Annotated in this window: 98 protein-coding genes, 1 tRNA gene and 1 CRISPR repeat array (1 of these 100 running past the window's edge); of the genes, 45 read left to right on the forward strand and 54 right to left on the reverse strand. The window is 45.7% G+C overall.

The window, feature by feature from the left end; all coding sequences use genetic code 11:
* The first annotated feature begins 125 nt into the window (after nt 1–125).
* Complete coding sequence (locus tag H6F98_RS30320) at nt 126–848, forward strand: CHAT domain-containing protein (RefSeq protein WP_396814256.1); 723 nt, start codon at nt 126–128, stop codon at nt 846–848.
* A 217-nt stretch (nt 849–1,065) separates the two neighbouring features.
* Here H6F98_RS30320 and H6F98_RS30325 read toward each other — a convergent pair whose 3' ends face one another.
* From H6F98_RS30325 to H6F98_RS30340, 4 genes are all read right to left on the reverse strand, one after another.
* On the reverse strand, nt 1,066–3,252 hold the full coding sequence (locus tag H6F98_RS30325) for a ShlB/FhaC/HecB family hemolysin secretion/activation protein (protein WP_192222460.1): 2,187 nt from the start codon (nt 3,250–3,252) through the stop codon (nt 1,066–1,068).
* Between the two features lie 336 nt (nt 3,253–3,588).
* The gene (locus H6F98_RS30330) at nt 3,589–4,158 is read right to left on the reverse strand and encodes a CesT family type III secretion system chaperone (protein ID WP_192222461.1); all 570 of its coding nucleotides are present in this window, start codon (nt 4,156–4,158) and stop codon (nt 3,589–3,591) included.
* Nucleotides 4,159–4,315: 157 nt separating this feature from the next.
* Nucleotides 4,316–5,566: a DUF4912 domain-containing protein gene (locus H6F98_RS30335; protein ID WP_192222462.1), complete on the reverse strand. Its 1,251-nt coding sequence runs from the start codon at nt 5,564–5,566 to the stop codon at nt 4,316–4,318.
* A 679-nt stretch (nt 5,567–6,245) separates the two neighbouring features.
* Nucleotides 6,246–8,651, reverse strand: a complete 2,406-nt coding sequence (locus H6F98_RS30340; RefSeq protein ID WP_192222463.1) for an IMS domain-containing protein — start codon at nt 8,649–8,651, stop codon at nt 6,246–6,248.
* A gap of 335 nt (nt 8,652–8,986) precedes the next feature.
* Between H6F98_RS30340 and pdhA the strand changes: the two genes are divergently transcribed.
* Both pdhA and H6F98_RS30350 read left to right on the forward strand, forming a co-directional pair.
* Nucleotides 8,987–10,021 carry a pyruvate dehydrogenase (acetyl-transferring) E1 component subunit alpha gene (pdhA, locus tag H6F98_RS30345; RefSeq protein ID WP_192222464.1) on the forward strand — a complete coding sequence of 345 codons (1,035 nt, stop codon included), beginning with the start codon at nt 8,987–8,989 and terminating at the stop codon, nt 10,019–10,021.
* A 216-nt stretch (nt 10,022–10,237) separates the two neighbouring features.
* Nucleotides 10,238–11,863, forward strand: coding sequence for a DUF1565 domain-containing protein (locus H6F98_RS30350; RefSeq protein ID WP_192222465.1), 1,626 nt, complete (start codon nt 10,238–10,240; stop codon nt 11,861–11,863).
* Between the two features lie 577 nt (nt 11,864–12,440).
* On the opposite strand, the gene H6F98_RS30355 is transcribed toward H6F98_RS30350, so the two are convergent.
* The 3 genes from H6F98_RS30355 to H6F98_RS30365 form a co-directional block, all read right to left on the reverse strand.
* On the reverse strand, nt 12,441–12,791 hold the full coding sequence (locus H6F98_RS30355; protein WP_192222466.1) for a DUF1815 family protein: 351 nt from the start codon (nt 12,789–12,791) through the stop codon (nt 12,441–12,443).
* A gap of 385 nt (nt 12,792–13,176) precedes the next feature.
* Nucleotides 13,177–13,389, reverse strand: a complete 213-nt coding sequence (locus H6F98_RS30360) for a DUF2839 domain-containing protein (protein ID WP_192222467.1) — start codon at nt 13,387–13,389, stop codon at nt 13,177–13,179.
* A 164-nt stretch (nt 13,390–13,553) separates the two neighbouring features.
* Nucleotides 13,554–15,101 (reverse strand): helicase C-terminal domain-containing protein, encoded by a 1,548-nt coding sequence (locus H6F98_RS30365; protein ID WP_192222468.1) that lies wholly within the window; start codon nt 15,099–15,101, stop codon nt 13,554–13,556.
* Nucleotides 15,102–15,200: 99 nt separating this feature from the next.
* Between H6F98_RS30365 and H6F98_RS30370 the strand changes: the two genes are divergently transcribed.
* Nucleotides 15,201–15,410 carry a hypothetical protein gene (locus H6F98_RS30370; RefSeq protein ID WP_192222469.1) on the forward strand — a complete coding sequence of 70 codons (210 nt, stop codon included), beginning with the start codon at nt 15,201–15,203 and terminating at the stop codon, nt 15,408–15,410.
* Here H6F98_RS30370 and H6F98_RS30375 read toward each other — a convergent pair.
* The gene (locus H6F98_RS30375; protein ID WP_192222470.1) at nt 15,407–16,975 is read right to left on the reverse strand and encodes a pentapeptide repeat-containing protein; all 1,569 of its coding nucleotides are present in this window, start codon (nt 16,973–16,975) and stop codon (nt 15,407–15,409) included. The two genes, H6F98_RS30370 and H6F98_RS30375, sit on opposite strands and share 4 nt — an antisense overlap.
* A 92-nt stretch (nt 16,976–17,067) precedes the next feature.
* Between H6F98_RS30375 and H6F98_RS30380 the strand changes: the two genes are divergently transcribed.
* From H6F98_RS30380 to H6F98_RS30390, 3 genes are all read left to right on the forward strand, one after another.
* Nucleotides 17,068–17,904, forward strand: a complete 837-nt coding sequence (locus H6F98_RS30380) for a prephenate/arogenate dehydrogenase (RefSeq protein WP_192222471.1) — start codon at nt 17,068–17,070, stop codon at nt 17,902–17,904.
* Nucleotides 17,905–18,161: 257 nt separating this feature from the next.
* Nucleotides 18,162–19,397 (forward strand): HhoA/HhoB/HtrA family serine endopeptidase, encoded by a 1,236-nt coding sequence (locus tag H6F98_RS30385; RefSeq protein ID WP_192222472.1) that lies wholly within the window; start codon nt 18,162–18,164, stop codon nt 19,395–19,397.
* A gap of 248 nt (nt 19,398–19,645) precedes the next feature.
* A complete protein-coding gene (locus tag H6F98_RS30390) occupies nt 19,646–20,512 on the forward strand; it encodes a GGDEF domain-containing protein (RefSeq protein WP_192222473.1) in 867 nt (288 codons plus the stop codon).
* Nucleotides 20,513–20,778: 266 nt separating this feature from the next.
* Here the strand turns inward: H6F98_RS30390 and H6F98_RS30395 are convergent, their stop codons facing one another.
* Entirely contained in the window at nt 20,779–21,243 is a 465-nt protein-coding gene (locus H6F98_RS30395; protein WP_192222474.1) for a phage holin family protein, read from the reverse strand.
* Nucleotides 21,244–21,564: 321 nt separating this feature from the next.
* On the opposite strand from H6F98_RS30395, the gene H6F98_RS30400 reads away from it, so the two are divergent.
* Entirely contained in the window at nt 21,565–21,750 is a 186-nt protein-coding gene (locus H6F98_RS30400) for a YqaE/Pmp3 family membrane protein (protein WP_192222475.1), read from the forward strand.
* Nucleotides 21,751–22,109: 359 nt separating this feature from the next.
* On the opposite strand, the gene H6F98_RS30405 is transcribed toward H6F98_RS30400, so the two are convergent.
* Nucleotides 22,110–22,880 carry a histidine kinase gene (locus H6F98_RS30405; RefSeq protein ID WP_192222476.1) on the reverse strand — a complete coding sequence of 257 codons (771 nt, stop codon included), beginning with the start codon at nt 22,878–22,880 and terminating at the stop codon, nt 22,110–22,112.
* 255 nt (nt 22,881–23,135) lie between these two features.
* Here H6F98_RS30405 and H6F98_RS30410 point away from each other — a divergent pair, with 255 nt between their 5' ends.
* Nucleotides 23,136–23,348 carry a hypothetical protein gene (locus tag H6F98_RS30410; protein ID WP_192222477.1) on the forward strand — a complete coding sequence of 71 codons (213 nt, stop codon included), beginning with the start codon at nt 23,136–23,138 and terminating at the stop codon, nt 23,346–23,348.
* Nucleotides 23,349–23,772: 424 nt separating this feature from the next.
* Nucleotides 23,773–24,252, forward strand: a complete 480-nt coding sequence (locus tag H6F98_RS30415) for a hypothetical protein (RefSeq protein ID WP_192222478.1) — start codon at nt 23,773–23,775, stop codon at nt 24,250–24,252.
* A gap of 311 nt (nt 24,253–24,563) precedes the next feature.
* Here the strand turns inward: H6F98_RS30415 and H6F98_RS30420 are convergent, their stop codons facing one another.
* The 7 genes from H6F98_RS30420 to H6F98_RS30450 form a co-directional block, all read right to left on the reverse strand.
* On the reverse strand, nt 24,564–25,337 hold the full coding sequence (locus H6F98_RS30420) for a ZIP family metal transporter (protein ID WP_192222479.1): 774 nt from the start codon (nt 25,335–25,337) through the stop codon (nt 24,564–24,566).
* Between the two features lie 6 nt (nt 25,338–25,343).
* Complete coding sequence (locus H6F98_RS30425) at nt 25,344–26,249, reverse strand: alpha/beta fold hydrolase (RefSeq protein ID WP_192222480.1); 906 nt, start codon at nt 26,247–26,249, stop codon at nt 25,344–25,346.
* 617 nt (nt 26,250–26,866) lie between these two features.
* Nucleotides 26,867–27,892 (reverse strand): ABC transporter permease, encoded by a 1,026-nt coding sequence (locus H6F98_RS30430; protein WP_192222481.1) that lies wholly within the window; start codon nt 27,890–27,892, stop codon nt 26,867–26,869.
* A 120-nt stretch (nt 27,893–28,012) separates the two neighbouring features.
* Nucleotides 28,013–29,722: an ABC transporter substrate-binding protein gene (locus H6F98_RS30435; protein ID WP_242058775.1), complete on the reverse strand. Its 1,710-nt coding sequence runs from the start codon at nt 29,720–29,722 to the stop codon at nt 28,013–28,015.
* Between the two features lie 223 nt (nt 29,723–29,945).
* Nucleotides 29,946–30,962 (reverse strand): TOBE-like domain-containing protein, encoded by a 1,017-nt coding sequence (locus H6F98_RS30440; RefSeq protein WP_192222483.1) that lies wholly within the window; start codon nt 30,960–30,962, stop codon nt 29,946–29,948.
* Nucleotides 30,963–31,251: 289 nt separating this feature from the next.
* Nucleotides 31,252–32,766 carry an ATP-binding protein gene (locus H6F98_RS30445; RefSeq protein ID WP_192222484.1) on the reverse strand — a complete coding sequence of 505 codons (1,515 nt, stop codon included), beginning with the start codon at nt 32,764–32,766 and terminating at the stop codon, nt 31,252–31,254.
* A gap of 18 nt (nt 32,767–32,784) precedes the next feature.
* Entirely contained in the window at nt 32,785–36,219 is a 3,435-nt protein-coding gene (locus H6F98_RS30450) for a PAS domain-containing protein (RefSeq protein ID WP_192222485.1), read from the reverse strand.
* A 273-nt stretch (nt 36,220–36,492) separates the two neighbouring features.
* Between H6F98_RS30450 and chlP the strand changes: the two genes are divergently transcribed.
* Nucleotides 36,493–37,716 (forward strand): geranylgeranyl reductase, encoded by a 1,224-nt coding sequence (gene chlP, locus H6F98_RS30455; RefSeq protein WP_192222486.1) that lies wholly within the window; start codon nt 36,493–36,495, stop codon nt 37,714–37,716.
* Nucleotides 37,717–37,880: 164 nt separating this feature from the next.
* On the opposite strand, the gene H6F98_RS34735 is transcribed toward chlP, so the two are convergent.
* Both H6F98_RS34735 and H6F98_RS30465 read right to left on the reverse strand, forming a co-directional pair.
* The gene (locus tag H6F98_RS34735; protein WP_396814260.1) at nt 37,881–37,949 is read right to left on the reverse strand and encodes a hypothetical protein; all 69 of its coding nucleotides are present in this window, start codon (nt 37,947–37,949) and stop codon (nt 37,881–37,883) included.
* A gap of 140 nt (nt 37,950–38,089) precedes the next feature.
* Nucleotides 38,090–38,836: a response regulator transcription factor gene (locus H6F98_RS30465; protein WP_192222487.1), complete on the reverse strand. Its 747-nt coding sequence runs from the start codon at nt 38,834–38,836 to the stop codon at nt 38,090–38,092.
* A gap of 266 nt (nt 38,837–39,102) precedes the next feature.
* On the opposite strand from H6F98_RS30465, the gene H6F98_RS30470 reads away from it, so the two are divergent.
* The gene (locus H6F98_RS30470; RefSeq protein ID WP_192222747.1) at nt 39,103–40,170 is read left to right on the forward strand and encodes a YheT family hydrolase; all 1,068 of its coding nucleotides are present in this window, start codon (nt 39,103–39,105) and stop codon (nt 40,168–40,170) included.
* A gap of 19 nt (nt 40,171–40,189) precedes the next feature.
* On the opposite strand, the gene H6F98_RS30475 is transcribed toward H6F98_RS30470, so the two are convergent.
* Together H6F98_RS30475 and H6F98_RS34295 are read right to left on the reverse strand one after the other, a co-directional pair.
* Complete coding sequence (locus tag H6F98_RS30475; protein WP_192222488.1) at nt 40,190–40,813, reverse strand: type I restriction endonuclease; 624 nt, start codon at nt 40,811–40,813, stop codon at nt 40,190–40,192.
* Nucleotides 40,814–40,895: 82 nt separating this feature from the next.
* Nucleotides 40,896–41,015, reverse strand: coding sequence for an AAA-like domain-containing protein (locus H6F98_RS34295; RefSeq protein ID WP_192222489.1), 120 nt, complete (start codon nt 41,013–41,015; stop codon nt 40,896–40,898).
* 295 nt (nt 41,016–41,310) lie between these two features.
* On the opposite strand from H6F98_RS34295, the gene fghA reads away from it, so the two are divergent.
* The gene (gene fghA / locus H6F98_RS30485; protein ID WP_192222490.1) at nt 41,311–42,162 is read left to right on the forward strand and encodes an S-formylglutathione hydrolase; all 852 of its coding nucleotides are present in this window, start codon (nt 41,311–41,313) and stop codon (nt 42,160–42,162) included.
* 93 nt (nt 42,163–42,255) lie between these two features.
* On the opposite strand, the gene H6F98_RS30490 is transcribed toward fghA, so the two are convergent.
* On the reverse strand, nt 42,256–42,459 hold the full coding sequence (locus tag H6F98_RS30490) for a hypothetical protein (RefSeq protein WP_192222491.1): 204 nt from the start codon (nt 42,457–42,459) through the stop codon (nt 42,256–42,258).
* 478 nt (nt 42,460–42,937) lie between these two features.
* Between H6F98_RS30490 and H6F98_RS30495 the strand changes: the two genes are divergently transcribed.
* A complete protein-coding gene (locus tag H6F98_RS30495; RefSeq protein ID WP_192222492.1) occupies nt 42,938–43,564 on the forward strand; it encodes a TenA family protein in 627 nt (208 codons plus the stop codon).
* Nucleotides 43,565–44,221: 657 nt separating this feature from the next.
* A complete protein-coding gene (locus H6F98_RS30500) occupies nt 44,222–44,779 on the forward strand; it encodes a hypothetical protein (protein ID WP_192222493.1) in 558 nt (185 codons plus the stop codon).
* 269 nt (nt 44,780–45,048) lie between these two features.
* On the opposite strand, the gene nuoK is transcribed toward H6F98_RS30500, so the two are convergent.
* The 5 genes from nuoK to H6F98_RS30525 all read right to left on the reverse strand — a co-directional run bounded on the left by nuoK (nt 45,049) and on the right by H6F98_RS30525 (nt 49,223).
* On the reverse strand, nt 45,049–45,360 hold the full coding sequence (nuoK, locus tag H6F98_RS30505) for an NADH-quinone oxidoreductase subunit NuoK (protein ID WP_192222494.1): 312 nt from the start codon (nt 45,358–45,360) through the stop codon (nt 45,049–45,051).
* Between the two features lie 39 nt (nt 45,361–45,399).
* A complete protein-coding gene (locus tag H6F98_RS30510; protein ID WP_192222495.1) occupies nt 45,400–46,023 on the reverse strand; it encodes an NADH-quinone oxidoreductase subunit J in 624 nt (207 codons plus the stop codon).
* Between the two features lie 311 nt (nt 46,024–46,334).
* Entirely contained in the window at nt 46,335–46,940 is a 606-nt protein-coding gene (ndhI, locus tag H6F98_RS30515; RefSeq protein ID WP_192222748.1) for an NAD(P)H-quinone oxidoreductase subunit I, read from the reverse strand.
* A 93-nt stretch (nt 46,941–47,033) separates the two neighbouring features.
* On the reverse strand, nt 47,034–48,152 hold the full coding sequence (nuoH, locus tag H6F98_RS30520) for an NADH-quinone oxidoreductase subunit NuoH (RefSeq protein ID WP_192222496.1): 1,119 nt from the start codon (nt 48,150–48,152) through the stop codon (nt 47,034–47,036).
* Nucleotides 48,153–48,365: 213 nt separating this feature from the next.
* Complete coding sequence (locus H6F98_RS30525) at nt 48,366–49,223, reverse strand: Rpn family recombination-promoting nuclease/putative transposase (protein ID WP_192222497.1); 858 nt, start codon at nt 49,221–49,223, stop codon at nt 48,366–48,368.
* Between the two features lie 218 nt (nt 49,224–49,441).
* Here H6F98_RS30525 and H6F98_RS30530 point away from each other — a divergent pair, with 218 nt between their 5' ends.
* A complete protein-coding gene (locus H6F98_RS30530; RefSeq protein ID WP_206759692.1) occupies nt 49,442–50,140 on the forward strand; it encodes a M48 family metallopeptidase in 699 nt (232 codons plus the stop codon).
* A gap of 145 nt (nt 50,141–50,285) precedes the next feature.
* Here H6F98_RS30530 and H6F98_RS30535 read toward each other — a convergent pair whose 3' ends face one another.
* From H6F98_RS30535 to H6F98_RS30570, 8 genes are all read right to left on the reverse strand, one after another.
* Entirely contained in the window at nt 50,286–51,422 is a 1,137-nt protein-coding gene (locus tag H6F98_RS30535; protein WP_192222499.1) for a citrate synthase, read from the reverse strand.
* Between the two features lie 217 nt (nt 51,423–51,639).
* Complete coding sequence (gene sixA / locus H6F98_RS30540; protein WP_192222500.1) at nt 51,640–52,137, reverse strand: phosphohistidine phosphatase SixA; 498 nt, start codon at nt 52,135–52,137, stop codon at nt 51,640–51,642.
* A 48-nt stretch (nt 52,138–52,185) separates the two neighbouring features.
* The gene (locus H6F98_RS30545) at nt 52,186–53,451 is read right to left on the reverse strand and encodes a bifunctional oligoribonuclease/PAP phosphatase NrnA (protein ID WP_192222501.1); all 1,266 of its coding nucleotides are present in this window, start codon (nt 53,449–53,451) and stop codon (nt 52,186–52,188) included.
* A gap of 605 nt (nt 53,452–54,056) precedes the next feature.
* Nucleotides 54,057–54,554 (reverse strand): HNH endonuclease, encoded by a 498-nt coding sequence (locus H6F98_RS30550; protein ID WP_192222502.1) that lies wholly within the window; start codon nt 54,552–54,554, stop codon nt 54,057–54,059.
* A gap of 45 nt (nt 54,555–54,599) precedes the next feature.
* Entirely contained in the window at nt 54,600–56,150 is a 1,551-nt protein-coding gene (locus H6F98_RS30555; RefSeq protein ID WP_192222503.1) for an adenylate/guanylate cyclase domain-containing protein, read from the reverse strand.
* Between the two features lie 536 nt (nt 56,151–56,686).
* Nucleotides 56,687–57,766 carry a diguanylate cyclase domain-containing protein gene (locus tag H6F98_RS30560; RefSeq protein WP_192222504.1) on the reverse strand — a complete coding sequence of 360 codons (1,080 nt, stop codon included), beginning with the start codon at nt 57,764–57,766 and terminating at the stop codon, nt 56,687–56,689.
* Complete coding sequence (locus H6F98_RS30565) at nt 57,763–60,732, reverse strand: GAF domain-containing hybrid sensor histidine kinase/response regulator (RefSeq protein WP_192222505.1); 2,970 nt, start codon at nt 60,730–60,732, stop codon at nt 57,763–57,765. Before H6F98_RS30565 ends, H6F98_RS30560 begins: the two co-directional genes overlap by 4 nt.
* A 237-nt stretch (nt 60,733–60,969) precedes the next feature.
* Complete coding sequence (locus H6F98_RS30570) at nt 60,970–65,079, reverse strand: PAS domain S-box protein (RefSeq protein WP_192222506.1); 4,110 nt, start codon at nt 65,077–65,079, stop codon at nt 60,970–60,972.
* Nucleotides 65,080–65,578: 499 nt separating this feature from the next.
* On the opposite strand from H6F98_RS30570, the gene alr reads away from it, so the two are divergent.
* Entirely contained in the window at nt 65,579–66,784 is a 1,206-nt protein-coding gene (alr, locus tag H6F98_RS30575) for an alanine racemase (RefSeq protein ID WP_192222507.1), read from the forward strand.
* A 76-nt stretch (nt 66,785–66,860) separates the two neighbouring features.
* Here the strand turns inward: alr and H6F98_RS30580 are convergent, their stop codons facing one another.
* Nucleotides 66,861–67,232, reverse strand: a complete 372-nt coding sequence (locus H6F98_RS30580) for a translation initiation factor (protein WP_192222508.1) — start codon at nt 67,230–67,232, stop codon at nt 66,861–66,863.
* A 396-nt stretch (nt 67,233–67,628) separates the two neighbouring features.
* Here H6F98_RS30580 and H6F98_RS30585 point away from each other — a divergent pair, with 396 nt between their 5' ends.
* Entirely contained in the window at nt 67,629–68,810 is a 1,182-nt protein-coding gene (locus tag H6F98_RS30585) for an alpha/beta fold hydrolase (protein WP_192222509.1), read from the forward strand.
* 417 nt (nt 68,811–69,227) lie between these two features.
* Here the strand turns inward: H6F98_RS30585 and prmC are convergent, their stop codons facing one another.
* Both prmC and H6F98_RS30595 read right to left on the reverse strand, forming a co-directional pair.
* Entirely contained in the window at nt 69,228–70,163 is a 936-nt protein-coding gene (gene prmC / locus H6F98_RS30590; RefSeq protein ID WP_192222510.1) for a peptide chain release factor N(5)-glutamine methyltransferase, read from the reverse strand.
* Nucleotides 70,164–70,187: 24 nt separating this feature from the next.
* A complete protein-coding gene (locus H6F98_RS30595) occupies nt 70,188–70,991 on the reverse strand; it encodes a Tic22 family protein (protein ID WP_192222511.1) in 804 nt (267 codons plus the stop codon).
* 724 nt (nt 70,992–71,715) lie between these two features.
* Here H6F98_RS30595 and H6F98_RS30600 point away from each other — a divergent pair.
* From H6F98_RS30600 to H6F98_RS30635, 8 genes are all read left to right on the forward strand, one after another.
* Entirely contained in the window at nt 71,716–73,488 is a 1,773-nt protein-coding gene (locus H6F98_RS30600; RefSeq protein WP_242058776.1) for a Mu transposase C-terminal domain-containing protein, read from the forward strand.
* Nucleotides 73,489–73,562: 74 nt separating this feature from the next.
* Nucleotides 73,563–74,405, forward strand: coding sequence for a TniB family NTP-binding protein (locus tag H6F98_RS30605; RefSeq protein ID WP_192222512.1), 843 nt, complete (start codon nt 73,563–73,565; stop codon nt 74,403–74,405).
* Entirely contained in the window at nt 74,405–74,908 is a 504-nt protein-coding gene (locus H6F98_RS30610) for a TniQ family protein (protein WP_192222513.1), read from the forward strand. The genes H6F98_RS30605 and H6F98_RS30610 overlap by 1 nt, the downstream gene beginning before the upstream one ends.
* Before the next feature lie 319 nt (nt 74,909–75,227).
* Complete coding sequence (locus tag H6F98_RS30615; protein WP_192222514.1) at nt 75,228–75,617, forward strand: hypothetical protein; 390 nt, start codon at nt 75,228–75,230, stop codon at nt 75,615–75,617.
* Nucleotides 75,618–75,789: 172 nt separating this feature from the next.
* Nucleotides 75,790–78,531 carry a DEAD/DEAH box helicase family protein gene (locus tag H6F98_RS30620; protein WP_192222515.1) on the forward strand — a complete coding sequence of 914 codons (2,742 nt, stop codon included), beginning with the start codon at nt 75,790–75,792 and terminating at the stop codon, nt 78,529–78,531.
* Between the two features lie 59 nt (nt 78,532–78,590).
* Nucleotides 78,591–80,018, forward strand: a complete 1,428-nt coding sequence (locus tag H6F98_RS30625) for a PIN-like domain-containing protein (protein ID WP_192222516.1) — start codon at nt 78,591–78,593, stop codon at nt 80,016–80,018.
* Between the two features lie 44 nt (nt 80,019–80,062).
* Nucleotides 80,063–81,754: a class I SAM-dependent DNA methyltransferase gene (locus H6F98_RS30630; protein ID WP_192222517.1), complete on the forward strand. Its 1,692-nt coding sequence runs from the start codon at nt 80,063–80,065 to the stop codon at nt 81,752–81,754.
* A gap of 20 nt (nt 81,755–81,774) precedes the next feature.
* Nucleotides 81,775–83,148: a restriction endonuclease subunit S gene (locus H6F98_RS30635; RefSeq protein ID WP_192222518.1), complete on the forward strand. Its 1,374-nt coding sequence runs from the start codon at nt 81,775–81,777 to the stop codon at nt 83,146–83,148.
* Nucleotides 83,149–83,224: 76 nt separating this feature from the next.
* Here the strand turns inward: H6F98_RS30635 and H6F98_RS30640 are convergent, their stop codons facing one another.
* Together H6F98_RS30640 and H6F98_RS30645 are read right to left on the reverse strand one after the other, a co-directional pair.
* Entirely contained in the window at nt 83,225–83,761 is a 537-nt protein-coding gene (locus H6F98_RS30640; protein ID WP_192222519.1) for a hypothetical protein, read from the reverse strand.
* 36 nt (nt 83,762–83,797) lie between these two features.
* Nucleotides 83,798–84,313: a hypothetical protein gene (locus tag H6F98_RS30645; RefSeq protein ID WP_206759693.1), complete on the reverse strand. Its 516-nt coding sequence runs from the start codon at nt 84,311–84,313 to the stop codon at nt 83,798–83,800.
* A gap of 75 nt (nt 84,314–84,388) precedes the next feature.
* Here H6F98_RS30645 and H6F98_RS30650 point away from each other — a divergent pair, with 75 nt between their 5' ends.
* The 4 genes from H6F98_RS30650 (at nt 84,389) to cas12k (ending at nt 89,006) form a co-directional block, all read left to right on the forward strand.
* Nucleotides 84,389–84,736, forward strand: coding sequence for a hypothetical protein (locus tag H6F98_RS30650; RefSeq protein WP_206759694.1), 348 nt, complete (start codon nt 84,389–84,391; stop codon nt 84,734–84,736).
* Nucleotides 84,733–85,035 (forward strand): helix-turn-helix domain-containing protein, encoded by a 303-nt coding sequence (locus tag H6F98_RS30655; RefSeq protein ID WP_192222522.1) that lies wholly within the window; start codon nt 84,733–84,735, stop codon nt 85,033–85,035. Before H6F98_RS30650 ends, H6F98_RS30655 begins: the two co-directional genes overlap by 4 nt.
* Before the next feature lie 119 nt (nt 85,036–85,154).
* Nucleotides 85,155–86,996 (forward strand): DUF262 domain-containing protein, encoded by a 1,842-nt coding sequence (locus H6F98_RS30660; RefSeq protein ID WP_192222523.1) that lies wholly within the window; start codon nt 85,155–85,157, stop codon nt 86,994–86,996.
* An 81-nt stretch (nt 86,997–87,077) separates the two neighbouring features.
* The gene (gene cas12k, locus H6F98_RS30665; RefSeq protein WP_192222524.1) at nt 87,078–89,006 is read left to right on the forward strand and encodes a type V CRISPR-associated protein Cas12k; all 1,929 of its coding nucleotides are present in this window, start codon (nt 87,078–87,080) and stop codon (nt 89,004–89,006) included.
* A gap of 567 nt (nt 89,007–89,573) precedes the next feature.
* Nucleotides 89,574–89,906: direct repeats of the CRISPR family, unit length 39 nt; unit sequence AGTTTCATCAGCCCTCCCGCATTGGGTTGGGTTGAAAGA.
* 364 nt (nt 89,907–90,270) lie between these two features.
* Here cas12k and H6F98_RS30670 read toward each other — a convergent pair.
* Both H6F98_RS30670 and H6F98_RS30675 read right to left on the reverse strand, forming a co-directional pair.
* Nucleotides 90,271–90,344 (reverse strand) — tRNA-Pro (locus tag H6F98_RS30670).
* 67 nt (nt 90,345–90,411) lie between these two features.
* A complete protein-coding gene (locus H6F98_RS30675) occupies nt 90,412–90,933 on the reverse strand; it encodes a GNAT family N-acetyltransferase (protein WP_192222525.1) in 522 nt (173 codons plus the stop codon).
* 607 nt (nt 90,934–91,540) lie between these two features.
* On the opposite strand from H6F98_RS30675, the gene H6F98_RS30680 reads away from it, so the two are divergent.
* The 6 genes from H6F98_RS30680 (at nt 91,541) to H6F98_RS30705 (ending at nt 97,982) form a co-directional block, all read left to right on the forward strand.
* The gene (locus H6F98_RS30680; RefSeq protein ID WP_192222526.1) at nt 91,541–92,266 is read left to right on the forward strand and encodes a hypothetical protein; all 726 of its coding nucleotides are present in this window, start codon (nt 91,541–91,543) and stop codon (nt 92,264–92,266) included.
* Nucleotides 92,267–92,363: 97 nt separating this feature from the next.
* On the forward strand, nt 92,364–93,296 hold the full coding sequence (locus H6F98_RS30685; RefSeq protein ID WP_192222527.1) for an alpha/beta fold hydrolase: 933 nt from the start codon (nt 92,364–92,366) through the stop codon (nt 93,294–93,296).
* A gap of 268 nt (nt 93,297–93,564) precedes the next feature.
* On the forward strand, nt 93,565–94,500 hold the full coding sequence (locus H6F98_RS30690; protein WP_192222528.1) for an RnfABCDGE type electron transport complex subunit D: 936 nt from the start codon (nt 93,565–93,567) through the stop codon (nt 94,498–94,500).
* Between the two features lie 26 nt (nt 94,501–94,526).
* Nucleotides 94,527–95,840: a DUF2330 domain-containing protein gene (locus tag H6F98_RS30695; RefSeq protein ID WP_192222529.1), complete on the forward strand. Its 1,314-nt coding sequence runs from the start codon at nt 94,527–94,529 to the stop codon at nt 95,838–95,840.
* A 130-nt stretch (nt 95,841–95,970) separates the two neighbouring features.
* Nucleotides 95,971–97,302, forward strand: a complete 1,332-nt coding sequence (locus H6F98_RS30700) for a DUF2330 domain-containing protein (protein WP_192222530.1) — start codon at nt 95,971–95,973, stop codon at nt 97,300–97,302.
* Between the two features lie 149 nt (nt 97,303–97,451).
* Nucleotides 97,452–97,982, forward strand: a complete 531-nt coding sequence (locus H6F98_RS30705) for a TIGR02281 family clan AA aspartic protease (RefSeq protein WP_192222531.1) — start codon at nt 97,452–97,454, stop codon at nt 97,980–97,982.
* A gap of 154 nt (nt 97,983–98,136) precedes the next feature.
* On the opposite strand, the gene H6F98_RS30710 is transcribed toward H6F98_RS30705, so the two are convergent.
* Together H6F98_RS30710 and H6F98_RS30715 are read right to left on the reverse strand one after the other, a co-directional pair.
* The gene (locus H6F98_RS30710) at nt 98,137–98,739 is read right to left on the reverse strand and encodes a hypothetical protein (RefSeq protein WP_242058777.1); all 603 of its coding nucleotides are present in this window, start codon (nt 98,737–98,739) and stop codon (nt 98,137–98,139) included.
* Between the two features lie 262 nt (nt 98,740–99,001).
* Nucleotides 99,002–100,471, reverse strand: coding sequence for an ankyrin repeat domain-containing protein (locus H6F98_RS30715; RefSeq protein ID WP_192222532.1), 1,470 nt, complete (start codon nt 100,469–100,471; stop codon nt 99,002–99,004).
* A 165-nt stretch (nt 100,472–100,636) separates the two neighbouring features.
* Between H6F98_RS30715 and H6F98_RS30720 the strand changes: the two genes are divergently transcribed.
* Nucleotides 100,637–101,107, forward strand: a complete 471-nt coding sequence (locus tag H6F98_RS30720) for a DUF4079 domain-containing protein (RefSeq protein WP_192222533.1) — start codon at nt 100,637–100,639, stop codon at nt 101,105–101,107.
* Nucleotides 101,108–101,232: 125 nt separating this feature from the next.
* On the opposite strand, the gene H6F98_RS30725 is transcribed toward H6F98_RS30720, so the two are convergent.
* Nucleotides 101,233–101,943 carry a DUF1997 domain-containing protein gene (locus H6F98_RS30725; RefSeq protein WP_192222534.1) on the reverse strand — a complete coding sequence of 237 codons (711 nt, stop codon included), beginning with the start codon at nt 101,941–101,943 and terminating at the stop codon, nt 101,233–101,235.
* Between the two features lie 225 nt (nt 101,944–102,168).
* Between H6F98_RS30725 and H6F98_RS30730 the strand changes: the two genes are divergently transcribed.
* Nucleotides 102,169–102,828 carry an SDR family oxidoreductase gene (locus H6F98_RS30730; RefSeq protein WP_192222535.1) on the forward strand — a complete coding sequence of 220 codons (660 nt, stop codon included), beginning with the start codon at nt 102,169–102,171 and terminating at the stop codon, nt 102,826–102,828.
* 50 nt (nt 102,829–102,878) lie between these two features.
* A complete protein-coding gene (locus H6F98_RS30735) occupies nt 102,879–103,595 on the forward strand; it encodes a glycoside hydrolase family protein (protein ID WP_242058778.1) in 717 nt (238 codons plus the stop codon).
* A 137-nt stretch (nt 103,596–103,732) separates the two neighbouring features.
* Here the strand turns inward: H6F98_RS30735 and H6F98_RS30740 are convergent, their stop codons facing one another.
* A complete protein-coding gene (locus H6F98_RS30740) occupies nt 103,733–104,269 on the reverse strand; it encodes a Uma2 family endonuclease (RefSeq protein WP_192222536.1) in 537 nt (178 codons plus the stop codon).
* A gap of 308 nt (nt 104,270–104,577) precedes the next feature.
* On the opposite strand from H6F98_RS30740, the gene H6F98_RS30745 reads away from it, so the two are divergent.
* Nucleotides 104,578–104,832 carry a hypothetical protein gene (locus H6F98_RS30745; protein ID WP_192222537.1) on the forward strand — a complete coding sequence of 85 codons (255 nt, stop codon included), beginning with the start codon at nt 104,578–104,580 and terminating at the stop codon, nt 104,830–104,832.
* Nucleotides 104,833–105,017: 185 nt separating this feature from the next.
* Here the strand turns inward: H6F98_RS30745 and H6F98_RS30750 are convergent, their stop codons facing one another.
* On the reverse strand, nt 105,018–105,830 hold the full coding sequence (locus H6F98_RS30750) for a PepSY domain-containing protein (RefSeq protein WP_192222538.1): 813 nt from the start codon (nt 105,828–105,830) through the stop codon (nt 105,018–105,020).
* 403 nt (nt 105,831–106,233) lie between these two features.
* On the opposite strand from H6F98_RS30750, the gene H6F98_RS30755 reads away from it, so the two are divergent.
* Together H6F98_RS30755 and H6F98_RS30760 are read left to right on the forward strand one after the other, a co-directional pair.
* Nucleotides 106,234–106,626, forward strand: coding sequence for a RidA family protein (locus tag H6F98_RS30755; protein WP_192222539.1), 393 nt, complete (start codon nt 106,234–106,236; stop codon nt 106,624–106,626).
* A gap of 17 nt (nt 106,627–106,643) precedes the next feature.
* Nucleotides 106,644–107,477 (forward strand): bifunctional 2-polyprenyl-6-hydroxyphenol methylase/3-demethylubiquinol 3-O-methyltransferase UbiG, encoded by an 834-nt coding sequence (locus H6F98_RS30760; protein ID WP_192222540.1) that lies wholly within the window; start codon nt 106,644–106,646, stop codon nt 107,475–107,477.
* A gap of 176 nt (nt 107,478–107,653) precedes the next feature.
* Here H6F98_RS30760 and H6F98_RS30765 read toward each other — a convergent pair whose 3' ends face one another.
* Nucleotides 107,654–108,313 carry a hypothetical protein gene (locus H6F98_RS30765; RefSeq protein ID WP_192222541.1) on the reverse strand — a complete coding sequence of 220 codons (660 nt, stop codon included), beginning with the start codon at nt 108,311–108,313 and terminating at the stop codon, nt 107,654–107,656.
* A 692-nt stretch (nt 108,314–109,005) separates the two neighbouring features.
* Between H6F98_RS30765 and lepB the strand changes: the two genes are divergently transcribed.
* Nucleotides 109,006–109,620, forward strand: coding sequence for a signal peptidase I (lepB, locus tag H6F98_RS30770; RefSeq protein ID WP_192222542.1), 615 nt, complete (start codon nt 109,006–109,008; stop codon nt 109,618–109,620).
* A gap of 12 nt (nt 109,621–109,632) precedes the next feature.
* Here the strand turns inward: lepB and H6F98_RS30775 are convergent, their stop codons facing one another.
* The 6 genes from H6F98_RS30775 to H6F98_RS30800 form a co-directional block, all read right to left on the reverse strand.
* Nucleotides 109,633–110,250: a DUF3122 domain-containing protein gene (locus H6F98_RS30775; RefSeq protein ID WP_192222543.1), complete on the reverse strand. Its 618-nt coding sequence runs from the start codon at nt 110,248–110,250 to the stop codon at nt 109,633–109,635.
* Nucleotides 110,251–110,511: 261 nt separating this feature from the next.
* A complete protein-coding gene (gene trpA, locus H6F98_RS30780; protein WP_192222544.1) occupies nt 110,512–111,309 on the reverse strand; it encodes a tryptophan synthase subunit alpha in 798 nt (265 codons plus the stop codon).
* A gap of 125 nt (nt 111,310–111,434) precedes the next feature.
* The gene (locus tag H6F98_RS30785; protein WP_192222545.1) at nt 111,435–111,758 is read right to left on the reverse strand and encodes a DUF3007 family protein; all 324 of its coding nucleotides are present in this window, start codon (nt 111,756–111,758) and stop codon (nt 111,435–111,437) included.
* On the reverse strand, nt 111,759–111,971 hold the full coding sequence (gene ndhL / locus H6F98_RS30790) for an NAD(P)H-quinone oxidoreductase subunit L (protein ID WP_192222546.1): 213 nt from the start codon (nt 111,969–111,971) through the stop codon (nt 111,759–111,761). It lies immediately after the preceding gene.
* A 694-nt stretch (nt 111,972–112,665) separates the two neighbouring features.
* Nucleotides 112,666–112,866: a hypothetical protein gene (locus H6F98_RS30795; protein WP_192222547.1), complete on the reverse strand. Its 201-nt coding sequence runs from the start codon at nt 112,864–112,866 to the stop codon at nt 112,666–112,668.
* A 781-nt stretch (nt 112,867–113,647) separates the two neighbouring features.
* A complete protein-coding gene (locus H6F98_RS30800; protein ID WP_192222548.1) occupies nt 113,648–114,628 on the reverse strand; it encodes a DPP IV N-terminal domain-containing protein in 981 nt (326 codons plus the stop codon).
* A gap of 301 nt (nt 114,629–114,929) precedes the next feature.
* Here H6F98_RS30800 and H6F98_RS30805 point away from each other — a divergent pair, with 301 nt between their 5' ends.
* Nucleotides 114,930–115,211, forward strand: a complete 282-nt coding sequence (locus H6F98_RS30805) for a hypothetical protein (protein WP_192222549.1) — start codon at nt 114,930–114,932, stop codon at nt 115,209–115,211.
* A 70-nt stretch (nt 115,212–115,281) separates the two neighbouring features.
* Nucleotides 115,282–115,343, forward strand: the 5' end (the start) of a protein-coding gene (locus tag H6F98_RS30810; RefSeq protein WP_192222550.1) for a DUF362 domain-containing protein. Its footprint extends 898 nt past the window's final position; only the first 62 of its 960 coding nucleotides appear in the window; the start codon lies at nt 115,282–115,284; the stop codon falls past the right edge of the window.

A 115,343-nucleotide genomic window follows, 5' to 3' on the forward strand; every position in this document is an offset into this window, starting at 1 on the left:
AATGCGCCTCATCTGTCAATGTCAGTCAGGGTTTGCTCACTCTTAGATACACTAAATTTATCTCTTCTTTTCTTGTTTCGCTATATATTTAGCATACTAAGTACTGAAGAACCGAAAAATACAGTATCAGCCTAATGCCCAGTCTTACGCTGACTGATAGCCAACATCGGGATATTAGAGGCTATCAAGTTTTGGCAATGGGAGCATCACAGTTTACCGAGCAAAACCCTTTACCCGCTGTTCCTCTAGAGTTATCTGTCATTACGCAGCAACTCTGGCAAGGGAAATCCTTTTTGAATGAAGGCTTCACACTGGAGAATCTGAAGTTACAGCGTCAGCTACAGCCTTTTCAGATTGTACACTTGGCAACCCATGGGGAATTTCAGCCTGGGGCACCAGCTAATTCCTATCTTCAACTGTGGGACACAAAGCTGCGACTGAGCCAATTGCCACAACTGAATTGGAGTAACCCACCTGTGGACTTGTTGGTGCTAAGCGCTTGCCGCACAGCACTCGGCAATGAACAAGCAGAATTAGGTTTTGCAGGGTTGGCGCTACAAGCTGGTGTCAAGTCGGCACTAGCGAGTCTCTGGTATGTCAGTGATGAGGCAACCTTGGGGCTGATGAGTGAGTTTTACCAGCAGTTATTAACAGCACCCATTAAAGCTGAGGCATTGAGGCAGACACAGATAGCAATGTTACGAGGACAAGTCCGTTTGGAAAATGGTCAACTCGTTGGTACTAGCCGAGGTATTCCCCTACCAGAGGCACTGTCAAATCTTGGAGATAAACAGCTAAGGCATCCTTACTATTGGGCAGCTTTCACACTGATTGGTAATCCTTGGTAGTTGTTAGTTGTTGGATAAGTGCCAAGCCGTTTCTGCTACCTTGAAAGCGAAAGTCAAGTCACTATTCTTCCTGCAACAGCTAGAAATCTAATAGGCATAGTTGATATTTGTTTTTTTGTTAGTAGTCTTTAGTATTACCTTCAGACTTTAATATTTGCTTCACAAATAGCCTCTAACAGTTACTAACCACTAACAACCAATAACCAACAACTAATAACTAAAACAAATAACGAACGCTAAAGTAAAAGCCCTCATCTTGGGCATTAGTACCCCGATCATCAAGGTCAACCAAGGGAAAAGCATAATCAGCACGAAGGTTGAGTCCCGGTACTGGCTCCCAAATTAATCCCATACCGACACCTGCTAAAAATTGCTGTGATGGTGATGGAGTAGGATTATCAGAGACATTCCAAACGATACCAGCATCAAAAAATGGAGCGAGTTGTAATGTAGAAGCACCTGCTTCATCTCGCTGTAAAGTAATGCGATCTTCAACGGAAAAACGCACACCATTATCGCCTGAGCGAATGTTTTGTCGGTAGCCTCTCAACGATTGACCACCACCAACTACAAATTGTTGGGAGGGAAACAAACTATCAGGTGTTAACTGGATATCAGCTCCTACAATTAAAAAGTTATCCTCACCAAGAACTTGCACGCGCTGCACCTGACCAAGCCAACTGAAAAAACGTCCATCCGGAATCGGGTCAGGATTGATTGTGGCATCAAACCAGCCAGTGCCGAGACTAAAAAGCGATCGCAAAGACCAAGCGCCTCTGATATCCCGGCGCAAATAATTTTGCCCAAACTTAAGCACACTGGTTCTGGTAAACCCTTCCTCGTCAGCACCAGGCCCAGGGAAGGGAAAGCCACCGCCAATTAAGGACTGACTTTCTTGAATTGTAAAACCCAAAGATAGAGAAAATTCTTCGCGGGGGGTGCGTATGAGTGGCTGCTCAAAACTAATTTCATACAGTTCTGAGTCCCCTTCAATGTTCAAGAAGCTGAATTCGTCTTCAACGATTTCATTACTATTGATGGCGGTTCTTAATTGCACAGCACCATTCATCGGGTTGACGGGTAGCCGATACGTAAAGTCAAAGCTATCTGCACCCCCCCTAGTTGTGTGGTAGTACGAACCTGCAACTGTATCCCCATTCCCTGTAAGGTTGCGATAGAGCAAGTTGAGGCCCAATCGTTCCGAACCCACACTCGGCGGCGAATAGTTATCAATGCCAAAACTACCTTCAAAGGGGTCAGCTTCAACAACACGAACAATAAGAATGCTCTGCCCTGTTTGGGTTCCTGCTCGGAGGCTCGCTTCTACATTCTCAAATAAAGGGTCAGCCCGGAGCAACCGCAACTGGTCTTCCAACTCAGCAGTATTAAGAGGTGTCCCCGCCCCTAACTTCACGCGGCTGCGGATATAGCTAGGATTTAATCGACGTGTTCCCTCAATTTGAATCTCTTGTAAACTGCCCTCTAGAACGCGAATTTCCACAACACCATTAGTAACGTCCTGGTCTACAAGAATCGCTCTAGAGGTGATATAGCCCCGTTCTAAGTACAACTGGGTAATCGCATCTGCGACTTGTCTGAGTTGTTCTAGGCTAAGAGTTTGTCCCTCATAAGGTTGGGTAATTGCCTCTAACTCGTCGGCTTCAAAGACAGTGCTACCAGTTACTTGAATGTCCTGAACTTGAATCGTTGGTGAGACAGGAGTGCTTGGAGTTGGAGGCGGTTGCGTGGGTGGTTCTGGAGTGACAGGTGTTTGAACAGGTTGCTCTGGTCTTAAGGGTTCAGGTATCGGGTTTGTCGGCGGCTGTAGAAAGCGGTCTTGGTTGGGGTTAGGTTGTAGATTCTCTGGTGGCACAGGTGGAGCAGTCGGCAGGTTCTGTGCTTGTAGAGATGTATCTTGGATGAGGCTTGGTAAGAAGCCTGGTTCAACAGCTTGCGGCTGTGGAATGAGTCTGAAAAAACCTTGCCCAAAGGATTCTGGAGAAGGAGAAAGGGTCTCATTGGAAAGCTTGATGTTACTCACCTCATCTATCGACCCATCAAGAGGCTCTGGCAAAGCCGTCCGAGTTGCGGCTAATGCACCTGTGCCACTAGTACAAGCAATCCCTATACAAAGTGGTGCAAATGCATGAAGAAGACGCTGTTCTCTTGATCCCAATCGACTCTTCGGAAGTTCATTTATGAAACAGCGAGGGCTATTCTTCAAAAACCGCTGTGTCCTACCTCGCCCAGTCACCGCTAGTGCCTTAGGAGCGACCTGATTAACACGAATCAACCATGTTGGTCCAACAGCAATGTTTGTTTGGAGCCGCTTTGCAGCTAATGTACTATGCTCCGCAAGGGCTAACGTGTTCTTGATTAAAACCTCACACCAAAGCAATCTCATCTTCGAGCGCATCAGGTCTCTAATTCTCCTTGAGTCGATATTATTGATAAACTTTGGGTGACGATCCATGGTAAGCGGGTGAATGTCCCCAAGAATCTTATTTTTAGTTACCAGCAGAAAGTAAAATTTTAATCCTCCACGGTTATAGCCGATCGCTCGTCCGCTTTAACCCACTTTGATCACTACTACTTATTTATTTACCTCACCGAATTTGCAGCAGTTCCGGACAGTATGCTGATAATTGTGCTTTGATACTCATCACGTCATACAAATTGCCGCCACACAAAGTATTACCCTCAGTGGTGGCAATTCCGTATTTGAGTCAATTGGTATCACTTAAGGTTCTACTTCTTGCCAAAGAGTTTCGAGCCGACGCTGCCATGCCGCTAGTGTCTGTTGGCGCGACTCTGCTCCTTGCTCCAACTCACCCATGAGTCCTTCACGATAAAACCGATCTAGGGTTTGGAGCGTTGCCTCCAAGGATTGCCCTTGCTGTTTTGCAACCTGGATGATTTGACGAATTCGAGTGTCAACAAGCTGATCAAAGCTACTTGTCAGTCCTTGCTGACGTAGAGAAAGCAGCCGTGCTACGGCTGCTGAGAAGTCTTCAGACTCAAGGCTTGCACTATTGTGCTGGAAGACACCCCAAAGAACATTTTGATTCAGAGCATAACGGGTTTCTTGTGTGTCATCAAAATTTGCTTCTAGTAGCTGTTCAAAGAATGGTTGGGCTTCCCCGGCTGGTGCAATGGGAATGAGAATTCGTAACCAGGATTGGTCTTGTGATAAAAGGACTAGCAATCTAAACTGAGGCATTTCTACCTGCCAGACGCCAGGTTCTGTCATCTGAACGGCAGTGCTACCAAAGAGTTCTGCAAGCTTCTCAGCAATTTCTTGAGCTTTCATAGTTCTTGAGAAAAAAAATCCCCCGGCTGCTGTCGGGGGAGATAGCAAAATACAACGGAGGTAAGTAATTGAGGTTCCCTGCTTGAGTAAGGGTTTTCTTTCTTCAAGCTTCAGAATTTCACGCCTAAGGGCATTGCTCCTACAAGTTCGCCACTTTTTAGGCAAGCCATTCGGGAACTGCTTCTTCTTTTGTATTGGTGTTGCGTGATGGTGTCTCACGAGTGAATTTCATGTGGATAGAACGAGTTTGCTCACCATCAGCTGCCACTGCCATAATCGGGTAGTCAATCAAACCGTCTTGGAAGGACATCTGGAAGCGGAAGGTTCCATCTGGGTTGAGCTTGATGGGGCGTCCACCAATGGTGACGTTGGCATCTGGCTCAGTTGCCCCGTAAACAATCAATTCAGCATCCGCAACTAACCAGAACTGGCGAGGACGAATGGGAGGCATGGAAGCAGAGAAGCCAACACCAGACATTCCAACGCCAGACATGGTTAAACCAGACATTGTTGGTACAGCCCACATGCCAACACCAGAGGGGAAGACATAGGAGCTAATTGCCTGCTCGTGAACCGGAACTTGCTGCATAGAACCATACAAGGAACCAGCAACGCGCTGAGCTTCGGCGGATTGTGCCATACCGAAGATGGCATCGTAAATGGGGTTGCCAGCAGCATCTACACTGCTAGTATCAGCGCTAGCAGCGGCTTTTTTGCTGGGAGGAACCAATTCAAGGAAGGTTTTGCTACGGAGGTCTTCTTCCCAGTTTACGGTGATGAATTGGTCTTCAATCCAGTCGGAGGGGTAGACGGGAGGAACATGTACAGGTGCCGAACGAGCCAGAATGAGCCAACGACCATCGGCACAGCGATAGCCGATATCAACAACATAATCGCGATCGCTAACTGGCATGGGCAAGTACCATTCCCGTGCTAGCTCATCACAAGGATATTCTTGAATGCTGTGGGGCGATTGGTAGTCAAGGGTGATGTCTGTAACATCATAAATCCGTAGCGCTAACTGTTGTCCTCCCTGACGCCGTAGATCTTCTTTATGCTCATTTGGAATATCCCAGTAGGTATAAGCCCATTGAGGGTCACGCGGCAATAAAACAATCCGGCTATCACCATAACCAGCCGGTAAATCGGCTAATCCTTCATCCACTGATGCAAGGGTGCCACCGGTACGATCTTCTTGACCTAGTTCAAACTTTGCTGCTTCCACTTCTGGCTGTGCCTCCACTGTGCGAGATGGACTGATTGAAATTTTTGAGCGCTGTATCTTTTGTATTTCCGCCAGCAATTGCGACTTACGCATTCGGCTATAACGGGAGATGCCATATTCACTCGCAACTTTACGCAGTTGCCGCAGTGTCATCTCTTCTAAAGGTGGGCGTTCTTTTGCCATGATTTATGCTCTCCAATAATTAGGACGGCAGGTATGTCACTCCTGATGAATCTGAAAATTTTGGTCGTCATGTACACATCCAGTTGCTGAAAGAAAGCTAGCTTTCAACTTGAGTTCTTCACCCGTTTGGATTCAGATTTCCAGCTTGCGATCGCTTAGTGCATTGCCTTGCTTGTGCCCAAAATCGAAGAAAGCTGCGACTCTTTGGACAAGGCGCTTTCTACGCTGCTAACGCAATGGGTGGGTCATCATTCATACAGGTACCTGGGGTCGAGCCAGCCGCCGATGATCTTAACGAAATACTCAAAATAAGTATTTCTTTGGGATCGCCTGACTTTATGTAACAGAATACTCTGACGCTGGGTCAAGGGGCTAAGGATAGCGATTTCAGGTGAATTAACGAATTTACAGGCAAGCTGGGGATCAAAATGTCATGGAATCTTGACATTAATGGGTTGCCGGGATCAAATCTTCTCGATCTTTAGCTAAGAGCAATCTGGACTTGACTTTTTAGTCAAGCTTTGATGACAAGTTGTGTTAGCGACTAGAGCTAAGCAAACAAAGCAAAAAGTCCCCCAAAATTGGGGGATTTATGGGGCTTTCCAGAATTTATGCAAGAGACACCATGAGCTACGCTCACAAACGTTGCGATAAAAGTAGACTTTCAAGAGAGGTCTACTTATCTCAAAACAGCCATATCTCTGATCAACCAGCGACCATCTTTTCGCAGCATGTCATAACGAACTCGCAGGTTGTCATCGTAGGAAGCCGACTGATTCAACTGACCATTTTCATAGAATTGGGCTACTTCATTCACAGCCGCATCCGCCCTAGCTTGATCAGGATTAGCTGGGTTTGTCTCAACCGAGTTCACTTTAACAACATGCTTGTACTGTCCATAGATATTGTCTCGCTTAGCCGTTTGAGCGCGTCGTTGCCATGTAGACAGAGCTGGATCAGTCAAAATTTGCTGGAGTTGATCAACTTGATGCTCTTGACCGAGAGCAAGGGACTTAGCAGACAACCAAGATTGGATGACTTGCTCAGCCGTTTGCTCAGTCAACGGCCCCTCTGGCGCGAGCATCTGAGTGCCAGGTTCAGGAATTGCTACCGGAGGCTGAGTCAACTGCACAAGTGGTTGCTCTCCTTCGAGCGGTGGACCTGAAAACCGCTGTAAAGTTTTCTGGAACCAACTTAGGGTTCCAATCAGCAGCCAAGCCAGTAGTCCCACACCGACCAAACCGCCAAGGATGAGTAGAATCAGGCGTTTGAATTTTGTTGAAGACTTTGATTTGTCTGGTAAACGTTGAAGGCGACCAGGTGTTAGACGATCTAGGGTTACCCCAGAACCTGATGAGGTTTTAGGGACAGAATCTCCCCCAGCTAGAGGAGGCGTTGGCTGGTCAGACCCACCTTTCCCCTGACGCTGGCGGCGTGACGATTTTGAAGAAGATTCACCCGGTAAGCCTGTAATGGTTGTTTCTCCTGGGCTTCCCGTTGGGGATACCCGTTGGGCTGTGGGCATTGAAACACTAGCCGTACCTAACGTTGCCGTCCGACTCGTTGCGACACCAGTAGACCCTCGTTCTCCTCCCCACTGTGACCTAGCACCTGCTGAGTCACCGAGAGAGTTGTTAAACATTGAGCTGACTGACTGTTGACCATCTCGCGAGAAGCGACTATCTTCTTCTGACGTTGGGCGAGAACTAGTTCGACCAAAAGCGGCTGGTTCGTTGAAACTTCTGGAGGAAGCAGCAGTCGCGTATGCCGCCTTCTGGGTCTGGACTACTGTCCACTCATTACTTTCCCCAGATGAGTCTGGCAGGTTTTCTAAATACGCTTGCACTTGCTCGTCAGCAAAGTATTCCTTCAACGAGGCTTTCTGGTTCGCTAAATCTCGGAAGTGAGGAAACACTGACTTTTGCAGCCAACGCTCCCCATAGAGGCATAATCCAGGTAACAAATCTGGAGAACCTTGAGAATGCTCACGAATGAACGCTAGAGGTTCGTATTCCTGGCTCAGTTCTAGGGCACGGCTAGCTTCTTCGGTTTGACCCAGTAACAGCGCACAGACGGATTGTTCAAGGTGGACATCCTGGCGTCGCCCCAAGCGCATTAGCATCTGCTTGGCACGAGCAATTAACGCCGGTTGTCTTTGAGCAAATCCTCGTGCTAGGAGGGCATAAACGGCGAGGTAAGTCGCAACGGCTGAGGGGCGCTTGGCTTCTGTTTCAAAGAGAGTTTGCTGTTCGGCTGCTGTTAAATAGCCACGCAACTGCTGGATAAAGCGCAGAAAGTCATCAATACTTAACCCAGATTGGTCGTCACCTGTGCCATCAATCCCCATGCGCTCTTGGAGCATTTCTTGCAATAAACGCAAGCCATTGCGCCGTTCGGTGAGGTTTTCTTCTGGCAGCGCCAATAATTCCAGGATGCGGTAAGGGCGAAGTTTATAAAGATCGGCTTGGATTTCTCCCCTCACAGATGGGAAAAAGCCTTCTCGTAGGAGTAATTCTTGACCCGTTTCTAGGGAGGTTGCAGCGTTTTCGTACTGACCTTGCTGCCATTGCTCCCGACCGAGTTCTAAACAAGCTAGGGCTAGGGTTAAAACAATGTCTGGTCGAACCTGCTGGGGGTTTCCCAAACGACCTTTATCCAAACTAATGCTGTCTCGTGCCCCTAGATACGGTTGCCCCAGTTTCAGGACAAGTTCATATTCCCCTAGTTCTTGAAGAATGAGTAATGCCCCAACAAACTGGTCACTTTTGATTTCGATGCTAGGGGTGTGGGGGTCGCTAGCCGTATCTGTGCCTTCACCAGTTCCTGTCGTACCTAAAGCGATCACTTCCGGCTTTTGCTCGTAGGTTTTGGTGAGAAAACTCGCGTCGTAGGCGGAGCGCTGTTCGGGGTCACTGAGAACCGCGTAGGCTTCGTCCAGGAGTTGTTTACGAGATGCGATCGCCGCTTCCGAATACTCTCGGCGCGGCAGTTGCAACGTGCGATCGCGATAAGCCTGACTTCGCTGTTCATCCGTCGCCTGAATCGGCAGTCCTAATATTCGGTAGTAATCGAGCGGAATTCGCACGGTTCACTTCCCCAGCGCAAAGCAACTAAGTTAACGTATAGTAGCCAGTAGCGTTCTCTCTTCAGCGTGCTGCAAGCCGTTGAACTTGAACCATTCAAGGCACCCGTTCAAAGAGCAAGAACCGCTTGAGTCTAGTTGCTAAAGATATTAGTAATTCTAGCAACGTCAGCAGAGCATCCCCCTAAATGAGACAGTTTGATTTTAAACCAGTGGTGCTGTTTTGACTCAAGTTAGTTTTGCTCTCTTCTTACTTTGATTTGTGAAAAAAGCTGAACAGGTGTTGAGAGAAAATCAAGAAATCAATAATAGTGTTGCTGCAAGGATACAACAAACCAATGGTTCAAGAACGGACTTTACCGGAATTTAAAGTCGATTCCAGCAAAATTACTAAAGAAGAAGGATTGCTCCTGTACGAAGATATGGTGCTGGGGCGCTTTTTTGAAGACAAGTGTGCCGAGATGTACTATCGAGGCAAAATGTTTGGTTTTGTCCACCTCTATAACGGTCAAGAAGCGGTGTCAACTGGCGTTATCAAAGCGATGCGTCAAGACGAAGATTATGTTTGCAGCACCTATCGCGACCATGTTCATGCCTTGAGTGCTGGAGTTCCGGCGCGGGAGGTGATGGCAGAGTTGTTTGGCAAAGCAACAGGTTGTAGCAAAGGACGTGGCGGTTCGATGCACATGTTCTCAGCCGAACATAATCTCCTTGGGGGTTATGCGTTTGTGGCAGAAGGGATTCCTGTTGCCACAGGTACCGCGTTTCAAAGCAAGTATCGACGTGAGGCTCTGGGGGATGAGAGTTCTGACCAGGTAACGGCTTGCTTCTTCGGCGACGGTGCCTGTAATAACGGCCAGTTCTTTGAATGCTTGAATATGGCAGCGCTGTGGAAACTACCGATTCTCTACGTTGTTGAGAACAACAAATGGGCGATTGGGATGGCACATGAACGGGCGACATCTCAGCCAGAGATTTACAAAAAAGCGAGTGTCTTTGGCATGGCTGGTGTTGAAGTCGATGGGATGGATGTGCTAGCGGTACGATCTGTTGCTCAAGAAGCGATCGCGCGTGCGCGTGCTGGTGAAGGTCCAACACTCATTGAAGCGCTCACCTATCGTTTCCGAGGTCACTCTCTTGCTGACCCCGATGAACTTCGCTCTAAAGAAGAGAAAGAATACTGGTTCCCTCGCGATCCCATCAAAAAGCTGGCAGCTTATCTCACTGAGCAAAATTTGGTGCAGCAAGAAGAACTCAAAGCGATCGAACGTAAAGTTCAGGATGGAATCAATGAGGCGGTTCGATTTGCAGAGGAAAGCCCTGAACCTGACCCCAGTGAGTTGTACCGCTATATTTTTGCTGAGGATCATTAAAACTTCATCTAGCTAGCTGACTAGAGTCATCCTCAAGTCTTAACGGCTAACATCCCGACTCCAGATGCTTGAAGCAGTATGGAGCGGGTTTTGTTATGCCGTTGGTTAAGCGACCTAAATTAGCAAAAGCAAAGGTGCGATCGCAAGTTAGAGTTTTCCTGTTTAATGAGTTCCCAAACCGTACAGTTGATCAAGCAAATAATAAGCATAAAGCGTATGACCTACCAGGGTTCTCGTCAAAAATCAGTCCTCTTACGGGCATCCTTCCTAACTGTTGTGCTGCTACTAGGAGGCGGTAGTGCCATAGTTCCTCTTTGGACAAACTCTGTGCAAGCTGTACAGATTGCCCAAACACCATCGAGTGCAAACATTATTTACGTCAATCCTGCCAGGGGAACAGACACAGATGGGTCTGGGACTAGTGAAGCGACACCCTACCGCTCAATTACCTACGCCCTTCAACAGGCATCATCCGGTACAGTCATTCAGCTTGCGCCTGGAACTTACACCCAAGCTACCGGAGAAGTCTTCCCCTTGCGCGTCAAACAAGGTGTTACCCTGCGAGGCGATGTAGATACCCAAGGTCAAAGGACAGGCATTATCGGTGGTGGTTCCTACGCAAGCCCCACCTTAGCAGGGCAGAACGTGACAATTCGTGCTGAAAAAGACAGTGAAATTAGCGGGATTAGCATTACCAACCCTAATACTCGTGGTACAGGTGTATGGATAGAATCCACCAATGCTACTGTCAGGAACAACAACTTCATTAACAGCAAACGGGAAGGCGTTTTTGTCACGGGTACAAGCAACCCGAAAATTGAAAACAACGTTTTTACTAGGAACGAGGGGAATGGGATTTCTGTTGCCCGTCAAAGTACTGGGGAAATCCGCAACAATGTGTTCCAGGAAACCGGGATTGGGATTTCGATTGGTGATTCCGCCTCTCCTTTAGTGGAAGGCAATCGCGTTATTCAAAATACCGATGGGGTTGTAGTCAGTGGCACAGCTACTCCTGTATTCCGGAACAACACAATTGAAAGCAACCAACGCAACGGTTTAGTCGCCACTGGCAATGCTCAACCCAACTTAGGCACAGCCGATAGTCCCGGTCAAAATCGCATTCGTAACAACGGCAGTTTAGATGTCAACAACACAACCCGCACCATCACCATAGTTGCCGTTGGCAACGATATCGACCAAAACCGTATTGCTGGTCGTGTAGACTTTGTGGCGGCAGCGGTAGCAACTAACTTTCAGGATATTCAAGGTCACTGGGCACAAGCCTACATTGAAGCCTTAGCAGGTATCGACGTGATTGCTGGATTTCCCGATGGCACTTTTCGTCCTGGTGAATCTGTAACCCGTGCCCAGTTTGCCGCGATTATTGCCAAAGCGTTTTCCCCAACACCACAGAAAGCTGCCAGTGATTTCGTGGATGTCAGCCGTAATTTTTGGGCTTATCAAGTTATCCAAACCGCTTATCGGAGTGAATTTCTCTCTGGGTATCCAGGACGAGTTTTTCGACCTGATGAACGCATTCCAAAAGTTCAAGTCTTAGTGTCTCTAGCCAGTGGTCTAAAATTACGGTCTGAAGATACGAGTGTGTTGTCCGTTTACACAGATGCGGCACAGATTCCGAACTATGCGCTTTCTGCTGTTGCTGGTGCTACTACCAGAGAACTGGTGGTCAACTACCCAACGCTTAGCCAACTCAACCCAAACAAAAATGCCAGCCGTGCCGAAGTCGCCGCCTTTGTCTATCAGGCATTGGTTAATGCGGGTCGAGTACAGCCTATTCCTTCCCCCTATTTGGTCAGGAACCCCTCATCTACTCAACGTTGAAGGGATATCTAATTTCATTTTGGAAAGGCTGAAGTGGGGCAGGTGGGGAAGGTGGGGCAGAAATTACTTCCTCATCTCCCTCATCCTCACCAACTGGTTTTGACCACACTCTAAAAATATAGAGCGCTAGTTATCCTATGGGTGGAAACTAGCGCTCTAAAAGGTTACTTGTTTTTTATATATGTTTAGGGTCTTTATATCGGCTGACCCCATTTGAGCTATTAATACTTTGACAGCAATTCAGAAAAGCTATCGGTTTCGTAATATTTTCTTTAGATTAAACTTTGTGTCTATTTGTATAGTTCCATCTCTGAAGCGCAACGTTCTAATTTCAAGGCTGGGATCTCTGTAGGCGGAGAGAAAGATGAGCTTTTGCTGCTTGAACAGCGTAAGAAAGGCGCTGAAGTCGGCTTAATCTTTAGTTTAGATAAAATGCTTTGAGCAATGTGTCCTCGCCTCAAGTGGCCAGACACTTCCCTACGGCGGTCAATCAACGTACCCATAATGCTCCGTAAGGTTTAGTGCCTGACTGTATGAAGACAGCTCTCAGGTTGAACAGATAGACGTATAGACTGAACTAAATCGATGCCAAATTGCCCACTGGACGGCGAAATTCAGAAGGCTGAATTTGGTATTTAACAAGATTGGCAAGATCTTGCAGTTGGCTGATTGCTTCAGCGCCTTCCAGCTTCATCAGTTCTCGGTCATCCCTCATTTCAGTCCAGGTAATACCATAATCTGACACCAAGAAGCGGATCAGATGATTGTCTCCTAGGCTGACCATAAACGAGGCGCTATTCATCTGGTTCCCGCAGGTATAGCAGGAAGCCAGATATCCTCGGTTCTCTAACACAATTGCCAAGGCTTGGAGATTCATTACCAAGTCTTGAACGAATTGACGGTGTTGCTCTGCCAGTCGTATGAACATGTTAGTCCTCCAAACACCACTCCTAAATTTTAGATCTTTTAATACTTTTTTAAGATTTTAACCTTCAGGTTTTGGGAGGGTTTAGTTCAAAATTCCAAAAGGCTTGCAAAAGAGAGTCTGATAAAGTTATAGTAGCAGCCCGCTTCTAATCGAAGAGTGTAATGGGCGACTAGCAACCACAACATGCCTGACTTGTCTACTCTAGAGTAAAACCTTTTCTTTTCAGTTAAGTTCTACCGATAGATGGATTTGTTCAACAAATCCAGCCTACGCGCTTAGCATCTACAAGTCAAACGACAACGAAGGTTTCCTTCTCATCTAAAGCTAGGGTGGATGGCTTACTTACAAGCAAAACATCACCCTCGCGGCTAGGCAATACAAAATGTTAACTGACTTGCCACCAACCTAAGGTGGGTCCTATTAACCGAATTGTTACCCAGTAGGCGACCAAAAAGCCGATGCCAACCCAGGCACCTTTAGTTGTCCATTTGACAAACTGCTCACCCTGACTTTTCGTAAGTGGGAGCCAGGGAAAGATGTTTTCCTCTTTACCGTACTTGTCTCCGAGTGCCGCTTTACGGCGCTTGGCATCACCCATGATTCATTGCCTCGACCAAAATAATAGCACTGCTGATCATAACGCTCTCGGTTGGCGTCAGTCGGAGGTTGTTTACGAAATGAAAGATGAGAGAGCGGGAGGCAGAAAATAAAGAAACGTTAACAGGCTTAGAGAAAAACTTAATCTCTGTACTCTTGTTATCCTCAAAGCCATTTGTTTCGGGCAGTTGGAGTATCAGGTCTGAACCAACTGGATTCGAGATAGTTAATTCGAGCAAAAGGACTGAGGGCTGAGAGAACTTGACGACCGTAGCTACGATGGTTTACACGGTTATCTAGTAGGGCGACAACACCTTGAGATTCTCGCACGGGCGCGATCGCACGTTGTAATTCTCTTAATGCCGCAGGTAATAAATACAGGCGGAACCAATCTAGACGCTGTTGCTTGTAGTAAGCGACTTGACCAGCCACAAGCGGATTTTCCAGCGACGGGATGGGTAACGTAGCAATCATTAGCAATTGAGGTGCGGGGATAATTGTTTGATGAGAACGCCAAAACTCCCAGCCAGTCACCAGAACACCTCGCTCATCCAAATCAGTCTTCTCTACCTGCACTCGCGAACCAAATTCGGCGGCTAAAATTGCACCCAACTGCGCTTTTAAGGGAACATCCCCCACTAAGAGAACCGCTAACCCTTTAGCGTTGCTACTTAGTGTTAGAAGGGTACGAACTTGTTGAATCAGAGCCTCTTGAAATCGAGGTGTATTCGGCATCGGTAGACCATCGGGTAAATAGAGTTGAATCAGTTCACTGTGTCGGTCTGGGGAGAACTTCAAGCAAGTCAAATCTCCCAAGCCCAACTGCTGGCGGTAAACTGATGCCGAAGCCTCCAAATCCAGCGCCTCACCAATTAACACAACAGGTTGCTTAGACCAAACTTGGCTTAAAGCGGTCGCAACTTCTACCGGCTGACAATACAACGAAAACTGACCTTGCGATCGCGCGATCTCTGCCCACATCAACTGACCTGATCGTTGCCAGCAATGCCAAAAATGCTTCCAGGGTGTTGGTAGATAATGATATCGATCTTCATCCGTCACCGGATGTAGTACTTCAAACAAGTACCGCAAGCTATCTTGCTCTTGAGCCTCAATCAGACAGCACTCATAAGGGTTAGGAGGGTGCTGAAATATTGCCTTGGTAAGCTGCACACGAATGTCCCGAATCAAGTCTGCCTTTTGGGGACATCCCAGCATTAGTTCGTCCCAGTCTCCTGGCTGAATCGAGGCTTGGAGTTGGTCACGCGCCCAGGTTTCTAGATCATCAGCACCATCAATCAGGGTAGGAATGTCAACAGGAAACCAGTTATGACCTTCCAATCGGTCTGCCAACCAAGAGGCGGGTGAGGTAATCAGCAGCCCCTGGAAACGTTCATCCGGAAAACTATCACCTGTCTGTATCGCTTTATCAGTGCCGATCCACTGTTGTAGACGGGGGATTTCCACCCGCAGCAACCATTGCTGTATTGCTAGGGGAGCAACTAAAATCACTGGCCCGGGCCACATCAATGCCGGGGCAAGGTAACTCAGACAATATGACGAGTGAGTGCTTCCGGTCTGGATTAAGGCAGGACGCCCCAACCGCAAGGCGCGTGCTACCAACCGCGCCATCGTCAGATGATGGGGCCAGCTAGGTTGACCTTGCTCTCGCAGAAAGGCACGTAGGGAGGAATGGACTTCTACCTCAATCACACATCCGCAGCGTCGCAACGCCTTCAGAAATTAACACTAGCGTGCCATGCAATCCTTACCTGTTGCTCTTACTGCGATAAGAGCAAGGGAAGGGCGGCAATGACGCCCTTTCTAATTATGCCAGGGGAAATTGGATGGTCTTGTACTGAACCCTGGAAGGAGTATCTTGAACAAGAAGAATACAGAAGTTCAGGAGTTCAGGAGTTCAGAATTCTTCTCCTGAACTTCTTTCAATATGCGATCGCGTCCCTACAGAGCTTGCCAGATGTAGATCCCACTCATCTCATGAGCCTTCTGAACTCCTCTTAATGCAACTGTCCCACATAATCAAACGATTGAATGAATTCCAGGACTGAACCGACTGGAGGAAGCGTTGATTCTGATGTTTCTAGAGAAGTGCTTCTAAAACGAGCCGACAAGTTGGATTGATTCATCAAGTGCTTACCAAACGCTGGGTGATAATAGATATTCAATCTCTGGTTGCTAGAGTTGCTAACAACCGTATGAGTGGGAGCTTGGAAAAAGCTAGTGGACGCTTTCAGGTTGGAGGTAATCTGCAAAGGATTAATGGCTTCAATCTGCTCAATCGCTTGACTTAAGGCTGTCGCTAATTGCTTAATTCGCTCTCGCTCTTGGATGCCAAGATTTTCCAAGGCTTGTGAGGAGAGAATGTTAACTAGCGCAATGATGTTTTGATGAGTTGCGGCGGCATCGTTGAAGGGAAGAATTGCACAATAAGCAACGGTAAATAATTCAGCATTAGTATCAATCCGAAAGGTAATCCCTGTTTTCCTAGCACCAATCTCAATGCTAGGAGCCGTATGAAGCGTTGGGTAGAGCTGAGCAATTTGATGATAAATCGAAGCTAAAACTAAATTAGCGTCCAAATCTAAAGGAGCATCAACAGTAATCTGTACTATCGGCAGAGTTTCATTGAAAAACTTTTTGGAGCCGTTGCTAGAGAGGTGAAAAATCTCACTCTTGTCGCCCTCTGGACTCAGGTCAACCCACTCACAGGTCATTCCTTCTGTTTTCAGACCAAAGCGGGAAACTGCATAAAGTTTAGCGCCAGTCAGCGTAGCACCTGTCAAGTCAGCTCCGACCCAATCGGCTCTAATTAGCCTAGCCTGGGTCAGGTCAGCATGAACCAGACTAGCGTTGAGCAAATTAGCGTTGCTTAAGTCAGCCCCAATTAAGTTGGCTCCACTTAACTTCGCATCGCTTAGATTTGCCCAGCGCAGATCAGTACCACTTAGGTCGCTCCAGCGAAGGTTCGCCCCTGTCAAGTCAGCACCACTGAGGTTTGCTCTACTTAAATTGGCTTGCCTGATTTCAGTATTCTTAAGATTACTCCCACTGAGGTCAGCTCGGCTCAAATCAGCTCCATTGAGATTAGCTCCTTCCAAAATTGCCCCAGTCAGGTAAGCTCCCCGCAGGTTAGCTTCACTCAAGTTGGCACGGTTAAGCTTGGCTTGTCTAAGCGCCGCCTCACGCAAATCAGCACTGCTAAGGTTGGCTTCGCTCAAGTTTACGCCACTTAGTTCAGCACGAATTAGTTCGGCACGAATTAATGCCGCCTTAGCTAGATCAGCTCCTCGCAAGTCAGCTCGAATTAAATTGGCAACATTGAAATTTGCCCCAATTAACTTGGCGTTAGAAAGATTTGCGCCACTGAGTCTAGCAACATTGAGTTTAGCTCCGCTTAGGTTCGTGCCACTCAAGTTAGCACCGCTTAGGTTAGCTACACTCAAGTTGGCTTCCGTTAAATCAGCACCACTGAGGTTAACACCACTCAAGTTCAGTTCAGCGAGGTTAGCCGCATAAAAGTTTCTCGCTCCTGCTGCATAGTTTTTGAGAATTTCCCTGACATTCATTAAACCTAGTCGTCGCTTATTGCCTCCAGTTTCAGCGTTGCATAAAACTTAATTTAATGGTTGCATAGGCTGTGGATTGATGACGCTAGACGATGAATATTGGCATTGTAGGACTGGGGCTGATTGGCGGTTCACTGGCTTTGGACTTGAAAGGGTTAGGTCATCAAGTCTTAGGAGTTTCTCGCCATTCAAAAACGTGTCAGATCGCAATTGAGCGAGGTATCGTCAATGATGCTAGTGACAACCTAACTCTCCTAGCAGCAGCAGAGGTCGTTTTTATTTGTACGCCAATCGCCGCGATCGCACCAACTGTCCAGCAGTTGATTCCTCACCTCTCTCCAGAGGTGATTGTTACTGATGTCGGTTCTGTTAAGACGATGGTGGTTGAGGCGGTTACTCCCTTGTGGCACAACTTTGTCGGTGGACATCCCATGGCAGGGACAGCTAATAGTGGAATTGAGGCAGCTATCTTAGGGTTATTTACAGGAAATCCTTATGTTTTGACACCGATTGAGACAACGCCACCCGCGTCTGTGAGCATTGTAGAGGAGCTTGTGCGATCGCTCAATTCCAAAGTCTATTTCTGCCGCCCCGAAGACCACGACCGGGCTGTAGCTTGGATTTCTCACCTACCTGTAATGGTCAGTGCAGGTTTGCTTGATGCGTGTAAGAGTGAGACTGACCCAACAGTTTTAGAGTTAGCGCAACAGTTAGCTAGTTCTGGCTTTCGGGATACTAGTCGCGTTGGTGGAGGGAATCCAGAACTAGGTGTGATGATGGCGCGTTATAATCAAGCTTGCCTTTTGCGATCGCTCACTTCCTATCGCCACAGCCTCGACCAAATTATTGAACTCGTTGAGCAGGAAAATTGGCAAGCGTTAGAAAATATCTTGGAGCAAACTCAGTTACAGCGTCCCCAATTTCTCTAACTGGACGGTTATCACCCTACGACTTTCATACAAGTGCAACACACTTGACACAAAAGCGTCACAGCGGCTGTCTACATTGGTAAATGTCAGCTGTATGCCATCAAGTTTGTGTCTTTTATCTTTTAACAAGATTCAGCTGACACCTCGAAAAGCCTGAACCTGATGCCAACTCATAAATTACCAATTTATCGAGTTTTTAAGGCGACATCGGTTAAGGCTCGTGTTATCTAGCTCAATCGCTCTCCTCAGTGAATCTTATGGTACTAGACACTCAAAACTCTAAACCTCATCGTAATAATCCTTTCAAAAAGGCAGCGACCTATCTATCGTTGGTATTACTAGGTGCTGGTGTCACTTTTTCCGGTAGCTACCTCGCCTCGCGTAACCAGTTGCCTACTGCTACATTGCCCAGTCAACCTGCGGCTAATGCCTTAACAGGGCTGATCCCAAGGGCTGAAGCGGTAGCACCTCAAGACAGCAACTTTGTCACCAACGTTGTCGAAAAAGTTGGGCCGGCTGTAGTGCGGATTAATGCGTCTAGAACGGTTAACACTCGCCTTCCAGATGGCATGGATAACCCGATGTTCCGCCAATTCTTTGGCAATAACTCTCTGAATCAACCTCAAGAACGAGTGGAACGAGGTACTGGTAGCGGTTTTATTGTCAGCGCTAACGGTCAGATTCTTACCAATGCCCATGTGGTTGATGGTGCCGATACTGTTAATGTGATTCTTAAGGATGGTCGCACCTTCCAGGGTAAAGTGATGGGAACTGACCCTCTAACGGATGTTGCAGTAATCAAAATTGAAGCTAACAATCTACCTACAGTTCCCGTGGGTAATTCTGAACAACTTAAGCCCGGAGAATGGGCGATCGCGATCGGGAATCCCTTGGGTCTGGACAATACGGTAACGACTGGTATCATCAGTGCTACAGGTCGTTCTAGCGCTCAAGTTGGTGTCTCGGATAAGCGAGTCGATTTCATCCAAACTGATGCTGCGATTAACCCTGGTAACTCTGGAGGCCCCCTACTCAATGCCTCTGGTCAAGTGATTGGGATGAATACGGCAATCATTCAGGGTGCCCAAGGCTTAGGTTTTGCAATTCCCATCAATACCGCTCAACGGATTGCCCAACAGTTGGTGAGTCAGGGTAAGGTGGAGCATCCTTACTTAGGTGTTGAGATGGTAACCTTGACACCAGAGTTAAAAGAGAATATCAACAGCAATCCCAACACGGGTTTAAGTGTGGACGAAGACGAAGGCATACTGATTGCCAGGGTAATGCCCAATTCACCTGCTGCTAAGGCTGGATTACGGGCTGGGGATGTTATCAAGAATGTTGATGGTCAGCCAGTGAAACAAGCCGATGATGTCCAAGGTGCTGTAGAGAAATCTCAAGTGGGCAAAGATTTACAACTGGGGCTGCGTCGTAGTCAACAGGACATTAATTTGACGGTCATACCTGGTGCCTTCCCCACGCAGCGGCAGTAATCTTGTTGGAGAGCGAGCGATCGCTTGCCCGAAGGTGAGGTAAAGAATTTATCGAGAAATAGAGGGATGGGAATTTCACCTATCCCTTTTTTCTGCTTAAATACTAGTTTATATTAGTTAAAAATTCGTACTACTCAGTTAATTTTCCGCATTTAAGCCATCGCTGTACACCTAGCGTCATCATCCCGTATCTTACAAAATGGGTTATGGGTAACATCTTTTACTGTTTAAACGCATCTACTTATTTCATGGATATTTTCAGGATGGTTGGCAAAAAAGTTAAAGTCTATTTTGAAAATAATCATAAAATTGTTCCAGCCACTTGGGGAGCTATTCTTTTTAGTTTAATTGGGGGGATTGATTCTCTCGTTATCCCAGAAATTTCCTTGTCATTTTTTTATCTATTGCCGATTTCGTTTGTTACTTGGTTTGTCAAGAAAGAAGCAGGGATTATTACAGCTTTTGCAAGTGTAGTCGCTATATTTAGCCTAAACAATAACCACCAGCCGAATGGCTCTGCTCTGCTTAGCTCTTACTGGGAAAATACTGTTATATTAATGTTTTTCTTAACAGTATGCTATCTAGTATTTGAGTTGCGTGCTGCTAAGGAGAGAGAAAAAGAAATAGCCCGTATCGATCATATAACTGGATTAGCAAACAAGCGGTTATTTTTTGAACTAGCAAGATTAGAGGTTAAAAAATCTATCCGGTATAGACACCCAATAACAGTAATTGATATAGATATTGATGATTTCACAAGCATTTATGACAAGTTGGGGCAGAGTATTGGCAACAAACTTTTGCAGATAGTAGCTGAAACTCTGAAAGATAGTATTCGAGAGACAGACATTATGGGTAGAATTGGCAGTGATGAGTTTGTCATCCTCCTACCAGGAAGTGGACATGAGCCAGCGCAAGTTGTTGCCAATCGGGTTCAGAAGCAGCTTCGGGAGGCTATGGAAACGCATAAATGGTCTGTAACATTTAGTATTGGTGCTGTTACGTTCATCAATCCGCCTAATTCAGTTGATGCGATGATACAGCGTGCTGACCATTTAATGTATTTAGTTAAAAATAATGGGAAGAATCAACTCAAGCATATAGTTTCGCTCTAGCAGACAGATTTCGCTAATAACCGATAACAGTTTAGGATTATTAGTCAGGAAACAAATAAGCGATCGCTACTAATCCAGATAACGTTAGCAGAGTTACCCAAAACAGAGAGAGGTGTCAAAGAACGCATTGAAAAGGAGCAGGTTGAATAACTTGCTCCCTACATTTGTTAAGCTCAATTTATCGTTCTAGTAAGGGGTATAAAGTCACTAGATATTTTCCATTAACCCCGCAAGGTACTTTAGCTTAAAACTTCTAACCAATAGAGTTAAGCTTCCGTCTTGACTTCAGCTTTTTGTCTAGCTGAATCTAGCTTCAGTTCAGCATTGTTTTTCGCTGCTTCAATCTTGTCAGGAGTAGATTGAACACCACCAATCTTGAGGTCAGGATTCTTTTGTGCAAAGTAATTGCTCAAGAATGTGTTAACGAAAGACAGAATCACGGGTCCCAAGATAAGGGCTAGCAATCCGCCGACTCTAAATCCAGGCACAAAAAGCGAAGCTAGCCAGAAGCATAAACCATTGACAACTAACGAAAAGGCTCCCAAGCTCAAGAAGTTGAGCGGCATAGATAGTGTGGAAAGAACTGGCTTGACTGATGAGTTGACCAATCCAATGGAAATACCAGCAATTAAAGCCGCAGGGAATGTAGCAATATCAACTCCAGGAACAACTAAGTCAACCACAAGTAGACTTAGCGCCGTCGCTAACAAAGTCAACAATGTTCCAATCATATATTTTTCCTCAATTTTACAAACAACAAGATTTATTTTTGCTTCAACTATCCTCATCTTGTGCAATAAATCAGCTACTAGCCTCTCTAAGAAGATAGATTTTTAGCGTTATAAAATTTATAGTTTTGTAAACTACCTGGATGAAGGACAACCGTATCGTTTAGGTTACATAGGTTGCAGACGAGAATCCCTAAAAATGTAGTTTTGGAGGGAATAATTTGAGTTAGCCACTAATAATCCTTAGGACGGAGGTTGATTGCTAAGTTATCTCTAACAATGAAGCTAAATCTAGTTTTAGAAAAAAGTCAGAGAATCAACAATATGAACTTATTACGAATTGTCCTCGCTATTCTTCTACCCCCATTAGGTATTTTCATGACAGTCGGGGTTGGGCCAACACTACTGATTAATATTTTACTTACACTCTTAGGTTGGCTTCCCGGTAGTATTCATGCCCTTTGGGTAATCGTCAAGCATGAAGAGAAAGTTGCTAGAGGAGATTTCTAAGGACTGTCAATAAAAACTTGTGGCTTGTATCACCCAAAATCTGATTTCAGTAGCAGTCGCTCAAACAGTTCTAGAGATAGGATTTGTTTGAGCGACTTTGGTTATTCAGTAATTTCAGTAACTGGAGTTTGGGATAGCATGAAGCAGAATCAGAGCTATGTTTATGCAGCGCTGAGAATATTGTTGCTTAGCGATGGTAATGCCTATCTTTTAAAAAATATCATTGACTTAATCACTCTGTAGAGAAACCCTGCTTAGGGGCTTGGAAAGCCCCCCACACAAAGGTTGAGCGACGCGATAATTTTTCTTACTTAAGCCAGAAGATCAGTAGCATTCATGTTGTCAAACACATCACTCAATTAATCTAAACTACCGCTAGTCACTGATTGCCATAATTCTTTCAAAAGCTGCTTGACTCTTTGTTCCTTCTTAGCTAGTGCTGAACCTGCTTCGCCTAGCTTGTCTTCAAATTCCGTTCGCTTTTGCTTGACTTGTTCAGCAGCCACTTCAGCTTGAGGTTGGCTTTTTTCATACCAAGTTTTAGCATCGTCTAGATGCTTCTTAATATCCTCGTAACGTTCTCCGTACCGTGCCGCTAAGTTAGCTTGTAAAACAGCAAGTTGAGCTTGGAGTTGGGCATAGCGCTTACGCATTATATTTGCTTCTTCACTATCTTTGAGAGAATTAATAGCTGACTCAATTGCTAACTTAGTACTTGAAGGTGTATCCTTGGTCGTTTCTTCAATGTCAATTAAGGCACTGTCAATTTGGCTTTGAAGTTCTTGCTCATCAGCATCTATCTGAGCTTGTAGTTGTTGAACTTCTGCCTGATTTTTGGCAATGGCTTGGCGTTTGGATGCACTAATACCTTCAATTGCTCCATGAAGAGAAGCCGTAACCTCGTCTTTGAGTTCTCCGCCTCTCTCTTTAAAGTTTTCAATGACTGTAGTAACAGCTTCTTTAATGATTAAACGAACTTCAGTTGAGCCTTCTTTGACTTCTGAAGTAGCTTGAGATACAGCAGATTGAACAATTTCTCTAACTCGTTCACTCCGCAATTTACCTTCTTCTTTGGCTTTTTGAAGGTCAGTTGTAATTTGCTCTTTGATAGTATTAATAGAATTAGGCATCTTAAGTCCTTGTTTACATTTGTAACTTCAGATTTGATTTTGATTTTGGCTTCCCAAGAATCTCAAGAAATAATCTAACAGTAACAGTAGGCAGAGGTTGCTTACTTATAGCTTCCCCTATATGAAGAATCGCATAACTATTTATTAGACTGTTTCTTCCGAAAGGCAGAAAAATGTCTAGAAGACTAAATCTTTTACAAAATTTAATTATTTAATTTAGGGTTAAGAAGATATCCAAAAGGGTTGAACTGTTTTGTGAAGTCGATGATTGGTGTGATTGGCGGATTTCAACTGCTTAGTACAGGTCACCCTAAGAGGGGTTTGGAATTCACAGTGGCAACAACTACAGGTAATCGCTTATCTAGGGGACGAATTCCGAACCCCATCAATGACGAGTGGTACTTAGTTATTTTCGCAATGCTGTACTCGGTAACTCTGGAAGGCAAGGCGATTGATACTCCCAAGTAAAGAAAAGGAACGTACCGACAGGGTACGCTGCTAGACGAAAAGCCTAGACGAAGTAGGCAGGCACGCCATTTCAACCTGCATAAGCTTCCTAGAGATGCAGATGAGGAGGTGGTCGAGTTCAAATACCATAAGTTCAGGCTAAACGTCTGTCCTCAGTTTCAGCAATTGTACTAGACCTAAATCCGTAAAATGGCTGAGTTTAAGAGCTTGTCATCTGTCTTAAGATATAGCTAATGGAAACCTTCATAGTAAATCTGAAAACAGCTTATGAAATTGACTACTAGACCTGCCAACAGCTAAGTGCTTCATTTATTGCGCTTGAACAACTATTAAATCTTTGATGTGTGACTTTCCCATTCTTGATGATAAATTCCCAGTTCAGGAGAGAAATAGCAAGCTGAAAAGGAGTAAGCAAAACAGCTTTATGTGTACCCCAATTACCAACACTGAGAAATTTCCATTCACTGAACCTGAATATAGCTTTGGGCAAAAAGTGAAGACAGATGATAACTATATAGGTTACATTGTTGGGCTTGATTTCTATCCAGAAACTGGCACTTGGAGCTATGGGGTTTATCTAAGCAACCCTAAGCAGGACGTGACTGAAGAGATTTGGTATGAAGCTGAGCAACTAAAGGCACTCGATTCAAAATTCAACCTGCTTTTTGCCCCATTAATATATACCCAGATTAGCAGTAGCAAGAAATTGCCATTCACTGAGCCTGAATATACTTTTGGACAACAAGTGAAGACAGAAGATAGCTATATTGGATACATTGTTGGCATTGACTTCTACCCAAGAACAAGCACTTGGAGCTATGGAGTTTATCTAAGCAACCCTAAGCAGGAACTCAATGAAGAGATTTGGTATGAAACGGCTCAGCTAACGGTACGTCATGGATAAAATAGGATTAATCAAGAGGTTATTGTCAACAGCACCCAACATCTTCAGTGTGGATTGTTGAGCATCCGTTAAGCCAACAACGCCTGTAATGTTCATCCCTTCATAGGGTCGAGAGCAAAAGCGCTTAGAGATAGAACACAGCTAACTGCTGATTTATAGTGGTTTGTGACTTGATAGAGTACGGGTTTTTCCTCACCGATACAATAATAGACTTCTTGCAAAAGTCGGTTTTTGCCACGTAATAGCAACACTTTCAGCCTCTATTTCGGTATTTATGCAAGAGGTCTAATACATTGAGTTGAGCGAGATTATTAACCTAAGCCAATATCTAAAAGCATCATCACGACGAAACCAACCATAACACCGATAGTTGCTTCTTGCTCCTGACCTTGACGATGTGATTCGGGAATAATTTCACCGCTGATTACAAACAGCATTGCGCCAGCCGCAAATGCCATGCCTAAGGGCAAAATGGGTTGTGCGATCGCAACTACAGCCGCACCAATTAACCCCCCTATCGGTTCCACTAAGCCAGTAAGAAGAGTAACCCCTAGCGCGTACATCGCTGAATATTTTTCAGCAACCAGAGACATGGCAACAACTAAACCCTCTGGGATATTTTGCAATCCAATGCCGATCGCAAGAGGGATACCATTGGCTGGATCGCCAGCGCCAAAATTGACCCCAACCGCTAAGCCTTCTGGAAAGTTGTGAATTGTAATTGCAAAGATAAACAGCCAAATACGCCTGAGATTTTGCGGATTAACCCCTTCTGACCCTTTGGAAAAATGTTCATGGGGGAGGTATTTATTGGTTAATATCAAAAACACTCCTCCCATGAGAACACCCACTGCCATGAGTAATGCCGCACCTATCTGACTTGTCCCTTGTGCGATCGCGGCTTCTGTACCCGGAACAATCAACGAAAAAGCTGTTGCTGCCAGCATTACCCCACCACCAAACCCCAACATGATTGCTTGCACTCTTTGAGTCAAGTTGAGAGGTAACAAAATTGGAAAGGCACCAACAACCGTCGCCAGTCCGGCGACTAAGCTGGCAAGGAATCCAGCAAGGATAGGGTTCATGAAGGATTAAATAGGTACGTTTCCGTGATGTTTATCCAGCCATTCGATAATAAGCCGATTTACAGCATCCGGCTTCTCATCATGGGGACAATGACCTGCATTGGTGATCGCGACAAACTCGACATCTGGCCCCGTCTCACGCTGCTGCTGATAAATCGCGGCACCTGCAATCGGTGTCCAAGGGTCATCTTCGCCCCAAACGACTAGTAGTGGATGCTGCACTTTGGGTAACAGTTCAACTGGGGAAGGACCAGGAGGTGCGGTCAAAACTGAGGCAAATACCCGTTGGGCACCAGGGTCACAGGAGGGGGTATAAAGTAAATCTACCAATTCCTCTGTAACAGCTTCGCGATCGCGATACACCTGAGCAAGAGTGCGGCGGATGCGAGATTTTTGGCGGATACGGTTAAACAGGAAGGGCCCAATCGTTGACGAACTTACCAGTTTAGTAAAAGCCCCCATCACCAAGCGCAATGGCAAATTCAGCTCATCGGGACGGTGATTTAGTCCGCCTGCACAGTTAATCAGGACTCCACCAGCCGCAATTTCAGGATGATCCGTTATCACGATCAGGCTGAGTAATGCTCCGATAGAGTTACCAACAAATACAGTAGCCTCCTGAATATGAGCTTCCCAGAAATCCTTCAACTGCTGTTGCCACAACTCTAAGGTGTAGTCTAGGGCTGGTTTGTCGGAACCGCCGAATCCTAGAAGGTCGATGGCAAACACCCGGTAGCCAGCTTCAGCAAGTACAGGGATATTCTTGCGCCAATGTCCAATTGATGCACCAAAACCATGAATGAGTACTAAGGGCTTGCCAGTACCCATAACCGTGTATTGAATTTTGTAGCCTTGCCAAGTCCAAAAGTGCTTTTCAAAAGAAGTTGCCGATGTTAGTTGTTGTGTAGTCACGGCGTTTTATGAAGATTCTTTAACTATTTTTATGATAGTCGTCTGTGTTGCCAAAACAATTACCTAGAGTATCAAAGAGCGAGTGACAGGGGAAAAGGGCGATCGCCCTTTGTTGAAAAAATCTCTCCCTTCTTTTTTCATCAGTTCACTGCGTCCTGCATAAAACCTACCGCTAGAACAGATATATAAGTAACTGAGTTGTTTAGACACTCTCCACTGGATGCTAGAACCAGTGGATTTTTTTTGTTGAGGCTGCATAAGTGGTAATGGCTCAGGAAGTATGTGTACCTAGAAGCCTTCAGGTAAAAACCCCCGCTTAGTCGTAGCGGGGTTTTATTTTGACTTTATGCACTAAACGCATTAATCTAATCTATGAATTGCATAGCTAGAGATAAAGTTAAGTCTTTTTGACATACGCTTCTCGATACTAGAAAGTTCATAGGTATTAACAGCGACTCTGCCAACTGGGTAGGGTCGTTTTTTTGTCTATATTTGTCTTTACTCAGAAGTTATGGCTGTTGCCATAAAGGTTAGGACAGATGTAACGACCCAAACGACCACATACCAGCAATAACCCTTTTGCCCTCTGCCGCCTGCCTTCTGCCTTTCTTAGTCAATTAATAGCGGATACGTGGGTCAATTAAAGCATTAATAATATCGATCGCGATACTCGCGACAACGACAATGGTTCCAAAAAACACCATAATTCCTTGCACAGTTGGGTAATCTCTCAGCTCAATTGCCTCATACAGCCGATTGGCAAGTCCCGGCCAAGAGAAGGTTACCTCTGTCAAAACAGCACCCCCCAGTAGAGAGGCAAAGGTCAAGCCCATAATTGTAATAACCGGAATCAAAGCATTCTTCAAGGCATGGCTAATGAGAATTTTGCCTTCTTGAATCCCTCTAGCACGAGCCGCTTCTACATAATCTGCTTGGAGTGTCTGCTTGAGATTTACCCGAACAATGCGCTCAAAAATCCCACTGAGAAGAATCCCCAACGTCAAACTCGGCAGAGTGAGATAGTAGAGCGTGGTGAAAAACTGAGCCAAATTACCGCTTAGGAGACTATCAACTAAATACAGTCCCGTTGGCCCAACCGGAGCGACTTCTGAGGGGGGAAAACGCCCACCAATCGGGAACCAACGTAACTGTACAGAAAAGATTAATTGCAGCACCATGCCCGCCCAAAAGACAGGAAGCGCATAGGTGATAATCCCAAACAAGCGTCCCCCAACGTCAAAAGCGGTACCAGGGCGAGAAGCAGAAAGAATACCAATGCCAACTCCAACAGTCAGCGCCACAATCATGCTGCACACCGCTACTTCTACGGTAGCTGGAAAGTACTGCTGGATTACTTCCCAAACATCTCGACCCTGATCAGTAATTGAACTGCCTAAATCCAACCGCAGCAAATCTCCTAAATAGCTAAGGTACTGCAACGGCAAAGGTTTGTTTAGCCCTAAGCGTTCGCGAAATGCTTCTTTGACACTATCGGGAGCGCGATTACCGATAACGGCATCAATTGGGTCGCCTGGGGTGGCACGTAGCAGCAGAAAGACAATCGTGACGATTGTCCACATCATGAGAGGGGCAAGAAGTAGCCGGGTTAGGACGTAATACTGTAGGGCGCGAGAACGAGACATTTTATTGGGAAGGTGAAGAGGTGGGGAGAGTAGGGGAGTGGGAGGTGGGGAGGTAGGAAGTTAATATACATAAACTTTGGGAGTTTTTCACTGATCACTCCATCTCCCCATCCCTAATTTTTAGGCTTGTTTATCTACCTCCCAGAAGGACAAACCAAGAACTGGGTTAAGTTCAACGTTTTTTATTGGCTTTTGGGCAAAGGCGTAGTCAACTTTCTGCAAAAAGGGAACATAAGGGACATCCTGTGCCAGTAAGGTTTGGATGTCAGCAAAGATTTTTTTGCGGGCTTCGGGGTTTTGTTCTTTGCGTTCAGCCTGAATCAACTGATTCATTTTTTCGTTGTAGTAGAAGAAGCCCTGGCTTTGACTTGCGCCTTCCTCACAACCTGTTGCTGCTGACCCTTTGTTGCAAGCAAATAGAGGGCTAATGTAGTTATCGGCATCGCCAAAGTCTGGGAACCAAGCCACTAAATAACTCGGATAAATTCCTTTAGCAACGTTAGCGAAAAGTGTGGTTGATTCGACGGGTTGCGGTTTGACTTGCATAATCCCATCGAGTCTTTGGGCAGCATACTCTTTGAGGAGGGTTACCATCTGCTCTCGCTCTGAGTTACTAGAGGAGTACCAAATCTCAAACACAAAGGGTTTTTCTTTAGAAAATCCGGCTTTCGTTAGGAGTTCTTTCGCCTTTTCTACATTGCCGTCGCCATACGGTTCTTTAAACGCGGGTACGTTGGTTTCAAAGCTGTTGGGAACGATGCTGTAGGAGGGTTCAGCGAGGTTTTTGTAGACACGCTCAATAATTAGGGGACGGTCAATCATTGCCGCGATCGCTTGTCTTACTTCTACCTGATCGAGTGGCTTTTGCTTGACATTTAGCACCAGGTAGTCAACACGAGTACTTGGCTTGTTTACAACCTGAAATCCTTTGGATTGGGCATCATTTTTGAGACTGACAACTTGTGAAGAGTCCAAGTCTCGATAGGCAATGTCTAATGCACCTGTTGCAAAGGAATTATATAAATTGGCGGAACTACTTAGAGATTGAAAGTCAATTCCTTGATTGGCTGGTTTTTCTCCCCAATATTTGTCAAAAACATCGAGCTTAACGAGGTTGGGATTAAACGAAACGAGTTTATACGGCCCTGTTCCTACAAACTCATTTGGCTTAAATTTCCCTTCCCCAATTTCGTAAGCTTTGGGCGAGACAGCAGACATTCCAGAGAAAGCTAGTAGCGATGGGAAAGGTGCAAAGGGGCTTTTAAGTTTAATCGTAAGTTCGTAATCCCCAGTCGCTTCCACTGATTCCATAACGTCGGAGAGCAGTGCTGAGGGTTTACCGCCGTTTTTGCTAAACCGTTCTAGGGAAAATGCCATTGCTTTGGCGTTGAACGGTTCCCCGTCGTGGAACGTGACACCTTGGCGTATGGGGATGGTGTAGGTTAGACCATCCGCGCTCACTTTGGGCATTGCGGTGGCAAGTTGTGGCTCGATCTTGTCGGTGTCTCCGACGTAGGTATAAAGGCGATCGCCTAAATTGGTGATGATGTCGCTAATTGCTACTTCATAACCATCGGCAGGGTCAAGTGTCCGTGGCTTCTCGATTGAGCCGACGGTAATGCGATCGCTACTAGCGCCAGTGGCCGGACTAGAGGAACCGACCGGGGTTGATGTTTTTGGTGCCCCACAACTGACAATTAGCGCACAGCAAGCAATGGATAAGCCTAAGAATTGCCCAATAGACTGCCACTGTCTTAAACCCAACTTTGGGGAAACCGAGCTTAACCCAGAATTAGGTCGCTTTCTACGAAACAGACGAAACCAGTTCATAACAACTTGCATTCAGATTTTTTGAAATTGGCGATCAGCTACAAACAACTATCCCTGGATATACATTAAAGCTGAAACCTTATCTTTGCGTACTGTTCGTCATGAACTCAATTCAATCAGCAAGGTGGATTCAATAATTTACAAAATTCAAAACCCTTAGGGGCAGTACCCTGCCATGCCCCTTTCCTAGGAATTAGAGATCAATAAATCCATGCTCTTAATTCTAAATTGAGTAGTGTAGGGGGAAAGCCTTAGCATCCTTGGGCTTAACATACACCCACTGCTGTGGCTCTAGCTTCAACTCTTTAAACCGTTCTCGCGACAAATGTGCTGTAACGACCTGACCATCTTCTAGGGTTAACTCAGCTTGAATTTCCCAACCTAGATGAATCACCCGCGTTACTCTCGCTTTAGCGCTAGCACCATTGGATGTTGTTTCTACAATGACATCGTGAGGACGTAAGAAAATTTCTGGATTAGCAGAATCAAAGCCGCCATCCTGGAAAATCCGGGATGTGCTAGGCAAGACATTTACCGGACCGATGAAACTCATCACAAACGCCGAGGTAGGGTTATCATAAATCTCTGCGGGTGTCCCTACCTGTTCTACCTGTCCTTTGTTCATTACGACGATTTCATCCGCCACTTCCATCGCTTCTTCTTGGTCGTGGGTAACGAAAACTGTTGTGACATGGACTTCATCATGAAGGCGACGTAACCAAGCGCGTAAATCTTTACGCACTTTGGCATCTAAGGCTCCAAAGGGTTCATCCAAGAGCAAAACTTGCGGTTGCACTGCTAACGCCCGTGCCAAGGCAACGCGCTGTCGCTGACCACCGGATAATTGAGAAGGATAGCGATCGCCCATTCCCTCTAAATGTACTAGCTTCAACAATTCCTCTACCCGCGCCTTGACTTTTGCCTTGGGCATTTTACGAATTTCCATGCCAAAGGCAATGTTCTTGCGTACCGTTAGGTGCTTGAACAAAGCGTAGTGCTGAAAGACAAACCCAATTTCGCGGTCTTGCACATTTTGGTGAGTGGCGTTTTTGCCAGTAATCCAAATATTGCCGCTATCGGGCATCTCCAAGCCGGAAATCAGCCGCAGTAATGTGGATTTCCCCGACCCGGATGGCCCCAAAAGGGCAACTAAGGAGCCACTTTTGATCTCTAAATTTACTTGGTCAACAGCTTGAAAACTACCGAACCGTTTGGATACATTTTCAACAACAATAGCCACGGTGATGAACCTCTTGATGAAGCTTTCTATTATCTTTGGTGGTGTGGCGCGATCGCCAAGAGCCTATCTATAGCAATAGCCACTGAGGTTAGGACATCATCGGAAGCCGAGTTCCTTAACCGGAGCCTATTTCACTGGAAGCTGACCGCCCAAAGCTGACTGCTGATTGCTATAAAAAGTGCTTTCGGCTTGTTGATCGCTATGACAATGAATTACCGATTCCCTGATAGGATTACTGTAGTCTTATAGCACAAATCAACGCGATAACTATTGAGTTTAGCCTTATCGCCTAACTGCCTATTGCATAACTAGTGAGCGGCAGCATCACTGTAAACGTTGTACCGATACCCAAAGCGCTTTCTACAGCAAGCTGACCGCCATGCAAGTCTACAGACTTTTTAACAATCGATAGTCCTAACCCCGTACCTTGGATTGAGCCGACATTGCTAGCTCGATAGAAAGACTCAAACAATCGAGAGAGGTCTTCTGGCGGAATTCCCATACCTTGATCTTGAATACGGAATGTCGCTACCTCATCTTGACAGGCGAGTTCAAAATTCACTGTCTCACCTTTAGGAGAGTATTTAACCGCATTAGAGAGCAGATTGGTCAGAATTGGTCGCAGGAGGTTCTCATCCAGGCAGGCATTTGAGCATTCTCCTTGACAGGTAAAGGTAAGACTGTGATGACTGTTGAAATTGCTCCGGAGTTCTTCAACTAAGTTACGACAGAACTCTACTAAATCTATAGCAACGGGCTTAAACTCCATTTTGCCAGCCTCTGCCTTACCGATGAGCAGCACATCATCTAGCAACTGAATTGTCTGATTAATAGCAGCTCGAATTCGCTGAAAATGTTTGCTTTTTTTCTCATCCATGACATCCCGGCAATAACGCTCCAAAAGTTCTGCGGAGGAGCGGATAGTAGTTAGTGGTGTGCGGAATTCGTGGGAAACAACTGAAACTAAGTCTGATTTAAGTTGATTGAGTTCGCGTTCCTGTTCCAATGCGTTAAGAATTTCTGTTTCAGCTCGTTTCTTGTCGCTAATATCTCTGCCTTCCCCAATCAGCATCACCACTTTCCCGGTTTCGTCTTTTAATGGCTTAAGGGAAAAATCAACCCACACCATTACGTTAAGAGCGTCCCGCACCTGGATTTCATCGCGAACCAAATGACCATCACGGGCGTTGGCAATAGCTGTTTGCAACCACTCTTGACTAGCTTGGGAGTAATTCCAACACTTCATCTCCCATAGCGGCAGACCCAGACAATCTTCTTGATTAGCGTGACTGAAGTCAAGGGCAGCCTGGTTAAATTCCAGAAGATTTCCTTCGGGTGTCAACAGCACCATCAATTGAAAGGTTTGGTCAAAAACCACTCGAAACCGTTGTTCACTCGCCTGTAGCTGCTTGAGAATATGCCCACGCTCGATCGCATAACGGATAGCACGGACAAGCGATTGAGTAGTGATTTGCTCCTTAAAGAGATAATCCTGCGCCCCTTGTGCTACGGCTTGTAAGGCAAGTTCCTCGTCATTAACTACCGTCAGCACCACAACGGGGATATCGGGTACGGCTGTATGGAACTCGACTAGCGTGTCTAATCGATCAGAATCTGGGAGAATCAGGTCTAAGAGAACCACATCAACTGTGAGATTGCGGCAAGCCTGGATAGCATTACTTAGCCGCTCAACATGTACCAAGTCCCAACCTTCCTTACCTAAGCGAGAGAAAACTTGGCGCAGCAAAGTAGCATCACTAGGGCTATCCTCCACCAATAGGATGCGAATCGGTGTGTTGGACATAGTAGGAGGGTTTTTAGCTTAGAGTTCACCTTGGGGAGGAGCTAGGGGTATTTTAAAGTAAAAAGTGGTTCCTAGTCCGGGCTGTGATTCTGCCCAGATACTGCCACTATGACTTTCTACGATCTTTTTACAAATCGCCAGCCCAATACCAGTACCAGAAAACTCGGTACGGCTATGGAGACGTTTAAAAACCTCAAAAATCCGCGTAAGATACTTAGATTCGATGCCAATTCCGTTATCACGCACGAAAAAGAGCCATTCCTGATTTCTCAATTGTGCTTGAATGTGTACTTCGGGTGGCTCATCACGGTGGAACTTAACCGCGTTGCTAATCAAATTTTGGAATAGCTGTATGAGTTGAGTTTTGTTTGCCTTAATCGTTGGTAGAGACTCATGAGTAACGGTGGCGTTACTGTCAGCGATCGCTATTTCCAAGTTTGCGATCGCTTGACGCACCACAGCATTGCAGTCAATGGCAGCAAATCCTTGATGATCAGTACCCAAACGACAATAGGTGAGCAAGTCTTGAATCAACTCCTGCATTCGCGCTGCACCATCTACGATATAAGTCATGTATTCCTGAGCTGACTCATCTAGCTGGTTTTGGTAGTCTTGCCTCAGAAGTTGAGTGAAACCCGTTATCGCTCGCAATGGCTCTTGCAAGTCGTGAGAAGCTACATAAGCAAACTGCTCTAATTCCTGATTAGAACGTTTTAAATCTGTCGTTAGTTGCTCTAGTTTCTGCTCGGTTCGCTTGCGCTCAGTGATGTCGGTGGAAATGCCACAAACTGCATAAGGGACACCATTGGCATCAAGTAGAGGAAACTTATTAACAAGGTAGGTGTGTATCCCATCATCAAGAGGGGCAACTTCTTCGGTTTCGATAGAGAGGCATTGGTCGAGTACTTGTTTGTTAATGGTGGCAAAAGCCTCAGCAAATTCAGCTCCCCAAACGTCATAGATGCTCTTACCAATTAGTTGCTCATGAGTCGTGGATAACAGGTTTTCGTAGCTGCGGTTGCTCAGTAGGTGCCTGTTTTGCCTATCGATTACGAAAATGAGGGTTGGTGAGTTATCCAGGATTGCCTGTAGCTGTTGTTGGCTCTCCCATAAGTCGGCTTCTGCTTGCTCGCGCACTTTAATTTCAGCTTGTAGGCGGGCGTTAGTTTGCTCTAACTCCGTTGTCCGTTGTTGAACTCGCTGTTCTAGTTCTTGATTAAGCTGTTGAAGGGCAAATTCTGCTCGTTTGCGATCGGTAATATCCTGGGTAATCCCAAGAATTTGAGAAATTTCCCCTTGTTCATCGAATAGCGGTACATAATTGACAACTATCGTAAACGAACCAACCGTAGGTAACGTGATATCACATTCACCTGTTTGAATGGTTCGAGTTTCCACAGCACGCTGAAGAATCGGCAGATACTTGGAAGTAACCTCACTAGACCAGATTTCCTCGTCAGTAAGACCGATAAGTTCTTCCAAAGGCTTTTCGGTGCGTCTTAATCCCTCAAGATTGACAAACTGAAATTGCCGCTTGGCGTTGTAGATGATAAATGGGTGGGGAAAGTTATCAACGGCTAGCCGGAATCGCGCCTCGCTTTGGCGCAGTGCTGCCTCTGTTTCCTTACGTGGGGTGATATTAAAGGATGCCGCCAAGTATTGAATAGGCTTCCCTTTGGCATTGAGGAACGGAAAAATAGTAGTATCTAGCCAGTAATCTGTCCCATCCTTAGCCCGATTCTTGACTTCTCCTTTCCAGATTTTCTTCCTAGCAAGGGTTAGCCACGGTTTTTGAGCGAATTCTTGGAAATGATTATCGGCAGTGAGCAAGCGGTAGTCTTGCCCAATGAGTTCTTCACGGGAATATTGGGAGAGTTGACAAAAATTGTCGTTGATATGGGTGATTATTCCATTGGGGTCAGTAATCGCCACAAGTGCCGACTGGTCTAAAGCGAGGTCAAGCCGTTGGGCTTGTTCTTTGGTTTGGAGGTAAAGGTGAGATTGGGTAATTGCGATCGCGAGTTGGTCAGCAACAGCTTGCAACAGTTCCTTTTCCCCATCAAGATTGAACCACTTGGTGTCTCTGACCAAAATTAAATAGGCTATCAGCTCATTTTCAGTGCGAACGGGGAGAGCTAAGTAGCTTTGGGCATTGAGTTCTAGATGAATGGGTTGAGGACTTGGTTTGACTTCTTGGAGTTGTATCGACTCACCTCGCTGAGTTCGCACCTCAAAGTCTGGTGGCACAGAGAACCGTCCGACTTGCGGCAATAGATTTTCCTGACAGTAAACCCGCTGAATCTCTAAGGAAAGCTCTGTGGGTTCATACCAACCAAAAACCACTCGTTCTAGTTGCAGCAGGGTTCCCACTTCCTCGACTGTTGCTTGCAGAATTTGCTCCAACTCTAAGGAAGCACGAATCCGCTCGATCAAGCGGTTGAGCAGGGCTTCTTGAGCCGCACGGGCGCGAGAACGCTCAGATATTAGCACAAGCCGTAATCCTGCCAGAGTTGCGATCGCTAGTAGTCCCCCCACCACTGTTGCCAACAAATTGAGGGCACTCAGTTGGGATTCAATATTGTGTTTGGGAATCACCAACGCGATCGACCAATCCGCTTCGTGCAGGGGCAAATAGCCAACATAAACCCAATCGCCAGCTAGCTGCACCAGCTCAATTCCCCGCTGCTTGCCGACCATTCTTGTGGCAAGGTGCCGTAAATTCGGGTCGCTCGCTTGCAAAAAACTGGGAGCTGGTTTTTCCCATGTTCCCATTACTCTGGCATTCGGATGGACAATTGGCATTCCTTCTGAGGTGAGGGCAAAGGCGTAACTACCAGAGCCATATTTCAGACGGTTTACAACCTCAACAATCCGATCTATTTTAATTGCCGCCCCAATTATCCCAATTGATCGTCTATGAGCAGGAGGAATTGACCACACGGGAGCGCCCATTGGCACCGTCGCCCCACCGTGGGTGCGGCTAATAACGGGATCGCCCACATACACTTGTCCAGACATTGCCCTCTTAAAGTATTCGCGGTCTTTTACATTCTTAGCTCGACCCTTTCCGGTGGTGTTTTGAGAACCATCGGGGTTAATCATCGCAAAAAAGTAGAAGTCCTTCAGCCGTGACACTTCGGATGTGAAATAAGGCTTGGCTACCGACCAATCCATCGTCCGAACAGTGGGAGTGTTCGCAAGCATTGCAATCTCAGCCTTTCGGGCAGCTAACCAATTGTCAATTTCGTCAACTCCGACCTGAACTCGCAACAAGGTATTTTGCTTTAAGTTGCCCAAAAGCAACTCGCGCACGACTTGATAGCTCAAGATAGCGGTTGAACTTACTGCCAAAGTTGTGCTGCCGATGATTAGCAGCACCAGCAAATTTCTGAACTGCCACCCTTGATGAGAGCGGCTTTTCCACAATTGGTTTAAACACTGCCACTTCAACATTGTCAAGCTGCCTCTGACTTGACCTAAGCATCCTTACAGATGGTCATAACTAGGAGTTTAGACTGTTCAATCAGTTCAGAGGCGAAAAGCTCTGGATTACTACGCCTGTTTTTGAAGATCGCTGATTAGTCACCCCACTAATTGTTAAGCTGTGTTGCGCTTAGTTGTTAAGGTGTATTTCAACTTGAGCGGATATCTAACGATGTTGGTTAGATAACCCGAAAGTCCGTGATACCATGCAGTCCGTAGCTCAAAGATTGATTGGGAGAAAACATGCCAGCACTAAGGGTTGCTGTTGTTGGATCAGGCCCAGCAGGCTCTTCTGCCGCCGAGACTTTAGCAAAAGCTGGAATCGAAACGTTTTTGTTTGAGCGCAAGCTCGACAATGCTAAGCCTTGTGGCGGTGCAATTCCACTGTGTATGGTGAGTGAGTTTGACCTACCACCAGAAATCATTGACCGACGGGTGAGAAAGATGAAGATGATCTCACCGTCAAATGTCGAAGTCGATATCAATATTGAAAAAGAACACGAATATATCGGGATGTGCCGCCGTGAGGTGCTTGATGGCTTCATGCGCGATCGCGCCGCCAAATTAGGGGCAAAGTTGATTAATGGCACAGTTCACAAACTTGATATTCCACTCAAAGATTCCGATCCCTATATTCTTCACTACGCTGACCATTCAGACGGGAGTTTGGAAGGAACGCCCAAGACACTGAAAGTAGACCTTGTGATTGGTGCCGATGGCGCGAATTCCCGTGTCGCTAAAGCGATTGATGCTGGGGATTATAATTATGCGATCGCCTTCCAAGAGCGAATTCGTCTGCCAGAAGACAAGATGGCGTACTACGAAGACCTAGCTGAAATGTATGTCGGTAACGATGTCTCCACCGACTTCTACGCCTGGGTTTTCCCCAAATACGACCACGTTGCCGTTGGTACTGGCACGATGAAGGTCAACAAAGCCGACATCAAAAAACTGCAAGCGGGTATTCGCGCTCGTGCTGCAAAACGCCTAGCTGGTGGTGAAATTATTAAAGTTGAGGCTCACCCAATTCCTGAACATCCCAGACCCCGCCGTGTTGTTGGTCGGGTGGCTCTCGTGGGAGATGCCGCTGGTACGGTTACGAAGTCTTCCGGTGAAGGCATCTACTTTGCCGCAAAATCCGCCCGGATGTGTGCAGAGACGATTGTTGAAACCTCCAATGGTGGGACTCGCATTCCTACAGAAGCCGACCTCAAGCTCTACCTGAAGCGTTGGGATAAGAAGTACGGCATCACCTACAAAGTCCTGGATATTCTACAAACTGTCTTCTATCGCTCCGATGCCACTCGTGAAGCGTTTGTAGAGATGTGCGCTGACCGAGATGTCCAACGGCTAACCTTCGATAGCTACCTCTACAAAACGGTAGTTCCAGCTAATCCTCTCATCCAGATGAAGATTACCGCTAAGACTATTGGTAGCTTGCTGCGAGGCAGTGCCCTTGCGCCTTAAGGGTAAGGGGTTTACAAGTTAGCAAAGCAACTAAAAAGAGCTTATTGCTTCTGAAACGACTTGAAATTTTCTTTAATTAAGCCAGTGTTTAGATGTCTTTACCTATCTATCACTGGCTTTTTGTATGAAGTCACAGATATTGCTCTAAACAACAGCAAACTCAGTTAAAGAACGAACTTTTGGGGATGGAACGCCAGCACAATATCGCTAAATGGAACTCCTGCCTTTAACAAGTCAGTGGCAATGCCATTTTTTCAAGACTGCTCCTCAGCCCTCAAGTTTTGCCTTGTTGCTTAGCAATTCCTTGCGGCTTGAGCTTTCCTAAAATTAAGCCAATGTTCAGGTCTATCTTGTTGCTAAATGATTACTACGTTCAGTCTTGGATTGTCACCGAGTCGGCATTTGTCGTTTGCTGCTCACCATTGGGCAACTCTAAGCAGTAACCTGCTCCGTATACTGTCTTGATATACCGAGGATGGCGTGGATCAGGCTCTAGCTTGGTTCTCAGATGGCGGACATGAACCCGGATTGTTTCGATGTCGTCATCGGGATCGTAGCCCCAGACTTCCTTGAGGATTTCGCTTGGAGAAACGGTTTGACCATGGCGCTGGAGTAGGCAATGTAGTAGCTCAAACTCCAGATGCGTCAGTTTTACCGTCACATCAAACCAAATTGCCTCAAACCGTTCTGGCACGAGGGTCAAAGGCCCGTAGTTAAGAATTTCTGCGTGCTTCGCCGCTTGGGGAATCCGATCTGTGCGTCGTAGCAAGGCTCGCACCCGTGCCAGCATTTCTTCAAGCTCAAAGGGCTTCGTCAGGTAATCATCGGCACCAGCGTTAAAGCCTTCTACCTTATCTTGGGTTTGACCCAAGGCTGTCAGCATCAGTACCGGAATATCAGCAGTGCGCTCATCCCGGCGAAGTCGTTGACAGACGGTGAAGCCATCTACCTTGGGCAGCATCAAGTCAAGCATGATCAGGTCTGGCTGAAGTTGCAGGGCTAGCGCCTGACCCTTGATGCCATCCGCTGCTTGATTAACTTCGTAACCAGCCATCTCCAAGTTGATGGAGACTAATTCTGAAATTGCAGGGTCGTCGTCGATGACGAGTATCCGGGGCATCACTTAAGAGGTTGATTTGAGGTGTGTTTGTTAACGTTCAATAAGAACTGGAAAGGAAAAGTCAGAATACTTCACCGATTATAATGGCTGATTCTAAATTATTTCTAAAGAATATGTAGGAATTCAAAATATTCTGAGGTACAAGCTAAGATTTGCAAGCCTTTTAGCCCTAAGCAAGCGAATTGATTCTTGTTTTCATCATTTCTTTAACCGCGAGTGACTGTGAACAGTCAGTCATGTTTGTCCTCAAACTTTACTATTCCTTTATGACCCATCCTGTCTACACTCCCCCTTGGTGGCTTGCAAATGGTTTGTCAATGACTCTCTACACGTCTTTGCGGGGTAGTCGTGATTACAAAAAGTTCGCGATAGACCCGGAACCGACTTACCAAGAGAAAATCTTTACCGGGGCTTCTGGAGTGCCGATTTTTGGGATTGTTGCCATACCGGAGAACCCTAGAGCCACGATTGTTGGCACCTATGGGATTACAGGCGATTTGGATAACCAGTGGTTTCTAAGGCTACTAGGGCGTAAGGCATTTGCAAGAGGGTATGCCGTGGCTCTCTTCGACTGGCGTGCCCACGGCAAAACGGCTGATTTATCTCCGACGTTGACTTCTGATGGCTTATACGAGGGAGAAGATTTTGTCCGCATTGCGGCAGAGGCTAAGGCAATGGGTTGTCCAGCCCCTTTTTGGTTTACAGGGTTCTCTCTGGGGGGACAACTGGCGCTATGGGGTGTTAAAGCGGCACAAACACTTACCACCTGGGGGCAGGATTTAGAGCTTCTTGAGTCAGAAATTGGTGGTGGTGCGGTGATTTGTCCAAGTTTGGATTCCAATCGATCGCTAAATTATTTAGTCAAAGACAGATGGGGCAGACGTTTAGAACAAGCGATCGCAAAACAACTCAAAAAACTAGCTTGGCGGATTTATGAGGCTCACCCTGGAAAAATAGACCGAGACGCGATCGAACGAGCTAATAGTATTTGGGGTTTCGATAATGAACTGGTAATTGAGCGATTAGGCTTCTCCTCGGTAGAAGAGTACTACGACGCTAGCAGTGGTCTGCATCTGTTACCTCAACTCAAAAAACCAACTCTAATTTTATATGCTGCCGACGATCCCTTGTTTGAGCCAACGATTGTCCCGGACTTGCAAGCTGCCTGTGCTAACAACCCAGCAATTGACTTGATGCTAACCGCTTACGGTGGTCATGTTGGCTATATCAGTAGCCAAGCTTGCCAGCGTCAGTTTAAAGACCCTGATTGCTGGTGGGCATGGAATCGAGTTTTGGAGTGGTGCGATCGGCAGATGATGATTGAGGGGAAGTAGGGGGAGAGGATTGGTAATTTTATTGGTTGACTAAGTGACCAAGCCGCTTTAACACTCTCAGAACGGTATACAAATCATCTCTGCTATCAAGAGCGAATAGATACGACGGGGCATACTTCGGGGTGCCTTGTTTTGTAAGTTTCAAGAATCTAAATTCAATACCATTCGTGACAAATCCAAATGCGGGTTTTTCAGAATTAGGATTACCCAGCATATAAGTTAGCGCTTGCGGTATGCCCACCTCTAAAGAGTATTTTGCAGCTTTTGCCTCAATCACAAGTATCCAAAACTGAGGGGTAAAAACCAGGAGGTCAAGCCGTCCCTTCACAAGAGTTCCTTCATCATCGGACACAATTTCTACCTCTTTTTCAGCCGTAAGGTAAAACGGCGCACGATAAAAACCTGCCCATTTCAACAAGGGCGATAGCACTACGAGTTTGACTATAGGTTCGAGTATGGGATACCTAGATAGGTGGAGATAGTCTGCTTTTACCTCGTCTAGTGCTTGCTTTTCTGAATCCGTGAGTTCAGGTAAATCATCCTGCCACTCACTAAAGAACTGCTCATCATCACTGCGTTCTAAGCCAAATTTTTCGATTAAGTCGTTGAGATTTATATTTTGAGCTTGGATAGTTTGAACCATGAATTTATCTCCTTGGCGAATACTTGAGCATTATGACAATACAGGGCGCTGACTTCTCTCCTTAGTAAGGGGGCTAGGGGGGTCAAGATAAGCGATCGCAAAAATATCGAGCATACAAATAGCACCAAGGCTTCACTTCATTCCTCTCTACCCCCACCAACCCCAAACTTTGTAGCTTAAATTCCACTGATTCAGAGTTCACAACGTCAGCTCAATCAATCAACAGAAGAAGAGAACGACCAGTAAGATACAGGAGTTTTCATTCGCGTGAAGTACAGTATTTTATAGAAACACGGCGTATAGACATCTCGTTTAAGGATGATAGATCTCTTGCTTGCAATCAATTTTCGCCCCCCTGGTTCCCTCCAATTCTGGGGGGAACCTAAATTCTCGCGTCCCCCAATCTTGGGGGATTTAGGGGGCATTCCAGAATTTATGCAAGAGATTTTTTGATGATGATGCTGTGCCTCCAGAATTAATCCCTAGGAACCCTACTCATGTCCACAGCCCCTAATCTCGTCTCCGAAAATAAATGCTTCGGTGGTACGGTTGGTTTTTATAGCCATGACTCCCAAACCTGTAAGGGTGAGATGCGATTTTCTATCTACCAACCGTCCCAAGCGAAATCGGAACGGATTCCAGTTCTCTATTTCCTTTCAGGTTTAACCTGTACAGAAGAGAACTTCATGGCGAAGGGAGGAGCGCAGCAGTTTGCGACTAAGTATGGATTGATTATTGTTGCACCCGACACTAGCCCTCGCAACTCAGGCATTCCTGGTGAAGATGATGATTGGGATTTTGGGACAGGTGCTGGGTTCTACGTTGATGCAACTGTTGAACCTTGGGCAGGGCACTACCAGATGTACAGCTATGTTGTCCAGGAATTACCGGCTTTGATTGCTGAGCATTTCCCCGTAAAACCAGAGCGGCAAGGCATCTTTGGGCATTCGATGGGAGGTCATGGAGCCTTGATTTGTGCTTTAAAAAACCCTGAAAAGTACAAATCCGTTTCCGCATTGGCACCAATTGCGGCACCAATGCGTTGCCAGTGGGGTCAGAAAGCCTTCAGCAACTACCTCGGTTCTGACAAAGAAACCTGGCGTGCTTACGATGCTAGCGAACTGGTGTTGACATCTAGCTTTAAGCGTCCAATTCTCATTGATCAAGGTACGGTTGACCCATTTCTAGAAAAGCAGCAGTTGCTTCCTGAGGTATTTGAGGAAGCTTGTGAAAAGGTGGGTCAACCGCTAACCTTGCGCTTTCAGGAAGGTTATAACCATAGTTACTACTTTATCGCTAGCTTTATTGAAGACCACATTAATCATCATGCGGCGGCTTTGTGTGACTAAGCTTGCTAACGCTTGTTTGTCTCAAGTTGCGATCGCTTTTTCCAGTTTTCTGGGAGTGATGTATATCTCTCGGTCTAACTGAGCGATCGCATTTTACTCAGGGAAATCAGGAATAATCCACTGGGGTGGCTGCATCAGCTTCTTTCTTCGTGCTTCCTCAGCAATCTCCAACATATTGTCTAGAGAAGTCTCATTGATGAACTTTGATGCATCTGCGGCAAACTCCTTGTTTGGGCATTTATCACCTAAAATGCAGCCGTTGACGCAGGCTTCAGCACAGTTTACGGTAGATTCCACAGTAACCTCCTTGCTCTAATTCTCAGGATAATCAGAGAGCAGATTCTTCAATCGAGTTGGTAAAAGGCTTTTACCTAACTAAATTTTTCTTAATCCATGTTTATCTTCTCTTTATATAGCATTAAACGAATCACTACGTCCAAAGCTTCGTCGTCTCATTAACTTGCACCCAAAAAGACACACTACTCGTCGATGACTCGCATCACTTAATCTATAACAAAGCATCACTAGCCCTCATCTCCTTTGATCACCTGTAACTAAATAGAAATCACGACAATTGAAAATAGCCGTAGTTACTAGTTATTCGGTGGCGAGAAGGAGGTGTGTCGAATGTTAGAGAAGCTTGTGTTATCCATAATGGTTACGTTTTCCCTCTATCTATCTGTAGAATATAAATTTGGAACAGACCTAATCTCTTCAGTTATGCAACTGTTATCATCTCCTAATCAAACAGGGAATTCAGTTGCGATAAGCCAATATGACGATTAGCACAGATTTATGGCAGTTTAATCAAGACCTCGCACAAGCTTGTCTTGAAAACCCTTTTGTCCAAGGCATTGGTTCTGGTAGCCTTGACCGTTCTAAATTTGCCTACTACGTTGGTCAAGATGCCTTTTTCCTGGAAGCCTTTGCTCGTGCTTACAGTATTGCTGCGGCTAAAGCTCTCGATTGGGAAGGATTTAATACCTTTCATACGCTTGCTGGAGGGGTTCTCAAAGAACTGACACTCCATGAACGTTACGCTACAGAATGGGGAGTAGATTTGCGAAGCGTTGAACCCGCTATGGCAACACGTCGCTACACTGATTTTTTACTAGCAACAGCTTGGGGAAGTGATGTTGGGTTAATCACAGCCGCGATGACACCCTGTATGCGTCTGTATGCATTTTTAGGTCAAAAACTCGCTCAGGGTGGAATTCTAGAACATCAATATGCTGACTGGATTCGCACTTATAACGATGAGGAGATTGAGAAATTAGCTCAACAGTTAGAAAGTTTGACTGACCAGTACGCCACCCTCACTACCTCGGTAAAATCGACGTATCGCTATGCGATGTTGTGTGAGCAAGACTTCTTTCAAGCTGCATGGGATGTTGAGTCGTGACTCGTCAAATTCAACAGCGTACACTGCCATTTATAGGAATAAGCTATGTGCATTCAAGTTGCATTTTGCTCTTGAACGGGGAACAGAGAAGGGGTAGGATTTAAAGGAAGACTTCCCTTAGTCCTCCAATCTCAAGCGATAATTTCAATGGCTATTTGAAGGCTTATTAGCTTACAGGCATCGTCACAATTCTCTAAATTTTTGCCCATCCCTAACTTCTCTCGCCACATTAGAGCGGTTTGTGTCATCATGGGCTGTTAAAGAGTTTGGAAGTATAAACTTGATAACAGAACAAGAGCTTTGCACTGGTAAATCCGTACATCTAGTTCTAACTATGACAGCACTTAGGCAAGCCACGTCGGGTTACAGCGTTATGGTTTCTTGAGTTCACGCTAACTAACTGTAAAACTATGAAGTGATAACAAACTTAGAGCAAGTCAAGGCTATGTTAGCACTAGCCGTAGTTTAATCCTACAACACCTCAAACAGACTAGTGCAAGAAGGCAGGAGGCTCTTATGCAGAAGCAATATTGCTTGTACAGTAAGCCTTTTAGCCAATGTCCAACTGGATAGTTATTGCCGCCCCGCTGCACTAGAAGCCACCACCCTTGATATTGAACTAAGTTCGAGATGTCCTTGTGCCGCGCTCAAACTTTTATGCCACCAAAAAAACAAAACCGTAAAAAACTTGACCTAACTCATCTTGCCGGACTCACTACCCCTGTTACGTCTGAGCCGGACAAAGTGAATCAAGAGTTATCAGATAGTTCAGCCCAAGACTCTAGCGAAACGGCTGACGATGCCTCTAATCGCTTACCACTCAAGAGCGAGAACGTAGAGCAGTCTGTGCCTCAAGATAGCGAAGCTACGACAGAAGAGTCAGCAACTGCCAAGCCAGAAGCGGAGCCTTCTTCTCATGAAGACGTTGAGCTGAGTGACCGTCGCCAGGAGATTAAGAAGCCACAGCGCTCGGAATTCAAATCCTCAAAGATGCTCTCTTCTGTCACCAACACGAACGGTGAGGTCTTCAAGCCCGGAGATAGGATTCTAGCAAAATCTCCTTGGGGAGCAAGAGTCCCTGTGGAGATTAAGACTGTTTACCAAGACAGCGAGGGTAACACTTGGGCGCATTATCTTCCCAATGAGGAGCAATTGCCCTCTGGCTGGAGTTGGCTAGGAGGATGTACTCGCGCTACGCTCTTGCTGAAAGCTTGACTCAATTGTGAACTAGGGATTAGGGATTGGGTAATGCTGGTTCTCGGAGGTTCCCTCCAAGAAAGGAAGTTCTAGTCGTAGAGATGTTCCGCCGGAACGTCTCTACAAAGTTTTATGGGTTGCCGAAAAAGGGGGTAGCTGACTCGGATTGGTATGAAACATCAACAACTCTTGCGCCTATACCTTAAAACAACAACGCCCACCACTCTCGGTAGGCGCTTACATAACTATCAAACTTCCGCAATATGGACGTTAGTCTGGATATTAACTTACCACTTGAGGAGGTTAAATTGCTCCATATCAATCGTATCGCGGTTGCGGTAAATCGAAAGAATGATCGCTAAACCCACTGCCGATTCCGCCGCTGCTACAGTAATAACAAACACTGTAAAAACCTGACCTTTAATCTCTTGCGGGTCGATGAAGTTAGAGAACGCCATTAAATTCAGGTTCACGGCATTCAGTAGTAGCTCAATCGACATCAGCACTCGGACAGCATTGCGGCTAGTAATTAAGCCATAAATGCCAATACAAAACAGAGCAGCCGCTAAAAGTAAGAAGTATTGGAGTTGGAGTTGCATGAATCTTTACAGCTATAAAGAGAATTTGAATGAAGTGCCTTAACGTGCCCTTGGAGTCACACCACTTGATGACACCAGTTCGCGAGGACGCTCTGGCAAAGTCGAAGCGGCGCTTGCTTGGCTATCCTCAGGCATTAGCTCATCTGGAATGTAATCCCGACGGGCAAGGATAATTGCACCCACCATCGCCATCAACAATAGAACAGAAGCAAGCTCAAACGGTAGCAAAAAGTCGCTAAAGAAGTGCATACCCAGTTCCACAACCGAATTCTGTCCAACAACCGCAGGACCTGTGTAAATAGACCAAGGTGTTGCCAGTACCATTGTGCTGAGGAGCGCAAACAAACCGAGACAAACTAGAGCCGTTGACCCTTGGCGAATCCAGCGATTGGCGATCGGGGCAAAATCTTCTCGTTTGTTCACAAGCATGATGGCAAACAAAATCAGAACGTTGACTGCTCCCACGTAAATTAATATTTGTGCCGCCGACACAAAATCAGCATTCAGCAATAGATATAAACCAGCAATGCTCATGAAGACACCACCGAGTAAGAAAGCTGAATAGACGATGTTGGAAAGCAGGACAACTCCCAACGCTCCCGCTATCATCATCCCCGACAGTAGACCAAACGAAACAAACTGAACCCCTTCTGCTAGATTCACAGTGACTTAATCTCCTTGCAATGTGTTGTTACTCGCAATGCGCAACTTTGTGTTAACTTCAACCCTGAATATTTTCCCCTATAGCGCAGACTTTAAGGCTACTCCCAAAGTGAGTAGACGAGATATCTTCCCTACACAGGGTTGAGAAACGTTGCACAAAGCTTGAGCGTTGAAATGGGGATTGGGAGGATATGGACAAGGATTCAGACCCCGCCCAAATCCTTAAAGAAGTTCTTTCCCTTTCCCCTGTACCAGTTCGGCAATTCCTCTTTGTTCAGAAGAAGGGAATCCTCGCCGCAACCTGTTGAGGGCTATTTCGTCGCGGCTTCTTCTTCCTTAGGTTCTAGCTGCTTGGCAATTTCCTCTGGAGGCAAACCTGCACGCTTAGAGCCAGTTGGCAAATTATGGGGGTCCATCACACCTTTCGGCAGATAGGCAAACTCACGCAAGGGAGTCACCATCGGGTCTTGTGTCACCTTGTACGGTAGTCGTCCCATTGCCACGTTGTCAAAATTCAGTTCGTGGCGATCGTAGGTCGAAAGTTCGTATTCTTCCGTTGCGGACAGACAGTTAGTCGGGCAGTATTCGATGCAGTTAGCGCAGAAGATACAGACCCCGAAGTCGATGCTGTAGTGCTTGAGTTTTTTCTTTTTACTCGCTTTTTCAAACTCCCAATCGACTACTGGTAAGTTGATAGGACAAACCCGAACACAGACTTCGCAGGAGATGCACTTATCGAACTCAAAGTGAATCCGACCGCGAAAACGCTCAGAAGGGATAAGTTTTTCGTAAGGGTACTGCACGGTTACGGGACGCCGCTGCATATGGTCGAAGGTAACGGATAGACCTTGACCAATGTATTTAGCGGCTTGAACGGTTTCTTTGGCGTAGTCACCAACTTGTTTAAGGAACTTCAGCATAGTCTAAGTGTCTCTCTCTCTTTTTAAAGTCCTTTGTCAGTTGTCAGTTATTTTTTGCTGTCAATTGCGGTCTTCACAAATGACCACTGACTAACCGCCAAAGGCAAAAGGAAATGCTAATTTAAGTGCAGCGGTCAGTAGTAGATTGACCAAACCCACAGGCAATAGGAACTTCCATCCTAGATTAAGTAGCTGGTCAATGCGAACGCGGGGAAGTGTCCAGCGCAGCAGAACGGCAATAAAGACTAGGAAGTAAGCCTTGAGCAAGGTCATGGTAATTCCTAAAGCTGCCTCAATCACCTGGAACCAGGAACTGGTTTCACTGACACCCAGCCAGTTGGCGAGTTGGTGAATAGGAATTGGAAGTTCCCAACCACCGAGGTAGAGTACAGCAAACAGCAAGGCAGAGAGAACTAGGTTGATGTAGGAACCAATGTAAAATAGACCAAATTTCATACCAGCGTACTCGGTCTGATAACCAGCAACTAGTTCTTCTTCTGCTTCCGGAAGGTCAAAAGGTAGTCGCTCACATTCTGCTAGGGCAGCAATCCAGAAGATTAAGAAGCCTATTGGTTGACGCCAGATGTTCCAGCCAAGAATGCCATAACCTGATTGCTGCTCAACAATGTCGATGGTACTGAGGCTATTGGACATCATGACAACAGCGAGTATGGCTAGTGCTAGAGGAATTTCATAGCTAATAGACTGTGCTGCTGCTCTCAAGCCTCCTAGTAGCGAGTACTTATTGTTAGAGGCATAACCCGACATTAGTAAGCCAATTGGCGCAATGCTAGACAGGGCAACCCATAAAAAGATGCCAATGTTGACATCTGTAATCACCAGGTTCTGTCCAAAAGGCACAACTAGGTAGGACAGAAACACGGGGATAACGACAAGGATTGGTCCGAGGGTAAAGAGCCATGGGTCAGCCTTCGCTGGGACAACATCTTCCTTGAAGACTAGTTTCAGACCATCTGCCACGGGCTGGAGAACACCCAAAGGCCCAGCAAATTCAGGACCAATTCGCTGTTGCGCGGCAGCAGAAATCTTCCGTTCTAGCCAGACGACCACGAGGACACCCACAGTGGCACCGATAATCATTAAAAACATCGGTAACGGCATCCAAATGGCTTTGGCGGCACCTGCTGGGATGCCCAAGTCCCTGAGTGATTGAATAAAGGTTCCTTGTAGGTCAATTCCTGGATTCATGTTTACCAATCCGACTATTTACTTAGGCAAGATAAATCTAAGATCGAATAAAGCGATCAGTAGCTTTGTGAAGATTCTTTTACAGCCTCAATGCTTAGTATATCGTTGGATGGTTATCCGCCCAGCAAGCCACTTAAGAATTTCTACTTATCAAGTCGGTTAGTTTTTCTTTTTACTTCTTATAAATTGCACTCCTGTCTATAACTTTCATAGTTATTGTTGATGCTCATCTAACCAGAGAGTTAAATCTGTTATCGCTGAGAAATCTAAAAGCGCCTCACTCAACTCCTCCAAGTGAAGGTTGGATAAGCTCTGAATCCGCTCTTGAGTTGTTGGATCGACTGAACCAAAACGACGGGTTAGCTGACGGATAATTAGCGTCGCCTCTCCTTCCGCTCTACCTATTAAGCGCCCGAAGCGCTCTCCTTGTCGTACTCCCTCTTGGAGAATTTCTTGGTAGATTACCGATTCCTTCACGATGTCCTCCCGAAACACCTGTTTAATTAACTCTTTCTCAAACCGCAGACCCGCTAGGATTTGTACGGAGGCGGAAACATTCTGTCGCTGCTCCTGTGATTCAATGATAGCGACCTGTTCTGCTACTTGCTCTAGCAATGCTTGAGGTGAGTCTGTCTGAGCTAAAACGGCTAGTGGCAAAAGAGCGATATCTCTCATAAAAAATGCTGGCTCTTGCTCCCACATCCGGATTACTCGATATTGATGCCGAGTGTTACCGACTTCAAATTGTTGAGTATATGCGGCTTCTGATGTGGTGGTTTTGAGAAAGATAACGACTTGTTTGATGGGGCAACGATACTGCCGATACAGCCGCACCCAATAGTCGAGCATTCTAAATGGTAGTGAAGGATTGGAGGCTGGAAGGGTTTGGAATTCCAGGTGCAGGATTTGGTTGGTGGTTTGCAGCAGGGTAAGGGAATCGACGCGAATCGGTTCGACGTTCAGTTCGGTTTTGAGTACCTGGATGTCGGTAGTTGAGTCTGAGAGTAGCCAGCGAACAAAGTTAGTTGGGTACTTTTCTGCAAGATATTTACAAATGTTGTCGTAAGCCAATGAGCAGGTGTTGAGATACTACTTTGGCTAATTTACTGGGTAATGGTGACGGAGCGATCGCTTAGGAATTTTTGCCAAATGTTCCTCTCTGCTTTAGATCAGGGAATTCTTGAATTAAGGTTAATTTCTCAGATCCTTGACTCTACTTGTTATGACTCAGCCGAATCTTCTTGAACTTGCCAAGCAGGGTGATGCAAAGGCGATCGCCACCCTAACTTTTGCTTGCACCTAGCCTTGGCTTGGTTATTGTGATGTTAGGTGCCTCCGCCTTCTGGATTAAAATCCGCCAAGGTCAATTACTTGGTAAGGGGGTTAAGGTATCAGAACATCAGCTACCTGAAGTTCATCAAGCTGCTCTAGTAGCTTCTGAGCGGCTATGCATGAGAAAGCCAGATGTATTTGTCATACAAAGTCCAATAATTAATGCCTATGCAACAGGATTTCTTGATGATAGAAAAACAGTTGTTCTTCACTCTGCCTTAGTCGAAGCTATGGATGAGGATGAGCTTCTTTCAATAATCGGTCATGAATTTTCTCATATCAAATGTGATCACACAAATTGGATTGTCTTAACCAATACAGCAGAAAATGTAGCCAAGATACCTATAGTATCCGACATTATAGGGTTCATTTTCTTGCTATGGTCGAGAAAGTGCGAATATACCTGTGATAGAGGTGGACTGCTTTCTAGCCGTAATCTTAAAGCTTCAACATCAGCATTGGCTAAGTTAGCTGTTGGGAAACAACTTTTTGAAAGAATGAATTTAGATGCCTTATTGGAGCAAAAGAAAGATGTTGATGCCAGTGACACATCAAGACTCTCAGAACTTTTTGAAACTCACCCTCACATCATCAATAGAATACATGAGCTGAAAAAGTTTTACGAATCGGACTTATACACAAAGCTTACGGCATAGAATGATTGCTCATACGCCTAATACAACTAACAAGTATTTGGGCAGCAGTGGTAAACAGCTACTAAAAACGCAATTAATTAAGCGATTGCTCTTAGCTAATTAGCTAAAAAGCGATCGCTTTTCTGAGTCTCAGAGATTCCTACCCCTAGCGTTCCTCGATAGGAACGTAGTCAGCGTTATGAATCCCGTTATAGATTTGGGTAGGGCGGAAAATACGGTTTTCTGCCAATTGTTCTTTCCAGTGAGCAAGCCAACCCGCTACACGCGCGATCGCAAATACTGGTGTAAACAAGTCTGTAGGAATGCCCAATTTGCGGTAAACGACACCCGAATAGAAATCTACATTTGGGTAGATACCTCTATGACCCAGTTTTTCTTCTACTGCCCGTTCTAACTCCACCGCAATGTCATAGTACTTATCGTGACCAAACTTCTCAAACAGTTTCTCTGCTAGGTCTTGAAGAATCGTTGCTCGTGGGTCTTTCACCTTGTAAACACGATGACCAAACCCCATAATTTTGGATTTTCGCTGCAAACAATCATCCAAATAGGGGCGAACATTTTCCACGGAACCAATTTCTTCCAGCATTGTGATCACTTCTTCATTGGCTCCCCCATGTAAGGGACCAGCCAGAGTGCCCACTGCTGAAGCAACCACAGCATAAGGATCAGTCAGGGTCGATGCCGTGACCATTGCGGAGAAGGTAGAAGCATTGATTGTATGTTCTGCGTGCAGGGTCAAGCAGACATCAAAGATATGAGCAGCGAGAGGGTCGGGTTCTCGCTCATTGAGCATGTACAAGAAGTTTGCCGCATAGTCCAAGTTATCGTTTGGACGTACAGGGTCATTGCCTTTTCGCATCAACTGGAAGGCAGCAACCATTGTTGGGATTTTCGCCAATAATCGCACTACAGCTTCCCGGATGTAGTCAGGGTTATCCAAAGCGCGTTTAGAGTAAAAAAGACCCAGTGCTGCCGCAGAAGCTTGCAGGGCATCCATCGGATGACCTGTTTCGGGGAAGCACTTCATCATGTCCCGAATCCGATACTTGACTCGTCGATGATGGAGAATCTCTTCTTCAAAAGCAGTGAGTTCTTCCTTCGTCGGCAACTCACCCCAGATGAGAAGATACGAGGTTTCCAGGAAAGTACTTTTTGTTGCGAGGTCTTCGATGCGAATACCACGATACTCCAATATTCCCTTTTGTCCATCGACATAGCTGATACTGGATTGAGCGGCGGGAATACCTTCTAGACCTGGCTTGTATTCGCAGACAGTCATGTTGCCACCGAATAAGTGTGAAACGTTCTCAGGCTAACTTATCAGAAACTTCTATATTAGTCGTCGATGTTACAAATATAATTAACTCGCCTTCAGAGAAAAAAGGATTGGTAAGTTTCCCTGATTGTGCTGTACCGGACAGTACAAGACAATATTTTATCTAGAACCGCTATTTTCCAATTCTCGATTCCCAATTCCCAGTTCCCAATCCCCCACCTCACAACAACCACTTAGGCGAGGTCAGCAAAAACAGCTCACTCTGACCTATGGGCATTTTGGCTTCTGGAAGATTTAAGCCAATGACTCCAGCTTTCTTGAGGACAAACTTTTCTTGGGTAGTGCCACACACTAGCGTTTCCGCCCAGTTGCCTAAATCTGGTTGATGACCAACCAGCGCTAAACATTTGTTACTTGTACCGTTTTCCCATCGTTCCTCTAGCCAACTGACCCAGGCGTGGATGTCACCATCAGGAGCAAGATTGGTAAATTCTTCAACCTGGGAACTAAGACCAGCCTCTTGGAGGATCGTGGCAGTTTCTCGTGCGCGTACCAAGGGACTCGTCAAAATCAGGTCGAAACGTAGTCCATGCTTACGCAGTTGCTTTGCTACTTTTTCTGTTTTCTTACGCCCTTTATCGGTAAGTGGACGCTCTTCATCATTGGCGTAAGTCTCTCGCTCAGCCGCTATGCCGTGGCGAATTAAATACAGTTCCATAATTACGCCGATCTCATGGTGTCTAATCTAAAGTTCAAAATTGTCTAGTTAAGTTTGAATGAGATTGTCTTCTGGATTAACCAATCGTAGAAGTTTTTGCTTGATTTGGATATCAAACACTTCCCACTTCAGCTTGGCGTACTCCGCGTTGTCATTAAAGCTACCCAAAAACCCGATGGGGATTTCAAAGCCGCCTGCCATCATGCGACCACCACCAAAAAAGCGCCCAGTACGATCCTGACCAAAGGCTTCTTTGATGAATTCGTCGGGATCGAGGGTGAGTTTGTTGGTTCTTAAAGAACCAATTACAACTTCTAGTTCTTCGTCTTCGTCGTGAACAATTCCGTAAACCACAGCCGTGTGGACGTTTTCTTCAGTAACAAGAAAGTCTGCGGCTTGGGGAATGGCATCTCGGTCTTCGTAGCGAAGATAACCAACACCAGCGATCGAGAAGTTATTGTACACCTTTCGATTTTTGAGCGATCGCTCAATCACATCCATTACACGACGCGATCGCGATGTTTGCAGTACAGCATTGAGCAGTTGGGAGTCGTAGAAGCGGCTAAGGTATCCTGCCGCCATAAAATCTTCTTCTTCTGCCTGCATCAACCGATTCGTATCTGACCGCAAACCATGCATTAAGGCAGTCGCACACTTGACGTGTTCACTGATGTTGCTGTCTAGTTTCAGTAACCCTGCCTGAAGGTACTGGGTCAAAATTGTTGCCGTGGCTTTTGCTTGAGGGCGAACGTCGGCAAATTCTGCCTTCAGATCACCTTGAATGCTGTGATGGTCAATCAGTACGACCAGGGGGAGAGCTACCTGCTGGATCAAGGACATTAGCTGCGTCGTTGTTCCCTGATTGTCAATCAAAACATAGCCTTGATAAACAGATAAATCCCGCTCCTTCAAGCTTGGAATACTCCAGCGTTTTGCAGGTAAGTTTGTTAACTTGACTAGAGCAATATTTTCTTGGTGAGAGAGAGTACCCGCGTAGACAATATCGCATTGAATGCCATGCTGCTGGGCAATGAGTTGGTAAGCCCAAGCGCTAGAGAGAGCATCCGGGTCTGGGAAGTCTTGAATGACGACGAGTTGGCGCTCTGAGCGGTGACGTTCTAACGTCTGTCGTAGGTTTCTTATTGTTGGCTCTGATGAGGCTTCTAGCCACCGTTTCTCACGGGAACTACTAAAGTTACTACTGGGTGGTTTCTTAGCTACCTCTGTCAGTAGAGCATCATCAGTAACTGCATCTGCCTTAGGCATAGCGGTTTGGAGAGAGTTATCGAGAGGCGTAAGCGAATTCGATGGCATGTCGTGTTGGGGTTAGGAGATTCGTGCTGTCGCTAGCGCTGCATTTATCGTGGTGTCTACAGCGGATGGTTAAACATTATGTGATCGACACCCCTCCATTTTCGCAAAGTAAGCCGTTAGCCAGATCCTCTCTTAGGTCGAATCTTCGACATTGACTTTGCTGGATCTGTGGTGACGTACCTCTACACTTCCCTTGCGGGTAAGTGTAGGCTTCTCCTCCGAGATTTCCCGTCGCGTTTGATACTGAAATTTCTATCTAAACTCTACTAAATCGCAGAATGTTAGGTAAGTAGGCACAATTAAACCTATACTTATCCTTCTAGGGACTAGGGAGGGGTTAAGAAAGCGACGGCGAACTTTGCCCAGTCCCTAATCCCCAATCACACTCAACCCCAAGAATGTTTATTTCCAGCAACCTACTTAAATTGAAGGGTACTGACTTAAGAGCCTGGAAATACATTTCCGGCTCAAAGCTGATGTAAGCTTTAGCTTACTACATCAGCCTTTCAACCCGTTTTAACGAGTTTTAGCTTTTAGCCCGTTCGCGTTCGCGAAGCGTTCTCGAAGAGTACTTTTGTTCAGGGCTTAAGTTAGTACCAACATACTTAAATCCCGATTACATACTTCCGCCACTCTTGATGTAGACCACCCTTGACGTGTTTAGCGACTTCAAAGTGAAGACTGCTGTAGGGTTTACGAGGCTGATGTCGTAGCGTCATGTTGGCTTCTTTCGGAGTACGGCTACCTTTTTTGACATTGCAGCGCACGCAGGCTGTAACAATGTTTTCCCAGGTATCACCTCCCTGACGCGATCGAGGAATTACATGATCTAGAGTTAAATCGTCACCCGTATAGCCGCAGTATTGACAGGAGTGACCATCACGGTGGAGGATATTTCGGCGGGTCAGAGGTATTTCCTTGTAAGGAACTCTGACATAGTGACGCAGCCGAATAACTGTAGGGAGAGGAAACTCTTCGTAGACGTATTTGCCGTTGTGTTCAACCTGCTCCGCTTTCCCTTTGATCAACAAGACAACCGCCCTTCTCCAGTTGGTGATGTTGAGCGGTTCGTAGGAGGCGTTTAACACCAGAACCTTGCCCATTTGTGATCGCGATTAAGAGAATATTTTCCCAGATAGTAACACAGGTTACTCAGGCTCGGTTATAGGATGCTGTTTTATTGGATCAGACAAATCATCAGGATCTAGCGATTTTGGACCAATCAGGAGATAGGTCGTCATTTCTCCCTTACCTTTGACCTGAATTGGAGAACGCTCTTCAAATACAAACTCGTCTTTCAACCGTTCGTAGGTGGCGGCGCTAACTTGAATACAACCTGGCAAACCATGGGATTCCATCCGAGAGGCAGTATTTACTGTATCTCCCCAAAGGTCATAGCTAAATCGTCTAATACCGATGACACCAGCGACGACAGGACCACTGTTAATGCCAATTCTAAGATGAAATGATTCACCAAGTTCCGTATTCAATTGAGCGATCGCTGCTTGCATATCCAATGCCATTTGTGCGATCGCTTGGGCATGGTCGGGACGGGGTGTTGGTAAACCAGCAACAACCATATAAGCATCGCCAATCGTCTTAATTTTCTCTATATCAAGCTGCTCCGCGAGTCGGTCAAATCGTGAGAAAATAATATTGAGAATCTCTACGAGTTCCGTGGGAGAGGTTTGGGTTGAGTACTCAGTAAAGTCCACCAGATCGGCAAACAGAACTGTGACTTCCTCAAAACTTTCTGCGATCGTGCGCTGACTTCGTTTCAAACGCTCTGCCACAGCTTGGGGCAAGACATTGAGCAGCAAGAGTTCGGCTTTTTTTCGAGCTAAACGTAAAGACACTTCCGCCTGTCGGCGCTCTGTAACGTCAGAAACACTGCCTTCGTAGTAGTCCAAACTACCATTACTATCTCTGACAGCGCGTATATTCTCCGAAATCCAAATAATACTGCCATCTTTGCGATAGACCTGAGATTCCATGTCAGCTAACGTATCGTACTTCTGCATGAAGGTTGCTAAATCTTCACGTCGCATCGGTTCGACATACAACTGCTGTGTGATATTCGTAACCTGAGTCATTAGGTCGTCTGGTGAATCGTAACCATAAATCTTTGCTAAGGCTGGATTAGCAGTAATATATCGTCCGTCTGGTGTCGCTTGGTAGATGCCTTCAGTGGCATTTTCAAAGATGCTACGATACTTTGCCTCTGCTTGTTGGAGTGATTGCTCTGCTCGTTGTTTTTCTTGAATTTCCTGTTGCAACTGCTCATTTTGCAATTGGAGTTTCTTTTGCAGGTTCCGGAGTGCTAGGTGAGTGCTGACTCTAGCTTTTACTTCTTCCTGTTGCACTGGCTTAGTAACAAAATCTACCGCGCCTAAATTAAACCCTTTAACCTTATCTACAGTTCCGGACAGCGCCGTCATAAAAATTACGGGAATATCTTGAGTTGAAGGATTTGCTTTTAGACGACGACAAGTTTCAAATCCATCAATTCCTGGCATCATTACATCTAATAAGATAAGGTCGGGATGGGCATATTCAACTTTCTGGATCGCACTCTCTCCATCCTGAGCAACTAAAACTTTAAAGCCAGAATCTGTTAAAAAATCGAACAAAACGCCCAGATTTGTCGGTTTGTCATCAACGATAACGATAACACCTTTGCTATAATTGTCATCATTCATTTCAGTAAAATTTTCTTGATCATGTAGATAATTAACATTAAGATTTAACATCGAGTTTACTCAATAGATTGCATGAAGTGTTTAACATTCTTATGGTTACCTGTTAGTTTTTATGATTGCCAAAAAACCAATGCGATACTTCAGTAATAAGCTACATCTAAAGACTATTGATAGTTTATGATTCATTGTAGTCGTTCAACTGAAATTCTTGAGAGTGGCTTCCTTTTATAGGTGGGGTAAGAATCCTTATCTATGATTGTCTTGTGAACTCCAGCCAGTTCCTCCATTCTCCCCTCCTTTCAAAGCAACTGCACTTTGGTAGCGGGACAATTAATTACACCCCTACTGACAAATAACCCAGATCGATAAGCCTCTAGCCTTAGCAAAGCAGTACTTTACTCATAAGCAAAATGAAATCTCGCCTAGTGGCTCTCTTAGGAAGCTAGTAATGTAACAAGATTTGGTATGAGAATACGGTCAAGTAGATGCACTCATTATGAAAAGACTACAACCTGTAAAGGAGAAGTTGCTATAGCCTAGATATTTTGTTGTGTTTGCTGCTGTATTGCCGTGGTATTCCAGTAAACACAACGTTCTAAATTTTGAGTATGGCTAAAGCGGATAAAAACAGCGCGATCGCGTCCTGACGCTTTAGCTCGATACAGTGCCTGATCAGCAACCGCAATCAGTTGTTCTGGACAGCAGTTATGGCAGGGAATCGTAAATGAAACACCGATACTCAGCGTGACATACTGGCTGATTGAGGAACTGGGATGAGCGATCGCCAACGCTGTCACTGAGGAACGAATTTGTTCTGCAACTTGGAGAGCGCCTTGTCCGTGGGTATTTGGCAGAATCACCGCAAATTCTTCTCCCCCATAACGCGCCACTAAATCAGCCGGACGCTTGACAGCACGCTTCATCGCTTGAGCAACCTGATGCAAACATTCATCTCCCGCTTGATGACCCCTACTATCGTTATAGAGCTTAAAAAAATCAACATCACACAACAGTAAAGACAACGGCAACTGCTCCCGCGCCAAGATACGCCACCATTGGTTCAAGCATTCATCAAATCGACGCCGATTCGCAAGCTGAGTCAAGCTGTCTAGAGTGGCTAATCTGGAGAGTTCCTCATTAGCCTCTTGTAGCGCGGCTTCTGCCTGATGACGCTGCTGAATTTCCTGTTGCAGTTGCTCATTTTGCGCTTGAAGACTGCGCCGAAGCTTCTGGATCGTTAAGTGAGTCGTGACACGCGCAAGAATAATTTCCTGCTGAGTCGGCTTGGTGATATAGTCCACCGCCCCAAGCTGAAACCCTTTGACGACTACAGAGGTTTGGGAAAGGGCAGACATAAAAATCACTGGGATGTCTTGAGTTGACTGATTTGCCTTCAAGCGGCGATAGGTTTCAAACCCATCAATCCCAGGCATGATTATGTCCAACAGAATGACATCTGGACAAGTATGTTTGACTTTCTCAATAGCGCTTTCTCCATCGGGAGCCATTAAAACTTGAAAGCCGGCCATCGTCAAAAAATCAAACAACGCCTCCAAACTGCTAGGGCTGTCATCGACGATCAGGATTGTCCCTTTGTCAGGCTGTTGGACACTCATGCATTTTCCGCCTTATACCTTCTCACAAATTCTAGAATTTGTTTTTCCTGAAAGCCCTTAGCCAGTTGACGTAGTTGTTGTGCAAATGGCATAAATTGTTGATCCAATTGCTCAATTCTCTTGGCTTGCTCCAGTATTCCTCGAATGTCGCCCATCATGGCAAGTTCATACAAGGCATTAATTTCATCTGTAGGTGGAGCGATAAGAACATTCCCTTCCCCATTTAGGTTTTGGGGAACTGTACAGGCAGTAGGCGATTGAGCGAGAAAATCCTGTGCAAGAGAGTTTTGCGGAACTAACCTGGCGCGAGTGGGCGCAATTCCTTTTGAGTCAACGAAGGACTCTGGAAGCGGTTGGTTAGACGCTTCATCAAGCGGTTCCAACTCTAAATGCTGACTTAGCTGTTCTAAAAGCTTTTGAGCCTGAACAGGCTTAGAGATAAAACCCTCACAACCCGCCACCAAGGACTTTTCTTGATCGTCGTCAAACGTACTTGCTGATGTGGCAATGATAATCAGATCTCTGTGATTTGGTAACTGCCGTAGTCGTCTTGCGACCTCAAAACCGTCTAATCCCGGCATCACCATGTCAAGCAAAATCACATCAGGCTTAACTGCAAGTACCTGATTGAGACAGTCTTGACCGTCTATCGCTTCTATGACTTCAAACCCCAAAGGCGAGAGAAGGTCAACCAGAACAGACCGATTTTCCCACTTATCGTCCACTACCAGCACCCTGTACTTCTCTTCTTTTAACCCAAGGTGATTACCAACGCCCACCTTTGGGGTTTCAGCCCATTCCGAAACGGCTGGTAAATCTAAATCCAGCCAGAAAACGCTGCCTTGACCTAATGTGCTTTTAACATTTAGTTCAGCACCCATTAACTGTACGAGTTTTTGGCTAATTGCCAGACCTAACCCAGTCCCTTCAACCCGGCGCGTTGGGTCGCCAATTTGATGGAACGGCAAAAAGATTTCGGCTAATTGCTCTGGTTCCATCCCGATACCTGTGTCTTCGACAATGAAGCGCATTTTGTAAGTAGGGGGGATTGAGGATTGGGAATTGGGGATTGAGGGCTGGGAAGATGCCCAAATGTAAGGAGATTCTATAGAGATGTTCTCCGGATTAGAGTCTCTCCCTATCGGGCTATCCTCTTTCCCATTCCCCATTCCCCATTCCCCATTCCCTCCTGCATAGCCAACTTTGAAGGTTACCCCACCTGTATCGGTGAATTTAACGGCATTGCCTAGGAGGTTAATCAAGACTTGCCGCAGGCGCCTTTCATCTCCCATCACACGGGAAGGTAGAGTGGACAGTGGTTGATAACGAAAGAAAATATTTTTTTGTTCGGCACCGATACGGACAATTTGGACGATGCTCTCCAGAAACTGAGGCAAGTTAAAATCACTCAGGTAGAGTTCCATTTTCCTGGCTTCGATTTTGGAGAGGTCGAGGATGTCGTTGAGCAGGGTAAGTAAGTGTTCGCCACACTGCTGAATGATGCCGACTTGTTCCTGTTGTTTAGTCCCTAGACTCGGTTCTCGTTTGAGGATTTGGGCGTATCCCAAAATGCCGTTCAAGGGGGTACGCAATTCATGGCTCATGTTTGCCAAGAATTCGGTTTTAGCACGATTAGCGACTTCAGCGGCAACCTTAGCTTGTTTGAGGACAATCTCTGCTTGTTTCCGTTCGGTGATGTCTCGGTTGTACCAAATTCTGCCGTAGCAACTTCCTGAGGGAGAACACACCGAAACCGAGTAAAACTCAATAATGCGTCCATCCTTGAGTTTAAATTCGTTGTAGCTTGTTTTCGTGGGATGAGTATAGAAATCCTCTATCTTGAAAAATTCCTGCGGGTGTTCTAGTTGAGACATTAGCCACTGCCGCAGTTGTTGCTCATCGCTAGCTTGGATAAATTCAATAGGAATATGCCACAACTCACAAAAATGCTGATTGTACGAAGCAACTCGACGATTTTCGTCAAACACTAAAATGCCATCAATAGCTGCTTCTTGTTGAGCTTTGAGCATGACATTGCTGCGAAGTAAATCGTCCTGTTCACAAGAGCGCTCGATCGCGATTTTGGCAAGTTGTGTGGCAATCGTCTTTAGTTCTTGCTCATAATGGTTAGGGGTATGGGGTTCACTGTAGTACATCGCAAATGTAGCCAGCACCTTCCCTTCGGTGGAGAAGATTGGCCAAGATGAACAGGCTCTCAGTCCCTGAGAAAGTGCCAACTCCCGAAAATCCTTCCATAAGGGGTGAATTGCAATATCGTTGACGATTACAGGTTCCCCTCGATAGGCAGCCGTACCCTCCGAACCCGCAACTGCGCCAATCGACAGTCCATTGAGTACCTGGTTATAAGATTCTGGAAGATTGGGAGCAACACCGTGCCGTAGATTTACGCCATTTTTGTCGAGTAGAAGGAAGGAGCATCGGCATCCTGGAGATTGCTGCTCAATTAACTGCGTAAGGCGAGTCAGAATCTCAGAGAGCTTTGCACCTTTAGCAATCATTTCGAGGACATGATTTTGTCCTGATAACAAGGTTTTTTTTCGCTCGCATTCTTGGATATCACGACCTTCAGCCATTAATTTTACGACTTGCCCGGTTGCGTCTTTCAACGGCTTGAGCGAGAAATCAATGGTGATTATGACATCATCTGTTCTCTTGACATCTACGTCATAACGCACGAATTCCTCCGTCGCCGCTAGTGCGATCGCTTGACGCACTTGCTCTTGAGTTTCAGGAGAAATCGTCCACAACTTGGCTTCCCAAAATGGACGATTGATTACCTCTTCTAGTTTCTGCTCAGTGGCATTGGCTGGTGTTTGGTTTGCTTCTAGGAGGGTGCCATCCGTTGTCAGAAGTCCAATGAATTCAAAGCTATGGTCAAGATTCAGATTTGTCTGGGCAATCTTTTGAGCGAACGGTTGATTTTTCCGCAATGTCTCTTCTCCCATCTGATGAACCCTAATTTCCTCTATCTAACACATATTTCTTTTTTCTTAAATTCTTGCGATCGCTTCTTCCTCTTCATTCTCACGTTTGCTAAGTAGGGCTTAGGATTATTCCTAGAATTGCTTTAATTTTAAACAGATTACTTCTGCTTGATTCAAAAGAAAGCTAGATCAAGGGAATTACAGCCGTTTCTAATTGTAGGTAACATAGATTAGGGAGGTTAGCTTACGTGAAAATACTTATTCTTTTTCTACCAAATATTTTTTTACAAGCTCCAGAATTTGTTTTTCTTGAAAACGTTGGGCTAAATCACAGATTTGTTTGACAAACGGGACGAATTTCTCATCTAACTGTTCAAGGCGTTTGGCTTGTTCACTGATACCTTTGATATCGCCCATCATCGCAAGGTCGTACAAGATGGTAAGTTCTGAGGGGGGTGGGGGAACAAGAGTGTTTTCTACTGAGCTAAGAGGAACCTCTAGCTTTTCCCCTTTTTTCTCTTCATAAATCCATTCCAGCCCCAGATGCACCTCTAACTGTCTAAATAAATTTTCGGCTTGTACAGGCTGGGGAATAAAACCATTGCAGCCTGCGGCTAAGCACTCCTGCTGCTTGTACTCAAAGACACTGGCGGATGTCGCAAGTACAACAACATCTTTCAACTCAGGTGATTGCCGAAGTTGGCGAGTCGCCTCCAATCCGCCCATTCTTGGCATCATCAAGTCCATAAAAATTACGTCGGGCTTGGTTGCTAGTGCTTGATAAAGACAATCTTGACCATCTACGGCTTCAATCACCTCAAACCCCAAGGGTAAGAGGAGATTGGCAAGGACAGAACGATTTTCCCACTTGTCATCAGCAATTAAGGCTTTACGCGCACGACCCTGAAAGCCTGCGATCGCTTTTTTATTAGCAACAGCTATATCCTGCCAATCCAATACTTGCGGCAAATCTAAATCCACCCAGAAAACGCTACCTTGACCGAGTGTGCTTTTTACTCCTAGTTTGCCCCCCATCAACTGAACTAACCGTTGGCTAATAGCAAGCCCCAATCCAGTGCCGTTATGCCGACGGCAAGTGTCGCCAATTTGATGGAATGGCAAAAAGATTTCGGCTAATTGCTCTGCTGCCATGCCGATACCTGTGTCTTCGACAATGAAGCGCATTTTGTAAGTTGGGGGAATTGGGAATGGGGAATTGGGAATGGGGAATTGGGAATTGGGGAATTGGGAATTGGGGAATGGGTGACGCTGGTTTACGTCCGGTTCTTCCGAGAAAGGAAGCGCAGACTGGTTGGGGGATTGGGAAGATGCCCAAATGTAGGGAGATTCTGTAGAGTTGTTCTCGGAATCAGACTGTCTTCCCAAGGGGATATCCTCTTCCCGATTCCCGATTCCCGATTCCCCATCCCCTCCTACATAGCCAACTTTGAAGGTTACTCCACCGACATCGGTGAATTTGACGGCATTACCCAGGAGGTTGATTAGGACTTGCCGCAAGCGTTTTTCATCACCTATCACGCCACTAGGCAGTTCTGAGAGCTTCTCGTAACGAAAGGTGATGTTTTTTTGTTCGGCATGGATGCGGACGATTTCGACCAGGTTTTCTAGAAAGTGGGGAAAGGAAAATTCACTAGGATAGAGTTCCATTTTCCCAACTTCGATTTTCGAGAGGTCGAGGATGTCATTGAGCAGAGTGAGCAAGTGTTCGCCGCACTGCTGAATGATGTCTAAGCCTTGTTGTTGCTTAATGCTAAGTGATGATTCTCGTTTGAGGATTTGGGTATATCCCAGAATGCCGTTCAAGGGAGTACGCAATTCATGACTCATGTTTGCCAAAAACTCGCTTTTGGCACGATTAGCTGCTTCAGCGTCTCGTTTAGCTTGCTCTAGGTGGAGATTTTGCTCAGCTAATTGCTGTTTTGTTGTGATTTCTTGTTCAAGGAGTTGGCTTTGAGCTAAGGCAATCCCCACTTGGTCAGCAAGTTGGCGTAAGAGTTCCGTCTCGAAAGCCTCCCACTGTCTGGAACCATCACATTGACGAGCGATTAGCAAGCCCCAGAGTACGTCCCGTTGGAGAATCGGCACGACCAAGTTGACTTTTACATCAAACGGTTGGAGCATTTCGATATAGCCGCTTGGCACTTCAGCTTGATAAAGGGTACTGTTACGCTTTCCTCCCTTGCCATAGGGTTGTAGCGAGGATTCAGCAAGAGAGAGTTCGTTGATATCCTCCCCCAAAAGGCTCTGAAAATCAGTCCCTAGCGCCTCGGTAAGAATGGTTCCCGAACCATCCGGTCGGAGTTGGTAGACTAAAACTTGCTCAACTTGGAGAATACGTCGTACTTCTGTAATCGTGGTTTCGAGAATGGCTTCGAGTTCCAGCGACTGACGGATTTTGAGAGTAATTTCCGCAAATAGCTGCCGTTGTAGAGTTTGGCAGTGTAATTCGGCTTCAGCTTGCTTGCGAGTTGTGATGTCTTCGGCAATCCCAGCTAAACGGTAAACTGACCCTTGTTCATCATGGATCGGAAAGACACGATCGCGTACCCACCGGATTGACTCGTCTGGTCGGACAATCCGATACTCTTCGTCATACTGTCCTTGACCTTGGTATTTTAAGGCAGCGAAGATGCGATCGCGATCAAGCGGATGAATTGCCTCTAACCAGGAACATGGCTGTTGATACAAGCTTTGTGAGGTGCGCCCCCAAATCCTCTCATAAGCAGGGCTAACGTAGATTAACTGGTGGGGTTCTAGCGAACTCATCCAGAAAACCTCATCAATGTTTTCTGCGAGTTGGCGAAAGCGTTCTTCACTGGCGCGTAGTGACGATACCACTTGTTTGCGATCGCTAATATCCGTGTGAGTCCCCACCAACCGCACCACCTCACCCGTTTCGTCCCGAATCACCAAACCGCGTGAGAGTATCCAGGGAACTGAACCATTACAGTGGAGTATCCGAAACTCTAAGTCCCACTGCGATCTTTGACCAACAAAAATTTCCTCCCAACAGGCTTTTACTGCCCCCACATCGTCAGGATGAACCCACTTCATAAATTGCTCAAAGTGGACACCATCCCTGTCTAAGGGGGAGCCAATCAATTGACGATATTGTGGCGAGTAATAGTAGGTGTTTGTCTTCAGGTTGACATCAAAAAGCCCACTGTTATTCGCTTGAATCGCCAGAGCAAACCGCTCCTCACTCTCTCGTAGAGCTTCTTGGGATTTCTGGCGTTCAGTGATGTCCAGCGCCATAGAAGCAACTCCGAGGACATTGTCTTGAGCATCAATCAGGGGTGTATGGTACCACTCACAAACAATGGCGCTACCGTCTTTTTTCAGGCTTTCATGACAAGAATGCCTGCCACCTTTACCGGACAAAAGGTCTTCTTTGATTTGCCTCACCTGTTGAATAGCACTTTCAGGCATAATCAGTTTGGCAACATCACACCCCAAGGCTTCAGCTTTGGTATAGCCAAAAATTGCTTGTGCAGCCGAGTTCCAATCAACAATTTCAAACTCGGTATTCCATTCCACTACCGCCAAAGGCGTGTGCTGAATTAGGAGAGACAGCCGTTGCTGAGACGCTCTTAGCTTCTCTTCGCTCTCGCGTCGGGCAATTTCTGCCTGTTTATGTTCAATCACCTCACATCGCAGTTGATGATTGGATGCCCTTAAAGCAGCCGTTCGCTCTTCAACACGATTTTCCAGCTCAGTATTCTTTTTTGCCAGTTCCTCAAGCGTCTGCTTGTACTTCGTGATATCTTCAACCGTGCCTTCGTAGTAGAGGATAATGCCCTTAGCATCACGGACAGCACGCACATTTTCCGAAATCCAAATCACCGTGCCATCTTTGCGATAAATTTGTGATTCAAATGCCGACACCGCATCATCCTCATGCAACCATCGTTTTAACTCGTTAGACGCTGAAGGGTCAACGTAAAGTTGGTGTCCGATATTGGTCAAACTAGCAATCAGTTCAGCGGGAGATTCATAGCCATAAATCCTTGCCAACGCTGGGTTCGCGCTAAGGTATCGTCCGTCAGGTGTCGCCTGAAAGATACCTTCAACCGCGTGTTCAAAAATATGGCGATATTTTGCTTCACTGATTTGTAACAACTCTGCTATTGTTGCCCGTTCCGTTACTGTCGCTGCCAAGACAAGCGCCGTCACCGCTACAACGTCCATCGAAATTTGTAGGAGTAAAACAGTCCCAGTCCTATCGTGAGCTTCGGTAATGAAAAGACCAATACCGACAGCCGCTTCCCAAACAGCAATGCTCGCGATAAGTAAGGTGCTAAGTACAGCAACTAAGTATCGCAAAAACCGATTTCGAGTCAGGATCATGTTGAGAAAATTTCTAACCGTCGTTTTTAAAAGAGTTGTAGGAATGAATGAGTAAGACAGTAGAGTTTTTAATTTGTAAATCCAAAACTATTAACCGGATAACTAGATGTTGTTGGAATTACTACGCACCACGAATGTAAAAGGGTAGTTTGCGAAGTGAGCTTTCCTCATTCATAGCTCATCATTTCTCAATTCATCAAAATCCACGAATTATTAGGGGTGAGTTTAAATAGACAATAAACTTTCCTACAGGTAGAGAAATTGCAAGGAAAACATATTTGATAAAACAGCAGTTATCTGTTGCTTTTCCTATAGGCTGGTGCTTTATCCGGGAATAAATCACCGATCCCAGCCTCCTCAAATTGATTGACTTACGATAAGCCTGATTTAAGATCAACTGACAACTGACCAAGAATGGTGGCGTGGTGTTGCCTCCCGCCCTGATGAAGGAATAGCATAACGCCACCGATCGTTGTGAGTGATTGAGGAGTGAAGAATCATGCAAGAACTAAAGCCAACTACGAAGGTTACGCCTAAACAGCGTGAAGAAACGCTCAAGAACACTGACGAGGCAAGAGGTGGGCTTTGTCAACGGGCGTGGGTTGAAATTGATCATGGGGCATTATCCGATAATGTGCGGCAACTGAAGACGCTTTTGACTCACCCGACGCAACTGATGGCGGTGGTGAAAGCGGATGCTTATGGTCATGGTGCAGTGATGGTTGCCCAAACGGCGCTAGAAGCGGGTGCGGCTGGACTTTGTGTTGCTACATTGCCCGAAGGAATTCAACTTCGGGAAGCTGGAATTTCAGCACCAATCTTGCTTTTGGGGGCGACGAATACGCCAGCGCAAATTGAGGCGATCGCACATTGGCAGTTACAACCGACGATTTGCACCCCTCAGCAAGCGTTGGTGTTTTCGGAAACGCTTGGGGATTTGAAAACAACACTGCCAGTGCATCTAAAGTTAGACACGGGAATGTCGCGCTTAGGGATGCCTTGGCAAGAGGCAACGCAGTTCGTGCAATTGGTACAGCGGTTGCCTTATCTGGAAATAAAGAGTGTCTACTCTCATCTGGCTACGGCTGACAGTCCTGACCCTACAGTGATGAGATTACAGCATCAGCGGTTTGAAGAAGCGATCGCTCAGCTTCATAAAGCGGGTATCACTCCCCCTAGTTTGCACTTCGCGAACTCGGCTGCCACCCTCGCTGACCCAGCATTGCACTACGATTTAGTACGGGTAGGGCTTGCCCTTTATGGACTTTACCCCGCTGAACATTTGCGACCTGTCGTTGACCTTAAGCCAGTGATGCAGGTAAAAGCACGGGTAACCCAAGTCAAAACAATTCCCCCTGGAACGGGTGTCAGCTACGGTTACCAATTCATTGCTGATCGAGAACTGCGCCTTGCCGTTGTTGGGATTGGCTACGCTGACGGCATCCCTCGCAACCTCTCCAACAAGATGAAGGTACTGATTCGAGGTCAACAGGTGCCGCAAATTGGGGCGATTACAATGGATCAACTAATGCTTGATGTTAGTGCAATTCCCGACTTACAAACCGAGGAAGTCGTAACGCTAATCGGACAGGATGGAAATGCTCAAATCTCTGCTGATGATTGGGCACAATCGTTGGGAACAATTTCTTGGGAAATTCTTTGCAGCTTCAAGCATCGATTACCGCGTGTAGCTGTTGCTAAATAAGAAGCATATTTCTTGCTTGTAGGACGGGCTTTCCGGCCCGTCCAGATTAGGCAAATTAGTCGTTAGCGCTAACGGCTTAGCCACCGCTAATTTTCGCTTTGTAACCAAGCTGTATCAGAACTTCAACAAGCTTCTGAGTATGGTCACCTTGAATTTCAAGGCTATCGTCCTTAACTGTGCCACCACTACCACACTGATTTTTGAGTTGTTTGAGTAGCTGAGTTAAAGTTTCAGGTTTAACTTGAAAACCAGTAATTACTGTTACTGTTTTTCCCTTACGACCCTTACGTGAAGCTTGGACTCTTAGATTTTGCTGGTTAGGCGGTAGTTCCTGAACAGAGCGTTCAACAGCCGTGGGAGTGCTAGTAGAACCAAACTCACTATAGACAATTCGATTGCCAGAAGAATGCGAGTCGGAAGACTTATTTTTGGATTTTGATGAAGCCATATCTAGTAATGTCTCTAACAGCAATTTTACTTAACTAAGCGCAATTCTACTGTCCCGATCTGTTCCCTCTAAACAGGAAGTAGAGTGAATTTTTCTTGAACCTTTTCCTTTTCTGTTTGGAGGCAGTCCTCTAAACCATCCTGATCATAGGAGATGTCCCTTGAACACTAAGAGTATTCACTTAAGCTCGAATCCGATACGGCGGATTCATAACACAGGTACATCAAGCGGCTATCACTCCTTTGGACTAATTCCTCAGAGCTAAAAACAATCATCCAGTCGATTGAAGCGACTGCATGAATTGCGATCGCTTTCGTTCACCGTACCTTGAGAATAGCTCGATACCACACCTCCTTAAAGCACGGCCATACTGCTACCCACCAGGATTCATGCATCATGAGTACTACTCTGAACACCACTTCGACCCCTAGCTGCGAACAACTAAGCCAAACTCGACAGAGAATTGACAACCATATCCACAGTATTGACATCCATCCAGACCGTCGAGCTGGTTCCTACCCCTACTATTTGTTCCACGACGCTGGACAAGCCGTTCACGGGACAGTACTCATGTTTCATGGCTTCAGTGGTGTTCCTCATCAGATGTGGCATCTAGCAGACTACTTGTTTCGGAATGGATTTAATGTCTATCAGGCAACCCTCGCTAACCATACCTTTCTCCCTGCCGCGAAATATTGGCCCCAAGTCGATCTCAAGCCTGAGATTCTGAATCCCTTGCGGGAAAAGGTGCAGCAAGACCCTGTGTTACAAAATTACTTAGCCAATTTTGCCGCACAACCGGATTCTCAAAGCCCTAGTCCTCAACAACAAGCTGCCTTGGTAGCACGGCTACTGATGCTTGAGCCGCGTTTATTGGAGATTGTGGCAGCCGCAGAAAATGAGACTGACCCGAACTTTGAGCGCTACTTTGATTCGTCTCACATGGATTTTTTGACGGATGCACAAGCACATCTGGCAGAACTAGAGGCGATGCCTGGACCAATTTTCACAGTGGGGTTATCAGTTGGTGGTGCAACCGCACTTGCCCTAGCCGCTGCTAGACCAGACCGCATTCAGCGAGTCGTTGCCTTTGCACCACTGCTGAAGGTTTATGACCCACAACGCGAACGATACATCGAGTTAGCTGGTCCCTTGGATATCAGTGAGACAGGTTGGGACCCTTCCCTACGTTTTCCTGTAGGCGCATTTACAGCAGCCGCTCGATTTGGTGCGTTTGTGCGGCAACCTAAAAACATCAGTGTCCTAAAGAACATTCCCACGTTTCTGCCTCTGACAGAAAATGAAGATGCCGCCCATGTTCAGACTAACCTAGACTTTTTTGAAGCGATCGGCGGCAAGAACAAGGGGCATTCCTGTTATCTCTACCCTGCGAGTGATTTGGTACCACACCCAATGGTAGACCCGACGATTGTTAGCCAAGGAATGACGAATCGTTTTTGGCAAAGTCTCTACCAGGAAACCTTCCGCTTTCTATGTACTGGTGCGATCGATGCTGGCAACATGAGTAATCTGGAGCAAGACCCTAACTTACCGCAGGTGCCACCGCTTAATTCATGAAGTTGGGGAGTTGGAGAGGTAGGGAGCTGGGAAGGTGGGATAGAAATTACTCTCTCATCTCCCTTAACTTCAATGGCACTGACCTAAGGGGAAATGAGCGAGTCCAGCAGTCCAAAAAATTTCTCGATTAGAGTTGTGCTTTATGCAATAACACTGATAAACTGCCCCTTCATCAGTACCGATATAGCAATCAGCAGTCAGCTTTGGGTCAAATCGCTTCTAGCTAGGGAATTCTCTTGTCCCATTAATGTCCTAACATTTGTGGCTACTGCCATAACACCTTGTGCAGGGGGACTGGGGGCGGCACTCTGCCCCCACCGGAGATGAGAGTGAGGAGGGGGTTTGGGGGGCAACGTCCCCCAATCCGGGTTTTTCCAACAAACGATTACTTTTCGCTTAAGAAGAGTGACATTCCCCCTAAGTCCGATAAGCAAGAGCAAAGCGGTCAATACCTGCTAAGTCTGGAACTATCTGAACCTGGCAATAACTACCTTGCTGATGCAGCAGATGGACAACGGTATCAGCTTGCCCTGCCATCATTTCAATTAACCAGATACCACCAGGCTGTAGGTAGTTCGGCGAGATTTCAATTAGCTGCCGAATGCAATCTAGACCATCAATACCACCGTCAAGGGCGAGATGCGGTTCATGGTCACGCACTTCTGGTTGCAGCTCTTGTAGCCAACTGCTGGGGATGTAAGGAGGGTTTGCGACCATGCCACTCACCTGACCTTTGAGAGCGTCGAGAGGTTCCCACCAAGAACCTTGATGGAACTGAATTCGCTCTTGCAAGCCAAGCTGTTGAGCATTAAGTTGAGCAATGGCTAGAGCGTCATTACTGTAATCAACAGCGTGAATTGTGGCGGTTTTAAACGAGTCTGCTAGCCCAAGCGCGATCGCACCACTGCCAGTTCCTAAATCCACCCAATGCCCTGATTCTAGCTGTGGAGTTGAACTATTCTTCACAGCATCCACAGCTAAGTCAATCAGATACTCTGTTTCTGGGCGAGGAATTAGGACAGCCGGTGAAACATTTAGGGAAAAATGACGCCAAGGAGTTGCTCCAACCAGGTATTGAATTGGCGATCGCTCATAAAGACGTCGGTGCCATAGCTGAGATAGCACCGACAGAGGATATCGTAATTCAATTTGCGATCGCGCTTTGAAGGACTCTAAACGTAGCGTCAGCGAGTCAAGCCCAGCCACTTCTTGCAACAGCCAGTCTACTTCTGCACTAGGAATCCCCACCTCCACAGCAGATTTTTGGGCATCATGATGCCACTGCCAGAGTTCCCCTCCTGTTACAACAGGACATGCTGGAGAGTTTTGGCTTTTAAAACTCTTTTTTAGCATCACGACTGCCCAAACCTTACATCCTTATTGCTGTGGACGTTGAGGTGCAGCAGGAGCTTGCTGTGAACCTTGAGAAGCGGAGAGACCACGTATGTATTCTAAAGATTCCCGCGATGGCACAAGTACGATGTTATTCAACTGCTCATTATTGCTACTTTGCAAGGTCTGAATTACGCCCTCCAGAGTCACAGCTTCCACCTTGACTGTGGATGCCATGTTCGGCTGTTGCTGCTTAAAGCGGTCTACCAATCCCTGCAATTGCTCTTTCTCAAAGAAGAAAGGAATAACCTGCTGACCATTCTGCTGAATCGTTAAATACCCCTGATCTTCACCACCTTTCGCGACAAACAAGGGTGTACCTTGGAATTGTTGCGCTTGCTGACCACTTTGGGTCATCAATGCCTGTGCTGACTGTACCTGCTGCTGCACAGGAATGAAGGCAAAATCCAAGCCTTGTGGCTTGTTCTGATTTTCTCGATCTAGCTGGTAAACTTCCCCTAGCGAGACAGGCACAACTTGCACAGTTCTGCCCAGTTCAGGACTTTCCGCCTTCAACCGCTCAACAAAACTTTGAGCATCCCGTTGGCTAATAAAGACACCTGCAACTGACACAGCTTGATTTTGGTTTTGTCCCTGTCCCTGTGGCACTGAGGCTACTAGAGGTGACCCTTGTGCATCAGTGACAGTAAAGACAGGTACAGAGCGCAGCTTTTGAAAAACCTGATCTTCTGTCAATGCTAGCGCCCGCAGATTTTCTGTAGAGAAGGAGCCTATCAGCGCACTCCCGACTAAACCTAATATTGCGCTCAAGCGAACCAATGATTTCATCAAAATTACCTCAGCGTTTGACCTTAGATACCTCGTCACAATAGAATACCGCTCTCGCAATAGGATGACATATTGAGACGATTTAGTGAACTCACTGCATCCAATTCAGATTTTTCCACCCTATCGATTTTGCGGGCTAATTTCCACCGTTAACTCTTAATTTTTTAGTAACTCTACAGTGACCCTTTTTTTTGGGTCAATTTTCCTGACTCTGTTCAATATCGAATGTTCCATCCGCTATCTTGATGATCGGTGAATTAAGACGCTCAAACCCAACCTTAGAGTCTTAGCTCTGAAATCAAGAAAATTTATGTCGAATAACACTTTATTTGTCGTCATAACAAATTATTGTCGTCCTGAATAAGGAAGCTAGATGCCTTAGTATAAGGTAATTCTAGCCATTTTTTTAGACGCAGCTATCGCCAAGTAAATTAACAAATTAAGTGGCGTTTTCTAAAAACATAACAATTTACATGTCGCTTTTTTAAAATCTACTCAATTTGAAAGGTCGGCATTTTTTAACAAATTAAGTGTCAGTTTTTATATCAGATGGAGTAAGATACTCTTTGAGTTAGTACGTTAGTTCTACCTTGATAAATGGTGTGCTGAGTCATACTGTCGCTGTTGTCTTGAACAACAGAGGCGCACCGACACGAGTGAGCCTCTTTGAACAACTGCGCGTGTGTGACTGCTGATGAAAGCCTTTTCACGCAGGAGCATCTCTATGACTGAGATTTCGTCTGACCCTCAAAGACTCCCTAATGCTTCGCTATCAGACCTTCTCCCGATTCTCTCTGTAGATGAAGATGATGACTACGCAGAAATCCAGGAGGGAGAACAAGAGAGAGAAACCAACGAAATTGTAACTGGGCCACTCTCAGATGAAGCTCAGCTCAAGATGGAGGTAATCGAGAGTCTCCTTGCGAATTGCGATCACAAAACCTACGGGCAAAAACTAAGGGAAGCAGCAGACAAACTCGGCAAATCTGTTCGCAGTGTCCAGCGACTTGTCAAGAAGTACGAGGAACAGGGTATATCTGCCATCACAAGCACTGAGCGTTCTGATAAGGGTAGCTACCGGATTAGCTCTGACTGGCAAAAGTTCATTATTAATACCTACAAGCAAGGAAACAAAGGGAGTCGGAAAATGACTCCGGCTCAGGTAGCAATTCGGGTAGAAGGAAGAGCCAGAGAGATAGGTTTAGAAACATACCCTAGTCACATGAGCGTGTACCGCGTTCTCAATCCCCTGATTGAGCAGAAAGAAAAGAAACAGAAGGTACGGAATGTAGGATGGCACGGTTCGCAAGTGTCTCATCAAACTCGCGCCGGACAAACTTTGGAGCCAAGATACAGCAACCATACCTGGCAGTGCGACCACACCAAACTAGATATTATGCTGGTCGATCAGTATGGCGAACCTCTGGCTCGTCCTTGGCTAACGAAAATTACCGACAGCTACTCCACCTGTATCATGGGGATTCTTCTGGGTTTCGATCCCCCCAGTTCTCAAGTAGTTGCCTTGGCATTACGCCATGCTGTTTTGCCAAAACAATATGGAGCTGAATATAAACTCAATTGCGAGTGGGGAACTTATGGCGTACCAGAAAACCTATTTACTGATGGTGGTAAAGATTTTAAATCCGATCATCTGAGGCAGATTGCCTTTCAGCTTGGGTTTGAACGCCATCTCCGCGCTCGTCCCAGTGAAGGGGGTATCGAAGAGCGGGGTTTTGGAACGATCAATACAGACTTCCTCTCCGGATTCTGGGGATATGTCGGTTCAAATTTACAACAACGCCCCGAATCAGCCGAGAAAGATGCTTGCTTTACTCTACGGGAACTTGACCAGTTATTTGTGCGCTACATTGCCGACAACTACAATCAACGCCTCAGTCCGAAAGATCGGAGTCAGACACGCTTTCAGCGTTGGGAAGCGGGTTTATCGCCTCGTCCGACACTGATGCGCGAACGAGACTTAGATATCTGCTTAATGAAGAAGACTCGGCGCAGCATTTACAAAGGCGGGTATCTGAACTTTGAGAATTTGCGTTATCGGGAAAGCTATCTAGAAGCGAATGAGGGGGACACTGTCCTTGTCCGCTATGACCCCAGAGACATTACAACTATCTGGGTATACGGTTTGGAAAAAGGAAAAGAGGTTCTTTTAGGTGCGGCTCATGCTCTGGACTTAGAAACGGAGCAGGTTTCTTTAGAGGAGGCAAAAGCGGCTAGTCAGAGAGTTCGTAAAGCTGGCAAAACCATTAGTAATCATAATATCCTCTCGGAAGTGCGTGATCGCGATGCCTTCATTGAGCAAAAGAAAAAAAGTAGACAGCAGCGCAAACGGGAAGAACAGGTGCAGGTACAGCAAGTTAAACCCATATCTCAAAGCGTTGAGCCAGAGGTTGAATCCCCTAATCAAGACGCCCAACCTCAGAGCCAAAAACCGAGGGTTTTAAACTACGACCAACTTCGTAGAGATTTCGATTGGTAGATTTTCAGGCGAAATAATTTTGGGCAATCACTACAACGTTAAGCTTTTTCCCGGTTCAAAGAGGATTGAGGCAAATGGCAAGAGACGATTTTAGGCAACTAAAGGGGTTGGTGCAAAAACTCTGGAAAGACGAGCCGATTCCTGATGAATTACAACCCATAATCGAGAGACTGGCTGCTGAAACCTACGTGGAGCGGGATTTGATGACACTCATTCATGAATGGTTGGACTCTCAGCGTTTATTTAGAAAATCAGGGCGAATCATTGCGCCTCCAGGAACTGGAAAAACAGTAACTTGTGAAGGCTATTACCTGTTGAATAGACCGCAGAAAAGATTGGGACAGCGCGATATCGTGCCTGTTTTATATCTAGAAGCGACTCCAGATTGCTCGATCAGCGATTTATTGGTGCTGATTCTCGAAGCTCTTAAGGGTGATTCAGTAGGACAACCAACCTACCTTCGGAAGCGAACGCTTGACCTCCTCAAGGCTTCTAAGGTGGAAATGATTTTGTTCGATGAAGCTAACTTAATGAAAATTACTGCTTTAGGGGAACTAGCGCGAATTTTCAATCAGTTGAAGATTTCAATTATTTTGGTGGGGACAGAGGAGCTAAATAATCTCGTTACGCGCAAAGAGTACATTCACGACCGCTTTAAGAAGTGTTATCGCTTTGATGTTTTAACTAGGGGAGAGTTTAAGCAAATGGTAGAAACGTTGGAAGCAGAAATTTTACAGCTACCCGTCCCCTCAAATCTGGCAGTTGAGGGAATATTAGAGAAGCTATATCTAAAAACGAGCGGAAAAATACGCCATTTAGATTGGGTTCTCAGAGAAGCTACTATTTTCTCCCTAAGAAAAGGATTTAAGCAGGTTGACAAGGCAACTTTGTTTGAAGTTTTGGAACGATTTGAGTGATGGATAGAGAGAACCAGCAACCTCAGCGTTTTGCCGTTGAACTTCTAGAAGGAGAAAGCCTCAGCCATTTTCTGGGGCGCTTCCGTCGAGCAAATTCCTTAACAATTACTGCATTGGGTAAGATAACAGGGCTTGGTGCAGTGGTGGGACGATGGGAAAAGTTGTACCTGAATCCGTTTCCTTCTCGGCAGGAGTTGGAGGTGTTAGCGGATGTCGTGATGGTTGATGCGGATAGGCTCGCTCAGATGCTACCGCCCACAGGTGTAACGATGAAGCCAAGACCCATTCTGTTATGTGCGGTTTGTTATGCAGAAAACCCCTATCATCGGATTGAGTGGCAGTTTAAGGAGCGACGGGGATGCGATCGCCATCAGTTGCGCTTATTAGTGAAATGCACTAACTGTGAGACTCCGTTCCCGATTCCAGCATTATGGGTAAAAGGGGAATGTCCGCATTGTTTTTTGCCGTTTGCGACGATGGCGAAACGGCAGAAGCGCTGTTGAACCGAGAGCCCCGTATTTGCTAGAGCTTGCTCCCCAGATAGGCAACCAAACCCGATTACAGCGATGGGAAACTAAGTTAACTTCTGCTCCCCGCCTAATGCGGGAAGAGGATTTAGATATTTAGACTTTACTGTGGGGGTGAACATTACACCGTCACAAGCTAAGTTAAATCAATTAAGATTAGTTGGTTAGGAGGCTTCTCCTACCTAAAGCTGAATGGCAAGGCGCTCCTACTTATAAGAGCCTTGGGCGAAGATATTCTGAGCATTAGGAGGAGAGGAGTAGCACTCATCCCGTCCCTTTATCCTGGTAACTGAAAATGGATGCAACTCTTCAAGTCCAGTTTCAACTGTTCTCTCTATCGCTATTACTCGCTAGCCGCCAAGAGCAACAGGGTAAGTTGATTGCTCCAATACCAGTACAGAATGAGGCGAGTCGGGGACTTGAGCTATACGGGAAACATGGAGGCAGCAAAAAATTGAGGCTGTCCCAAGCTCTTGCAGAGGGAAGCCCAATAACCGCCAAAGACCTTGATGAGATGCTGGATTTTTTTGAAAATACGGAAATAGACCAGAGCAATCCAGGGTGGGGAGACAACGAGTTTCCTTCAGTGGATTGGATTCGCTGGCAACTCATGGGAGGCATTGCGGGTTGGCACTGGGCAAGAACTACGAAGGAGCTAGCAAGTACTATGGGCGAAAAGCTCTAAGCAGATAGTAGTGCGATCGCTCCCTACCTGTAGATTTGCCTGAGAGCGGTTATGCATATTGCCTGCAAAAAATCAACTGTAATGCCAAACTAGTTAGAAGTGATTTACGCTCGGTTAGTGGGAACACTAAGGGAGTAGCGCGATCGCTCTAGCCAGTTTTCGGAAGTGTTGAATGTCCCGCAACGAAGCGAACACTAGAAAAGAGTTAATCGATAAGGCATTAGAGAAAGCTGGATGGAGTCTAGACGATTCCAACCAGGTGGGGATTGAAATCCCAGTCGATGGGTATGATGCAGCACCTTGGAATGGAGTTACTGATTACTGCCTCTATCTGCCGAATGGGGAAGTGATTGCTGTTGTTGAGGCGAAGCGACAAAGCCGCGACCCAAGGGTGGCAGAACAGCAGGTTAGGCATTATGTAACGGAGATTGAGAAGCACCAGAGTTTTCGTCCCTTTGCCTTTATGAGCAATGGGGATAGGACGTTCTTTTGGGATGTGGGGAATGAAAACAAGCGTCCGGTGGCTGGGTTTTTCTCCCTGAGAGATTTACAGAATTTGCTCTACATCCACCAGAATAAAATTCCCCTGCAACAGTTGAGCGTTAATCTTGCGATCGCAAACCGCACTTATCAGCAAGAGGCAATTGGGCGAGTTAGCGAACGGTTTGATGAGGGGCATCGACGGGCGCTGCTGGTGATGGCGACGGGGACGGGGAAAACGCGCACGATTATGGCGCTGATTGAAGTGTTCCTGAGAGCGAATCAAGCGCGGACGGTGCTGTTTGTGGCGGATAGAGATACGTTGGTTAGGCAGGCGCTAGACGATAATTTTAAGGTTTATCTGCCGAACGAGCCACGCGATCGCATCCGTACCTACAACGTTGATTACAGCAAGCGGCTGTATGTGGGGACGCTGCAAACCCTGGTTAAATGCCACAAAAAGTTCACCCCTGGCTTCTTTGACCTGGTGATTTTTGATGAGTCTCATCGCTCGATTTACAACCAGTTCCGGGAGGTGGTGGAATATTTCGATGCGCGGATTATTGGACTAACGGCAACGCCAGCAGATTTTATTGAGCGCAATACGTTCCAGGTGTTTCGCTGCACTGGCAATCCTCCCGTTCCGACGTTTAATTATCCCTATCGAAATGCAGTTAATGAAGGCTATCTGGTCGATTACAGCCTTCGTCAAGCACAGACTCACTTTCAACGGGAGGGGATTCGGGGAGCAAACCTTTCGGAAGAAGACCGCAATACGTTGATTCAGCAGGGACGTGACCCCGATGAGATTGATTATGAGGGGACGGAATTAGAGCGCACTGTCAGCAATAAGGATACGCTGCGGAAACAGTGGGAAGAGATTATGGAGGTTTGCCATAAAGATGAGTCGGGGCAGTATCCGGGTAAGACGATTGTATTTGCGGTGAGTCAAGACCACGCTTTGCGGTTGGCAAGCGTGTTCGAGGAGATGTATCCCCAGTATCCAGATATGGTGCAGGTGATTACCTCCCAGATGGAACGCACGGATGATTTGATTGACCGATTCAAGAAGGAGGAGATGCCTCGCATTGCCATTTCTGTAGATTTGCTGGATACGGGGGTGGATGTGCCGGAGGTGGTGAATCTGGTGTTTATGAAGCCTGTCCATTCTGTGATTAAGATGCAGCAGATGATAGGACGGGGGACGCGCAGCCATGAAGCTTGTCGGTATTTGCATCGGCTTCCTCATGGGCATAAGGATGAGTTTCTAATTATCGACTTCTGGGAGAATGACTTTGATAAAGACCCTAGTGAGGAGACGGTTACTCAAAATCTGCCCGTTACCGTGAAGATTTTTAACACGCGGTTGAAGCTGCTGGAGCATTATCTGAATGACCAGCAATCTGCTGATTGCCAGCAGGTAATTGCGGATTTACGGCAGCAGATTGGGCAAATTCCTCGCGATGCGTTTAGCGTCCAGCAGGTTTATTCTCAGGTTGAGGAGGCTTGGATGGATGGGTTTTGGCGGTATTTGACTCAGCGTAAGATTGATTTTCTCCGCACTCAGGTTGCGCCGTTGTTGCGATTTGTGGCAGGGGTGGATGTGGCAGAGGCGACGTTTACGAATAAGGTGGAACGGTTGAAGCTGGAAATTCTGACGGATGGGGCAAAACCGGGGACGTTGGAATCGATTGCAGAGGATGTAAGTTATTTACCAGAAGATATATTTAAGGACGCCAAGCGTGGAAAATCAGCGCAGTTTTGTTTATCCCATCGCTTGCGAAGTGCAACACCAGAGGAGTTAAATCAAATCATTACTGATTTGGCGCAAGTAATGAAAAATCGCCGCCAGCGTAAGAGTTCTTTTGTTTATCTCGATCTGGCAGATTCTATTGCCGTTAGTGGTTATATCACGTTGGGCGAAGGTGGAGAGCAGGTTTATGTGGAGGAATACCGCCAGCGGGTTGAGGGGAAGGTGTTGGAGATTGTCGAGACTCACCCAACGATCGCGGCAATTCGCAACGGGGAAGTGGTGACGGATTTACAACTGGTGGCATTGGAGAGGACGCTGCGGCAAGAGTTGGGTGGGGGGAACGTGCAGTTGTCGGAGTCGAATATCCGCAAGGCGTTTAATTTGAAGGTGAATAGTTTGCTGGCGTTTTTGCGGGAGTTAATGGAGATTGAGGCATTGCCGGATTATCAGGAGGTGGTGAGGCGGAATTTTGAGGAGTTTATTGTTCAGCGTCCGTTTAATGCGAATCAAGTTCGGTTTTTGAGGGCGGTGCAGAATGTGTTTTTGAAGAATCGGCGTTTGGAGGTGGCAGATTTGTATGAGGAGCCGTTGGATAGGTTTGGGGAAGATGCTGTAGAGCGGTGGTTTACTGAGAAGCAGGTGGATGAGTTAATTGAATTTGCTGAACACTTTGCGGCTTAGAAGTATAAACATAAATACCTAATTTTATTGGTTGATAAGGAAAAGCAGCGTTATTAATTATGGAAATGAAGGATTTATTCCCAGGATATTACCGTTTAAGCAAAGAGGAATTTGCTGAACTTTGGGGAAAATGTGTATTTATTCTAGATACTAATTGTATTTTAAATTTATACCGTTACAACGAAGAAACTCGCAAGGATTTTATTAATGTTTTCCGTAAGATAGAGAGTCGCTTATGGATTCCTCATCAAGTTGCTCTTGAATTCCAAGAAAATCGCACCACAGTAATCAATGAACAGGAAAATAAATTTATAACTATAAAACAGATATTGAATACAGAAAAATCTGAGATTAAAGGAAAACTTCGTAGATTTTCTGTAAATCATGAGAGTTTCCTTTCAAAGCTAAACAAATTGTTTGATGAGTTTTTAGAGGAAATCAAACTTATTGAGAATCAACAACTTAAGTTAGAGGAGCAAGATTATATCAGAGATATCATCGATGACCTTTTTAAAGGCAAGATTGGTGAACCTCCAACTAAACTAGAACTAGAAAACATATATAAAGAAGGAGAGGAAAGATATAACATCAACTATCCTCCTGGCTTCAAAGACAAACAACTTAAAAAGCAAAAGCAAGAGCAAAAGCAAGAAGACGCCTATCTCTGTAATGGAATGTCTTTTAGGAAAGAATATGGGGACTTGATTCTCTGGAAAGAAATTCTCAAGGAGGTAAAGACTCGCCCGTGGACACACATTATATTTATCACTGATGATGCGAAAGAAGACTGGTGGCGTTACGAGCAAGGAAAAACCATTGGTGCGCGTCCTGAATTAGTTGAAGAAATTTGTAAAGCTGGAGCGTCTATCTTCTATATGTATACTCCAGAGCGTTTTTTAAAATTTTCTAAAGAATACATTGAAGTAGATGTCAAAGAAGAGTCTATACAACAAGTAGAAGAAATTTCTGCTATTAGAAATGACCTATTAAATGAAAGCTTGGCAACTAGAGTATCCAAAGCTGAACAAGCTGTTTTAAGATGGCTAAAGTCAGAGTATCCTGATGATGAAATTATTCAATCTCCTAATCGAAAAATTGATTTTTTGCGTTTAACAGAAGATAATTCTAAGATTGGATATGAAATTAAATACATGGCTCACCATTCAATGTCTCGCATGTTGCAAAGTATAGAGAGTTATATAACGAATTTTTCTAATCTAGAACTAGATGAGCTTCAGGTGATTTTGATAACTAATAATTATGTATATGGCAAGGCTCTTCAAAGGAACTTAATGGATAATATTCAAAAAACAATTGCGAAATGTGCCATGATGATTCAGGCAAATACAATGAATCAGAGCATTAAAAATCTTGGTGTAATTATTGGTGTTTTATATTCAGTTTATGACAATGGGGAATTTACAGAAACCACATTTGATCCGATGAAAATTATTCAAAATATGGATATGGATATGGAAGGAATGTAAATGCATTTTGCTAGATATGCAACCAAACGCAAATCTCCGAAATTATGCTCACTGACCCTGAACTGCGATCGCAAGTTGACCAAATTTGGGATAGATTATGGTCGTCGGGACTCTCCAACCCGATGGACTCCATCGAACAATTCTCTTACCTGCTGTTCCTCAAACGCCTCGATGATGCGGAGAATCAGCGGGAAAAACAACTCAAACGCCGCAATAAACCCTTTGAACCACAAATTAAGCCAGAATTGCGTTGGTCGCACTGGATTAACTTTAAAGCAGACGAGGCGCTGAAGCACGTTCGAGAGGAAGTCTTTCCCTGGTTGCGGACGGCGGGAACTCAAGGGAGTTCTTTTGAGCGGTATATGCAGAATGCTGAGTTTAAAATCAGCAAACCGGGGACGTTGATTGAAGTCTGTAACCTGATTGATGCACTGAAAATCTCGGAACAGAATCAGGATGTTCAGGGGGACTTGTACGAGTACCTGCTGAGTAAACTCAACGCCGCAGGACGTAACGGACAGTTTCGCACGCCTCGCCATATTATCCGCATGATGGTGCAGATGGTTGACCCCAAACCAAAGGAACGAATTGGGGACTTGGCGGCGGGGACTTGTGGGTTTTTGGTCAATGCCTACGAGTACATCCTAGAACAGCACAGCGAACCGGATGAGCAGGGGAAACCGCAGTTAATTGGGGATTTACTCAGTGACGAGGAACGGGAGTTTTTACAAACTGAGGCGTTTACTGCCTATGACAATGATGCCGGAATGACGATGTTGCGGATTGGTTCGATGAACCTGATGCTGCACGGAATTAAGCACCCCCGCTTTTTCTACAAGGATACGCTGTCTAAGTCGTTCAACGATGAGAAAAGCTTGGATGTGGTGCTGATGAATCCCCCGTTTAAGGGAAAGATGGATGAGTCGGATATTAACCCCACCTTGCCAACCAAGTGCAAGAAGACAGAACTGCTATTTTTGCACCTGATTGAGCGAGTGTTGGATATGGGGGGACGCTGTGCGGTAATTGTGCCGGATGGCGTGCTGTTTGGTTCGAGTAAGCAACATCAGGAGATTCGCAAGAAGATTATTGAGACTCATCGCCTGGATGGGGTGGTGTCGATGCCGTCTGGGGTGTTTAAACCGTATGCGGGTGTTTCGACGGCGGTGCTGCTGTTTACTCGTGGCGGTACGACGGACAAGATTTGGTTCTATGACATGGAACACGATGGGTTTTCGCTGGATGATAAGCGGCAACCTGTAGCGGAGAATGATATCCCCGATATTCTCACCTGTTGGAAGAATCGGTTTAATCCTGATTTCACAACGCAAAGAGCGCAACGCCTAACTGAGTTAAAGTTGCAGATTGCGCCGTTGAAAGCTGAACGGTTGATACTGCTCAAGGAAATCAATCGCCTGACGTTTGAGAATGCGATCGCACCCGCCGATGATGAGCCAACCCGCCTCGCTTTGGAAGCGGATAGGCAACGACTGGCACAACTGCACGAGCAAATGGCACCCCTGCAAGCGGAAATCAATCAGTTGAATCGCCAGTTTTGGGTGACAAAGGCACAGGTGAAGGCGAATAAATACGACCTTTCAGCGAGTCGTTACCGTCAGATTGAGCAGGATGAGCCTTATTATGAGTTGCCGCAGGTGACGATGGAGCGATTGCTGAAGTTAGAGCATGTGATGGCGATTGAAGTAAAAGAACTAATGCTCTACTTAGAATCATAAGCGAGATTATTGATAGTGTAATGGTAACTGAAACCCAAAAATTACCTGACGGTTGGCAATGGATAAAGCTAACTGAAATAGCAGAGCGAGGAAATAAATATGCTATTGTTGATGGTCCATTTGGAGCATCAATCAAGCAGTCAGATTATCTAGATTGTGGGGTTCCACTTATCAGAATTCAAAACATATCTAAAGATGGCACGTTTATTAATAAAGGTTTTTTATATATCTCTGAAGAGAAATATAGGGAGCAGATTAGAAGTGCTGTTAAAAAAGATGACATCTTAGTTTCACGGGTAGGAACGATAGGAAATGTTTGTATTTATCCAGGAATATTTGAAAAAGCTTTGTTATCAACCACTGGTGTGTGCAAAATATCTATAAATAAGAGAATTGCCGATATTAATTTCGTTTATTTCTTCATGCTAAGTGAAGATTATAAAAACCAGCTAATTTCAAACGCATCAGAAAGTGTACAAAAATATATTACTCTCGATACATTAAAAGACTCAGAGTTACCTTTCCCGCCGCTGGCAGAACAAAAGCGGATTGCTGCGATCGCACAAAAAGCCGACAGACTCCGACGCACCCGACGCTACGCCCTACAACTCAGCGACACCTACCTGCAATCCGTCTTTTTGGAGATGTTCGGCGACCCTGCCAGCAATCCCAAAGGATGGAATATAGAGGTTTTTAGTAAAAAACTAGAATTTATAACAACTGGTTCTAGGGGATGGGCGCAGTATTACTCTAATCATGGAAATATATTTCTTAGGGTTCAGAATTTAGGTAAGAACGAATTGCTATTAAACGATGTAGCATATGTTCAAAACCCTAATACAGTAGAAGCAAAAAGAACGTGCGTTAAAAGTGGCGATTTGCTAATTTCCATGACCGCAGATTTAGGGCGAACTGCTGTTATTCCTCCAAATTTCCCAGAAGCTTATGTTAATCAACATGTAGGCATTGTTAGGCTCAAAGAAATCAATCCAGTATTTATCTCTGCTTTATTAGCTTCAGATGCAGGGAAAAAACAATTTGATGCTCTAGACAGAGAAGGAGTAAAGTCAGGATTAAACTTCGATGATATCCGTAGTTTAAAAATTATTGTTCCACCTCTCCCCCTCCAAGAAAAATTCGCCCAAATCGTCCAAAAATTTGAACGCCTCCGCACCCAACAACGGGAAGCCGAACGCCAAGCAGAGCATTTATTTCAAACCCTGCTGCATTGTGCCTTTCGGGGTGAACTGACTCCTCAACACGCCAATGATGAGCCTGCATCCGTCTTATTAGAACAGATTGGCGCAGAACAGGCAAAAGCCGAAGCTGAAGCCAAAGCCGCTACTCAGGCGATGGGTAACGCTGCTGAGTATCTTAGCACGAAAGCAAAATAGCAAGACACAGAACCCATCCAGCTAAAGCTACAAGGGATAGAGTAAGATGATTGATTTATTTAGAGGGTAACTCCTCTTAAGCTCGATTATCTATTTCTTTTTCAATTTCTGTTGGTATTCCAGATTCATCTTCCCAAGCTATGCGAACTCTGAACTTATTATTGACAATAAGATTAGGTTCATATCTAAAAGGGAATGCTTCTGCACTCCTAGGATTAATAAAATCTTTTTGAGATTTAACAAGTTGTAGCTCATGTAAAGGAATATCTGCTACGTAGATTTTGATATTTCTAGCTGTTGCTTGACCTTCATTAAAAAGCTTTAATTCAACCTGACTCATGTTTTTAGGTACGGGATAGATTCCTTCTATAACCAATTTTGATTTTTTAGATGCTTCTAATTCTTTTCGTCTATCCCTCTCTCTATCTTCTTCTATTTTGAGTAAGGCTTCATCAATTTTTATTTGCCTCTCCAGTGTCTTTTTACTAGTTCTCTCAGCTTGTTTAGCTGCGATAACTGCCAGTCCTGCAAATAGCGCAGATGCAGCGGAGAAGACAACTCCAAGTAGGTCAAGTGAGGAATTTTCCGATAAGTTGAATAAAAATTTATTCATACTTAGTAATCTAAATAGTTTATTTTTCTAGCATAGTCAGCGCGATCGCTTCTGCTGCCGTCTCCGCTTCAAATCCTCAGCCAGTCGAATATCCACCAGTTCCCCTTCCTCCCACGCTTCACCATCTGGTTTAACCAGCCATTGAGCGAGTTTCTGGAGTTCTACATCGGAGGGGCGATCGCCTTCTAGTAACTCATTAATCCGTTCTACAGACATTTCAGCATCAGCCGCAAGCTTCCCAAGTACCCAGTCGCGGTTACTTAGCGTTTCTTCAATCAAATACGCGATCGTTGGCACGGCTGGGGACGCAGCCGTTACCTCCTCTGCTACTGACAACTCAGAGGGTGCAGAGTCTTCTAATTGTTGCTGTTGTTCTATCCAGCCTTCTAGCGCTTCTTCTAAACCTGCGTTGATATTCCGACCTAAACCTTTACAAACTCCCTTGAATTTCAAAGAAAGCGCCTTGGGGATAAAACCACGCAACTCCTGGTAATCCGGGGATTTTCTTTTATCGACCACAAATAAGCTAAACATCGGAGTTTCAGGCTTCATTCTCGCACAAACTAGCGAAAGCTCCTTTTATTGCTATTTTCGCTAATTTTGCTAATTTCGCTAATTTTGCTAATCTTGACAGTGTTCCCTCAACCCTCAGCCATCGTGATTCCCGACTTGCCTTTAGTCAGTCTGGATGCACCTCCGCCATCAGTCTGCCTTCCTCCTAGCTTTCCAGATGGCACGGAAACGCCCTACTTTGTGTGTGGCGATCGCGTCAAGTGGAAACCTCTGTCTGACACGGACAACACCGATACAGGAGTCATAATTGGGCGCTTTTATGCCTTTGCTCACCATCACCATCATTGGTCATGGAAATACTTAGTTTTCCTCGATACCGACTCCTACAGTCGCTGTTTCTGTAGTGCTGATACGGCTTGGGAACAAGACCTCGAACCGCTAGATAAAGAACAATCCCTATGAGTAATCCCCGCCCCCTAGAACAACGCGAAGTAGAGTTGATTACTCTGCTTTCTCACACCCAACTCGGAATATCACCCCGAATGTTTCTCTCCAAATGGGACGTTAATTACGAACAACTTGCCGCCATCTGCCATTGCAGCATTGGCACCGTAACCCGTTGGTTCGCCAGAGGAGATAACTATCGGCGTCCTGGTTCTTATCCTTGCCTCAAGCTCAAACTGGCAGATTTGCTCCTAGAAAATTATCAAGACATTCCAGGAGAATGGGTTCAATCTATCTTTCCGCCCAGAAGTCAATAGATATTTAGCAAACGTTAATAAAAACCTAGCCTGAGGCTAGGTTTTGTCCCGACAATCAACATCAATGAAATGAAGCACTTTATGGTTGGTAAAAACCCCAACCATTTTTGAGCTAGACGATGAACTCGATTAGCACCTTCGACATCACCAAGTACCCTCTCTTGGATATTCTCAAAGACATCAAAACTGGACGCATCCAACTACCAGACTTTCAACGAGATTGGGTTTGGGACGATTCCCAGGTGCGTCGTGTTCTCGCCAGCGTTTCTCTGGCTTACCCCATCGGTGCCGTCATGATGCTCCAACAAGGCAACCATCAAGTCCAATTCAAACCCCGCCTTGTCGATAGCATCACCCTACGAGAACCCCAACCTCCTAACTTACTGATTCTCGACGGTCAGCAACGCCTGACCGCCCTGTTCATGGTGCTGCTGTCCGGACAACCTGTTGTCATCAAAGACCAAAAATCACAGAAACTCATCAAAAAATGGTACTACCTGGATATTGAGAAATGTCTTACTCCAGATAGCGATCGCCGAGAAGCAATTCTTGCTTTACCCGAAGCCAAAAAGCTGCAAACTCCTAATGGCGTAATTGATGTTTCCACGCCATGCCGAGAATATTTAGTTGGACTGTTCCCCCTGTCAAAAGTCTTCTTCTTTTCGGAATGGAGAAGCAAGTATTGTAAATTTTGGGGATACAATGCCGAAAAACTCAAACTCCTCGATACCTTAGAGCTGGAAGTCCTCAAAAAGTTTGAACATTATCAGATGCCCGTCATCCAACTGCGGGACTCTTTACCCAAAGACGCTGTTTGCCAGGTTTTCGAGGATACCAATACCTCTGGATGCGACCTCAATTTTTTCGACCTGATGACTGCCAGCTACTGTGCAGATAACTTCAGCTTGAGAGATGATTGGAAGCGTCGAGAGGCTCGTCTCAAGTCCCTCAAAGTGTTACGTTCTTTGAGGAATACTGATTTTATTCAAGTCATCAGTTTGGTAGCTTCTTACGCTCGTCGCCAAAAAGCCATCCTGGCAAATGTAAATTGTGAGAAGTTACCCGCGATTAGCTGTCGGCGATTGGAAGCCTTGAAGGTGTCACCCGAAGAATACCAGACTTGGGCAGACCCCGTAATGAGAGGGTTTGAAGAAGCGGCTCGCTTCCTGCACTCTCAAAAAATCTTTGACGCAACCGACATTGCCTACCCCATCCAGTTAGTTGCCTTGACAGCAATTTTGACCTTACTGGGCAAGCAATCCGAGTCTGAACAGATTCGTTCTTTATTAAAACACTGGTTGTGGTCGGGGATGTTTGGGGAAGTATACACCCGTGGACATGAAGTGCGAGCAGGGCATGACGTACTCGAAGTCCCCGCGTGGCTTTCAGGTGGTTCACTACCAACGACCATCTCCTCTGCCGATTTCTCGGTACACAGGCTACTCAGTGTGAGAAAGCGTTACGGTGCCGTATACCAAGGATTATCAGCTTTGTTGCGGCTTCAAGGGGCAATTGATTGGAATACGGGAGAAGAAATTAATGATGTACTTTATTTTGAACAACGGGTTGAATCGCACCACATCTTCCCAGTCTCATGGTGCAGAAAGCAAGGCATAGAACCCAAATATTACAACTGCATCGTCAATCGCACAGGGCTTTCAGCCAGCACAAACAAAAAAATCGGCTCCAAACCCCCTTCCGTTTACCTCAAGCAGTTTGAGAAGCAAGGGATATCCCCCAATAAACTCGATGAGATGTTGCGATCGCACGCTATTGACCCTACTATGCTACGCCGCGATGACTTCGAGGGATTTTTTGCAGCGCGGACAAGAGATTTAATGGAGCTAATCTCAAACGCAGTGGGTAAGCGTTTAACAGTTGAACCGTTTGAGCAGTCAATTGCAGGCTATAAAAACGGTAATGGGAATGGATTTCATCGCTCGATAGTGGTCAACCATTAAGCGATCGCGAAAAGAGCGCGGTGCCTTTTAGGGCGAGCGCTAAAACTGTTTTTCCTCACACATCAGGGCTGCGTAATTACTATGAGCGTTATCACCATTCAATGTCGCCTAGTTGCTCCTGAAGAAACCCTCCGCCACCTATGGGAGCTGATGGTGGAGAAAAACACACTTCTGGTCAACGAACTACTACAGCAGCTACGAACCCATCCCAATATGGAGGGCTGGCTGCAAGAGGGAGGAATTCCAGCCGAAGTCATCGAAGGACTCTGCAAAAGCCTCAGAGCTGAATCTCGCTTCCAAGATATGCCAGGTCGTTTCGCCAACGCGGCTGAGAACTTAGTCAAATACATTTACAAGTCTTGGGTTGCTCTACAGGAAAAACGTACACGCACTCTACACAGAAAACAACACTGGTTCTCTCTGTTAAAAAGCGATTTGGAACTAGAACAAGAAAGTGGTTTGAGCTTGGAGAAGCTGCGTACTGAAGCTACGAAAATCCTGACCAAGGAAAAGGCTAGCTTGGAGTGTAGCCCAGAAGCAGAAGCAGACCAAGCTACTACAGACAACTCCGCCGCCCTATGGGAGAACCTCTTCACTGCCTACGATAAATCCAAATCTGTGCGCCGACGCTGTGTCATCGCCTATCTTTTGAAAAATAACTGCCAGGTTAGCGATGTAGAAGAAGACCCCGAAGCCTATCAACTTCGGCGGCGCAAGAAGGAAATTGAAATCGAACGCCTCAAAGAACAACTTAAGAGTCGTCTCCCCAAGGGAAGAAACTTATCTGACCAAGAGTGGTTGGAAGCCCTAGAAGAGGCGCAGGGTTTAATCCTGGATGACGATGAATTGAGAGAAGTACAAGCTAGTCTCACCAGACAAGCAAGTTCTGTTCCCTTTTCAATATCCTACGAAACCAACACCGACTTGCGATGGTCGAGAAACGAACACAAACGTATCTGTGTTAGCTTCAATGGCAAAGGCATCAGCAAGCATACCTTTGAAGTCTTCTGCGGTCAGCGCCAACTCCACTGGTTTGAACGCTTTATTGAAGACTACGAAATTTTTAAGCACAACGAGGAGCAGGTTCCTGGCGGATTGCTGACTTTACGTTCGGCTCGACTAGTTTGGCAAGAAGGTGAAGGTAAGGGAGAACCTTGGCAGATAAATCGTCTGTTGCTTCACTGCTCTGTTGAGACTCGTTTGTGGACGGCTGAGGGAACCGAGGAGGTACGTGCCGAGAAAATTGCCAAAAGGCAAAAAATTATCGACAGCATGAAAGCAAAAGGCAGTCAAAGCAGCAAGCTGAAAGACTACCAAACTTCTCTAGAGCTACTTAAAACGTTTCGAGGCTTCTCCCGTCCCAGTCGGGTAAGCTACAAGGGCAATCCCTCAATTGTTATTGGAGTTAGCTTTGGACGAGCTAAACCAGCAACTGTTGTGGTTCTTAACGTCGAGACTGGCAAAGTCCTTACTTACCGTGATGTTAAGCAATTACTGAGTAAGCCAATCAAGGAGGGGAGAACCAAAAAGAAAAAAACTCAGTATGAACAACTCAATCGTCAGCGAGAGCAACAACGCCTCAACAGCCACGAACGCCACAAAGCACAAAAAAATGGTGCTCCCTGTAACTTTGGAGAATCGAACCAAGGGGAGTATGTGGATAGACTGCTAGCTAAAGCGATTGTGGAAGTGGCAAAACAGTATCGAGCTAGCAGTATTGTTCTACCTAACCTGAGCAATATCAGGGAAGCGAATGAGAGTAAAGTACGAGCCAGAGCTGAACAAAGATTTCCTGGCAATCAAAAGCTTCAAAATCAATCTGACAAGGATTATCGTGCCAGCATTCATCGTTGGAGTTACAACAGGCTAAGTGAGTTGATTCAGCTTAAAGCGAAAAAAGCAGGGATTGCCACGGAAAAAGCACAGCAACCGCCTGGGGACAATCCTCAAGAGAAAGCAAGGAATTTAGTCCTAGCTGCTTGTGAAAAGCGTAAAGTATCAGCTAGCTAGGTCAACCGATTCTGAACCTTGACAATATAAATAAAGAATGTTACTGAATTAACAGCGCCGCTTGTACATGCTTATTGCCTCTGTACAAGTTAATTGGGTTTGTTTGACTGCTCGTTTGGCAGTCCTACTTTCTGAGCCCTAGTAGCTGCCCGCCCATGATGCTGCCCCTATGAATACCTTCTTCATAGGTTGGGAAATTCCCGTGTCTGAATACTGTCGTATCTAGTATGCGGGAAAGGTGCGCTCCCAGCAAAATGTGGTCAAGCCGAGGGAGAAGGTAAATTTTCCCAAAGCCTTAGCTCTTGTCAACAAGGGTGCGGATTACCGCAGTGGTGGCTACAAAATCGTCCCCTTCGGGGGAGCCCTCCCTAAATCTTTTTTTGACGGGTCGAAGCGGGGTTAAAATCCCTGGGATGCCGTCAAAAGTTCAAAACTCTTGTCTAGTCTTTGTTTTAGACTTTCACCTCAGTCAACTTTCCCTAGGGGAAAGAGCTGAAATGAGCAATTTAAAACCAGCCGACAAAAATGTGTTTGTCAGCTTGTGTAGACAAGGGTTTCAGCGGGCGCGGTTTCATCAGCCCTCCCGCATTGGGTTGGGTTGAAAGGGGCCGTTTTGCTCTCCTGTTGCCCCTAGTGGTAGAAGTTTCATCAGCCCTCCCGCATTGGGTTGGGTTGAAAGAGTCGAGCTGAATACACCCCTGATGAAGCAAGGAAGTTTCATCAGCCCTCCCGCATTGGGTTGGGTTGAAAGACTCTGCCCAACTTTAAATGGTCACGGAGCCACCAGAGTTTCATCAGCCCTCCCGCATTGGGTTGGGTTGAAAGATTGCCAGCACTCTGAGTGCAGTAATTATCTGGGTGTAGTTTCATCAGCCCTCCCGCATTGGGGTGGTTGAAAGTCCAGAAGAGCTTGTGCCTGCGGATATGTAAGGTAGGTTAACGTTGCTTAACGTAACCAAACGATTTAAAATTTCGAGAATTGACAATATTTTTAGGGAGGGTTGAAAGGCGCGCCTGCTTTGGAAGGCAAAGATTAGGCAAGCATGAATAAGCTCATCATTGTCGTCGTGGGAGTCATGATGAGGTCATACTTTAGCTGAAGTCGTATCGTTCTACTGGTCTGGAGTCATCTGGACGACATTAATTTGTTATCAGCCATTGGAACGAATTGCACGACAATAATTTGTTAGTAACGACACTAAAGTGTGAATAGCGACAGTAATGTGTTACCAGCGACAAATAATTTGTTATTCGACAATTTAAATCGGGATGACAGGATTTGAACCTGCGACATCCTGCTCCCAAAGCAGGCGCGCTACCAAGCTGCGCTACATCCCGTTTGCATACCTAGCTAGTATAACTTGCTTTTTGCTCTTGTGTGTCAAGTTCCTCACAATCCTAACACTCAATCTGGATACCAGAACATACCTTTGATACCTTCTGGGTCTGCCATAAAGCCCATTCTTCGATAGAAATTCACGACATGAGGGTCTGCAAAAAGAGTGATATTACTGATGTCCTCACTCCGCAGTTTTTTGATCATGTACTTCATCAACGCCTTACCAAATCCTTTACTTTGGAATTCTGGATGAACCACTACATCCCAGATTGTGGCATTGAACGCATGGTCAGATGTTGCACGAGCGAAGCCGATGAGGCGTCTAGTGGTACCTCGTTGCTGCCACATCGAAACCACCAGGAAACTATGCTGAATAGCTTTTCTGACTTTTCGCATAGGACGCCGAGACCAACCAACGGCATCACAAAGTTCTTCTAATTCATAAAGGTCTAGTTCTCGCTCTGTGCTGAAAAATATGCGAGAACCACCATCGGTGCGATCAATCGTCCCTTCCACTGCATCCCCTTCCAACTGTGTCTGTGGCGAGGCAGCGTCAGAACTGCTAAAAAAGCTTTTCCAAAAACCCATGCAGGTGCAGCTGTGGCATTTTCATACGTTGCGCTCCACAGTTTTGCAGGACTTCTTTTCCTTACGGATAGATGTTCTACTCTGTAGAGTTCAAACTTGACTATATATGAAGTGTATCCCAAACCCCAGAGGGACAACCAAGAGTGGGCTTGTTGAACTTTTGTCAGGTTTATGCTGTCTACGCAGCGATTAATGGCTGCTAGTTTCACATACCGCCCTGTGTCTTTGGTATGAACTGAGAATTTTTAAGAATTCTTATCGCACCAAATCTCGCCAAAACTTCGTGAACTTGATAATAACACAAGAGCTAGATTGTTTTCTCCTGTCCTGCCATAAGATGCCTTAAAAAATCAGAAAGTGCAATCTGGTTATCCTCCGAGACTGCCTGAAGATGCTAGGATGCTTCTTTCATCTAGCAAAGAAGGAAACTCCAGGAAAAGACCTTCTTTAGTTAGACTGAGGCTATTGAGCAGGATTTGTGAGAGATTAATCCAGATATAGCAGCTTCTTCTCTAAGAAGTGTTTTTGGCATTTCTCTAGCAAAGAGCTTTGACAAAAGCGATCGCTTAAGCCGACTTCATTCCTCAGTTCGCATCTTCCCCTACTTATGGCTGCGGGTTTAAAATCATCCACACTAGAGCTACTGAAGCGCTTCAATCGGGCGTTTCCTCAGTTCTATGAGCAGTTTGTCAGTAGTGAAATCCAACTACAAAACCTCAGGCTTGCCTATCGGCTTTACAAAACTAAACGTGCGGTAATCGAGCTAAAACCAGAAGGCTCTAAAAGTGCTCTGCATTTTGCTTACCGTAACCAGTCTTTTCTCCTGAGTGACATCTTTGGTGTTCTGGCTGCCTATGGGCTGACGATTCACAGTCTCAGCCTCTATGGTCAAATCACTCCACCCATGCTGGTATTTATCAAGCTAGTTGTATCTCGTGGCAGCAAAGCCCTAACTAATAAAACAGCAGAAAATGTCTGCCGCGCTGTTCGCGAAGCTTTGGCAGGGCGTTTTGAAGTAGAAGAAATGCTAGCCGTAGAGTTTAATCTCGACGCTGGTTTGGAGCAGGTAGAAACAGAATTTTATGTCGATCCTGTTTTCCACCTCCCAGCGCTGTTGATCGAAGCAGACAACCAACCTGGCTTATTTTACAAAGTGATGTACGCTATCTGGCAAGAAGATTTACTAGTCGTCAATGCTAATTTGCTTGTGTGGCGCGGACGAACTCGCCTGATTTTGTACTTACTTGGACCTAACGAAAGCTTAATTCCTGAGTATTTGGGTCAAAAAATTGCCGAAAGTGTGCGGCAGCGATTATTAGGGCGCCGATTTTAGGAATTGAGAGAACTGCTTCCTTGCCCTCCTGATCTCCCTTCTCTTCTTCCCCACTCCCATGACAGCCCTAGTACTCATTCTCCGATAGGATGAAAGTATGGCAACCATTAATATTTTGGGAGCGCCCCACGCCTACGAATTAACACCTCCCACTGAACCCTCTTCTCCTGTCCTTGTTTTCATCCACGGTTGGCTTTTGAGCCGTAGCTACTGGCAACCCTTAATTGATAGGTTGGCACCTGATTATCAATGCCTAATTTATGATCTGCGAGGCTTTGGGAAGTCTCAGCCCCCAGTACATAAAACTCACAGGACACGCTCAAACCCTGACACTGAATTACTAAACAAGTTGAATACTGGGGAGGTATCAACCTCTCGCTACACCCTAGCTGCCTATGCGGCTGATTTAGGTGTTCTGCTCAAAGAGCTAAACATTGACAAAGCATGGCTGATTGGTCACTCTCTAGGCGGTAGCGTTGCCCTTTGGGGAGCATCTGTTGCCTCAGAGCGTGTTAAGGGAGTCATTTGCCTTAATGCTGGGGGTGGTATTTATCTTAAAGAAGAATTTGAGCGCTTTCGGGCTGCGGGTCAAGAGTTTTTGAAACGACGCCCCCGTTGGCTATGCTACATCCCTTTAGTTGACTTGTTGTTTACACGAGTTATGGTTGCACGCCCCTTGGAACGTCGATGGGGGCGTCAGCGCATCATTGATTTCGTTGTTGCTCACCCTGAAGCCGCGCTTAGAGCTTTACTGGATTCCACAACAGAAGCTGAGGTTCACGGTTTGCCTCAGGTAGTGTCACAACTCCAGCAGCCAGTTTATTTTATTGCTGGTGCTAAAGATACAGTTATGGAACCCAAATATGTACGCCATCTCGCCAGCTTTCACAAGCTCTTTCAAGGCTGTGGGGAGAATGTGATTGAAATTCCTAGTTGTGGACATATGGCAATGGTAGAGCAGCCAGATGCCGTTAGTATTCAAATTCGTAAGATTATTACTAGCTACGATGGTGTCAAATCCGAGAATTAGAGAACTTGCACAAAATCCTCTGGGGATGGCAAACACGTAAGAGATGGTTACGCTTTGTGTAACTGTTCTGCCTGAGGACTTAAGACGAGACATATTAGCAACAGTTGTCATCTTTGAATTCAATGCCGTTAAGGGTCGGGTGAAATCGTAGCAATTGTGTCAAGTGAAACTCGTTTCGTTAAGTTAGGCAACAGTTGCAACTATTTTCCTCCCTACCCTACCTAAATTGAGGACAAAGACAAACGTCATCTTCTGTGCTAGGTGGGTAATGCTGCGACAAGATCCCCGAAATTACCAAATACTGTTTCTCTCACTCTTCTTATTTTTAGGTATTGCAACAAGAGACTGGACATTACGACCTGACTTGATTGTCGTTGTAATAGTTACCTGTGTTCTGACTCAGTGGTTAGCGATATCTGTTTTAGAAAATTCCCAAGGAAAGCGTCTAAATCTGCTAACAAAAAAATCAGAACTTTTTGATAAAAGCAATTCTGATTTTGCAATTTTTTCTAAAATGCCTTCACTCAAAAGTGCAATGATTACCGCTTTAGGTTTGAGCTTACTTCTGCGGGCTGACCATTACACCACAATGATTCTGGCAGGTTCCTTAGCAATCCTCAGTAAATTTCTATTTCAAGTTGAGCGCAAGCATTTTTTTAATCCTGCAAACTTTGGCATAATTGCTGCTCTCATCTTGACGAATGATGCTTGGGTTTCTCCAGGACAGTGGGGAGATGATGGATGGTATGCCCTGTTGTTTTTAGGTACTGGAGGTATGGTCTTAAAACGTGTAGGTCGCTGGGATACAACAGCAGCATTTTTAGGTACTTATGCATTACTTGAAGCGATTCGGAATCTGTGGCTAGGTTGGACTTGGGATGTCTATTGCCACCGATTAATGAGCGGTTCTTTGTTATTGTTTGCTCTATTTATGATTACAGATCCTCGCTCAATTCCTAAGGCACGGATTGGTCGATTAGTTTGGGCTGGGTGTATCGCTATCCTCAGTTTTATTTTGCGAAACTACTTCTTTGTTTCTAGTGGAGTCTTCTGGGCTTTATTTGCTCTTTCACCTTTAAGTGTGCTGTTGGATGTTATTTGGTTTGCACCCCAGTTTTCCTGGTTATCAGCGGTTTCCAATGCAGATAGCCGTTCTATTGAAGTAGCAACTGAGCGAGAGTCTGAGCAATATTCTAGAGCCTGAACTTAATCACCTCATAGGAGTTTGTCATGAAGTTTATTCGTGTCCTGATTAGCCTATTGCTAGCTGTTGTGATTGTTATTGGTTTTACTCCAACAGCCTTGGCATTTTGTGGGTTTTATGTGGCAAAAGCTGATACAAAGCTTTACAACCAAGCGTCTCAAGTTGTGATTGCTCGTAATGGCGATCGCACTATCCTCACGATGGCGAATGACTATCAAGGGGAGGTTAAAGATTTTGCACTTGTTGTACCCGTGCCTGTAGTTCTCCAGCAAGACCAAGTAAACGTTGGAGAACCCAAAATTCTTGAGCGGCTTGATGCCTTTAGTGCGCCTCGACTCGTAGAATATTTTGACCCCGACCCCTGTAATCCTCCTGTAATGGGTGAGCTGCGCTCTGCACCAGCAGCAGTGATGGGAGGTGCGACACGTAGTGCTAGAGATGAGAGTGCTTTGGGTGTAACGGTAGAAGCCCGTTTTTCAGTTGGGGAATATGACATTGTTATTCTCAGTGCCAAGGAATCTAATGGTTTAGAAACCTGGCTCAACCGCAACGGGTACCGGATTCCCCAAGGGGCAAATCAACTACTTCGACCCTACATCCGGCAAAACATGAAATTCTTCGTTGCCAAGGTCAATCTCGAAGAATTTGAAAAGGCTGGCTACCAATTCCTGCGTCCCATCCAGATGGCTTACGAATCGCCAAAATTTATGCTGCCGATTCGTCTAGGCATGATGAATGCGACCACTGAACAAGACCTGATTGTCTATGTGCTATCGCCGAAGGGTCAGGCAGAGATTACGAATTATCGCACTGTAAATGTGCCTTCGGATGCGGAGATACCCATCTTCGTCAAGAATGAGTTTGGTGATTTTTACAACGCGATGTTCCAAACCGCATACACTCGTGAAGGGAAGAAAGTAGCCTTTCGGGAGTATGCCTGGGATATGGGTAGCTGTGACCCTTGTTCGGCTGACCCTCTGAATCCAGAAGAACTAAGGAAGGCAGGAGTATTTTGGCTCACGCCAAATATGCTTAATAATGTTTTTATCACTCGTTTGCATGTCCGCTACACTCGCGATAAATTTCCAGAAGATTTGATGTTTCAAGAAACGTCAAACCGTCAACAGTTTCAGGGTCGCTATATTTTGCGTCATCCCTTTACAGAGGAGATGACGTGCCGAGCTGGGCGAGTGTATCAACAGTCGTTGAGCCAACGATTTGAACAAGAGGCTCAGACTTTAGCGAAACTAACAGGGTGGAATATTCAGGATATCCGCAAGAAAACCAGTGTCACTACTTCCGATCAGCAAACTCCTTGGTGGCGAAATGTTTGGCCTTGAGGGTATTGATTTAGGCAGTAGTGCCAATAGTAAGGGCGCAAGACTTGTGCGCCTAGGAGGCTGAACTACTAATCAGATCAATTTCATCTGTTAGTCCAAATCTGAATTTTTCTGATCTTGAGGAGGTGCGATGAAGCAATTTCGGCTTTTAGTAATGTTACTGCTAGCGTTGGTGATTGTTATTAGCTTTGCTCCAACAGCTTGGGCATTTTGTGGGTTTTATGTGGCAAAAGCAGATACAAAGCTTTACAATCAAGCGTCTCAAGTCGTTATTGCTCGTAATGGCGATCGCACTATCCTCACGATGGCAAATGATTATCAAGGAGAGGTTAAAGATTTTGCACTTGTTGTCCCAGTGCCTGTAGTTCTTCAACAAGACCAAGTCAATGTTGGTGACCCTAAGATTATCGAACGGCTTGATGCTTTTAGTGCCCCTCGACTCGTAGAATATTTTGACCCCGACCCCTGTAGCCCTCCTCCTGTAAATAGAGTAGGTGGCGCAACTAGAGGAGGGGATGGCGGGGATGTCGCACTCCAATCTTCAGCAGCCGATAGCGCCTTAGGTGTAACGGTAGAAGCCCGTTTTTCCGTAGGGGAATATGACATTGTTATTCTCAGTGCTAAGGAATCCAATGGTCTAGAAACCTGGCTCAACCGTAACGGGTACCGGATTCCCCAAGGGGCAAATCAGCTACTTCGACCCTACATCCGCCAGAATATGAAATTCTTCGTTGCTAAGGTTAATCTCGAAGAGTTTAAAGAAGCTGGTTATCAATTCCTGCGACCGATTCAAATGGCTTACGAATCGCCGAAATTTATGCTACCGATTCGCTTAGGCATGATGAATGCAATAACTGAGCAGGATTTGATTATTTATGTTTTATCTCCTCAAGGTCAGGCAGAGATTACAAACTACCGAACTGTTAATATTCCCTCAGATGCGGAGATACCTGTCTTCGTTAAAAACGAGTTTGGGGATTTCTACAACGCAATATTCCAAACAGCCTATACCCAGGAAGGTAAGAAGGTCGCTTTTCGGGAGTACGCTTGGGACATAGGTTGGTGTGACCCTTGTTCCGCTGACCCGCTAAGTCCAGAGGAACTGAGGAAATCAGGTGTTTTTTGGCTTAGACCAAACACCCCTAGTAATGTTTTTCTTACCCGTCTCCATGTTCGCTATACACGAGATAAGTTTCCAGAAGATTTGATGTTTCAAGAAACATCAAATCGTCAACAATTCCAAGGACGATATATTTTACGCCATCCGTTTGTTGCTTCACCCTTTACAGAAAAGGTAAGTTGCCCTGCTGCTCGACAATATCAGCGGTCGTTGAACCAACGATTAGAACAGGAAATACAGACTTTAGCTAAGTTGACCGGATGGAATGCTCAAGATATTAGAAAGAAAGCTAATCTTTCTCAAAGTCAATCGGCTCCTTGGTGGCAAAATGTTTTGCCTTAATAAGTTGTTGTACCTCTAGAGCACCAGTCCATTACTCAAGATTTTGGGGTTACCAAGAGTAATGTGATCAGGTTTTTTTCTGTAAGTGCATAACCTCTTTCCTGCTGGATATATCTGTAAAACAAGAAGGCACTTTATCGGTAACTCCAATGAAACAAACTTTTGGATGGCTTGGCATCACTACGGCAGCTATGTTCATTTGCCTGGAATCAGCAAGCGTTGCCGCAATTAATCAGCAAAATTTAAATACTCATTCTGTACCCAGCGTTGAACTACTAGCTCAACGAAGACCTTTCCGACGAAACTTTGGCGCTCAAGACGTAATTCGAGTACCAATTTTAGAGCGAGTTGGTGGAATTCCAGTGATTGCTGTAACTTTGAATGGTCGGCAGACATTCCCGATGATGATAGATACGGGAGCTAGCTTAACAGTCATTACTGAAGAGATGGCAGATGCGATCAACTTCCGAGAGCAGGGGAAGGAAGCAATTATATTTGGTAATGGTCAGGTTCAGGAATTGCCTAAAGGTAATGTATCCTCTATCCATGTCGGTGATGCAGTAATGGATGATTTCACGGTTTTGGTTGGAAGTGCGCCACTTTTGGGACAAAATTTCTTCAGTGATTACAACGTAACAATTCGAGAGAATTTTATTTTCTTTCGCCCAAAAATACGCTAGTCCTCGCTGTCTAAAAGCAAGTCCACCCAATGTTTGAGAAGGGGCAATTGATGAATTGTCCCTTGGACTAGAATGACAGTACTTTGTAGTAAGCATAGTCTTTGTTAATGCGATCGCCTTTTAGCTACCTGGGATGAAAGAAACGCGATCGCGTCTACACAATTTCATCCAAGCTTTCCACTGAATAACGTGCCATTGTGATAGTCTGCGGCAACACACCAACTAAAAGTGCCAATGCTTCGTCTGGCAGTTGAGCCATTGTTTCAGAGTCAAAGTATTGCTCAAATTGGTTGAGAATCAACTGAGCACGCTGCACGGGTACGGGGTTGTCTGTAATTTGCCGAGTTAGGCGAATCCACTGCCGCCGAATCATATAAGCTCGTTGTCGCTCATCAGCTGAGCCAGGGCTGTCCAATAATAAATTACCCAGTGGTAGCACTCCCTGACAATCCCAATCAAATTCTCCTCCTACTGCTGCACCAGGTCCCGCAAACTCAGCATGATAGCGCTTGTAGAGAATTAAGCCATTCCGACGTCGGCTGTTAACAATCCGCAGGTCATTCAGGGAAATCAACTCATCGTTGAACCAAAACCCTCCGGAAAAAGGAGGTCTTTTCCTTGGTGGTTCTGGTGGCTCTCCTGAGCCATCTTCAGTATCAGGTGTTACCGAGTCATTCAAGGATTTAGGCTGAGAGGCATGTATGACTACAGGATTCTTCGCTATTATCTCCCAACTTGAGATCTTCTGCTGGTTCATAGGCGTAAACGGAAACTCTCAAGAAAGTAAGTGTCAATAAATTTAGGAGAATAGTTGTTAGTAAAAAGAGTGAAAAATATCTAAGCTAACATCAATGCTCCCTCAGAAATTGCTCCGCTAAGCTGAGATATGACACTTTACTGCACTAAAGTATTGTTTGATTGATTGTTGATTATCACTAAACTATTAGCAAGAAAAGGTTAATAATTAATAACAACAAAGCAAGAGAACTAGAAAAAGAGTAGTAATTGTTATATGGTTCTTAATCCTCAGCTCCAGCCGCCTTGAGTAGTTGTACAACTTCAGGGTAACTATTGAATTCTGCAATCATCAAGGCAGTATAGCCACCCTGGTTTTTCACATTTATGTCTACACCCGCGTCAAGCAAGGCTTGCACTGTATCGGTATAACCTCGATGCGCTGCCCACATCAAAGCCGTTGCACCTGCATTATCAAGGAAGTTAGCCTCTGCACCTGCGCTCAATAAGTATCGCATGACCTCAGTGTCGCCTCGGTCAGCTGCCTTCATCAAGATTGTTTTTCCGTCAGCATATCGCTTGTTGGCATCTGCGCCTGCATCTAGCAAAACCTTAACTGTTTCTGCATGACCCTGAGACGCAGCTAAGGTTAGTGGGGTTTCACCTAAGTTTGTCGCGTTGATGTCTGCCCCTTTCTGCAGCAAAGCTTTGACAGTTGCTGTGTGACCGTGCAAAGCTGCCAGCATCAACGCGGTGTCACCTAGTTGATTTCTAGCATGGACATTAGCTCCTCGTTGGAGAAGGGCATCCACGACATCGCTATAACCTTCTACAGCAGCAAAGTGCAAAGCTGTCTCTTGGTCTTTATCCTTAGCCTTGATGTCAGCACCCGCATTGAGTAAAGCCGTCACAACTTTTGTATGCCCTCCAGCAGCAGCTGCCATCAAAGCTGTGCCTCCCACTAGGTTATGGGCATTTACATTAGCCTCAGTATCTAGTAAAGCTTGTACCACAAAATCGTGCCCCTGGTCAGCTGCCAAGGTTAGAGCCGTCTCACCCTCTTCGTCTTGGGCATTAGCATCAGCACCACTGGCTAATAAAAGCTGCACAACTGATAAATACCCAAGCTCAGCCGCTTGCATCAGAGCGGTTCTACCGTCAATGTTAGTAGCATCTGCACTTACCCCTAGCTCTAACAAAACTTGTACAGTCGGGGTGTGACCTTCACTTGCTGCTAGGCTTAAAGCTTCCACACCAACTGTGGCATCGCGGCTAGCTTCTAGCAAGAGTTTCACAACTGTACTATGACCTTCTTGAGCAGCTAGGCTTAAGGCACTATCTTCATCCTTGTCTTTGGATTTGACATCAGCACCAGCAGCCAGCAGGATTTGTACGACTGTTGTAAACCCTTTGTGGGCTGCCACCATTAACGCTGTGCTACCGTCATCATTTTTGGCGTTGACATTAGCACCAGCAGCAACCAACGTTTGTAGAACGTCAACTCGATTAGCGGCGGCTGCTAACATTACGGCTGTCAGACCATATCGTTTTCTTGGCAAGTCGAGATTCGCACCCGCCGTGATTAGTACCCGAACAATCTCGGTGTATCCCTGCTGAGAAGCAAACATCAAAGCGGTGGTGCCGTCTTGATCTGTCGCATTGACATTAGCTCCTTTAGCCAAAACGGCTTGGAGTTCAGTGAGGTCGCCGCGTTGAGCTGCTTTTAGCAGTAGGACATTCGTGTTCAAGGTCATCTCTCAAGCCTTGTCAGTAGCGCATAGCCAACTTAGCGTTAAATTGGCTATTTGAGAAGTAGCTCTAAAGAGGGATGCCCTCAAAAGCTAATCAAACTTTAGAGAAAACAGTAGCTGTGCTAAGTTAAGTTTCATCAAGATTCTTAAACCGCTCTCTTGAACACTATGAACCTCGAAATCCCAGAATCAGTTAAAGTCTGGTCTCAATTCATTCACCCCGTATTAATGTGGGTACTGCTAGTAATCTCTGTTTATGCGTTGTATCTGGGTCTGAAAATCCAGCAGACGAGAAATTCTGAAGGTGATGCCAAAAAAGAGCTGATCAAGGGTCGGTATAACGTCAAGCACTACCAAGTGGGTTCAGTTCTGTTAGGTTTGATGGTCATTGGTGCGATCGCAGCACTGGGTGTTACCTACATCAACAATGGCAAGCTATTTGTTGGCCCCCACTTGCTGGCTGGCTTAGGCATGACTGGACTCATTGCTGTTTCTGCTTCTCTCTCGCCGTTCATGCAAAAAGGTAACAATTGGGCACGCTTCACCCACATTGCCTTGAATATTGTTCTTCTAGGGCTATTTGGCTGGCAGGCGATAACGGGTATGCAAATAGTAGAAAGGATTATCAGCAAGATGTAACGTTGTAGCTCCAAAGCTGTTAGCTATCAGCTATCAGCTTTTTTGTTTTCCTTGCTGTGTCTAAAGGCGAGTCCCACTTGCTTCGAGCAGATTTGGCGGAAAGCTGACTGCTGAAGAGCTATAACTTAGTGCCTTTTGGATTTTTTTGGCATCGGTAAACCCAGGCTGGTGTGAAAATCTTCCTGGACTTTATGGGTTAGGCGGCGGGAAACTTGTCGCACGACTTGGCGCAAAATGCGATCGCCTGTGCTTTGAATTAAGGAATGGGGCAACTTATGGATAAACTTGGGGAATCTTATAGCAACACTCAGGTCAAGATTCCACTCAACACGGGTGACAGCCTTTGGTAGAGGCAAACCCCTATGCTCTGACTCTTGAAAGTACTCACCCGCCGGGACTTCTACAAATGCCTGAGATGCCTGAAAGTCCACATCATAGCCTGGAGCGTCATAGTTCGGAACGGGGACTGTCTGAATTCGATAGATCCCATCCTGTTGCGGTAACAACTCCAAGCCAACTTTCGGCTCTACCTCATAGCCAAATGCGCCAAACTGCCCAATTACTACAGCGTAGGCATTTTGACCAATTGGCTCCACCTTCATCGGATGGGCACAGTGGCTAAACCAATTCTGGTGAGCATCCAGATAGTCAATAACTTGCTCTTGCTCAGCATACATCTCCATACAGTCTTGAAAATGACTGTGAAAATGAGTCAGCTCACTGGCTGATAGGGGTGATTGTGGCACAAAAGTGTCAGTCTTTGAGTAACTTGATTGAGAATTCAAATGCGCTTGCTCTGCTTCAATCTGTTGATTGTTAGCGAAATGCGAATGCATAGTAAGCTTCCTTAGTATTAGTTGCCTTTTGCTTAAGTTAAGGATTCCCACAGAAGGTTCAAATTTTCACTTTAACTCCGAGCAATTTACGGTAAAGACGAGTACATATTTAGAAAGTTCATACAATTAAGGAATAGATTTCACTGTCATAAGAGAGATTTCTCGCTCACTTGAGCATAGCTTGTGAGTCTTGCAGTCAACCATGTTGGTTTAGGGAGAGGAACGATGAAAGCATTTGTTGCTGGAGCGACAGGCGAAACAGGACGTCGGATTGTGCAAGAGCTGGTTAAGCGCAACATTCCGGTTCGAGCTTTGGTGCGGAACTTAGAGAAGGCGAAAGAAATCCTGCCTGCGGAAGCTCAATTAGTGGTAGGTGATGTGTTAAAGCCAGAAACTCTTAGTGCAGCAATTGGAGATAGCACCGTTATCCTCAGTGCTACTGGAGCAAGCCCCAGTATTGACCCCACAGGCCCCTATAAAGTGGATTATGAGGGCACAAAAAATTTAGTAGATGTTGCAAAAACGAAGGGAATTGAACACTTGGTCATGGTTTCTTCTCTGTGTGTCTCCCAGTTTTTCCATCCCCTCAATTTGTTTTGGCTGATTTTGGTATGGAAGAAGCAAGCAGAAGAATACCTTCAGAAAAGTGGCTTGACTTATACGATTGTGCGACCAGGGGGTCTTAAAAACGAAGATAACCCAGACCCTGTGGTGATGTCATCGGCTGATACATTATTTGACGGAAGTATCCCGCGCACGAAAGTAGCACAAGTTTGCGTCGAGGCACTCACACAACCAGAGGCGCACAATAAAATTGTAGAAGTGGTTGCTAAACCAGAAGCTACTGATAAAAGCTGGGAGCAGCTATTTGCTAGTGTGGCTTGATTCGGTGAGGTGCAACCGCCTCTTTTTAGCCTTGTCAAGGACTATTAAACTTGGAACGTTCATCATCCTTGTGGAAGTCTATAAGTTTAAAATTTCAGGAAGAGTTTTTCCGGAAATCTACCTTGAGGAATTTACTTGCTAGCATCGGTGCCTTGGGGTTAATGGTCTTGCTGCTAGAGTTCTATGCAGGACAGTGGGCACAGCGATCGCATATTTTTTCTAATTATCCCACAGGTACCCACGGAACCCCTCCGTTGGTAATGAAGGGAGGCGATCCTTACATTCGCGCTTTAATGCGAACTATCACTGCCAGCGAAGCGAATGACTCGGAACCTTATTCGCTCCTCTATGGCGGCGAGCGTATCTCGGATTTGAGCCGTCATCCTGAACGTTGTGTGCCAATTGTTGCTGGCCCCAATGTCGGTAACTGTACAACGGCAGCAGGACGATATCAGTTCATCAACACAACCTGGGATAACATGGCCCAGCGCTATCATCCTGGGCCTTCGGGTTTTCTGTTTTGGAAGAACTACAGCTTTGAACCAGAGTATCAGGATGAGGTGGTTTACCGCTGGCTGAGTGACAAGCAAGCTTGGGGCGTTGATATTTCAGATGAACTGCGGCGAGGGAACTTGAGCAATGTCTTGCGACGGCTTTCTGGCACTTGGACAAGTCTAGGTTATGGGATAGAAGATAATGCGATGACTGGATACTTACCAGGGGTTTATAAGCGGATGCTTCGGGAAGAATTGGCGAAAGCTGGGTAAATCGTATTTCTCGTCGTAGAGACGTTCCGGCGGAACGTCTCTACAAAGTTTTATGGGTTGCGATCGCATCCTCTTCTTCTATGGTTCTATGATCGTATACACTCAGAATCTCTTGACCATTCAAAGTCTTACTGCTCTCAAGCCAATAATTCATCGATTGCCACACTAAAGCCATTCAGAACAGTCTGAGTGCTGACTACTTCTCCTAACGTCAATAAAAGGTGTTTCTCTTGAGTAATAACGATAATCCATTGGCTCTCAGGAAATACTAACCAGACTTCTTGGCAACCTGATTGTAAATACTCTCTAGCCTTAGCAAATAACTCTTCTCCACTATCATCAGGAGATGCTATTTCTGCAATGAGTGGAAAGCTTTGAGGTAGTGCAGTAGAACCAGCGAATTGTGTAAATAATTCTGGTGTCAGGTAAGAAACATCAGGACGACGACCTTGCTTAGTAGTACGACAAAGCGCTTCTGTATAGACTTCTCCACCCTGTCCACTGGAAAGCATATGATTTCTCCAGTAAGAACCCAATCTTAATTGAATCTGACCGTGCCTTAATGTCATCCCTGTTTTCTCTATTATTTGCCCATCAACCCACTCATGATCATCAACGGGATGATTTATAAAATCGTCGATTGAGGTGGGTTTGAGTTCAGGAGCCGCAACCATAAGCACCTACCTGTGTTTTAACTATTATTACAACCTATTTTACAAGTCTTTCAATGAGGCAAATCTAAGTGCGATCGCTTTCTTCCACAAGATTAAGGGCAATCGCTTTTTTTGTCTGAGTAGTACAAAGCGATCACTGTCTTCAACGTTTCTATTCTGTTGCTTTTTGAAGGCTTTATCCGTTTAAAAAAATGATTATTTCACACCATATCAAAAATGTAAATTTTCACAGATTTGTGGGGATTTTCTAAATTCTGATATCCCCTTAAGGTGAATATCACTGCTTATGAGAAATCAGGAAAACTCAAATGGTTACAAGCTTTTTGACAGATGCTAAACAACTCGACTCAGCCTCCGTTGAAGTTCGCGCTTCTACCGCTCCAAATTCAAAGATAGAATTTGTCAAAGTTATTGTCGTTGGTTCACCCAAAGGGGTCGTTAAAATCATTCACACCCTGTACCGTCTTGGTTTTGCAGAAGTAACCGAGTGGAGTCCACCCACACCAACAGCAAATTCAGGTGAGGTAATGAGTGTTATGACGCGACTTGTTCTTCTAGATTGAGAGTTTGAGTGATCGCCTACATTAGGTAATCTGTTCAACCAGTAAACGGGTGTGGCTGCTTTTGGATGCAATTGATGAGATGGCAGTAGGGGCGCAAGGCTTTGCGCCCTCAAGCGATCGCAGAAGTAGTGCAGTGGTTAAAGTCAAGTTGCACAGGAAACCTAATCATCTTTCAGCTTAGTTAACTACGGTGCTACTGCACTATTTAGTTCTTCTAGGGTAAGTTGTTCCTTCGTCAGCAAGTACACCGTTCCTTGCTTAGTAGAAAGCAGGTTGAGATAATACTTAGTCTCGCCATCCTTAAACACCTGATAGGCACTTCTTCCCGTATCATCTGCAAGCTCTAATTTTTCAACAACATAACCCTGAGCTTCTAGATTCTGTTTGAGATTTTCAGATACAGTTCGCCATTGAGTTTCTGCTGTTTGCCAACAGCCCAGTGAATTGTTACATCCCGGTTGCACACCATCAACATGAGGAAAATCTGCAAATGGCTCATCTGGCGACGGGCTGGGAGTTGGTTCTGGTGACGGTGTTGGCGATGGGCTAGGAGTTTCTAAAGGGGTGGGAGTTGGCGTTGGAGTCGGAGTTGAGGACGTAACAGGACTTGAGGGTGTTGGCGTTGGGGTACTTTGCTCAACAACTGGAGAGGGTTGGAGTCGCTGAACTCTCGGTGAGGGTTGAACAATTAGAGGAGGAGCTTGCCGTAATCTAGGGAAGGGTTTGATGGGTGGAGGAGAGGTTGGTTGCACACGAGGAGAAGGTTTCGGCAACTGCACCGATGGAGAGGGTTGGGGAGAAGGTGGAGAAGCTGGAGGAGGTAGTTGCGTAACCTTGACAGCTTTCTTTTTAGGATTGGATGCGGGTTCAGGCTCTGGTTGCGGTGGAATGGGAATTAATAACAGTAACCCATGTAACCCGATGGAAAAGAACCACATCGGTCGAATCAACATCTGTACAGGAGCAGGCAAGTTTTTCAAAAAACGTTGATAAATCATCGTATCTAAAGCATTAAATGTCCGTCAGGTACGACAGTTAGGCTAGTTTTAGACCTTGCTGCTGGCTGTTTGAGCATGTCTACAACCGAACTTTGCTAGCTGTAACAGGCAGTACAGTGCGTTTCGGGAATTCTCTACCTCACTAGTTTGTGTCACGGCAATGGAACTAGATGTTCTTGTCGCAACCTTAGGGGTAGGTATCTATACGGTAGAGTATCTTGCAAAATCTTATCAAGAAGCAATTGCCTTGTAGCACTCAATTTTCTTAACTATCCGCTGGTGGCTTGTGAGGGAGAGAAGGCTCGATAGGGAAGATTCCCCTGCCAAAATCAAAATTTCTTTGTCAGGAACTGCTATTGTTTTGTGGAAAACTTTGCAGTTTGATATCTCTAGACTAAAATCCATGACACGAAAAGTTATTCACTCTTCTCATGCTCCAGCCCCCGTTGGCCCATACAGCCAAGCGATCGCAGCAAGTGGGCAAATGATTTTTGTTTCTGGTCAAATTCCGCTTGAACCCAGCACAGGCGACATTGTTGGTGCTAATGATGTTGTCAAGCAGACGGAGCAAGTAATGGCAAATCTAGAAGCGGTTCTTGCTGCTGCTGGTGCTAAAACGCAGGATATTGTCAAAACAACAGTGTTTCTGGCAGATATGAATGATTTTGCGGCGATGAACAAAGTTTACGCACAACATTTCGATGAAACATCAGCTCCTGCCCGTGCTTGTGTTGAGGTTTCTCGTTTGCCAAAAGACGTTTTGGTCGAAATTGAATGTATTGCTATCGTGCCGTAAGTGACTGGAGTTGAGGCATGAACAGGGAGAAAACAGCAGAAGATTTACAAGCGTTGAATCAAGAAACGCAAGAAATCTGGAACCAAAACGCGGTGTGGTGGGATGAGCAAATCGGTGAGGGCAATCTGTTCCAGAAAATGCTCATCAGTCCGGCTACGGAAAGCTTGCTTGAGGAAATCTCCGGTAAGGTAATTCTAGATATAGCCTGTGGCAATGGTGTGTTCTCTAGAAGATTGGCGCAGTTGGGGGCTGAGGTTGTTGCCTGTGACTTCAGTGAGATGCTTCTTGAGTGTGCCAAAGCCAGAACAAAAGAACACGTTGAGCGAATCGAGTACAAGTTAATCGACGCTACTAACGAAACGCAACTACTGACATTAGGCAAGCGACGGTTTGACGCGGTTGTCTGTAATATGGCACTGATGGACATGGCAACAATCAATCCCCTAATCAGCGCTCTGGGTCAACTTCTGAAAGTGGGGAGTTGCTTCATTTTCTCAGTGCTACATCCTTGTTTTAATACCAACGGATGCAAGATGGTAGTAGAAGAAGAAGATAGGTCTGGAGAGTTGATAACCACCTATGCTGTGAAGGTTTCACAGTATCTTCGACTTCCACCTGCAAAGGGCTTAGGTATTATTGGTCAACCGACTCCTCATTATTACTTCCATCGATCGCTTAGCCTCCTGTTTAACACCTGCTTTAGCGCAGGCTTTGTCCTGAATGGCATAGAAGAACCTGCCTTTGATCTCAAAGCCAATGGGGATAGACCCTTTAGTTGGGCAAATTACAAGGACATTCCACCTGTTCTAGTGGCGCGTATGCGATTGATGCAGACACCAACCAGTGACTAAGCTGGCATTGTGAGGAGGCGTACCCTGACTGAAGAGTGCAGCGGGTGTGCCTGATGATTATGACGACCTACCGCTTGAAGAGTGCAGCGGTTTTACTTTAAAAATGGGAAAAGCAGCGTCCAACTGGTCACTGCTCACTAGTAGCTCTTGAATGCGATCGCGATTAGAGCAACTCTCTACCTGTCGTATTCCACATAGTCAACCCGCCTATCGTCAATCTGAGCAGGCATAACCTCAGAGCGGCGTCTGGGTTGCAACGTATGGGGGAGAGCGTTATAAGGCTGCTGCACTACATACGTTGTTCGAGCCGGACGCTGTTGTCGTGCAAGTACCGCTAATGCTCCAACAACAACAATGCCACCACTAATTGTGATTGCCATGCCTCCCAGTGCCCAGACGATGCCTGAAACCATCGAATTTTCTTCTTGCTGCTGAGGCTGAACAGGAGTAGGGGTTGATGTCGGTCGGCTCCATGCCGGTCGGGCAGTGGGATCGGTCTGCGTGGTTAGCTTCTCAATGAGCATCTGCTGATTCTGCAACTGTGCCTTTAGCTGCTCAGTTTCAGTGCGTTGTTGCTCAAGCATCGCTCTTAACCGCTCAGCATCCAACCGCTGCCGTTCAACATCATATAAGCTTGAACTCGGCGAAGTCGGTGTTGCCATCGGCGGTGTCGCCATATAAGGATCGTAAGGATTAGAAGGGTTAGCTTGTGCAATTGGCAGTTGACGAGCAGGTGTTAAACCATTAGCGACAATATTGTCACCCCCCTTAATCATAAAGAGAACCGCTACTCCAGCGAAGGCAGCCCCTGTCAGGAACGCCATACCATCACTCATTGCTCTCGCCTCTCAACTGCGACTGAATTAAAACTAGTTGTAACTGATGCACTCTGACACTCATTATGACTTCACGCAACTTAGGTTGATACGCCATCTCCTTGGTTTGGGTAGGTAGTTATTTTTCCCACTCGAACTCTGCTCATTCATTCAAAACCACATTTTCTCAATTGTCTACCTTAGCGAGGTCTAAAGATTGCTTACTATTGATGAACACTCTCTAGGCAGATCAGCGGTATTTTTGTAGAAGCTAGCAGACTGGAGATTAGGGGCTTAATTGATATGCCTGGAAAATGATACATCGATAAAAGCAGCAGCTCAAGCTGTAGTTGTGAAAGTTTGGAAAATTGTAAGTAGAAACCTTAAACCCTTACAACAACGCTTTAGGCGTTAAAGAAGACAATTACAACGCTAGTTTCCCCAGTTTCGTGCTGATGCTATACACCCAGTCAAATTCCTGGAACGTTAGCCAGCTATGCTCAAACTCGAAGATTGCTTCGTTGAGGCTGGTATTGTCAACCATCACCCCAAAATGTTAGGACTTGATGAAATCTTAAACTCAGTGAGCTTACAGGAGCATAATTCCAGCTTTCTACGTCACAAGAGTGACACAACAGAATAGGTGCTACTTTTTTGTAGCAAGGTTCAACACCCGTATCTTCAACAGCTCACTGTTACCCTGGTAAAGGTTTATGCATCCTCAGCACAACCAAGATTCTAACAATCATCCACAGCCAAACCGCAACAATCTTTGGGTAGAGGGATTTAAAACAGTAGGCTTAAGTCTAATTTTCGCCTTCGGGTTTCGCACCCTTGTTGCTGAATCTCGTTTTGTTGCCTCAGGCTCAATGTTACCTACGCTGGAAGTTAACGATCGCTTACTAATCGACAAGTTGAGTTATCGCTGGTCAAATCCAGAACGAGGAGACATTGTTGTATTTTCTCCCACGGAAACGCTAAAGCAGGAAAATCACCGGGATACCTTTATCAAGCGGGTGATTGGTTTACCGGGAGAAAAGGTAGAGATTAAAGGGGGACGAGTGTATGTCAATGACCAAATGCTGCGAGAAAAGTACCTTGCCGAAGAACTGACGTATGAGTGGGGACCTGTCACTATACCAGCCGACTCATATCTGGTAATGGGGGATAATCGCGATCGCAGCTACGATGGTCGCTACTGGGGATATGTTCCTCGTGACTATATTATTGGTCGTGCGATCGCACGCTACTGGTCTGTTGAGCGCATTGGTACAATCGACCCATCTCCTCTTTACCCGCCTTCTCCCGAATCATCTGTGTCCCAGTAAGTCCTCCAACTTCTAAAGTTCAGTTTCCAGCCATTGCCATTCAGTAACAAGGGATTCGGGAATTTTTAAACAAAGGGTTTCCTGACTTTTGAGTGGAACCGAGAGCGTTAAGAAACCCTTTTGCAGTTTACTCAGAACTTCTGTGAAATTGTACTGACCGACATTGGGTGCAGGAGATTCTTCGCCAAAGACATCAGCGGCTGTCAATACCTGACCCGATGCTGTACTAATTTCCAAAGGTTGCGGGTGAGTCAATTCAGCAATGCCAGGGAAGCCGACTAGGCGTAAATTGAAGCGTATTGGCTGACCTGGTGTTATTTGTTTGAACAATACTACCTGCCAAGCATTTCCAGAGGCATCTAGCAAAGATTGTTGAGAGTGATATCGCATGACTCCGGGTTCATCTTGGTGTTGCCTCAGAACAGCCGTTGCTGGCTCTTGTGTGAAGGCAAGTTGACCCAGAAGTAAAACTAGCACCAATCCACTCAGCAGCAGTAACCGAGGAACTAGACCTTTACGGCGAAAGTTTGCTACCAGTTCTGAAAGGGGAGGTAGAGGAAGCAGGGGGAGAGTTTTTGCTGGTGGCTTATTGGTGTCAAGCTGGTCTAGTTGCTGAGTGCGATAGAGCATAACTCCCTCCAGATGTTAACCCTAAGGGCAGATTTCTCGAAACAATAAAAAATGCCCTTTCGAGGTAGGAAAACGAAAGGGCGTCTACTTCCATTGATTTGAAGAGTACTAAGAAAGTGTGAAGAATTTGTGAATGTTCGATATCACATAACTAGACAAAGCGTCTATACCGCACTTAAACAGAGAGAGGATAGGAGGTGCGATCGCATCTTCTCCAAAATTCCTATCCAGTTCGCTAGCATTCCGCCTAACAACGAACAACTAACAACTAATTGCTGACTTGAGCTTTTGGCAAAACTCGCCAATCGCTTGAAGTCCTTCTGCGGGTTCAGCATCCGCTAGGCGTTTTACAAAGGCACTACCAACAATCACCGCATCAGCGCCCCAATTTTTCACCTGTTCGGCTTGTTCAGGTTGGGAGATGCCAAAGCCAACACCGATCGGTTTATCGGTTACGGTACGCATCTGCACAAGGATATCTTGTACTCGTGATTCCAGTTGGGTTCTCATCCCTGTAACGCCTGTCACGCTAACTAGGTAAATGAACCCTTGAGATTGCTGTGTGATCGCTTCGATGCGCGCTTGTGGACTTGTAGGCGCAACCAGCAAAATTACCTCAATCCCAATCTCCGCCGCAGGCTTGAGCAGAGATTCAGCTTCTTCCAAGGGTAAGTCGGGTACAACCAACCCCTGAACACCCACAGCCGCAATCTCCTTTAAAAACGATTCAATCCCTCGGTTGAGAATTGGATTGTAGTAGACAAATAGAATAATCGGCGCTTTCACCTCTGGGGCAACGTTCTTAACCATCTCTAGAACGTCATCCAAGCGCACACCTCGTTGTAAGGCTCTAGTAGCGGCTGCCTGAATGATTGGTCCATCAGCTAGAGGATCGGAGTAGGGAACTCCTAGTTCGATCAGGTCAGCGCCGGATTGGTCAAGAACCCGCAAGGCTTGGGCTGTTGTCTCTAGATCTGGATCACCAGCCGTGATGAAGGGAATTAGGGCACACTGGGAGCGATCGCGTAGGGACTTGAATCGAGCGGAAACCGAGGTCATTCGATTTTAGATTTTAGATTTAAACACTTTTCACTAAGGGTTCACTGTTGTTACTTAACAGCCAACCCTCAACAAATAACAGATTACTTTAGAGATGCAAGTTAAATGCTTGGCAGCTTAGATCATTATTGCTGATTATCTGCCTCAGAACAGTTTTCCTGCTCAATTTCTACTTGTAGCTGGGCAAGTTCTTCAGGTGTCATTTCCTCAAGGCGCTTTTGTAAGACGGCTTCCTCATAGTCCTTGAGTTGCTGATTGTAGGTCATATTATTGCTTCCAACGCGGAATAAGTAAGTGAGGAGCCAACCAACTAAACCACCAACTAACAACAGTTGACTCCAGATACCTGCCTTGAGGGTATCCAGCCCAGCTACCTGTAAGACTACATACATAATGCCGCCAGCGGCAAAGACACCGAAGGCAATCCCGATCGCATCGATTCGTCGCATTTAACCTTGTACTTGACGGCGTTTGGGGCGAAAGTTCAAGAAGGGGCTGAGGAGCAATAAGCCTGGGAAGAAGAAGAACACCAGGAAGTACATAAAGCCTCGTTCAAATGAGCTAACAACGTACCAACGTTTTTGTAGGTACAAATAAAGAGCAGCAGGAACGACTACGAGGTAGACTCCACTGATAGCTAGATAAAGCAGTGCAACAAGCATAATTTTTTATCCGGGCAAACAACAGGGCAGCGATCGCGTTTTTGATGAGCGGCTGAATTGCCTTAGGTTGACGGCAAAATCCGTTTTTCCTGGCATTTGCTCAACTTTTCTATCTTACCGTGTGCCAGTTCACTGGTATGCTAGTTGCATATAAGACCTAGTTAATGGTGAAATAGATAAATGCAGAAGTTTCATGGAAACACAGAAACTAACTGCAACTCAATCGGGGGCGTGGCGGAATGGTAGACGCTACGGACTTAAAAAATTGAGCGTTGACGGCGAAATCTGTCAAATGAATGCTCTCAAATTCAGGGAAACCTAAGTCTGGTAACAGATATGGCAATCCTGAGCCAAGCCGGAAAAAAATTCCTGGAAGGTGCAGAGACTCAACGGGAGCTACCCTAACGTAAAGCCGAGGGTAAAGAGAGAGTCCAATTCTTAAAGCCAGTAATGGCAGTAGCGAAAGCTACGGAAGAATGAAAATCCGTTGACCTTAAACGGTCGTGTGGGTTCAAGTCCCACCGCCCCCATCCAAATTTATTAATAAAAAAGCTCTCTGTTTTGTGATAACAAGCTTCAGTTTTCCAATAGGTCACTTAGGCTTGTAGTTCAGAGTAATAAAATGATGTGAAAGGATAGCATTTGGAGACAACAAACACTCGCCTGCTCTACCCCAATTGCAGATTTTAATCTCTTACTTTTTTACAGGTTCAAGGCACCCATAGTAATCGTACTTTTCTCGGTTTTTGTCAAAGACTGTCCAGCGTGATGGCTGGTTACTGAACAAATCTAAGTCAATATGTTCGTAGATATAATATCCACTGGAACGTTTACCTTGCTGGTCAATCAAAATAACGGGTTGTAACTTACAATTTGTCTTAATCGGTTTGATCATTTTTTCAATTAGGTACTGTTAGATTGGTTTGAGTCAGGCTATGTGAACCCAGCTAATTGCTTCAGTCACTACAGTGTTCCGTAACTATAAGCTGGCTAATTCTCTTAAGCTGGGTCTAAATCATTGGATAAGTTGCTATCTTTGTCTTTCCGATTTCATCGGTTATCCGTTTTCTACCTATGAGAATTACCTAGGTTCGTTTCAGGAAAGGTTTCTAGGCTGGCATTTCTGGATGATAGGAGCAACAGCGCCAATAACGGACTCCCAAACGGATATGACAAAGTAAGGTGTCTGAGCAGCAAGGGCAAGTTGGCTTAATTATCATCAATTGCCCAGGCTTTGTGGCTGTATCCTGTTGTCTGCGAGCAGTTGTCAGGTGAGTCAGCACTTAGAGTGGCTGCTTTAACTTAAGTTCGCATATTTTAAACCTGGGTCAATAATAATTTCAGTATAGCTTCATTTCCTTGACCTAAAAAATCTATTTTTGATACTCTGATAAGTTAAATTTATTTGCTAATTTCAAGAGACACTATAAGCGTTGAGTAGCTAAAAGCTAGAGAAATCTAGTTTTCCTACCTGATGGCAAAGAGCAAAAAGGGCAGTTGCGAACCACGACATCGCCAGGAGAATAAGCGGTACTCAGTTTGTTCCTTAACTCTCCCCAGAACGTTAATACGATAGATATCGAACCTCTTTTGGGCGACGAATAAGTTTGGTGTTTTTAGAGAATAAAAAAGGTGGGCATTGCCCACCAGTGATGACTAGCATGATTAGCTAGACCCTACCGCCTAGCTTTTGATGTAAGTGGTTGCCAATCAGGGGAATAATCAGTTGACGGATGGTTGGTCAGTCTAGTTTGATTCGAGCCGTCGGCATCCATTACATAGATTTCAGGGTTATAGTTTTCAAAGTTGCTGCCTTCAGGATTCTTGTCGCGGAAAGATACGAAAGCAATTCGATTCCCATCGGATGACCAAGCTGGAGCATCATCGTCGGCGGAATTGTTGGTCAACTGGGTGAGATTGGAACCATCTGCGTTCATCAAATAGACATCTCTGTTGTCGGTGCGCTGCGACATAAAGGCAATCTGCTTGCCATCGGGTGACCAGGCTGGATCAGCATCAGATGTTGGATTGTTGGTCAAATTCCTAAGCTTGGAACCATTGGCGTTCATCACGTAGATTTCAAAATTGCCGTCTCGACTAGAGATGAAGGCAATCTGCTTGCCATCAGGCGACCAGACTGGGTCACCATCGTCGGCGGGATTGTTGGTTAGCCGGGTTTGATTGGAACCATCGGCTTTCATCTCGTAGATTTCCGAGTTATTATCGCGATCGCTATCGTTACGACCAGAGGTGAAGGCAATCCGCTTGCCATCAGGTGACCAGGCTGGGTCAATATCGTACTCTGGATCGTTGGTTAATCGGGTGAGATTAGACCCGTCAGCGTCCATCACATAAATGTCCGGGTTGCCTTCGCGATTAGAGGAGAACGCAATCTGTTTTCCGTCAGGCGACCAAGCTGGGTCACTCTCAGATACCGAATCATTCGTTAGCCTGGTGAGATTAGACCCGTCAGGATTCATTAGGTAAATGTCACCGCTGTTGTCGTCGCGGAAAGAGACAAAAGCGATTTTTGGTGTAGTAGAAGTTTGGGCTTTTACTGTGTTGTTACTCCCCCAGGCTGTTGCGATTAGTGGCAGCACCAAACAACCAACAACAAGCGGGAGTTTAGGTATAAAGGCACGAATTTTTTTCCTCATCACACAGTATTCTTCTGAGAAATCTACATTTTCTCTCTCCACTCCTGTCCTACTGTGTTCCGGATTGATTGCTCGTTACAAGGCTTGCCATAAGGACGATTAGAAACAGCTAAAATGCCGTCTATACAGCGGACGTGCCTCAGCATTCGCTTGGAGCGAAATACACCAAGATTCGTTTAACCAAGGCTTGATCTCATTTTTTTTGTACCTGTCGGACTGTCTGATGAGAGATACTATCCACGTAGCGCCTAACTCTGCGCCGCGACACACTCATTAACTGTAAGACAAGGAACGTTTTCCGATGCAAACTCAGGATAGTTTCACCGAAGTGACATTTCACTATGTAAATGGTGAGTCGGAATCGTTTGAGATTCCTCTAACTCCAGAAGCCTTCCAGCAACAACTGTCAGATTTACTTAATCAACCTTGGTTGACCATGCACCTATTTGATAAAACGGTTTTAATTTGTACGGCTCAGATTATGAAGATAGAAGTGAAGCCTCCCCTAACGGAAATCCAAGGGACAGGTGTCTTCCCTGATACTCTACGGGTGACAGCGCTGTCACATGGAGCGAAAGCTTAGCGATCGCATAGTAAATCCAGCTACCACTGGCTGCTCTTTTCAACTCAACCAAAACTTAAAATCTAAAACCATGCCTACTGTTAGTTTGATTCGTGCTGATTCCTATGAGCGCCAACGACTGCGAACCTATGT

This window comes from Microcoleus sp. FACHB-SPT15 (assembly GCF_014849525.1).
In the GTDB taxonomy this organism is placed as follows: domain Bacteria; phylum Cyanobacteriota; class Cyanobacteriia; order Cyanobacteriales; family Coleofasciculaceae; genus Symplocastrum; species Symplocastrum torsivum.

Excerpts from the sequence above, each read along its gene's own strand:
- H6F98_RS30685 (WP_192222527.1), top strand. The coding sequence starts at position 92,364 with ATGGCAACCATTAATATTTTGGGAGCGCCCCACGCCTACGAATTAACA.
- H6F98_RS30435 (WP_242058775.1), bottom strand. The coding sequence starts at position 29,722 with ATGAACTGGTTTCGTCTGTTTCGTAGAAAGCGACCTAATTCTGGGTTA.
- nuoH (WP_192222496.1), bottom strand. The coding sequence starts at position 48,152 with ATGAATCCAGGAATTGACCTACAAGGAACCTTTATTCAATCACTCAGG.
- H6F98_RS30740 (WP_192222536.1), bottom strand. The coding sequence starts at position 104,269 with ATGGTTGCGGCTCCTGAACTCAAACCCACCTCAATCGACGATTTTATA.
- H6F98_RS30625 (WP_192222516.1), top strand. The coding sequence starts at position 78,591 with ATGGAAATGAAGGATTTATTCCCAGGATATTACCGTTTAAGCAAAGAG.
- H6F98_RS30635 (WP_192222518.1), top strand. The coding sequence starts at position 81,775 with ATGGTAACTGAAACCCAAAAATTACCTGACGGTTGGCAATGGATAAAG.
- H6F98_RS30375 (WP_192222470.1), bottom strand. The coding sequence starts at position 16,975 with ATGAATGTCAGGGAAATTCTCAAAAACTATGCAGCAGGAGCGAGAAAC.
- H6F98_RS30725 (WP_192222534.1), bottom strand. The coding sequence starts at position 101,943 with ATGCATTCGCATTTCGCTAACAATCAACAGATTGAAGCAGAGCAAGCG.
- H6F98_RS30765 (WP_192222541.1), bottom strand. The coding sequence starts at position 108,313 with ATGAGTGATGGTATGGCGTTCCTGACAGGGGCTGCCTTCGCTGGAGTA.
- H6F98_RS30595 (WP_192222511.1), bottom strand. The coding sequence starts at position 70,991 with ATGAAATCATTGGTTCGCTTGAGCGCAATATTAGGTTTAGTCGGGAGT.
- H6F98_RS30565 (WP_192222505.1), bottom strand. The coding sequence starts at position 60,732 with ATGGGAGAAGAGACATTGCGGAAAAATCAACCGTTCGCTCAAAAGATT.
- H6F98_RS30710 (WP_242058777.1), bottom strand. The coding sequence starts at position 98,739 with ATGAACCAGCAGAAGATCTCAAGTTGGGAGATAATAGCGAAGAATCCT.
- H6F98_RS30705 (WP_192222531.1), top strand. The coding sequence starts at position 97,452 with ATGAAACAAACTTTTGGATGGCTTGGCATCACTACGGCAGCTATGTTC.
- H6F98_RS30615 (WP_192222514.1), top strand. The coding sequence starts at position 75,228 with ATGGATGCAACTCTTCAAGTCCAGTTTCAACTGTTCTCTCTATCGCTA.
- nuoK (WP_192222494.1), bottom strand. The coding sequence starts at position 45,360 with ATGCAACTCCAACTCCAATACTTCTTACTTTTAGCGGCTGCTCTGTTT.
- H6F98_RS30335 (WP_192222462.1), bottom strand. The coding sequence starts at position 5,566 with ATGGCAAAAGAACGCCCACCTTTAGAAGAGATGACACTGCGGCAACTG.
- H6F98_RS30680 (WP_192222526.1), top strand. The coding sequence starts at position 91,541 with ATGGCTGCGGGTTTAAAATCATCCACACTAGAGCTACTGAAGCGCTTC.
- H6F98_RS30325 (WP_192222460.1), bottom strand. The coding sequence starts at position 3,252 with ATGAGATTGCTTTGGTGTGAGGTTTTAATCAAGAACACGTTAGCCCTT.
- H6F98_RS30385 (WP_192222472.1), top strand. The coding sequence starts at position 18,162 with ATGGTACTAGACACTCAAAACTCTAAACCTCATCGTAATAATCCTTTC.
- H6F98_RS30805 (WP_192222549.1), top strand. The coding sequence starts at position 114,930 with ATGCAAACTCAGGATAGTTTCACCGAAGTGACATTTCACTATGTAAAT.
- H6F98_RS30570 (WP_192222506.1), bottom strand. The coding sequence starts at position 65,079 with ATGATCCTGACTCGAAATCGGTTTTTGCGATACTTAGTTGCTGTACTT.
- H6F98_RS30450 (WP_192222485.1), bottom strand. The coding sequence starts at position 36,219 with ATGTTGAAGTGGCAGTGTTTAAACCAATTGTGGAAAAGCCGCTCTCAT.
- H6F98_RS30475 (WP_192222488.1), bottom strand. The coding sequence starts at position 40,813 with ATGGTTCAAACTATCCAAGCTCAAAATATAAATCTCAACGACTTAATC.
- H6F98_RS30395 (WP_192222474.1), bottom strand. The coding sequence starts at position 21,243 with ATGATTGGAACATTGTTGACTTTGTTAGCGACGGCGCTAAGTCTACTT.
- H6F98_RS30560 (WP_192222504.1), bottom strand. The coding sequence starts at position 57,766 with ATGAGTGTCCAACAGCCTGACAAAGGGACAATCCTGATCGTCGATGAC.
- H6F98_RS30500 (WP_192222493.1), top strand. The coding sequence starts at position 44,222 with ATGCCACCAAAAAAACAAAACCGTAAAAAACTTGACCTAACTCATCTT.
- alr (WP_192222507.1), top strand. The coding sequence starts at position 65,579 with ATGCAAGAACTAAAGCCAACTACGAAGGTTACGCCTAAACAGCGTGAA.
- H6F98_RS30645 (WP_206759693.1), bottom strand. The coding sequence starts at position 84,313 with ATGAAGCCTGAAACTCCGATGTTTAGCTTATTTGTGGTCGATAAAAGA.
- H6F98_RS30630 (WP_192222517.1), top strand. The coding sequence starts at position 80,063 with ATGCTCACTGACCCTGAACTGCGATCGCAAGTTGACCAAATTTGGGAT.
- H6F98_RS30445 (WP_192222484.1), bottom strand. The coding sequence starts at position 32,766 with ATGTCCAACACACCGATTCGCATCCTATTGGTGGAGGATAGCCCTAGT.
- H6F98_RS30400 (WP_192222475.1), top strand. The coding sequence starts at position 21,565 with ATGAACTTATTACGAATTGTCCTCGCTATTCTTCTACCCCCATTAGGT.
- H6F98_RS30655 (WP_192222522.1), top strand. The coding sequence starts at position 84,733 with ATGAGTAATCCCCGCCCCCTAGAACAACGCGAAGTAGAGTTGATTACT.
- H6F98_RS30545 (WP_192222501.1), bottom strand. The coding sequence starts at position 53,451 with ATGCCATCGAATTCGCTTACGCCTCTCGATAACTCTCTCCAAACCGCT.
- H6F98_RS30420 (WP_192222479.1), bottom strand. The coding sequence starts at position 25,337 with ATGAACCCTATCCTTGCTGGATTCCTTGCCAGCTTAGTCGCCGGACTG.
- sixA (WP_192222500.1), bottom strand. The coding sequence starts at position 52,137 with ATGGAACTGTATTTAATTCGCCACGGCATAGCGGCTGAGCGAGAGACT.
- H6F98_RS30730 (WP_192222535.1), top strand. The coding sequence starts at position 102,169 with ATGAAAGCATTTGTTGCTGGAGCGACAGGCGAAACAGGACGTCGGATT.
- H6F98_RS30585 (WP_192222509.1), top strand. The coding sequence starts at position 67,629 with ATGAGTACTACTCTGAACACCACTTCGACCCCTAGCTGCGAACAACTA.
- H6F98_RS30610 (WP_192222513.1), top strand. The coding sequence starts at position 74,405 with ATGGATAGAGAGAACCAGCAACCTCAGCGTTTTGCCGTTGAACTTCTA.
- H6F98_RS30750 (WP_192222538.1), bottom strand. The coding sequence starts at position 105,830 with ATGATTTATCAACGTTTTTTGAAAAACTTGCCTGCTCCTGTACAGATG.
- H6F98_RS30800 (WP_192222548.1), bottom strand. The coding sequence starts at position 114,628 with ATGAGGAAAAAAATTCGTGCCTTTATACCTAAACTCCCGCTTGTTGTT.
- H6F98_RS30465 (WP_192222487.1), bottom strand. The coding sequence starts at position 38,836 with ATGCCCCGGATACTCGTCATCGACGACGACCCTGCAATTTCAGAATTA.
- H6F98_RS30555 (WP_192222503.1), bottom strand. The coding sequence starts at position 56,150 with ATGAATGATGACAATTATAGCAAAGGTGTTATCGTTATCGTTGATGAC.
- H6F98_RS30755 (WP_192222539.1), top strand. The coding sequence starts at position 106,234 with ATGACACGAAAAGTTATTCACTCTTCTCATGCTCCAGCCCCCGTTGGC.
- lepB (WP_192222542.1), top strand. The coding sequence starts at position 109,006 with ATGCATCCTCAGCACAACCAAGATTCTAACAATCATCCACAGCCAAAC.
- H6F98_RS30360 (WP_192222467.1), bottom strand. The coding sequence starts at position 13,389 with ATGGGTGATGCCAAGCGCCGTAAAGCGGCACTCGGAGACAAGTACGGT.
- H6F98_RS30715 (WP_192222532.1), bottom strand. The coding sequence starts at position 100,471 with ATGACCTTGAACACGAATGTCCTACTGCTAAAAGCAGCTCAACGCGGC.
- H6F98_RS30580 (WP_192222508.1), bottom strand. The coding sequence starts at position 67,232 with ATGGCTTCATCAAAATCCAAAAATAAGTCTTCCGACTCGCATTCTTCT.
- H6F98_RS30605 (WP_192222512.1), top strand. The coding sequence starts at position 73,563 with ATGGCAAGAGACGATTTTAGGCAACTAAAGGGGTTGGTGCAAAAACTC.
- H6F98_RS30775 (WP_192222543.1), bottom strand. The coding sequence starts at position 110,250 with ATGCTCTATCGCACTCAGCAACTAGACCAGCTTGACACCAATAAGCCA.
- H6F98_RS30760 (WP_192222540.1), top strand. The coding sequence starts at position 106,644 with ATGAACAGGGAGAAAACAGCAGAAGATTTACAAGCGTTGAATCAAGAA.
- H6F98_RS30535 (WP_192222499.1), bottom strand. The coding sequence starts at position 51,422 with ATGACTGTCTGCGAATACAAGCCAGGTCTAGAAGGTATTCCCGCCGCT.
- H6F98_RS30600 (WP_242058776.1), top strand. The coding sequence starts at position 71,716 with ATGACTGAGATTTCGTCTGACCCTCAAAGACTCCCTAATGCTTCGCTA.
- H6F98_RS30430 (WP_192222481.1), bottom strand. The coding sequence starts at position 27,892 with ATGTCTCGTTCTCGCGCCCTACAGTATTACGTCCTAACCCGGCTACTT.
- pdhA (WP_192222464.1), top strand. The coding sequence starts at position 8,987 with ATGGTTCAAGAACGGACTTTACCGGAATTTAAAGTCGATTCCAGCAAA.
- H6F98_RS30620 (WP_192222515.1), top strand. The coding sequence starts at position 75,790 with ATGTCCCGCAACGAAGCGAACACTAGAAAAGAGTTAATCGATAAGGCA.
- cas12k (WP_192222524.1), top strand. The coding sequence starts at position 87,078 with ATGAGCGTTATCACCATTCAATGTCGCCTAGTTGCTCCTGAAGAAACC.
- fghA (WP_192222490.1), top strand. The coding sequence starts at position 41,311 with ATGTCCACAGCCCCTAATCTCGTCTCCGAAAATAAATGCTTCGGTGGT.
- H6F98_RS30495 (WP_192222492.1), top strand. The coding sequence starts at position 42,938 with ATGACGATTAGCACAGATTTATGGCAGTTTAATCAAGACCTCGCACAA.
- prmC (WP_192222510.1), bottom strand. The coding sequence starts at position 70,163 with ATGCTAAAAAAGAGTTTTAAAAGCCAAAACTCTCCAGCATGTCCTGTT.
- H6F98_RS30380 (WP_192222471.1), top strand. The coding sequence starts at position 17,068 with ATGAATATTGGCATTGTAGGACTGGGGCTGATTGGCGGTTCACTGGCT.
- H6F98_RS30675 (WP_192222525.1), bottom strand. The coding sequence starts at position 90,933 with ATGGGTTTTTGGAAAAGCTTTTTTAGCAGTTCTGACGCTGCCTCGCCA.
- H6F98_RS30700 (WP_192222530.1), top strand. The coding sequence starts at position 95,971 with ATGAAGCAATTTCGGCTTTTAGTAATGTTACTGCTAGCGTTGGTGATT.
- H6F98_RS30415 (WP_192222478.1), top strand. The coding sequence starts at position 23,773 with ATGTGTACCCCAATTACCAACACTGAGAAATTTCCATTCACTGAACCT.
- H6F98_RS30470 (WP_192222747.1), top strand. The coding sequence starts at position 39,103 with ATGACCCATCCTGTCTACACTCCCCCTTGGTGGCTTGCAAATGGTTTG.
- H6F98_RS30390 (WP_192222473.1), top strand. The coding sequence starts at position 19,646 with ATGGATATTTTCAGGATGGTTGGCAAAAAAGTTAAAGTCTATTTTGAA.
- trpA (WP_192222544.1), bottom strand. The coding sequence starts at position 111,309 with ATGACCTCGGTTTCCGCTCGATTCAAGTCCCTACGCGATCGCTCCCAG.
- H6F98_RS30660 (WP_192222523.1), top strand. The coding sequence starts at position 85,155 with ATGAACTCGATTAGCACCTTCGACATCACCAAGTACCCTCTCTTGGAT.
- H6F98_RS30350 (WP_192222465.1), top strand. The coding sequence starts at position 10,238 with ATGACCTACCAGGGTTCTCGTCAAAAATCAGTCCTCTTACGGGCATCC.
- H6F98_RS30330 (WP_192222461.1), bottom strand. The coding sequence starts at position 4,158 with ATGAAAGCTCAAGAAATTGCTGAGAAGCTTGCAGAACTCTTTGGTAGC.
- chlP (WP_192222486.1), top strand. The coding sequence starts at position 36,493 with ATGCCAGCACTAAGGGTTGCTGTTGTTGGATCAGGCCCAGCAGGCTCT.
- H6F98_RS30355 (WP_192222466.1), bottom strand. The coding sequence starts at position 12,791 with ATGTTCATACGACTGGCAGAGCAACACCGTCAATTCGTTCAAGACTTG.
- H6F98_RS30695 (WP_192222529.1), top strand. The coding sequence starts at position 94,527 with ATGAAGTTTATTCGTGTCCTGATTAGCCTATTGCTAGCTGTTGTGATT.
- H6F98_RS30550 (WP_192222502.1), bottom strand. The coding sequence starts at position 54,554 with ATGGGCAAGGTTCTGGTGTTAAACGCCTCCTACGAACCGCTCAACATC.
- H6F98_RS30745 (WP_192222537.1), top strand. The coding sequence starts at position 104,578 with ATGGTTACAAGCTTTTTGACAGATGCTAAACAACTCGACTCAGCCTCC.
- H6F98_RS30795 (WP_192222547.1), bottom strand. The coding sequence starts at position 112,866 with ATGATCAAACCGATTAAGACAAATTGTAAGTTACAACCCGTTATTTTG.
- H6F98_RS30405 (WP_192222476.1), bottom strand. The coding sequence starts at position 22,880 with ATGCCTAATTCTATTAATACTATCAAAGAGCAAATTACAACTGACCTT.
- H6F98_RS30370 (WP_192222469.1), top strand. The coding sequence starts at position 15,201 with ATGACGCCCTTTCTAATTATGCCAGGGGAAATTGGATGGTCTTGTACT.
- H6F98_RS30720 (WP_192222533.1), top strand. The coding sequence starts at position 100,637 with ATGAACCTCGAAATCCCAGAATCAGTTAAAGTCTGGTCTCAATTCATT.
- ndhL (WP_192222546.1), bottom strand. The coding sequence starts at position 111,971 with ATGCTTGTTGCACTGCTTTATCTAGCTATCAGTGGAGTCTACCTCGTA.
- H6F98_RS30690 (WP_192222528.1), top strand. The coding sequence starts at position 93,565 with ATGCTGCGACAAGATCCCCGAAATTACCAAATACTGTTTCTCTCACTC.
- H6F98_RS30785 (WP_192222545.1), bottom strand. The coding sequence starts at position 111,758 with ATGCGACGAATCGATGCGATCGGGATTGCCTTCGGTGTCTTTGCCGCT.
- H6F98_RS30640 (WP_192222519.1), bottom strand. The coding sequence starts at position 83,761 with ATGAATAAATTTTTATTCAACTTATCGGAAAATTCCTCACTTGACCTA.